Annotated in this window: 115 protein-coding genes, 1 tRNA gene and 4 pseudogenes (2 of these 120 cut by a window edge); 65 read left to right on the top strand and 55 right to left on the bottom strand. The window is 64.3% G+C overall.

Annotation, left to right across the window (positions count from 1 at the left end; translation table 11 throughout):
* Positions 1-1,198, bottom strand: the 5' portion of a protein-coding gene (locus tag RAD10_RS08175; RefSeq protein ID WP_461617020.1) for an Nramp family divalent metal transporter. 98 nt of this gene lie to the left of the window's left edge; the window shows 1,198 of its 1,296 coding nt (coding positions 1-1,198); the start codon lies at positions 1,196-1,198; its stop codon lies beyond the left edge, outside the window.
* Positions 1,199-1,363: 165 nt separating this feature from the next.
* On the opposite strand from RAD10_RS08175, the gene RAD10_RS08170 reads away from it, so the two are divergent.
* The 3 genes from RAD10_RS08170 to RAD10_RS08160 all read left to right on the top strand — a co-directional run bounded on the left by RAD10_RS08170 (position 1,364) and on the right by RAD10_RS08160 (position 3,731).
* Complete coding sequence (locus tag RAD10_RS08170) at positions 1,364-2,743, top strand: carbohydrate porin (protein ID WP_461617019.1); 1,380 nt, start codon at positions 1,364-1,366, stop codon at positions 2,741-2,743.
* Between the two features lie 138 nt (positions 2,744-2,881).
* Positions 2,882-3,226: a DUF1236 domain-containing protein gene (locus tag RAD10_RS08165; protein ID WP_461617018.1), complete on the top strand. Its 345-nt coding sequence runs from the start codon at positions 2,882-2,884 to the stop codon at positions 3,224-3,226.
* Between the two features lie 82 nt (positions 3,227-3,308).
* Positions 3,309-3,731 carry a hypothetical protein gene (locus tag RAD10_RS08160; protein WP_461617017.1) on the top strand — a complete coding sequence of 141 codons (423 nt, stop codon included), beginning with the start codon at positions 3,309-3,311 and terminating at the stop codon, positions 3,729-3,731.
* A 76-nt stretch (positions 3,732-3,807) separates the two neighbouring features.
* On the opposite strand, the gene RAD10_RS08155 is transcribed toward RAD10_RS08160, so the two are convergent.
* Positions 3,808-4,224, bottom strand: coding sequence for a hypothetical protein (locus RAD10_RS08155; RefSeq protein ID WP_461617016.1), 417 nt, complete (start codon positions 4,222-4,224; stop codon positions 3,808-3,810).
* A gap of 279 nt (positions 4,225-4,503) precedes the next feature.
* Between RAD10_RS08155 and RAD10_RS08150 the strand changes: the two genes are divergently transcribed.
* The 5 genes and pseudogenes from RAD10_RS08150 to RAD10_RS08130 all read left to right on the top strand — a co-directional run bounded on the left by RAD10_RS08150 (position 4,504) and on the right by RAD10_RS08130 (position 7,243).
* Positions 4,504-4,704: a hypothetical protein gene (locus RAD10_RS08150; protein WP_461617015.1), complete on the top strand. Its 201-nt coding sequence runs from the start codon at positions 4,504-4,506 to the stop codon at positions 4,702-4,704.
* Positions 4,705-4,721: 17 nt separating this feature from the next.
* A complete protein-coding gene (locus RAD10_RS08145; RefSeq protein ID WP_461617014.1) occupies positions 4,722-5,126 on the top strand; it encodes a hypothetical protein in 405 nt (134 codons plus the stop codon).
* 90 nt (positions 5,127-5,216) lie between these two features.
* Positions 5,217-5,426 (top strand): hypothetical protein, encoded by a 210-nt coding sequence (locus RAD10_RS08140; RefSeq protein ID WP_461617013.1) that lies wholly within the window; start codon positions 5,217-5,219, stop codon positions 5,424-5,426.
* A gap of 132 nt (positions 5,427-5,558) precedes the next feature.
* A pseudogene (locus tag RAD10_RS08135) lies at positions 5,559-6,615 on the top strand (glycosyltransferase family 4 protein).
* Between the two features lie 109 nt (positions 6,616-6,724).
* Positions 6,725-7,243: a PRC-barrel domain-containing protein gene (locus RAD10_RS08130; protein ID WP_461617012.1), complete on the top strand. Its 519-nt coding sequence runs from the start codon at positions 6,725-6,727 to the stop codon at positions 7,241-7,243.
* Between the two features lie 266 nt (positions 7,244-7,509).
* On the opposite strand, the gene RAD10_RS08125 is transcribed toward RAD10_RS08130, so the two are convergent.
* Entirely contained in the window at positions 7,510-7,737 is a 228-nt protein-coding gene (locus RAD10_RS08125; RefSeq protein ID WP_461617011.1) for a hypothetical protein, read from the bottom strand.
* 211 nt (positions 7,738-7,948) lie between these two features.
* On the opposite strand from RAD10_RS08125, the gene RAD10_RS08120 reads away from it, so the two are divergent.
* The 4 genes from RAD10_RS08120 to RAD10_RS08105 all read left to right on the top strand — a co-directional run bounded on the left by RAD10_RS08120 (position 7,949) and on the right by RAD10_RS08105 (position 10,126).
* On the top strand, positions 7,949-9,061 hold the full coding sequence (locus RAD10_RS08120; protein ID WP_461617010.1) for a DUF1236 domain-containing protein: 1,113 nt from the start codon (positions 7,949-7,951) through the stop codon (positions 9,059-9,061).
* A 23-nt stretch (positions 9,062-9,084) separates the two neighbouring features.
* Positions 9,085-9,402 (top strand): hypothetical protein, encoded by a 318-nt coding sequence (locus RAD10_RS08115; protein ID WP_461617009.1) that lies wholly within the window; start codon positions 9,085-9,087, stop codon positions 9,400-9,402.
* A gap of 38 nt (positions 9,403-9,440) precedes the next feature.
* Complete coding sequence (locus RAD10_RS08110; protein ID WP_461617008.1) at positions 9,441-9,635, top strand: hypothetical protein; 195 nt, start codon at positions 9,441-9,443, stop codon at positions 9,633-9,635.
* Positions 9,636-9,898: 263 nt separating this feature from the next.
* Positions 9,899-10,126: a hypothetical protein gene (locus RAD10_RS08105; RefSeq protein WP_461617007.1), complete on the top strand. Its 228-nt coding sequence runs from the start codon at positions 9,899-9,901 to the stop codon at positions 10,124-10,126.
* Between the two features lie 165 nt (positions 10,127-10,291).
* Here RAD10_RS08105 and RAD10_RS08100 read toward each other — a convergent pair whose 3' ends face one another.
* From RAD10_RS08100 to RAD10_RS08075, 6 genes are all read right to left on the bottom strand, one after another.
* Positions 10,292-10,462 (bottom strand): hypothetical protein, encoded by a 171-nt coding sequence (locus tag RAD10_RS08100; RefSeq protein ID WP_461617006.1) that lies wholly within the window; start codon positions 10,460-10,462, stop codon positions 10,292-10,294.
* 80 nt (positions 10,463-10,542) lie between these two features.
* Complete coding sequence (locus RAD10_RS08095) at positions 10,543-11,502, bottom strand: sensor histidine kinase (protein WP_461617005.1); 960 nt, start codon at positions 11,500-11,502, stop codon at positions 10,543-10,545.
* Between the two features lie 334 nt (positions 11,503-11,836).
* Entirely contained in the window at positions 11,837-12,514 is a 678-nt protein-coding gene (locus RAD10_RS08090; protein WP_461617004.1) for a DNA topoisomerase IB, read from the bottom strand.
* 62 nt (positions 12,515-12,576) lie between these two features.
* The gene (locus tag RAD10_RS08085; RefSeq protein WP_461617073.1) at positions 12,577-13,752 is read right to left on the bottom strand and encodes an MFS transporter; all 1,176 of its coding nucleotides are present in this window, start codon (positions 13,750-13,752) and stop codon (positions 12,577-12,579) included.
* The gene (locus RAD10_RS08080) at positions 13,749-15,110 is read right to left on the bottom strand and encodes an NAD(P)-binding domain-containing protein (protein ID WP_461617003.1); all 1,362 of its coding nucleotides are present in this window, start codon (positions 15,108-15,110) and stop codon (positions 13,749-13,751) included. The genes RAD10_RS08085 and RAD10_RS08080 overlap by 4 nt, the downstream gene beginning before the upstream one ends.
* A 50-nt stretch (positions 15,111-15,160) precedes the next feature.
* Positions 15,161-15,478, bottom strand: a complete 318-nt coding sequence (locus RAD10_RS08075) for an ArsR/SmtB family transcription factor (protein ID WP_461617072.1) — start codon at positions 15,476-15,478, stop codon at positions 15,161-15,163.
* Positions 15,479-15,582: 104 nt separating this feature from the next.
* On the opposite strand from RAD10_RS08075, the gene RAD10_RS08070 reads away from it, so the two are divergent.
* The 6 genes from RAD10_RS08070 to RAD10_RS08045 all read left to right on the top strand — a co-directional run bounded on the left by RAD10_RS08070 (position 15,583) and on the right by RAD10_RS08045 (position 19,216).
* Positions 15,583-15,780, top strand: coding sequence for a hypothetical protein (locus tag RAD10_RS08070; protein WP_461617002.1), 198 nt, complete (start codon positions 15,583-15,585; stop codon positions 15,778-15,780).
* Between the two features lie 66 nt (positions 15,781-15,846).
* A complete protein-coding gene (locus RAD10_RS08065) occupies positions 15,847-16,209 on the top strand; it encodes an ArsR/SmtB family transcription factor (RefSeq protein ID WP_461617001.1) in 363 nt (120 codons plus the stop codon).
* Positions 16,202-16,729 (top strand): arsenate reductase ArsC, encoded by a 528-nt coding sequence (locus RAD10_RS08060; protein ID WP_461617000.1) that lies wholly within the window; start codon positions 16,202-16,204, stop codon positions 16,727-16,729. The genes RAD10_RS08065 and RAD10_RS08060 overlap by 8 nt, the downstream gene beginning before the upstream one ends.
* Positions 16,729-17,430: an aquaporin gene (locus tag RAD10_RS08055; protein WP_461616999.1), complete on the top strand. Its 702-nt coding sequence runs from the start codon at positions 16,729-16,731 to the stop codon at positions 17,428-17,430. Before RAD10_RS08060 ends, RAD10_RS08055 begins: the two co-directional genes overlap by 1 nt.
* Positions 17,427-17,825, top strand: coding sequence for an arsenate reductase (glutaredoxin) (arsC, locus tag RAD10_RS08050; protein WP_461616998.1), 399 nt, complete (start codon positions 17,427-17,429; stop codon positions 17,823-17,825). The genes RAD10_RS08055 and arsC overlap by 4 nt, the downstream gene beginning before the upstream one ends.
* A 134-nt stretch (positions 17,826-17,959) precedes the next feature.
* A complete protein-coding gene (locus RAD10_RS08045; RefSeq protein ID WP_461617071.1) occupies positions 17,960-19,216 on the top strand; it encodes a 3-phosphoshikimate 1-carboxyvinyltransferase in 1,257 nt (418 codons plus the stop codon).
* Positions 19,217-20,060: 844 nt separating this feature from the next.
* On the opposite strand, the gene RAD10_RS08040 is transcribed toward RAD10_RS08045, so the two are convergent.
* From RAD10_RS08040 to RAD10_RS08025, 4 genes and pseudogenes are all read right to left on the bottom strand, one after another.
* The gene (locus RAD10_RS08040) at positions 20,061-21,125 is read right to left on the bottom strand and encodes an IS110 family RNA-guided transposase (RefSeq protein WP_461616997.1); all 1,065 of its coding nucleotides are present in this window, start codon (positions 21,123-21,125) and stop codon (positions 20,061-20,063) included.
* A gap of 1,018 nt (positions 21,126-22,143) precedes the next feature.
* Positions 22,144-22,467 (bottom strand): DUF736 family protein, encoded by a 324-nt coding sequence (locus tag RAD10_RS08035; protein ID WP_461616996.1) that lies wholly within the window; start codon positions 22,465-22,467, stop codon positions 22,144-22,146.
* A gap of 639 nt (positions 22,468-23,106) precedes the next feature.
* Positions 23,107-23,418, bottom strand: a complete 312-nt coding sequence (locus tag RAD10_RS08030; RefSeq protein ID WP_461616995.1) for a DUF736 domain-containing protein — start codon at positions 23,416-23,418, stop codon at positions 23,107-23,109.
* Positions 23,419-24,119: 701 nt separating this feature from the next.
* Positions 24,120-26,148: pseudogene (locus RAD10_RS08025) on the bottom strand (ParB/RepB/Spo0J family partition protein).
* Positions 26,149-27,093: 945 nt separating this feature from the next.
* Here RAD10_RS08025 and RAD10_RS08020 point away from each other — a divergent pair.
* Positions 27,094-28,128 (top strand): annotated as a pseudogene (locus RAD10_RS08020) (recombinase family protein); the annotation flags it as partial.
* Between the two features lie 24 nt (positions 28,129-28,152).
* Here the strand turns inward: RAD10_RS08020 and RAD10_RS08015 are convergent.
* The 5 genes from RAD10_RS08015 to mnmA all read right to left on the bottom strand — a co-directional run bounded on the left by RAD10_RS08015 (position 28,153) and on the right by mnmA (position 31,570).
* Positions 28,153-28,470 carry a hypothetical protein gene (locus tag RAD10_RS08015; protein WP_461616994.1) on the bottom strand — a complete coding sequence of 106 codons (318 nt, stop codon included), beginning with the start codon at positions 28,468-28,470 and terminating at the stop codon, positions 28,153-28,155.
* 238 nt (positions 28,471-28,708) lie between these two features.
* A tRNA-Met gene (locus RAD10_RS08010) sits at positions 28,709-28,785 on the bottom strand.
* Positions 28,786-29,046: 261 nt separating this feature from the next.
* Positions 29,047-29,403, bottom strand: a complete 357-nt coding sequence (locus RAD10_RS08005; RefSeq protein ID WP_461616993.1) for a hypothetical protein — start codon at positions 29,401-29,403, stop codon at positions 29,047-29,049.
* A 263-nt stretch (positions 29,404-29,666) separates the two neighbouring features.
* Positions 29,667-30,305, bottom strand: coding sequence for a class I SAM-dependent methyltransferase (locus RAD10_RS08000; RefSeq protein ID WP_091956523.1), 639 nt, complete (start codon positions 30,303-30,305; stop codon positions 29,667-29,669).
* An 83-nt stretch (positions 30,306-30,388) separates the two neighbouring features.
* A complete protein-coding gene (gene mnmA, locus RAD10_RS07995; RefSeq protein WP_461616992.1) occupies positions 30,389-31,570 on the bottom strand; it encodes a tRNA 2-thiouridine(34) synthase MnmA in 1,182 nt (393 codons plus the stop codon).
* A gap of 346 nt (positions 31,571-31,916) precedes the next feature.
* On the opposite strand from mnmA, the gene RAD10_RS07990 reads away from it, so the two are divergent.
* The 10 genes from RAD10_RS07990 (at position 31,917) to RAD10_RS07945 (ending at position 43,164) form a co-directional block, all read left to right on the top strand.
* Complete coding sequence (locus RAD10_RS07990) at positions 31,917-33,554, top strand: flagellar hook-length control protein FliK (RefSeq protein WP_461616991.1); 1,638 nt, start codon at positions 31,917-31,919, stop codon at positions 33,552-33,554.
* 13 nt (positions 33,555-33,567) lie between these two features.
* Positions 33,568-34,275, top strand: coding sequence for a flagellar hook assembly protein FlgD (locus RAD10_RS07985; protein WP_461616990.1), 708 nt, complete (start codon positions 33,568-33,570; stop codon positions 34,273-34,275).
* 416 nt (positions 34,276-34,691) lie between these two features.
* Positions 34,692-34,967: a CtrA inhibitor SciP gene (gene sciP, locus RAD10_RS07980; protein WP_002714638.1), complete on the top strand. Its 276-nt coding sequence runs from the start codon at positions 34,692-34,694 to the stop codon at positions 34,965-34,967.
* Positions 34,968-35,159: 192 nt separating this feature from the next.
* Entirely contained in the window at positions 35,160-36,770 is a 1,611-nt protein-coding gene (gene fliF / locus RAD10_RS07975; RefSeq protein ID WP_461616989.1) for a flagellar basal-body MS-ring/collar protein FliF, read from the top strand.
* 47 nt (positions 36,771-36,817) lie between these two features.
* Entirely contained in the window at positions 36,818-37,909 is a 1,092-nt protein-coding gene (gene fliG, locus RAD10_RS07970) for a flagellar motor switch protein FliG (RefSeq protein WP_461616988.1), read from the top strand.
* Complete coding sequence (locus tag RAD10_RS07965; RefSeq protein WP_461616987.1) at positions 37,909-38,532, top strand: FliH/SctL family protein; 624 nt, start codon at positions 37,909-37,911, stop codon at positions 38,530-38,532. Before fliG ends, RAD10_RS07965 begins: the two co-directional genes overlap by 1 nt.
* 3 nt (positions 38,533-38,535) lie before the next feature.
* Positions 38,536-38,886, top strand: coding sequence for a flagellar motor switch protein FliN (fliN, locus tag RAD10_RS07960; RefSeq protein WP_018318401.1), 351 nt, complete (start codon positions 38,536-38,538; stop codon positions 38,884-38,886).
* Positions 38,887-38,919: 33 nt separating this feature from the next.
* Positions 38,920-40,305: a sigma-54-dependent transcriptional regulator FlbD gene (gene flbD, locus RAD10_RS07955; RefSeq protein ID WP_461616986.1), complete on the top strand. Its 1,386-nt coding sequence runs from the start codon at positions 38,920-38,922 to the stop codon at positions 40,303-40,305.
* Between the two features lie 264 nt (positions 40,306-40,569).
* Complete coding sequence (locus RAD10_RS07950; RefSeq protein WP_461616985.1) at positions 40,570-41,820, top strand: vanadium-dependent haloperoxidase; 1,251 nt, start codon at positions 40,570-40,572, stop codon at positions 41,818-41,820.
* A gap of 195 nt (positions 41,821-42,015) precedes the next feature.
* The gene (locus tag RAD10_RS07945) at positions 42,016-43,164 is read left to right on the top strand and encodes a M20 family metallopeptidase (RefSeq protein ID WP_461616984.1); all 1,149 of its coding nucleotides are present in this window, start codon (positions 42,016-42,018) and stop codon (positions 43,162-43,164) included.
* A 119-nt stretch (positions 43,165-43,283) separates the two neighbouring features.
* Here RAD10_RS07945 and RAD10_RS07940 read toward each other — a convergent pair whose 3' ends face one another.
* The 9 genes from RAD10_RS07940 to RAD10_RS07900 all read right to left on the bottom strand — a co-directional run bounded on the left by RAD10_RS07940 (position 43,284) and on the right by RAD10_RS07900 (position 51,419).
* The gene (locus RAD10_RS07940; protein WP_461616983.1) at positions 43,284-43,442 is read right to left on the bottom strand and encodes a hypothetical protein; all 159 of its coding nucleotides are present in this window, start codon (positions 43,440-43,442) and stop codon (positions 43,284-43,286) included.
* Positions 43,443-43,536: 94 nt separating this feature from the next.
* Complete coding sequence (locus RAD10_RS07935; RefSeq protein ID WP_461616982.1) at positions 43,537-44,118, bottom strand: flavin reductase family protein; 582 nt, start codon at positions 44,116-44,118, stop codon at positions 43,537-43,539.
* A gap of 32 nt (positions 44,119-44,150) precedes the next feature.
* The gene (locus tag RAD10_RS07930; protein ID WP_461616981.1) at positions 44,151-44,978 is read right to left on the bottom strand and encodes an ATP-binding cassette domain-containing protein; all 828 of its coding nucleotides are present in this window, start codon (positions 44,976-44,978) and stop codon (positions 44,151-44,153) included.
* Between the two features lie 20 nt (positions 44,979-44,998).
* Positions 44,999-45,805, bottom strand: a complete 807-nt coding sequence (gene ssuC / locus RAD10_RS07925) for an aliphatic sulfonate ABC transporter permease SsuC (RefSeq protein ID WP_461616980.1) — start codon at positions 45,803-45,805, stop codon at positions 44,999-45,001.
* Positions 45,802-46,968, bottom strand: a complete 1,167-nt coding sequence (gene ssuD / locus RAD10_RS07920; RefSeq protein ID WP_461616979.1) for an FMNH2-dependent alkanesulfonate monooxygenase — start codon at positions 46,966-46,968, stop codon at positions 45,802-45,804. Before ssuD ends, ssuC begins: the two co-directional genes overlap by 4 nt.
* A gap of 8 nt (positions 46,969-46,976) precedes the next feature.
* Positions 46,977-47,930, bottom strand: coding sequence for a sulfonate ABC transporter substrate-binding protein (locus RAD10_RS07915; RefSeq protein WP_461616978.1), 954 nt, complete (start codon positions 47,928-47,930; stop codon positions 46,977-46,979).
* Positions 47,931-47,968: 38 nt separating this feature from the next.
* Positions 47,969-48,919 carry a sulfonate ABC transporter substrate-binding protein gene (locus RAD10_RS07910; RefSeq protein ID WP_461616977.1) on the bottom strand — a complete coding sequence of 317 codons (951 nt, stop codon included), beginning with the start codon at positions 48,917-48,919 and terminating at the stop codon, positions 47,969-47,971.
* Positions 48,920-49,300: 381 nt separating this feature from the next.
* Complete coding sequence (locus RAD10_RS07905) at positions 49,301-50,467, bottom strand: cytochrome P450 (protein WP_461616976.1); 1,167 nt, start codon at positions 50,465-50,467, stop codon at positions 49,301-49,303.
* An 88-nt stretch (positions 50,468-50,555) separates the two neighbouring features.
* Entirely contained in the window at positions 50,556-51,419 is an 864-nt protein-coding gene (locus tag RAD10_RS07900; protein ID WP_461616975.1) for a L,D-transpeptidase, read from the bottom strand.
* 183 nt (positions 51,420-51,602) lie between these two features.
* On the opposite strand from RAD10_RS07900, the gene RAD10_RS07895 reads away from it, so the two are divergent.
* On the top strand, positions 51,603-52,022 hold the full coding sequence (locus tag RAD10_RS07895; protein WP_461616974.1) for a RidA family protein: 420 nt from the start codon (positions 51,603-51,605) through the stop codon (positions 52,020-52,022).
* A gap of 117 nt (positions 52,023-52,139) precedes the next feature.
* Here the strand turns inward: RAD10_RS07895 and RAD10_RS07890 are convergent, their stop codons facing one another.
* The 3 genes and pseudogenes from RAD10_RS07890 to RAD10_RS07880 form a co-directional block, all read right to left on the bottom strand.
* Entirely contained in the window at positions 52,140-52,916 is a 777-nt protein-coding gene (locus RAD10_RS07890) for a helix-turn-helix transcriptional regulator (protein WP_461616973.1), read from the bottom strand.
* 144 nt (positions 52,917-53,060) lie between these two features.
* A pseudogene (locus tag RAD10_RS07885) lies at positions 53,061-53,392 on the bottom strand (DUF2200 domain-containing protein); the annotation flags it as partial.
* Between the two features lie 9 nt (positions 53,393-53,401).
* Positions 53,402-54,604: an LLM class flavin-dependent oxidoreductase gene (locus RAD10_RS07880; RefSeq protein WP_461616972.1), complete on the bottom strand. Its 1,203-nt coding sequence runs from the start codon at positions 54,602-54,604 to the stop codon at positions 53,402-53,404.
* Positions 54,605-54,710: 106 nt separating this feature from the next.
* Between RAD10_RS07880 and RAD10_RS07875 the strand changes: the two genes are divergently transcribed.
* From RAD10_RS07875 to RAD10_RS07845, 7 genes are all read left to right on the top strand, one after another.
* Positions 54,711-54,884: a hypothetical protein gene (locus RAD10_RS07875; protein ID WP_161499988.1), complete on the top strand. Its 174-nt coding sequence runs from the start codon at positions 54,711-54,713 to the stop codon at positions 54,882-54,884.
* On the top strand, positions 54,871-55,056 hold the full coding sequence (gene napE / locus RAD10_RS07870) for a periplasmic nitrate reductase, NapE protein (RefSeq protein ID WP_018318384.1): 186 nt from the start codon (positions 54,871-54,873) through the stop codon (positions 55,054-55,056). The genes RAD10_RS07875 and napE overlap by 14 nt, the downstream gene beginning before the upstream one ends.
* Positions 55,057-55,082: 26 nt before the next feature.
* Entirely contained in the window at positions 55,083-55,397 is a 315-nt protein-coding gene (locus RAD10_RS07865; RefSeq protein WP_104462621.1) for a chaperone NapD, read from the top strand.
* A 17-nt stretch (positions 55,398-55,414) separates the two neighbouring features.
* Positions 55,415-57,928, top strand: coding sequence for a nitrate reductase catalytic subunit NapA (gene napA, locus RAD10_RS07860; protein WP_461616971.1), 2,514 nt, complete (start codon positions 55,415-55,417; stop codon positions 57,926-57,928).
* The gene (locus RAD10_RS07855) at positions 57,925-58,395 is read left to right on the top strand and encodes a nitrate reductase cytochrome c-type subunit (RefSeq protein ID WP_026202010.1); all 471 of its coding nucleotides are present in this window, start codon (positions 57,925-57,927) and stop codon (positions 58,393-58,395) included. The genes napA and RAD10_RS07855 overlap by 4 nt, the downstream gene beginning before the upstream one ends.
* Positions 58,392-59,045, top strand: a complete 654-nt coding sequence (locus RAD10_RS07850) for a NapC/NirT family cytochrome c (RefSeq protein WP_461616970.1) — start codon at positions 58,392-58,394, stop codon at positions 59,043-59,045. The genes RAD10_RS07855 and RAD10_RS07850 overlap by 4 nt, the downstream gene beginning before the upstream one ends.
* Before the next feature lie 100 nt (positions 59,046-59,145).
* Entirely contained in the window at positions 59,146-60,261 is a 1,116-nt protein-coding gene (locus tag RAD10_RS07845; protein ID WP_461616969.1) for an ATP-dependent DNA helicase, read from the top strand.
* 134 nt (positions 60,262-60,395) lie between these two features.
* Here the strand turns inward: RAD10_RS07845 and RAD10_RS07840 are convergent, their stop codons facing one another.
* Positions 60,396-62,072, bottom strand: coding sequence for a tetratricopeptide repeat protein (locus RAD10_RS07840; RefSeq protein WP_461616968.1), 1,677 nt, complete (start codon positions 62,070-62,072; stop codon positions 60,396-60,398).
* 257 nt (positions 62,073-62,329) lie between these two features.
* On the opposite strand from RAD10_RS07840, the gene msrA reads away from it, so the two are divergent.
* From msrA to RAD10_RS07820, 4 genes are all read left to right on the top strand, one after another.
* Positions 62,330-63,034 (top strand): peptide-methionine (S)-S-oxide reductase MsrA, encoded by a 705-nt coding sequence (gene msrA, locus RAD10_RS07835; RefSeq protein ID WP_461616967.1) that lies wholly within the window; start codon positions 62,330-62,332, stop codon positions 63,032-63,034.
* A gap of 31 nt (positions 63,035-63,065) precedes the next feature.
* A complete protein-coding gene (gene msrB, locus RAD10_RS07830; RefSeq protein ID WP_461616966.1) occupies positions 63,066-63,485 on the top strand; it encodes a peptide-methionine (R)-S-oxide reductase MsrB in 420 nt (139 codons plus the stop codon).
* 106 nt (positions 63,486-63,591) lie between these two features.
* Positions 63,592-63,756: a DUF3309 family protein gene (locus RAD10_RS07825; protein ID WP_165637301.1), complete on the top strand. Its 165-nt coding sequence runs from the start codon at positions 63,592-63,594 to the stop codon at positions 63,754-63,756.
* A 213-nt stretch (positions 63,757-63,969) separates the two neighbouring features.
* Positions 63,970-64,263: a hypothetical protein gene (locus tag RAD10_RS07820; RefSeq protein WP_018318374.1), complete on the top strand. Its 294-nt coding sequence runs from the start codon at positions 63,970-63,972 to the stop codon at positions 64,261-64,263.
* Between the two features lie 137 nt (positions 64,264-64,400).
* Here RAD10_RS07820 and RAD10_RS07815 read toward each other — a convergent pair whose 3' ends face one another.
* A complete protein-coding gene (locus tag RAD10_RS07815) occupies positions 64,401-64,952 on the bottom strand; it encodes a DUF4112 domain-containing protein (RefSeq protein WP_461616965.1) in 552 nt (183 codons plus the stop codon).
* Between the two features lie 59 nt (positions 64,953-65,011).
* Positions 65,012-65,437 carry a DUF5413 family protein gene (locus RAD10_RS07810; RefSeq protein ID WP_461616964.1) on the bottom strand — a complete coding sequence of 142 codons (426 nt, stop codon included), beginning with the start codon at positions 65,435-65,437 and terminating at the stop codon, positions 65,012-65,014.
* Between the two features lie 143 nt (positions 65,438-65,580).
* On the opposite strand from RAD10_RS07810, the gene RAD10_RS07805 reads away from it, so the two are divergent.
* From RAD10_RS07805 to RAD10_RS07795, 3 genes are all read left to right on the top strand, one after another.
* The gene (locus tag RAD10_RS07805; RefSeq protein ID WP_018318371.1) at positions 65,581-65,823 is read left to right on the top strand and encodes a hypothetical protein; all 243 of its coding nucleotides are present in this window, start codon (positions 65,581-65,583) and stop codon (positions 65,821-65,823) included.
* Positions 65,824-65,860: 37 nt separating this feature from the next.
* Positions 65,861-66,091 carry a hypothetical protein gene (locus tag RAD10_RS07800; RefSeq protein ID WP_026202008.1) on the top strand — a complete coding sequence of 77 codons (231 nt, stop codon included), beginning with the start codon at positions 65,861-65,863 and terminating at the stop codon, positions 66,089-66,091.
* Between the two features lie 257 nt (positions 66,092-66,348).
* Complete coding sequence (locus RAD10_RS07795) at positions 66,349-66,636, top strand: hypothetical protein (RefSeq protein WP_461616963.1); 288 nt, start codon at positions 66,349-66,351, stop codon at positions 66,634-66,636.
* A gap of 131 nt (positions 66,637-66,767) precedes the next feature.
* Here the strand turns inward: RAD10_RS07795 and RAD10_RS07790 are convergent, their stop codons facing one another.
* On the bottom strand, positions 66,768-68,375 hold the full coding sequence (locus RAD10_RS07790; RefSeq protein WP_461616962.1) for a hypothetical protein: 1,608 nt from the start codon (positions 68,373-68,375) through the stop codon (positions 66,768-66,770).
* A 37-nt stretch (positions 68,376-68,412) separates the two neighbouring features.
* A complete protein-coding gene (locus RAD10_RS07785; protein WP_018318369.1) occupies positions 68,413-69,705 on the bottom strand; it encodes an adenylosuccinate synthase in 1,293 nt (430 codons plus the stop codon).
* Between the two features lie 420 nt (positions 69,706-70,125).
* Between RAD10_RS07785 and RAD10_RS07780 the strand changes: the two genes are divergently transcribed.
* On the top strand, positions 70,126-71,058 hold the full coding sequence (locus tag RAD10_RS07780; protein WP_461616961.1) for a DMT family transporter: 933 nt from the start codon (positions 70,126-70,128) through the stop codon (positions 71,056-71,058).
* Between the two features lie 65 nt (positions 71,059-71,123).
* Here the strand turns inward: RAD10_RS07780 and RAD10_RS07775 are convergent, their stop codons facing one another.
* The gene (locus RAD10_RS07775) at positions 71,124-71,528 is read right to left on the bottom strand and encodes a VOC family protein (protein ID WP_461616960.1); all 405 of its coding nucleotides are present in this window, start codon (positions 71,526-71,528) and stop codon (positions 71,124-71,126) included.
* Between the two features lie 108 nt (positions 71,529-71,636).
* A complete protein-coding gene (locus tag RAD10_RS07770) occupies positions 71,637-72,041 on the bottom strand; it encodes a hypothetical protein (protein WP_461616959.1) in 405 nt (134 codons plus the stop codon).
* A 73-nt stretch (positions 72,042-72,114) separates the two neighbouring features.
* On the opposite strand from RAD10_RS07770, the gene RAD10_RS07765 reads away from it, so the two are divergent.
* Positions 72,115-72,711 carry a TetR/AcrR family transcriptional regulator gene (locus tag RAD10_RS07765; protein ID WP_461616958.1) on the top strand — a complete coding sequence of 199 codons (597 nt, stop codon included), beginning with the start codon at positions 72,115-72,117 and terminating at the stop codon, positions 72,709-72,711.
* A 17-nt stretch (positions 72,712-72,728) separates the two neighbouring features.
* Here RAD10_RS07765 and RAD10_RS07760 read toward each other — a convergent pair whose 3' ends face one another.
* On the bottom strand, positions 72,729-73,118 hold the full coding sequence (locus RAD10_RS07760) for a DUF1330 domain-containing protein (protein WP_461616957.1): 390 nt from the start codon (positions 73,116-73,118) through the stop codon (positions 72,729-72,731).
* A gap of 105 nt (positions 73,119-73,223) precedes the next feature.
* On the opposite strand from RAD10_RS07760, the gene RAD10_RS07755 reads away from it, so the two are divergent.
* Positions 73,224-74,159 (top strand): DMT family transporter, encoded by a 936-nt coding sequence (locus tag RAD10_RS07755; protein WP_461616956.1) that lies wholly within the window; start codon positions 73,224-73,226, stop codon positions 74,157-74,159.
* A 221-nt stretch (positions 74,160-74,380) separates the two neighbouring features.
* Positions 74,381-75,358, top strand: coding sequence for a Bug family tripartite tricarboxylate transporter substrate binding protein (locus RAD10_RS07750; RefSeq protein WP_461616955.1), 978 nt, complete (start codon positions 74,381-74,383; stop codon positions 75,356-75,358).
* Between the two features lie 234 nt (positions 75,359-75,592).
* On the opposite strand, the gene RAD10_RS07745 is transcribed toward RAD10_RS07750, so the two are convergent.
* The gene (locus RAD10_RS07745) at positions 75,593-77,278 is read right to left on the bottom strand and encodes a methyl-accepting chemotaxis protein (RefSeq protein ID WP_461616954.1); all 1,686 of its coding nucleotides are present in this window, start codon (positions 77,276-77,278) and stop codon (positions 75,593-75,595) included.
* A 258-nt stretch (positions 77,279-77,536) separates the two neighbouring features.
* Here RAD10_RS07745 and RAD10_RS07740 point away from each other — a divergent pair, with 258 nt between their 5' ends.
* The 6 genes from RAD10_RS07740 (at position 77,537) to RAD10_RS07715 (ending at position 84,543) form a co-directional block, all read left to right on the top strand.
* The gene (locus tag RAD10_RS07740; RefSeq protein ID WP_461616953.1) at positions 77,537-78,580 is read left to right on the top strand and encodes a C-terminal binding protein; all 1,044 of its coding nucleotides are present in this window, start codon (positions 77,537-77,539) and stop codon (positions 78,578-78,580) included.
* 85 nt (positions 78,581-78,665) lie between these two features.
* Entirely contained in the window at positions 78,666-80,006 is a 1,341-nt protein-coding gene (locus RAD10_RS07735) for an ABC transporter substrate-binding protein (protein WP_461616952.1), read from the top strand.
* Between the two features lie 140 nt (positions 80,007-80,146).
* Positions 80,147-81,103, top strand: coding sequence for a carbohydrate ABC transporter permease (locus RAD10_RS07730; protein WP_018317857.1), 957 nt, complete (start codon positions 80,147-80,149; stop codon positions 81,101-81,103).
* Positions 81,096-81,998: a carbohydrate ABC transporter permease gene (locus RAD10_RS07725; RefSeq protein ID WP_461616951.1), complete on the top strand. Its 903-nt coding sequence runs from the start codon at positions 81,096-81,098 to the stop codon at positions 81,996-81,998. Before RAD10_RS07730 ends, RAD10_RS07725 begins: the two co-directional genes overlap by 8 nt.
* 126 nt (positions 81,999-82,124) lie before the next feature.
* Positions 82,125-83,093: an MBL fold metallo-hydrolase gene (locus RAD10_RS07720; RefSeq protein ID WP_461616950.1), complete on the top strand. Its 969-nt coding sequence runs from the start codon at positions 82,125-82,127 to the stop codon at positions 83,091-83,093.
* Between the two features lie 94 nt (positions 83,094-83,187).
* Positions 83,188-84,543 carry an esterase-like activity of phytase family protein gene (locus RAD10_RS07715; protein ID WP_461616949.1) on the top strand — a complete coding sequence of 452 codons (1,356 nt, stop codon included), beginning with the start codon at positions 83,188-83,190 and terminating at the stop codon, positions 84,541-84,543.
* A 198-nt stretch (positions 84,544-84,741) separates the two neighbouring features.
* Here the strand turns inward: RAD10_RS07715 and RAD10_RS07710 are convergent, their stop codons facing one another.
* The 6 genes from RAD10_RS07710 to RAD10_RS07685 all read right to left on the bottom strand — a co-directional run bounded on the left by RAD10_RS07710 (position 84,742) and on the right by RAD10_RS07685 (position 90,136).
* Positions 84,742-85,572, bottom strand: coding sequence for a TonB family protein (locus RAD10_RS07710; protein WP_461616948.1), 831 nt, complete (start codon positions 85,570-85,572; stop codon positions 84,742-84,744).
* Positions 85,572-86,012, bottom strand: a complete 441-nt coding sequence (exbD, locus tag RAD10_RS07705) for a TonB system transport protein ExbD (RefSeq protein ID WP_461616947.1) — start codon at positions 86,010-86,012, stop codon at positions 85,572-85,574. Before exbD ends, RAD10_RS07710 begins: the two co-directional genes overlap by 1 nt.
* A 3-nt stretch (positions 86,013-86,015) precedes the next feature.
* On the bottom strand, positions 86,016-86,792 hold the full coding sequence (gene exbB, locus RAD10_RS07700; RefSeq protein WP_461616946.1) for a tonB-system energizer ExbB: 777 nt from the start codon (positions 86,790-86,792) through the stop codon (positions 86,016-86,018).
* Between the two features lie 26 nt (positions 86,793-86,818).
* Positions 86,819-87,334: a heme utilization cystosolic carrier protein HutX gene (gene hutX, locus RAD10_RS07695; RefSeq protein WP_461616945.1), complete on the bottom strand. Its 516-nt coding sequence runs from the start codon at positions 87,332-87,334 to the stop codon at positions 86,819-86,821.
* Between the two features lie 23 nt (positions 87,335-87,357).
* Positions 87,358-87,690 (bottom strand): antibiotic biosynthesis monooxygenase family protein, encoded by a 333-nt coding sequence (locus RAD10_RS07690; RefSeq protein ID WP_091956483.1) that lies wholly within the window; start codon positions 87,688-87,690, stop codon positions 87,358-87,360.
* 94 nt (positions 87,691-87,784) lie between these two features.
* Positions 87,785-90,136 carry a TonB-dependent hemoglobin/transferrin/lactoferrin family receptor gene (locus RAD10_RS07685; RefSeq protein ID WP_461616944.1) on the bottom strand — a complete coding sequence of 784 codons (2,352 nt, stop codon included), beginning with the start codon at positions 90,134-90,136 and terminating at the stop codon, positions 87,785-87,787.
* Positions 90,137-90,403: 267 nt separating this feature from the next.
* On the opposite strand from RAD10_RS07685, the gene RAD10_RS07680 reads away from it, so the two are divergent.
* Genes RAD10_RS07680 through RAD10_RS07665 form a run of 4 tightly spaced genes read left to right on the top strand, consistent with a single transcriptional unit; the run spans position 90,404 to position 93,458 of the window.
* Positions 90,404-90,610, top strand: coding sequence for a hemin uptake protein HemP (locus RAD10_RS07680; RefSeq protein ID WP_461616943.1), 207 nt, complete (start codon positions 90,404-90,406; stop codon positions 90,608-90,610).
* 6 nt (positions 90,611-90,616) lie between these two features.
* Positions 90,617-91,570 carry a heme/hemin ABC transporter substrate-binding protein gene (locus RAD10_RS07675; protein ID WP_461616942.1) on the top strand — a complete coding sequence of 318 codons (954 nt, stop codon included), beginning with the start codon at positions 90,617-90,619 and terminating at the stop codon, positions 91,568-91,570.
* Positions 91,567-92,658 (top strand): FecCD family ABC transporter permease, encoded by a 1,092-nt coding sequence (locus RAD10_RS07670; protein ID WP_461616941.1) that lies wholly within the window; start codon positions 91,567-91,569, stop codon positions 92,656-92,658. Before RAD10_RS07675 ends, RAD10_RS07670 begins: the two co-directional genes overlap by 4 nt.
* On the top strand, positions 92,655-93,458 hold the full coding sequence (locus tag RAD10_RS07665) for a heme ABC transporter ATP-binding protein (protein WP_461616940.1): 804 nt from the start codon (positions 92,655-92,657) through the stop codon (positions 93,456-93,458). Before RAD10_RS07670 ends, RAD10_RS07665 begins: the two co-directional genes overlap by 4 nt.
* Before the next feature lie 123 nt (positions 93,459-93,581).
* Here RAD10_RS07665 and RAD10_RS07660 read toward each other — a convergent pair whose 3' ends face one another.
* Complete coding sequence (locus RAD10_RS07660; RefSeq protein WP_461616939.1) at positions 93,582-95,258, bottom strand: mucoidy inhibitor MuiA family protein; 1,677 nt, start codon at positions 95,256-95,258, stop codon at positions 93,582-93,584.
* Between the two features lie 171 nt (positions 95,259-95,429).
* A complete protein-coding gene (locus tag RAD10_RS07655) occupies positions 95,430-96,050 on the bottom strand; it encodes a response regulator transcription factor (RefSeq protein ID WP_461616938.1) in 621 nt (206 codons plus the stop codon).
* Positions 96,051-96,255: 205 nt separating this feature from the next.
* Here RAD10_RS07655 and RAD10_RS07650 point away from each other — a divergent pair, with 205 nt between their 5' ends.
* Complete coding sequence (locus tag RAD10_RS07650) at positions 96,256-97,293, top strand: AraC family transcriptional regulator (protein WP_461616937.1); 1,038 nt, start codon at positions 96,256-96,258, stop codon at positions 97,291-97,293.
* 3 nt (positions 97,294-97,296) lie between these two features.
* On the opposite strand, the gene RAD10_RS07645 is transcribed toward RAD10_RS07650, so the two are convergent.
* On the bottom strand, positions 97,297-98,508 hold the full coding sequence (locus RAD10_RS07645) for an NnrS family protein (protein ID WP_461616936.1): 1,212 nt from the start codon (positions 98,506-98,508) through the stop codon (positions 97,297-97,299).
* A gap of 127 nt (positions 98,509-98,635) precedes the next feature.
* On the opposite strand from RAD10_RS07645, the gene RAD10_RS07640 reads away from it, so the two are divergent.
* Positions 98,636-99,346, top strand: coding sequence for a Crp/Fnr family transcriptional regulator (locus RAD10_RS07640; protein ID WP_461616935.1), 711 nt, complete (start codon positions 98,636-98,638; stop codon positions 99,344-99,346).
* A gap of 137 nt (positions 99,347-99,483) precedes the next feature.
* Here the strand turns inward: RAD10_RS07640 and RAD10_RS07635 are convergent, their stop codons facing one another.
* Both RAD10_RS07635 and hemN read right to left on the bottom strand, forming a co-directional pair.
* Entirely contained in the window at positions 99,484-99,681 is a 198-nt protein-coding gene (locus RAD10_RS07635; RefSeq protein ID WP_028140266.1) for a DUF1858 domain-containing protein, read from the bottom strand.
* 190 nt (positions 99,682-99,871) lie between these two features.
* Positions 99,872-101,224, bottom strand: a complete 1,353-nt coding sequence (hemN, locus tag RAD10_RS07630) for an oxygen-independent coproporphyrinogen III oxidase (RefSeq protein ID WP_461616934.1) — start codon at positions 101,222-101,224, stop codon at positions 99,872-99,874.
* 204 nt (positions 101,225-101,428) lie between these two features.
* Between hemN and RAD10_RS07625 the strand changes: the two genes are divergently transcribed.
* The 4 genes from RAD10_RS07625 to RAD10_RS07610 all read left to right on the top strand — a co-directional run bounded on the left by RAD10_RS07625 (position 101,429) and on the right by RAD10_RS07610 (position 104,682).
* Positions 101,429-101,629, top strand: a complete 201-nt coding sequence (locus tag RAD10_RS07625; protein WP_461616933.1) for a hypothetical protein — start codon at positions 101,429-101,431, stop codon at positions 101,627-101,629.
* Positions 101,630-101,654: 25 nt separating this feature from the next.
* Positions 101,655-102,530 carry a copper chaperone PCu(A)C gene (locus RAD10_RS07620; RefSeq protein WP_461616932.1) on the top strand — a complete coding sequence of 292 codons (876 nt, stop codon included), beginning with the start codon at positions 101,655-101,657 and terminating at the stop codon, positions 102,528-102,530.
* A gap of 123 nt (positions 102,531-102,653) precedes the next feature.
* Positions 102,654-103,751 (top strand): copper-containing nitrite reductase, encoded by a 1,098-nt coding sequence (nirK, locus tag RAD10_RS07615; RefSeq protein ID WP_461616931.1) that lies wholly within the window; start codon positions 102,654-102,656, stop codon positions 103,749-103,751.
* A 52-nt stretch (positions 103,752-103,803) separates the two neighbouring features.
* Entirely contained in the window at positions 103,804-104,682 is an 879-nt protein-coding gene (locus RAD10_RS07610) for an SUMF1/EgtB/PvdO family nonheme iron enzyme (RefSeq protein ID WP_461616930.1), read from the top strand.
* An 88-nt stretch (positions 104,683-104,770) separates the two neighbouring features.
* Here the strand turns inward: RAD10_RS07610 and RAD10_RS07605 are convergent, their stop codons facing one another.
* Genes RAD10_RS07605 through RAD10_RS07595 form a run of 3 tightly spaced genes read right to left on the bottom strand, consistent with a single transcriptional unit; the run spans position 104,771 to position 106,805 of the window.
* Positions 104,771-105,406 carry a GNAT family N-acetyltransferase gene (locus RAD10_RS07605; protein WP_461616929.1) on the bottom strand — a complete coding sequence of 212 codons (636 nt, stop codon included), beginning with the start codon at positions 105,404-105,406 and terminating at the stop codon, positions 104,771-104,773.
* Positions 105,407-105,428: 22 nt separating this feature from the next.
* Positions 105,429-106,079 (bottom strand): 3-oxoacid CoA-transferase subunit B, encoded by a 651-nt coding sequence (locus tag RAD10_RS07600; RefSeq protein ID WP_011089829.1) that lies wholly within the window; start codon positions 106,077-106,079, stop codon positions 105,429-105,431.
* An 18-nt stretch (positions 106,080-106,097) separates the two neighbouring features.
* Complete coding sequence (locus RAD10_RS07595) at positions 106,098-106,805, bottom strand: CoA transferase subunit A (RefSeq protein WP_461616928.1); 708 nt, start codon at positions 106,803-106,805, stop codon at positions 106,098-106,100.
* Between the two features lie 272 nt (positions 106,806-107,077).
* Between RAD10_RS07595 and RAD10_RS07590 the strand changes: the two genes are divergently transcribed.
* Positions 107,078-109,018, top strand: coding sequence for an AsmA family protein (locus tag RAD10_RS07590; protein WP_461617070.1), 1,941 nt, complete (start codon positions 107,078-107,080; stop codon positions 109,016-109,018).
* 115 nt (positions 109,019-109,133) lie between these two features.
* Here RAD10_RS07590 and dctA read toward each other — a convergent pair whose 3' ends face one another.
* Complete coding sequence (gene dctA / locus RAD10_RS07585; protein WP_461616927.1) at positions 109,134-110,519, bottom strand: C4-dicarboxylate transporter DctA; 1,386 nt, start codon at positions 110,517-110,519, stop codon at positions 109,134-109,136.
* A 68-nt stretch (positions 110,520-110,587) separates the two neighbouring features.
* A protein-coding gene (locus tag RAD10_RS07580; RefSeq protein ID WP_461616926.1) for a 4-oxalomesaconate tautomerase crosses the window boundary here: on the bottom strand, positions 110,588-111,039 show its 3' portion. 622 nt of this gene lie beyond the right edge of the window; the window shows 452 of its 1,074 coding nt (coding positions 623-1,074); its start codon lies off the right edge, out of view; its stop codon occupies positions 110,588-110,590.

Here is a 111,039-nt window from a genome sequence, read left to right as displayed (position 1 = left end):
CGCCCATGACCGATTTCCGCCGCACCAGGACCATCATCACGGTCATGATCGGCGCTGCCAGTATGCCATTGATGACCGCGCTCCAATAGAGCGCCTTGATCGGGTCGAGCGCCGTGAAGTTGAGACCGATACCGAGCACGACCGAGACTGCGAGCACGCTGTAGAAGGCCACTGCTTCCTTCGGCTTTCGCGACAGTCCGACCGGCCACTTGCGACCCTCTCCGATCGCGTAGGCGGTCGAGCCGGCCAGCACCGGGACCGCAAGCAAGCCTGTTCCGATGATGCCGAGGGCGAAGATCAGCTCCGCCAGCGCGCCCGCCACGGGCCTCAGGGCTTCCGCGGCTTGGGCGGACGATTCGATGTCGGTCTTGCCGGACGCGTGCAACGTTGCAGCAGTCGTCATGATGATCGCGACGGCAATGACGTTCGACACCGCCATGCCAACGAGGGTATCGATCCGGATCCGCTTGACTTCCTCGTCCTCCTTCTCCGGCTCGCGCTTGAGCGGCTTCTTTTCGGGATCGATCCGCTGCTCCTCCGCTTCCTGAGAGGACTGCCAGATAAACAGATAGGGCGAGATCGTCGTCCCGAGGATTGCGACCAGGGTTGTCAGGAAGGGCCCATCCCATTTGAGCTTAGGAATGAGCAATCCCTTCAGTGCCTCGCCCCAAGGCACCTTTGCGAGAAAAAGCGCGATCACGTAGGCGAAGAGCACCAGCGTCAGCCATTTCAGGATGGACACGTAACGCTCATAGTTGAAGAAGATCTGCGCGATCACCGAAACGGCGCCGAAGACCACGACGTAAAGCGTGCCCGGTCCGCCGATCAGAAGCTTGAGAGCATCGCCCATCGCCCCGAGGTCGGCGGCGACGTTGATCGTGTTGGCGATGAAGAGCAGCACGATCATAGACCACATGACGGGCGCGGGAAAATTTCGGCAGACGTTTCCTGCGATGCCATGGCCCGTGACGCGTCCGATGCGTCCTGAGATCTCCTGGATCGCGGCCATCAACGGATAGGTGATCAACATGGTCCAGCCGATGCCGAATCCTAGCTGGGCGCCCGCCTGGCTGTAGGTGCCGATACCGGAAGGATCGTCGTCGGAAGCTCCCGTGATGAGACCGGGCCCCAGGCGCTGCAAGAAGCTGTCCTGATCTTTATTCTCGACCGGCTTCTTGCGCGATTTCCTCCTCGCCACCTCGTCGCTCCTTGCTGTTGTGGATCCGATTCCGGAACTCTAACGTCGGTGCAGGCGTATTGGTTCGGCGTGTGCAGTTTTGAACACAAGGCCAAGTGCGCATGGACGAGGAAGTTGTAACCACGCCCAAAACCTGCATCATGATTTCATGGTTGGATGCGTCACATGCGTCGCGTGTTGATTTTGCTTGCCGCGTCACTGCTGTGCAGCGTCGCGGTCGCGCAAGAAGACAAGAAAACCGACGATCTCAAGCCCGCCGATCCTGATACCGGCGAAAGCACCGTGCAGGAGACGACGCTGGGCTTGCTGCCCAATCCCTTCGAGAGACAGGGCGTCAAGTTCGCGGTTACCTATATCGGGGAGGTCCTTGGCAATCCGTCTGGAGGCGCAAAACAGAGCGCCGTCTACGAAGATCGCATAAACTTCGCGTTCGATGCCGATCTCGAGAAGTTGGTTGGCCTCAAGCAGGTCACCTTCCACGCCAACGTCTTTCAGATCGACGGCGGCGGACTGTCCCGAGGTGCGCTGTTCAATTTCATGGATGTCAGCGGTATCGAGGCGCTGCCGACGACCCGTCTCTACGAGGCTTGGTTCGAAAAGAAGTGGGGCGAGAAAATCGCGCTCAGGGCGGGACAGCTTGCCGCCGATACGGAATTCATGACGTCCAAGTACACCGATGTCTTCACGAACGCCTCTCTCGGCTGGCCGGTCGGTTTGTCCCTCAATCTCCCAAGCGGCGGCCCTTCGCCACCGCTTGCCGCCATGGGAGCACGCCTGCGTGCCGATTTGAGCGACAATCTCTCGGTCCTTGGCGCTGTGTTCGATGGCAACGCGGCAGGTCCCGGCTCCGACGACCCGCAGCTGCGTAATCGATACGGCGTCAATTTTCGGGTGAACGATCCGCCGCTCGTTTTGTACGAAGCGCAACTGCAGTGGAATGCGAACAAAGGGGATCCGGGCCTCGACGGCAAGCTCAAGCTTGGCGGCTGGCGGCATTTCGGCAGCTTTGCGGACCTGCGCTTCGATACGGCCGGCCTTTCGCTGGCGGATCCCGCCAGTTCGGGAGTGGCTGCAAGCCTCTCGGGCGACTACGGTCTCTACGCCGTCTTCGAACAGAAGCTCTATCGCGTCGGCCGCGACGAGGATCGTGGCATCGGCGTATTCGCCCGCGGGTCCTACGGACCGTCCGATCGCAATCTGATCGATCTCTACGCCGACGGTGGTCTCGAGTTCATCGGGTTGTCCGACGCTCGTCCGCACGACAAGTTCGGCATCGCGGCCGCCTATGCCCACGTCTCGCGTCGGGCGCGAGCGCTCGATCAGGACTTCCAGTCGGTCTTCGGCCTGCGATGGCCGCTGCGGACCTCGGAAGAGCTCCTGACGGCTGTCTATCAGTACGAAGTGCAGGCCGGTCTGACGCTTCAGCCGAACGTCCAGTTCATCCGCCGTCCCGGCGGCGGCGCCACGGACCCTCTCGGGACATTGGCCGGGAGGCATCTGAAGAATGCGACCGTTGTCGGTTTACGGTCGGTCATCAAGTTCTGATTCACCATGGGCTGTCTTCTCCGCTTGGGGTCGAGCCGATGCTCTCGGGAAAAATAGGCAGTCATGCTGCTGTTTTTCCGGAACCTTGCCATCATTAGCGGGTTCTCGCATGCCGCATATGGCGGCGAGGAGAACGACATGAACAAGCTTCTACTGACGACCGCGATGGCCGCGCTGATCTCGACGAGCGCGATGGCGCAGTCGACGGTCGTCACCACCACCGGCACTGGTCACGCGGCCGCCGTGCAGATCGAGCCGGAATACCGCACCAAGATCCGCACCTACGTGACCGAGCACAAGGTTCGTCCGGTGCAGACCCGAGAGAAAATCGTCGTCGGTCAGCCGGTGCCGCGCGAAGTCGAACTCGAGGCGGTCCCCGCCGATTGGGGTCCATCGCTCACCAAGTATCGTTACGTCTACTCGGGCGAACGCGTGATGCTGGTCGATCCGTCGGCGCGCACGGTCGTCCAGCAGATCGACTGAATCCTTCGGGGCAGCAGCAAGGCGGCCCGCCCGTTATGCGCTGCCCCGCCGAATTCCTGATTCCTTCCTCAAGCGGCCGTCCATGCCGATCATCCGATACTTCATCTTCGTCGGCGCGCTGCTGTTGGCGCTGCTCTTCGCTGCGGACCGATACCTGCCGGCCCCTGTCGAACGCGCGGGTCCCTCCGATCCGGACAGGACCACCATCCGAATCGCCTCAGCGAGAAGCCTTCCGGAGAAGATCGTGCTCGACACGCGTCCTCGCACCGATTTGCCGAGGACCGCGCAGGCCGATCCAATTCCTGTAGAACCGCAGCACCAGGTGCGCGAAGCCATGGCCGCCATGCCTGCATCACCTTCCCTGGAGGTCAGAAAAGAAGCGCCGGCGCGCGCCTCGGCAGCGGTTCGCCCGCATCCGAAGCGCTCGGCAAAGCTACAGAAAAGGACACTAGACCGACGTCTCGCCTTCGAGCGGCACTACCCGTTTGCCGGCGGTTGGTGGTGAGCAAAGCTCGACAGTGCCAATAGGAAAAGGCCGCTCCCTCAGGGGTGCGGCCTCCGTTGTCTTCAGGTGCGCCCCCTCACCAGTGGCGATGGTGCCGATGCCAGTGGTGGCGAACGACCGGATAGGACCCGCGGTAATAGGCGTAGGCCGGGCGGACGACGCGGCGATAGCGATAACCGTAGGAGACTGGCGCCGTGTAATAAGTCGTGGTGTAGCCGCCGCCCCAGCGATAAGGCTCATCGTATCCGTAGTCGTAAGCGTAGGGACCGCCATAGTAGCCGGCGCCATAGCCTGGGCCGCCGTAGTAACCATAGCCGGGGCCCCAGCCATATGCCGAGGAAGCAAGCCCGCCAATGACGGCGCCCGCAACCAGGCCGCCGGCGATGCCCGGTCCCCAGCCGCCTCGCCAGTGAGCTTCGGCCGGAGACGTCGTGGCGACCGAGGCCAGACCAAGAGCGCCGATCATCAGCGCCGACATTGCAATCTTCTTCATCGAGGATCCTTTCAACATTGCGCATGCCCCGCCGATAACAGGAAAAACAGGCAATGGTTGCTGCCGGCCCCTGGCGGCGAAGGGCAAGAGGGGCTCGGCGCCGGGGCAGTGTCACTCGACGCTTTCGAGCTTGGAACCCAACGCTTACGGGGGAGAGGAGTTCGAATACGATGCTGCGGTGCGAATTGTGCAAGAGCCGTTCCAGTGCCGCGTTAACAAATTTGAATTCGCCGTCGGACTTTTGCGCTAAGCTCCATTTCTCGCTTCTGGGGGTTTCCCATGTTTGGTCCGGCCACGACCGCGCTTCTGCGCGCCGTACTCGACGAGGTCTGCGAGGACATCTCGCGTTTGGAAACCGGCGCGCGCACGCGCGTCGCTTCGCGAATTCTGGAAGCCGCCGCAAACGGCGACATCGCCGCAGACAGCCTGAAGCAGGTCGGCCGCGAAGCGCTTCACGACGCGCCGACCATGTGGCGATAGCGCGGGGGCGCGGAGGCGTGAACTTCCAGGTCACGGTACTCAAGATCCTGGTGAGCTATCCCGATGGATTCGCCGTCGTGGCGGACCTCAAGCGCGACATGGCGATCCTGGCGACGAGCGGGCGGGACTGGGCCGAGCGAACCAAGCGCCTCGCCGCACGCATGCCCGACCTCGATATCTTTTCGCAGGCGCTCGTCGAGCGCCTTAATGGCGGATGGAGGATTACCGAGAAGGGCCGGGCGGTGCTTGACTTCATGGAGAACAGGTCGTCAGGGCCGCAGCGAGAAAGCGATGCTTCGGTCGAAGATCTCGCGACCGCAGGACCAGCGCCCAGACTTCTCGCCTCTACAAGAGTCGGCCGCAGCCAGCGCCTGCAGCGCCGCCGCGCAGCGCGCGCGCGAGCGCGTGCGAAGGCGTCCTGACTAAGCTCTTCGTCTAGGACCGGGAAAAACCGGAAACTTTCGGAAGCGCCTTGAGTTGGCAGCGACTAGGTTCGTCTCCGGAGAGTGAGCATGGCCGACGACGTCGTCTTGAAGAACGCCACGGAGACGGCCTGGACCGTGTATCGGGCGCGACACCCTGATGTCGACGCGCATGATGGCCGGCGCTGCCTCATGGCGCGCTCTCTGCATCGGAGATGGGAAGAGCGACAGAGCGATACCGAAGAACTCGCCACCTTCGGATTAGCGTACCTGTACCGGCTCCCCCGAGACGAATGTTGACGAGCATGAAAATGCTTGTCACGCGCGTTGCCAACGGAAGCACAAGGCCGAGTTGGACGCTGCTCGCGATCTCCTTCCTCATTTCGGCGTTCATCGTGGTCGGCTTGCGCGTCGCGGTCGGGACCTAGTTCGATGCGGATCGCCCAGCTTGCCCCGTTGGCGGAGAGCGTCCCTCCGAAGCTGTACGGTGGCACCGAGCGGGTGATCGCCTGGCTGGTGGACGAACTGGTCGACCTCGGCCATGACGTCACCCTGTTCGCAAGCGGCGATTCCAGAACGAAAGCCAAGCTTCACGCGGTGTGGCCGCGCGCGCTGCGCCTGGGGCGGCGCGGTGTCGACGCCAACGCCGCCTGCTCGTTGCTGATCGAGGCCGTTGCCGAACGTGCGCGCGAATTCGACGTCATTCATTCCCACGTCGACTGGCTGCCGCTGCCGGTGTTGAGCCGGACCGAAGTGCCGTTTCTGACGACGATGCACGGCCGGCTGGACCTTCCGGGCTTGCCCGATGTGATCGGGACTTTCCCCAAGGCTCCTTTCGTCTCCATCTCCGACAATCAGCGGCTTCCGCTTCCCGGCGCTAACTGGATCGCGACGATTCAGCACGGATTGCCCAAGGACCTGTTTCGCCCCTCCTACGAAGCCGGGTCATACCTGGCTTTTCTCGGGCGGCTGACGGCGGAGAAGGGGCCGGAAGCTGCTATACGCATCGCCCGCGCCGTCCGGATGCCGCTCCGGATCGCGGCCAAGATACCCCGAGCTGAGACGGCCTACTTCAAGAAGAAGCTCGAGCCCGAGATCGATGGCGAGACGATCCGGCTGGTCGGTGAGGTGGACGAAATCCGGAAGCAATCTTTCCTCGCTGGGGCCGCCGCCTTGCTGTTTCCCATCGACTGGCCGGAGCCGTTCGGCCTCGTCCTGATCGAAGCGATGGCGTGCGGGACACCCGTGATCGCCTACCGTTCCGGATCGGTGCCGGAGGTCGTCGAGGACGGCGTCACCGGCTTCATCGTGGAAGGCGAGGCGCAGGCGATCGAGGCGGTCAAGAAAGCCCGTCCGGCTGGACAGAAGAGAGGTCCGCGCCCGCTTCGAGGAGCGCTTCGTCGCGAGGCGCATGGCGAAGGAATACGAAGCTCGGTATGCCGAATTGACCTCCCGAGCGCGACACCCGCTTCGCGCAGCGGGTAAGTGACGAATCCTTCGGCGTCAGTCCCCGGCGCCTCCTACCGGGAACAAGCGGAACTGCCGGGCGTTGTGGGCGCGGCATCCGACCGGATGCTGTCCACTGGAGGATATGATCTATGAAAAGGATTCTTGCCGTCGCTCTGCTTGGCACTGCCATGATCGGCGGGGCCGCATTCGCGCAATCCACGCAACCGGCCGATCGCGCTGCGCCGGCCGCCACCGCCGCTCACACGACCGACGCGAAAATGGCGTTCAAGGGCAACTGGCGCGCCTCGAAGCTCATGGGCCTGAACGTCTACAACGAGAACAACGAGAAGCTCGGCGACATCAACGAGCTGCTCGTCGACAAGAGCGGCAAGATCAATGCGGTGGTAATCGGAGTCGGCGGCTTCCTGGGAATGGGCGAACACGACATCGCCGTCTCCATGGACAAGCTGAAGTTCGTCGAAGAGCCTGTCCGGACAAGCTCGACCAGCACCACTACCACCACTGCGCGCGACACGACCACCGGCGCGGCTTCGACCAACACCACGAACCGCAACGCCAACGATTGGGTCCCCGATCATGCCGTCATGAGTGGCAACAAGGAGCAGTTGAAGGCGCTCCCACAGTTCAAGTATTCGGACTACAACTAAGGGACGTACGTTCCCGGCATCAAGGGCCTCCATCGGAGGCCCTTTTCCTTTGGGTTCGATGACGCTGGCCAAACAGAAACGGCCCGTCCGGGTGGCGGACGGGCCGTTGGTGCGAAAGCCAGTAACTTAGTGCATATGAACCAGGAAATAGCCGACGCCGCCAACAACGAGGACGGCAGGAACGGCCCACAGAATCAATACGGGCATTTTTTCCTCCAATTGCTGTCAGTAGGTTCGCGGGCCTCCTTCGGCCCGCGAATGGTCGCTTACTGTTCGGTGCAGACCTTGGTGGTCTTCACGGCGGACTCGGCTTCCGTCTTGGTCTTGTAGACCCCGTTACCCACGACCGTCGTGGTGGTCGTCGTCGGCTTGGTGTCGACGACGGTGCACTTCTTGGTGGTCGCGTCGCGCACGATGTAGAACTCGGCGGCGCTGACGGCCTGGGTGCCGAGGGCGAAGGCGGCGAGCGCGCCGCACACGATCAACTTCTTCATGATGTCCTCCTCTCGTAAGTAGTCACATTCAACCGGGAGTCATCATCGAAGTTCCGGTTGTTCCCGATCTCGAAAGCAGCGTGCCATTTCGCTACAGCAGCGATTCTCCGGCGACCGGAAAAAAGCGATTCCGGATTGCCGAGTTTTCCCGAAACGGAACCAGGCCCGACCCTTCGGGTTAACCGACGTCCGCTTTTAGGAGGGTTCAGAGATGAACAAGCGTTTATTCTTGGCCACGACCGCTGCCGTCGCAATCGCGACTTCGGCATTCGCTCAGTCTTCGCCGAGCTCGTCGAGCTCCAGCCCGACTTCGACCCCGCGTCAGCAGGATTCCTCGACGCCGTCGTCGTCCACTTCGACTCCTGCCAACAATTCATCGTCCGGACCCGCACAGACCAGTCCTTCGACGAATTCCGCCCAGACGCAGTCTCCGTCTTCGACGGGACAGACTGCTGCAGGCCAGTCGTCCAATTCCGGTACAGGCACCAACGCTCCGCAGGCGCCGACCTCGAACAATTCGACCAACCAAGCCCAGACCAATCAGCCGTCAAACCAGACGACGACGCCGTCCAACCAGGCGCAGACCACTACTCCGTCGAACACGACCAACCGGACGCAGAGCGCCAACCCGCCGTCCTCCAGCACCAATCAGGCGCAGTCGCCGTCGGGTAGCGGTTCGACCAACACCGCCCAGCAACCGAACAATCAGCAGAACACGGCGGATCGTTCGTCGAACACCAACGTGAACGCGTCGGTGAACATCAACGACCAGCAGCGGACCCGCATCAGCGCGTCGATCTCGCACCTGAACGTGCAGCCGCTCACCAACGTGAACTTCTCCTTGTCGGTGGGCACGGTCGTCCCTCGCGACGTCCGCCTGCAGCCGCTGCCGGCCGAGGTCGTGGAGATCGTGCCGCAGTATCGCGGCTACAACTTCGTTCTGGTGAAGGACGAGATCGTGATCGTCGAGCCGTCGACCTACAAGATCGTGACGGTCCTGCCGTACTCCGGCCGTTCGACGGCCGCCGCGCCGGCACGGACAGAGCAGCGCAAGGTAACGTTCAGCGACCGCGATCGCGAAGTCGTCCGCAAGCACGCCAAGGCGCGCCCGGTCGAGCGCGACAAGCGAGTGACCACCGGCAGCTCGGTCCGGACTGAAATCCGCACTGGGGAGCGCGTGCCCGAGGGCGTGGAGATCGAGGCCTTCCCAGAGGAGGTCTATCGCGAAGCCCCGACGCTTCGTGAATATCGGTACATCAACCGCGACAGCCGCACCTACATCGTCGAACCGGGTGATCGTCGCATCATCGAAGAGATCGATTGATCTAGCAGCGAAGGAGAATATCCATGAAGACCATCGTGCTAGGAGCGCTTACGGCGTCTCTGATGGCGGCCTCCGCGAACGCCGCCCCGCTCGCGCCTGCAGCCATCGCTTCGACCGAGCTTAGTGGCACCGTGCAGGTACGTCTCGTTTGCAACGAGTATGGCCGCTGCTACCGGACCCGGGGCCCCCGCTATGTCCAGCGCTACTACGGCGGGGACGACGGCTACGTGGTCCGCCGGAGCTACGGCTACTATGGCGGCCCCGGCTACCACGATCGCGGCTACGGCTACTATGGCGGTGGCCCCAGCATCGGTTTCAGCTTCGGCACCCGGAGCTGGTGAACTAGGAAAGGGCGGCTCTCCGAGCGGCCCTTTCTCCATTGATTTCCTGTGGGGACGACGAGACGTCGACTGTTGCGAAGCTCCTGGCCCAGAAAGAGCAGTTGCTGGCGCGGCTCGAAGCCGATCCCGGCTCAAACGAGACCGCCGAAATCCAGGCGCTGCTCGCCAAGATCGACACAGCGCTGAAGCTGCTTGGCGCCAAGGATTCCGCCGCTGCCGGCCTAGACGACTAGGACTAGCCTTCTGCTCCGGATTAAGGCCCCAGCTCGGGGGGCTAGGGGGCTAATGAGCTGGGGCCAGTTCGGGGTTCGCCCCTGGGGCAGGGGCGTCGAGAAAGCTTGGCACTCCTCTGTGCGCAACGAGGTTCGGCGTTGCTCATCGGCGACGCTCTTCTGGCCGACGCCTGCATGGGTGCAGAAGTTAAAATTAGCCGCAAGGATGCAATGCTCCCACAGCACATCGGTGCTACGCTACCCCAGGCGTTCGGGGGTAACAGTTGGCCATCTATCGAATACTTCAGAACTCACCTCTAGGGCCGGAAGAGATCACACGGCTTTCGAGGGCCTACGAAGAGGCGCTCCGCAGGATCGGCGTGCAGGATCGCAACGACCCTCTGACCGAACTGATCGCCAAGAAGATCATCGAGGTCGGTCAGACCGGCCTCAAGGATCCCGCCGAAATCTGCGGCCGAGCGGTCGAGGGATTAGGCCTCCCGAAAGGATGATTGCGAGGGACGGGCCGGCGCCGCTGCCCTGACAAGCGCGGCGGGCAAGCCAACTCTCGTCGACAGAAACGCGCCTTCGCGAGATGAGGACAACTAACTGGGCCCCGCACATTGCCAAAATGGGCGACGTTTGAGCCTATACCGAGGCCGATCCCGGACCGCGGCCTAGCCGTCGTCAGCCTTCTTCCCTGCGTCCTGCTGCTCCGTCGGCAGGCTCGCCTCAAGCTCGGCAATGATGTCCTGCAGCAGCCGCACCGCAAGCGGGTCCGTCGCTTCCGCGTGCAGCCTTCTGTATCGCTGCAGTTCTTCGAGTATCTTCGGCGATTGGGCGGCCATGGTCTGTCGCTCCAAAGCGTCTACGCCGGAACGGGGCCCGGGTTGCAACCACCTTCGGCAAAATTGAGCGCTTGGGTCGCTCAGGCGTCGAGCGTGAGCGAGACCTGGACCTCGCATCCCTCTGGAAGCGGCCTTCTCATCACGGTCCCCTTCATCTGCGACGCCAACAGGCTGATCAACCGCGTGCCGAGTCCGCCCTTGACTTCGACCGGACAGCCGACCCCGTCGTCCTGTACCGTTACGAGGATGCGGTCGTCCTTGGCGCGCACATCGACCTCCACCGTGCCGCGACGCCCCTCTGGAAAGGCGTACTTGAAACAGTTCGTTACCAGTTCGTTCACGATCAGCCCGATCGAAGCCGCTTGCGAGCTCCGCACTTCGATGTCGTCGCAGCGGACCCCGATCGAGATCGTACGGACGCCACGATGGAAGTCGGCTAGGCCACCGCACAGGGATTGGATGTACGGCGCAAGCGCGATGCGGCTGCTGTCGGCGGTATCGCGCAGGCGGTCGTGGACCTTCGCAACCACGTCCACCCGGCTCACCGCGGATGCGATCGCCATTTGAACGGCCGGGTCGGTTGCCGAGCGGGCCTGGAGCCGGAGGATCGAGACGATCGTGGCGAGGTCGTTCCGCGTTCTGTGCGCGAGCTCCTGGAGGAGTACGTCGGTATAGCGTTTAGCCTCGGAGAGCTTGTGCAGCGTGCTCCTGAGGAGCTCGGTGACAGCGGCGATGCAGATGCCCGTCAGAATGAACAGGATGAGTGGGATCGCAGCGGAGGATGGTGGCTCCGGGATCAAGTAGGCGGCGGCGAGCGCGGCACCTGCCGCGGTGGCCACGATACCGCTGCCGCGATTGAATAGGACGGAGGATAGGAAGATTGCCGGTATGAACAGCAGAACAGGGTAGGAGCGCAGGTAATCGTCCAGCATCACCCGGGCGATGAAAGCGATGCCCACCAGACCAAGTGTCAATGTATAGCGCAGCCAGATCGGAAAGTCCGACCTCGCCGTCAAGAGGCGTTGCAGAAAAGCTTCCATCTCGTAGCAACGTGCCCTTGGGGCTCGATGTTCCGACCAGAAGCCGCTCTTGCTTCGCTCGCGCTGCTTGCGCCAAGCTCGCCCGATCTAACGACCGCCTTTGATCCGGCCATCCAGCAGCCGAGTTGTGCATTGGCTACTACAAAGCCGGTACGACCTGAACCAGAAGGACGGAGACCGTACCTGCGCGGCATTGCCGGCCACGACCGTCCCTCGACCTCGCACCACGCTCAGCACCCCACACCTGAATGCAGGGCCCGTTTCCGCCGACCAGAGCACGTGCCGTTTAAGGCCCGCCCGAAAGCGGTCGGTCAGGACCCAGGGCGTCCGGAGACTAGGCGCGGCCTTCTAGAGAATCGAGACCCTTGCGGAGAAATGCCAGCACCATGATCTCGTCGGATGTGAGCTTGGCATACTGGCGCTTGAATTTCTGCGCGAGCTTGGCTTCGATCATCCTCACGAGGTCGCCGGACATGTAGGCGTTCAGGACTTCTGGGTGCACATAGCACTTGCGGCAGATGGCCGGCGTGTTCCCGAGCTGCTTGGAGACGCTCTCAATCGCGGCGACGACGTTGCGCTTCGCCTCGGCCTGGCCGTCATACTTCTTGAACTCGGCCAGGGCCAGCGCCGCCAGAACCGTCCCCGCCCAAGTGCGGAAATCCTTGGCGCTGAAATCCTCGCCCGTGATGTCCTTGATGTAGGCATTGACGTCGCCGGAATCGACGGTGCGCGGCTGTCCGTCGTCGTCTAGGTACTTGAAGAGCTCGTGTCCCGAGATCTCCGCGCAACGCTTCACGATGGCGGCTATCCGCTTGTCCTCGACGCGAAGCTTCCACTTCTTGCCCGACTTGCCCGTGAAGTCGAACCGAAGGACGCCGCGGCCGACCGCGACGTGCTTACGGCGCATGGTAGTCAGTCCGTAGGATTTGTTCTTCTCGGCATACTCGGCGTTGCCAACCCGGATCAGAGTCTTCTCCAGAAGGGCGGCAGGTTGCCGATCTGGCCGATGCACATGACCATAATCAGCGGCCAGCCGCCCAGGCTACGAATGTTCTCCTCCCGTCCGAAGCACCTTTATGCCGTCCGATCCGTATGCAGGAAGAGCAGCGCGACAAACGCGGAGATCGAGGCGAGCGCACTGATCCACAGTGCATTGCGACCGAAATGCTCCACCATAACCCCCAATGCAAGCGGCGCGAAGGCACCGGTCGCGCGGGCCGGCAGCGAGATCATTCCGACACGCCTGCCAAAACCCGTCGGCCCAAAAATCGCCAATGGGAGCGTCCCGCGGGCAATGGTGATGATGCCGTTGCCCCCGCCATAGAACACCGAGAAGGCCGGCGCGAGGAAGGAGCCACCCGCGACCAGCGCAACGATACCGATCGGGTTCATGAGCGTGGCCAGCCTCGCGGAAAGAAGTGGGTGAAATCCGCCGAGCCATCCCGCCTCGAGGATGCGAGCAGCAACTTGAGCAGGTCCAACCAATGTCCCCGCGAACAAGGCCTGTGCCGGTGTCGCGCCAAATGCGACCAGCATCGTCGGCAGGATCGCCGACACTCCAGAACTGACGAAACTCGTCGCCGCGAACATGTAGGCCAACACTACCATCGAGAACGTTTCGCTCTGACGTTCGGACTGCTGGCCCGATCCCGCGCCCGGTCGAGACTCCAGGTCCAACGGGACCGCGCGCGGCAGCGAAAGATTGAGCGGTAAAGCAACGCAGATATGGATCACCGCCCATACCTGGCAGGCGACACGCCAGCCGTACTCCGATGCGAGCCAGGTCGTGAGTGGCCAACCGACAGTGCTGGCGAAGCCGGCGATCAGGGTGATGCCGGTGATGGTTCGTCGCGCATTGGCACCATAGATGCGGGCAAGCGTGGCGAAGGCCGCTTCATAGAGGCCCATGCCCATGCCAATCCCAAGCACCATCCACGCGGCGATCAGCAGCGCCATGCCGTGGGTTACAGACAGGAGGAGCAAGCCTGCGACAAAGACGAGGTTCGAGACGGCGAGCAGACTCCGACCGCCAAACGTATCGATGGCGTGTCCGACGCGCGGGCCGAGCAATCCAGAGATAACAAGCGCACCCGTCAGCGCCCCAAACACGTGGGTCGGCGCGAGCCCGAGATCGTGTGCAATCGGCGCAGCCAGGATAGCGGGGAGATAATAGCTCGACGCCCACGCAATGGTCTGCGCGGTGCCGAGTGCAACGACGACCGCGAGCGAGCCCGCAGGGACCTGCTTCATGAACAACCGCACCCCGCGCTGCCTGCCTTCTTCGCCGTTTCGTCGGCGACACAGCAGGCCGAGGCCTCTTCCTTCGCCGGACCACCACAGCATCCCGTTGCAGTCGACTCGAGGCCACCGCGCGTGCAGACGCCAGTTTCCGGCAGCACGAGCTCGACCCGCGCGGCCGCCTCCTTGTCGCCCGCGATGTCGGCGACGATCGAGCGCACCTGCTCGTAGCCGGTCATCATCAGGAACGTCGGCGCACGGCCGTAGGATTTCATGCCGGCAAGATAGAAGCCCGGCTCATCATGCGCGAGTTCGCGCGCACCATGGGGACGGACGGTGCCGCAGCTATGCTCGTTGGGATCGATCAGCGGTGCGAGTGCGACCGGTGCTTCGATGGCTGGATCAAGCCGCAGGCGCAATTCTGACAGGAATGAAAAATCGGGACGGAAGCCCGCCGAGACGATCAATTCGTCCGCAACCACGCTTCGCGCACCGCAACAGGTACCGGCCGAAATCCTGAGGCCACCCTCGGAGTCCGAAAAATGCATGACGCCAAATCCGGACTCCACCTTGATCTTCCCCGCAGCCACCAGCGCCGCGAAGTGCGAGCCCAGCTCGCCGCGTGCGGCAAGCTTGTCATTGCGGCCCCCGCCAAAGGCCTTTGCGGGATCGGCGCCGCGCAACAACCAGATGGCTTGTGTGCCGGGCACCTCGTCGGCGAGCTGCACCAGATCGATCAATGTGCCCACGGCAGAATGGCCGGCGCCGAGCACAGCGACCGTCTTGCCGGCATATCTGGTGCGATGGGTGCCGCGCACGTCCGGCATGCCGTAGGCAATACGATCCGCGCGCTCGCGTTCACCGATCACCGGCAAACCGTTGCTGCCGGCGGGATTGGGAGAGAACCACGTGCCTGACACATCGATGACGGCATCGGCGCGCAGCACTTCGGAGCCCTTGCCGTTCTGATAGCGGATCTCGAAAGGCGCCTGCTCCCGCCCCTTTGTCTTCGCTTTATCGAAGCCGGCGCGGCTGATGGCCGTCACGCGACTGGAGGTGCGGATCGTCTCGCGGAGCGGTGTGCGTGTCGCGAGCGGATCGAGGTACTGATCGATCAATTCGCCGCCGGTTGGATAGGACTGAGGGTCCGGCGAATTCCATCCCGTCGGGGCAAGCAGTCGCGCCGCTGCCTTGTCGACATTGTATTCCCAGGGCGAGAACAGCTGAACATGCTGCCATCGACGAACGGCATGGGCGGCGTCCGGCCCGGCTTCGAGCACAATCGGCGACATGCCGCGTTCGAGCACGTGCGCTGCGGCTGCGAGGCCAACTGGACCTGCCCCAACGATTGCGACCGTCTTGCCGTTCATTTCTCTTCTCCGATCATTCTAGAATCATCGAATAATAGCGACCAAAATAGTCAGCCCGCCGTTTGGGTATCCTTGCATATGGCTTCGTCCGCGCAGCACTCCGCCGCCAGGAAATCGACGAGGCCCCGCATCGCATCGAAATTCGCGTGACAAACAAGCGTCGTCGACTCCCTGATCTGACTGACCAGCCCGACCGAGACCAAAGTCTTGATGTGATGAGACAGCGTCGAGGCCGGGATCTTGAGCTTCTCCTGCAAGCGCCCAACAGGCATGCCCGGGTGCCCTGCCCGAACCAAGGCTCGATAGATCTGGAGCCGTGTCCGATTGCCCAAAGCTTCCAGGCGTGCTGCTGCGTCGTCGATCTTCATGGTCGCCATGATGTGCTTCTAGGGCTCGACTGTCAAACCATATTTCTAGAATTTTCGAAATAACATGACGTTGGGAAAATCGCGCTCGCCCGCGAAGTCCAAGAATGGAACCGAAACTTGAGTTGAATCAGTCCGTACCAGGTATGATGAGTGGGATTGAGACGATGGAAAACGAGCCTTCCGAACGACCGGACGCTCCACCACGCAAGCTCTCGCGGGTTGATGAGGCGCGCCGTGTTGTCGAGGAGTACGCCGCAGATCTCCGCGAGATCATCAAGAAGCTCACTCGCAAAATGCACTGAAGAGTGGTGCCGAGAGGTTCCGCTTCTGGATTGACGCGACTTCCATAATTCCATATATCTGGATATATGGAAACTGAAGATGCCGTTCTGGCGCTCGCCGCGCTGTCGCAATCGACCCGCCTGGAAGCATTCCGGACGCTGGTGAAACACGAGCCTGACGGCCTTGCGGCCGGCGATCTCGCTCGCCTGCTGGAAGTCCCGCAAAATACGCTTTCGGCGCATCTGTCGATCCTGACGCGCGCGCGCCTCGTGACCTCCGAGCGGCAGAGCCGGTCGATCATCTACCGCGCCAATCTCACAGAATTTCGCGACGTCGCAGTTTTCCTCCTGCAGGATTGCTGCGGCGGGCGCCCCGAAGTTTGCGAGCCCGTCGTTCAAACCCTGCAATCCTGCTGTTCGCCAAAGCGAAAGGAGCGAAGCCGTGCGTGATCACGCGTATAATGTTTTGTTCCTGTGTACCGGCAATTCGGCACGATCGGTTCTCGCCGAGTCGATCCTTCGCAAGGACGGCGCCGGCCGGTTTCGGTCGTTCTCGGCTGGAAGCACACCGAAAGGCGCGGTGCATCCACTGGCGCTGCGCACGCTTGAAAGCATGGACTACCCGATCGACGAAATGCGCTCGAAAAGCTGGCTGGAGTTCGCAGTTCCCGACGCGCCTGTGATGGATTTCGCCTTCACTGTTTGTGACAATGCTGCAGGTGAATCCTGTCCGATCTGGCCGGGCCAGCCGATGACAGCGCACTGGGGCATCGAAGACCCTGCCGCGGTAGAGGGATCAGAACTGGAAAAGCAAGCGGCGTTCGTCACCGCGTTCCGCTATCTCAAGAATCGGATCGACACCTTCGTGAACCTCCCGATGAGGAGCATCGACAAGCTCTCGCTCGGCACCAAACTGCGCGAGATCGGCCGCTCCGATGGCGCAACGCATCCGGAGCCGAAAGCAAGCTGATGGACAACTTTGATCTTTCGCGGCGCCTCGCGGCCGAGGCGCTTGGCACCGGCATTCTCGTTGCCACCGTGGTCGGCTCAGGCATCATGGCGGCGACGCTGACCAAGGACGTCGCGCTTGCGCTTCTCTGCAACACCTTGCCGACCGGTGCCATTCTGGTCGTCCTGATAACAGTGCTCGGCCCCATCTCCGGCGCACATTTCAATCCCGCGGTGACGCTCGTCTTCGCCGGCAAGCGCGAACTGCCGGTGAACGAGGCTGCGCTCTATGTGATCGCGCAGATCGCCGGCGGCATTGCCGGTACGATAGCCGCGCATTTGATGTTCGCCCTGCCCTTGCTCGATCTGTCGACGAAGGTTCGGACGGGAGGCCCACAATGGTTCGCCGAAGCCGTTGCAGCGTTCGGGCTGGTCGCGACGATCCTCGCCGGCATCCGGTTTCAGCGGACCGCCGTGGCCTGGCTCGTCGGCCTCTATATTACCGCGGCCTACTGGTTCACAGCCTCGACATCGTTCGCCAACCCCGCCGTGGCGATCGCGCGGTCGCTAACGAATACCTTTGCGGGTATCCGACCCGTTGACCTCCCCGGCTTCATCCTTGCGGAGCTATGCGGGGCATTCGCCGGCATGCTCTTGATGAACTGGCTGCTCGGCGCAACGAAGGCGCGCGGCCCCGTCCCTATCGCGGAGACCACAAGATGAGCGTCACGATCTACCACAACCCAGACTGCGGCACTTCGCGCAACACGCTGGCGATGATCCGGCAGAGCGGCGTCGAGCCGACCGTCATTGAATACCTCAAGACGCCGCCGTCTCGCGAAGCGCTCAAGCGACTGATCGCTGAAATGGGAACATCGGTCCGCGCCTTGCTGCGCGAGAGAGGTACACCCTACAAGGACCTCGGCCTCGCCGATCCGAAATGGTCCGATGACGAACTGATCGACCAGATACTCGCGCACCCCATTCTGATCAACCGCCCGATCGTGGTAACGCCAAAGGGCACGCGCCTGTGCCGGCCCTCGGAAGCGGTCGTCGATCTTCTCGACAATCCGGTCGGCCGGTTTGTGAAGGAGGATGGCGAGGTCGTTGAAGCTTGAAGGTTGCCGCCCACCGGGCAACTGAAGCACATTGGAAAAGCCCCGGAAAGGGTGCCGCCTCCAAAAGTTCTCCCCACAATGAGGAGGGCGACGACTGCTTGCGCTGGCGACAATCGTATGCCACTGGCGTCCCCATGTCCTCGCCCCCGCTCGCCATCATGCCGCCCACGCACCCGCTCATTGGGCGGGTCGCGCCGCCCGGCAGCAAGTCGATCACCAATCGGGCATTGCTGCTGGCGGCCCTCGCCCGAGGCAAAAGCCGTCTCACCGGCGCGCTCAAGTCCAAAGACACAACCCTGATGGCGGCAGCGCTCCGGCAGATGGGGGTGTTGGTCGACGAGCCGGACGAAACCAGTTTCGTCGTCACCAGCGCGGGGGCACTGAAGGCGCCGGACGAGCCGCTGTTCCTGGGCAACGCCGGAACGGCCACCCGCTTTCTCACGGCGGCGGTGGCACTCTGCGACGGGATGGTAACCGTCGACGGCGACGAGGCGATGCGCAAGCGCCCCATCGGGCCGCTGGTGACGGCGATGCACTCCCTCGGCATCGCCGCCAGCGCTCCCACCGGCTGCCCGCCGGTGACGGTCGAAGGTCGCGGGCATTTCGGCTCCGGCCGTGTCGAGATCGACGGATCGCTGTCGAGCCAGTACGTCTCGGCGCTATTGATGGCCTCGCCGTGTGGCGAAGGTCCGATCGAAGTCGCCCTTACCGGCAAGGACCTCGATGCGCGCGGCTATGTCGACCTCACGGTCGCCGCTATGTCCGCGTTTGGGGCGAAGGTCGCGCCGGTCGATCGCGCCACATGGCGCATCGAGCCCACCCGCTACATCGCTACCGACTTCGTCATCGAACCCGATGCCTCCGCCTCGACCTATCTCTGGGCGGCGGAGGCGCTGACCAACGGCCGCATTGACCTCGGCGTGCCGATGGAGGCCTTTACGCAGCCCGATGCGCAGGCGGCGAAGCTCATCAGGATGTTCCCGCACCTTCCGGCCGTGATCGACGGCTCGCAGATGCAGGACGCCGTTCCAACGCTCGCAGTCCTGGCCGCCTTCAACGACAAGCCGGTCCGCTTCACCGGGATCGCCAATCTGCGGGTAAAGGAGTGCGACCGCATCAGCGCGCTCGCGACCGAGCTATCGCGCATCCGCCCCGGCCTTGGCCGCGAAGAGGGTGACGACCTGATTGTCGCCTCCGATCCGAAGCTCACCGGCCAGACTCTGCCGACGCGTATCGAGACCTACGAAGACCACCGCATTGCCATGAGCTTTGCGCTAGCGGCGCTCAGGATCGGCGGGATCGTCATCCTCGACCCCGAGTGCGTGGGCAAGACCTATCCCGCCTATTGGGCTGCGCTGCGCTCGCTCGGCGTGGAAACGCGGGCTGCCTAAGCCGCGACGATCGTCTCGTCCTTGAGACTTGGTTTCGGAGAGCACCGGGTTGCGGCCGGCGTACTTGGCCGCGTGGGGGGTACCATGCTCGTGCGACGCGCACCTTCGAAGCCCATGCCATGCACCACCGCGGCACGCCGGCGCAAGGCCGCGCGCGGCTCGCTTGAGACTCGTTCACAACGGCCTAACAGAATGGCCGAGATGCGTTGCGCTTCACGAAACCACAGCGTGGTTTCGCACTGGAGCCCAGCACAGCTTGAAATTCTTCGACAAGATCACGTTGCTCACTTTGCTGCGCTCACGGCAGTTAGAAGCAATTGAGATCTGATACAGCGGTGCATCGTCAGCAAGTGAAATGACTTACCGCTTCGTAGCGACACTGCACGTATCGCTAGCGATAAAACTTGGATGTGCAGACAATCACTTAGCCGCACTCAGGCGACAGTGCTTTTATCTTGCCTTCCTAATCGGGCGTTCAAAGTCAACTCATTCCTACGCTTTTCTTCGACTCCTCGCAGAATAAGCATCGCTGCTTCCCTCCATCTACGACGCACAAACGTCACCACACCGCGTTGCAGTGGCATTCACCAGGCGGGGTCCATGCGTTCCTTCGCGTTCAGCACTTGGGCCGTCGCATGCTCTTCACCAGGTTCGTAAACAGGGCTGTCCAAGCAGTTTTGCGCTCTCGTCCCCGAAGGGCGGCAGCAGGCAAGAGATAGCGGACATTCCCCGTTTCGCGGCCCCGCCAGGGGACGCTCACCGCGCGCGCGGATCTCTAGTTTCGTTCCTCCTCAACAATGCTGGGGCGTGTCCCCAGCGCCTTCCTGGCTCGCCGGCGCGGAGGCTATTGCGCAGGCTTTAAGCGCAGCCGTTGCGTGATCTTGGCACCGAATCCGACGTGGAAATCGGTCTCGCTGACCCACATCCGATGCAGAATGCATGCGAGTTTCCGCGCCACCGCGGCAATCGCGCACAGCATGCTCGACCGCCTGGCGATCCGCAGGCCCCATGCCCGCAGTGCCGACCATTTTCTGACCCGGAGCAGCAGGCTGGCAGCCGCCTCACAGAGCGCCTCTCGCACGGAGATATCGCCTTGTTTGCTGATATGGCCCTCAAAATCGATCGATGTTCCAGATTGGTGGCGCTTCGGCGTCAGGCCAAAATGGGCGCCCACCGTGCGTGATCGGGCAAAGCGATGAGGGTCATCAACGCCAACTTTGAAGGACAAGGCGACGACCGGACCGACGCCTGGAACCGTCATCAGACGGCGGCAAACGGGATCATGCTGGACCACCTGCAGCAGCACGCGATGCAGCCGTTCGTAGCCCTCGAGAAGCGCGCGGCGCACGTCCAGCATGACCTCGATGGACATCGCAAAGACCGGGTCGCAGTGCTCGATCAGCTCGCGGATCCGAGCTTCGTAAGCCCCCCGGGCGACCGCTCCGACGAGCAATCCATAGGCCCGCAGTGCCCCGCGAACATGGTTCTCGAGGTCGACCAATTTACGCTTGAGCAGCTTCCGGTTGGTCAACAACGTGCGCATTTTTTGCATGTCGATATTCTTGACATGGACGGCGCGGTACCAGCCCAGCCGCATCATCTGCGCGATGCCGCGCGCATCATTTCGGTCAGTTTTGTTGCGCATCGTCGATAGCGAAACGCGCATATGGCGCGCTTCCACGACAATGATTGGAAGGCCGGCTGCCTGTAGTTCGCGATACAGCCAGATACCTAGCGATGACGCCTCAACCCCCACCCTATCGAGGCGATCCGCGTAGCCCTCCAACGCGGAGCGGATCGCCTCTGGCTCGGTGTTGACCTTGACTTCGCGGACCGTGAGACCCTCGCTATCAACGATGCAAACGCTGGTTTCTTCAAGGCCGACGTCCAATCCAACATAGAGTTTCATCGGAGCTCTCCCTTGTGGCAACGACGCTCCAAGTCGTCGCACCAGACTCCGGATTCGGCCACGATCGCGTTATCCCCGTGCACCGGTATCTCGAAGCCCGATTTGAAGAGCCCTGCTCCCCCTCCTCTTTGTTGCTCGCTAACTCTTCCTCATCTTGCCGCGACAGCATCTGCCGACCAAGCGAAACAAGCAAAAAAGCCGACCGTCCAAGCCATCAATTGCAGCCTCTCGGCGGCCTATAAGGTGGCGCAAACTCTAGTGGCAATGGAGCGATCTTCTGCATCAGAATGGAGAGAAAGGCCATCGAGCGACCTTCAATTCCAGGCAAAGTTCCACTCCGCGCAAGTGCATTTCTCCGATCGAAGCGGGGCCTTTCGCCAGTTGCTCAACCGCGCGTGCCCTCTACTGAGAGTTCAGTCGAGGGCGCTGCCAACTGATGGCCGATTCATTGCGCAAGAGCCGCTGCGACTTGGTAGCTGACTAGCGAAGCCCTGCTGTTTGCGCGCTTGCGATAGCGATCGTGACCCGAAGGGCCGAGACACCCCTAGGGTGGCTCGGTGAGGAGCGAAGCGACGAGTAGAGCGCGGGCCGAAGGCATCGCCCGTATGCCTTCAGTACGCTATTATCGCACTCCTATGGCACACCGGACGCACCATCTTGAAGCAAGCGATTTGAGGCAGAAGCACGCAAAAGCTCGACCATTCGGCACGCGTCCAAGCCATCAATTCTTGCCTCCTGGTCCCTAATTTGGCGAAAATCCCAACGGCGAAGGAGCGATTGTCCGCGTCGAAACGAAGAGAAAAAGCCATCGAACGACCGTCAGTTTCAGGCAAAATCCCGCCACGTGCGAGTGCGTTTCCTCGATCGCAATAGGATGTCGCGCAGGCTGTTCAGCCGCGCTCACTCACCTGCGGCGCCCAGTTAGGGCACCCTCAAACTAGTCATCGATCTTCAAAACCTGATTTCTGGGAAACAAGAAAGGGCTCCCGCGCGATGCGCGGGAGCCCGACATTTTGACCTAGTCGACAGGATTCCAGATCAGGAAAAAGCCGCCATCACCACCTAGGCCGACCGTTCGACCAAGGTCGGCGCAGAGCTTGCGGCCTCCGAGGCCAGGTGCTGCGAGTGACAGACTGAAGTAGTCTGTTCGGCACCTCTCGCCGGTCAAAATGAGACCGGATCCGACCTCGATCCCTTGGGTGAAGATGCGAAAGTCCGGTGAGATATCGTCAGACTTATCGCGGTTTGGCACGATGTCGATGTCAGCGCAGATGGGCAGGAATTTAAGCTGGCCCCTGTAGCCGCCGTGCGTTGTACGGGTGACGAATCCGATCGCGGTCATGGCCTGTCTCCTTCGTTGTCGCAAGGCGCCGATGCCCTGCGATGGCGAGACCGTTATGGCGGCCGGAGCGCATCCGAACCCTCGGGGCGAAGCGCAGCGGCGCACCTGAGCCCGCTCCTTTTTTGCAGCGAAGCAGCCGCGAGGAGCCGACTTGCCGGCGGGGAAAAAAGGAAGCGTGCGAGGGTTTCGGATGGGGGACGGCTGCCATAGGTCGTAGCTCCATGAGCAGAGAATCGTCCGCTTCGGACGGAGGAGACAGGCTTTCGCGAGTCATTAACTCACCCGCGAACAGCGCTTGCGCAAAGGTCCGAGGTTCCATCCAGACCAGATGTTTCGCTTGGAAAGCGGCTTGGTTTTGCACGCGAGGCATAATGCCCAGGTCGAGTTTTACATCGAAAGGGGCATCATCAACCGGCCGTTCAGGCGGCGATTTGAGCTCGCAAACGCTCAGCGAAAGCCCATTTGAGATCTAGATTTGACCAACCCAACGCCTCGAGGGCGCTTCAAGTTGCGCCACAAATTCGTGGCCGCGCGCCACCTTCTGAGCGCGAAAATGCTCTTATCTCCCTCCCTCAAAGCGGCGCAGGAAACGCAGAAAAGGCCCCGCCTCCGAAGAGGCGGGGCCTTTGATGCCCGCCGTCAGTCGCCGCTGCGGCGCGACCAGATCAGGCTGAAACCATCTTCGCCTTCGATCTTGACCAGCGATGCGTAGATCGGAGCGGGGAAGCTCGGATCGTCGAGTTTGACCGAGAGATATTCGCGGTCGCTGTCGCGAACGGTCTTCTTCCAGGCGGCCCCGAATTCGGTCGCTCCTGCGAAAATCCGGTAGTCGGGAGCGTTGTCCTTGTCCTTTTCGGAGGTCGTGAACTTGGCCTTGATGTTGAGCGTGAGCGTCTTGATCGAGCCGGTGTAGCCGTTGTCCGAAGCAGTGAAAGTGCCGATGGTCGCCATGGTAATCTCCGTCTGTCTGTTGTTCGAGCCGCGCCTATCGCAGCCTCGATGGCGATCCTTGGCCCGGGGAGCGATCGGCCCGCAGCCGTCAGGCCCGCAGCGCAGCGGAGGACGGCGAAAGCCTGCTTTTTTGTCTTGCGCGAGGAATGCCGCCGCTTGGCGGCAGGGGAAAAAAGCAGGCGTGAGCTGTTGCGGGAAGGCGATCGAGGCCCTTGCCGTCCCTCGGGCCTAATGAGCCATTCGTGGATGCGTTGGACGCGAGCCCATAACCGAACTGACGGCGATTGCCCTGGCTGCCAACGTCCAGCACAGCATCGGAAAACGGCGGGATCGATCAGAGAAAAGCCGACGTCTGCACATCAATCGCGGGCACGGTGCACCGGACAAACCAAGCGAACTCGATTGCATTTACTCATCAGGAAGCGACGACGCCGGCCAGGATGACCCGCTCGATTGCGGTTTGAATATGCGAAGTCTGGAAACGATCAGTCCCCAACCCGATCGTCTCGCCGCTGCCAAAAAGGAGGCGCTGCTCAGCCTCACAAGGCCGCTGCAAAGGCGTAGATCGACGGACCGTGGCACGCTTTTGGAGCCGTGAACAATTGCTCGCTTCGTTTCAACTGAACCGGCCGCGCACCGTCAGGTGCGCGGCCGGAAATTTAGAGCTCGCCGGGGCCGTTCTACCGGCCCCGGCTCACCTCTTACTCCGCGGCTTGCGAACAGAACTCATGGCCTTGCGCCCTATCTGGCGCATCAGCCTGATCCTCCGTCTTGGACGTGCGCAGCAAGGACGGCAACCAGTCGGTTGTCGCCAACAGCTGCTCGGCGGCTGCAGCCATCTCGACCTTTTTCATTCCCGACAAGCGTTCGGCGGCTTCCTCGCTGACGCCTTCGCGGACAGCCCCCATGATGCCTGCCTTGGTGATGCGACCGAGATAATTGCGCACCGTCGGCCGCCAGTATCCGGTCATGTCGAGGGCGACCACCTCGGCCAAACGGCCGGCAGCGACCAATGCGCGGGGCCTGAGGTCAAACGGCAATTTGACCGCGTTGACCGTCAACGCCGTGCAATGCGCGAACAGCGCCATGCGACTGTCGTGATCAAGTTCGGACACGAACTCCCACAGCTTGGTGACGTCTCGCGGCATCTGCCTCGCCCAATTGGCATGGCGATCCGACCACGCTTTTCCAGCCAAAGTGTCCTCGATTTCAGCCGCATGCGTCGCCAGATCCGTCTTCACGGGCTGAATGCCAGCCACGTGGGCACTAGCCCCGATATAGAAGATTTGCGCGGCGAGCGCGTGGGTGACGACCACGATGGCGACATCTGGCTGCTCACAGAGGTTGAGACGCAGCCCCAAGGTGCGATGCGCAGTGAGGTCACGGACGAGCGTGTCAGATAGCCTCTGCTCCTCGTCTTCTTCGTCGTTTTCTCCGTTCTCGCCTTCACCATCGCGCGTAGTTTGATCGTCCCCTTCGCCCTCCTCCTCCGAGGCCTGGGCGTCGCCTTCCTGCCCGCTTTCAGCACGGGCTTTATCGTCTTCGGAACGGATGAAACCGCGTTCGATCCTGACGGTGCCATCCTGATTGTATCACGAAGGCGCCGCCGCGCGCGACATCGCCGGGATCGTAGGCCTGACGTTTCGCTTCCAGTTGCTCGATTTGGGTCTCCAGTTCACCGAACCGGGCATCCACCTCATCGGGCAATTCCTCGGCCGTCTGATGCTGTTCGGTCAGCCAGTCGAACTCGGTTTGGAGCGCATGAAGGGCGGACCGATCGTCCGCCGAAAGCTCGACCGGATGCGGGTAGGCGCGACGCATGCCGTGAGCGTGCGGGAAGTCGAGATGGGGCTCGGTCCACTTCCATCCCTCGGTCGCGCGCAAGGCATCCGCCTCGCGGCCAAGCCGTGCCGTCACCAGCAAATCGAGCAGCGCCACGTCTTCGATATAGCCGCCGCTATCGTCGGTGAAGAGGTCGCGCAGGATCGTGCCGCCCGCCTCCACATAGGCCCCCAGCCCGACAAAGCGCGCCCGGCGATCGGTTGCGGCGACGTGAGTTTCGGTGAGGAGACGGCGGATGGTACTGGCATCGTGGTCGTAGGACAGGCGCTCAAAGACGCTTTCCTGCCGAGCCTGATCGTCGGTGATGGCAAAGGCCATCAACTGCTCCAAAGTCAGATCGCCGTCGCGATAGACCTGCATCAATTTTGGCGAAACTGCCCCCAAGCGCAGCCGTTGCCGCACCACTTGCGACGTCACGCCGAAGCGGGCGGCGATCTCCTCAGCGCCGTATCCGCGCTCGTCCGCGAGCTTCCTGAACGCCTCGAACTGATCGGCGGGATGCATGTTTTCCCGGGTGACATTCTCGTCCAAGCTGATTTCGTGAGGATCGTTCGCGGTGTCGATGACGCACCGGATCGGCTCGGTCTTCTTGATCTCCTTCCGCTTTACCCTCAGCAGCTGGGCAAGACGCCTGCCCTCGCCGATGGTCACCAGATAGAACCCCGTGGCCGTGCCCTCTCCGTCCAATTCCGGCTCTACTACCAGATTTTGTAGAATGCCCTTGGCGGCGATACTCGCCGCATAACCCTCGATCGCCGCCTCGCTGTGCGGCGTCTTGCGCGCATTGTTCGGCGACTTCTTGAGCTTGTTGAGCGGAATAAAAGTCTCCGTCCCGCTCGCGGGAATGATTTCAACGTGCTTTACCGGTTCAACCTGCTTTGCCGACATGTCATTCTTCCTTTTGCTTCCATGGGTGCAAGACGCACCACGCGCCTGCACCCCTGCCCGTCGGCGAGACCGGGGGTAGCAAGTGCCAAGGCGACCCGAGCGGAGGGGGATCGCCCGCCCGATAAGGGCCGCTCGCAAGAGCGGGTCTGCACGGGCGCATGTCAGCGGTTCGAGAAAGTGACGCCCCAGTGAAAAGCCCGGAAGACCGGGGAGACCGCTCGGGGCGGCGCCGGCAACAGCCGGCGCTTTACCCTGGCGCGCGCGAGGGGCGGAGCCCCTTCGATCTCAAGCGTTGGAAATGTTGAGCACGTCAGCGCCGGTGAGAGCAAAATATCGAAAACAAGAGCAAGAGTGAGAAAATCAAAAGAGGCACCCGCAGGAGAGTCAGCATAGCGCCGACGCGGGACGCGGCGGGACCCGGGACCGAGTGCAGTCGCGAGACCGGTTAACAAGGCACCCGCGCGACGGGCAGTGATAGCGGTGCCGCGAAGCGGCAGCCCTTCGTGCGAGTGCCTCCGGCGAGCGACACATTATATCTACCGCTTGCGCGAGGGATCGAAGCCGAAGGCCGAGACGCGAAGCGGCTCGGTTCACGAGAGCCCGGTGGGGCGATAGCCGCACGCGTGCATACGAGTGAGCCCCATGAGCGGCGCGATAACACGAATATGATCGGCTTGACCAATCAGCAGTCAGTCATACCGAGATGACGCAAGCAACCCGATCCAAGCGGAAGATGCATTAGCTTTGCTTAGCTTGCAGTTGAGCGAACGATACCGACCATGCTTGATGACGATCAGCAACTCAGCGGTCGAGCTGAACGCCAGCGGTGATCCAGAGAGTCGATCGTGCTGCCCGTTGATCGAAAATTGCCCTTGCAGACGAGTCCCGACGAGGCGATCTTACGCCTTGCGCGTGTACTTGCCCGTCTAGCTGCAAGGGAAGATCATGAGAGAGAACAGGCCAATCGAAGAAGCGCCGAAGAGAGTGGCGATCTATGCCCGTTTTTCCACGGATCTTCAGAATGAACGTTCCATTGAGGATCAGCTTTCGCTTTGTCAAAGCTATGCTGGTCGCGAAAAGCTAAGCATCGTCCGCACCTATGAAGACCGAGCCCGTTCCGGAGGCTCGTTGATGGGACGCGACGGCTTGCTCAAGCTGTTGGACGACGCGAGAGAGAAATCCTTTGATATTGTCATCGTTGAAGCTCTTGATCGTCTCTCCCGCGACATGGAAGACCTCGCAGGCATCCATAAGCGGCTATCCTTCCTCGGGATCGAGATCCGAGCGGTTCACGAAGGCGTCGTTAATACCGTACTCGTCGGCCTTCGTGGACTAGTTGGACAGCTCTATCGCGAAGACAACGCACATAAAGTGCGTCGCGGTCTGGCCGGGCGGATCAAACAAGGCTTGGCCGGAGGCGGCCTGACATATGGATATGCCGCGATTGCCGGAAGAACCGGCGAACGCGCCATCGTCGACGCCGAGGCGCAAGTCATTCGGCGCATTTTTCAGGAGTATGTGTCCGGTCGAACACCACGGGAAATCGCGCACGATCTCAACAAAGAAGGAATATCTCCTCCACGAGGGCGCGCATGGAATGCCTCAACTATCAACGGCAACCTTGAGAGGGGGGCCGGTGTTCTGCAGAACGAGCTGTATGTAGGGCGCCTCGTTTGGAACAAGGTTAGGATGGTGAAAGATCCCGACACGGGAAAGCGCCTGTCACGACCTAATCCGAGAAGTGAGTGGCACATTACTGAAGTGGCGCATCTTGCAATTATCGGCTCGGAGCTATTCGCGGCTGCCCAGCAACGCAAAGAGCAACGCGGTCGTACCCACCCCTGCCATCAGCGTCGGCCTCGTCGGATGCTCTCAGGCCTGTTGCGTTGCGGTTCATGTGGATCGGGTATGGCAACCAATGGGCAAGACAAATCGGGGCGCGTTCGCATTCGATGTTCAGCTGCGACGGAGAGCGGCACGTGCCCGGACCCAAAGACCTTTTATCTAGACACAGTTGAGCGCGCAGTTCTCGGTGGACTGCAGGCCGAATTGCGCGCACCGAAAGTTATTGCGGAGTACGTGCGCACTTATCTCGACGAACGAAAGCGCCTCGGAGCCGCATCGGATGCTAAAAGACAGCGTCTCCAACAACAGCTTGGAAAATTGAATCGAGAGATCGAACGGCTCGTGGATGCGATCGCAAAAGGGCACGGCGATCCATCCATTCTTGGTCCGCGATCGACCGCCCTCGGCGCCGAGCGCGACCGAGTATATAAAGAGTTGCAGACCGAACCTCCGGCCGCAAATGAAGTCGCGCTGCACCCAGCTATCCTCAAGCGATATGAAGAGCAGCTAGGTCAGCTCGAGCAGGCGCTAGCGAAAGGTGCCAGCGGGGGTGACGGAGAGGCCGCTGAAGCCATCAGAGACCTAGTCGAAACAATAACCGTCTTTCGCGATCCAGGACGCCTAGGTGGCGTGACTGTGGAGATAGCAGGCCGGTTAAACGCTCTGCTGGGGGAAAGAGCTTTTCCCAACCGCGTCAAAGGGGTGTGGGGAAAGATGGTAGCGGGAGAGGGACTCGAACCCCCGACCCCAGGATTATGATTCCCGTGCTCTAACCAGCTGAGCTACCCCGCCACAAGGCCCGCGAACGGCTGCTACGGCCGATCTCGCGAACGCGCGGCATATAAAGAAGGGGGCGGCGGGAAGTCAATCCGCCTTCGCTAAAAGCTTCGGCGCGACAGGGCGCTTAAGCGTGGAAAAGCGGGCAGTTTCGGCGGCGGATTGCCTATTTTTGGATACCAGATTCGTGGAGAGTCCCCCTCACTCGGAAGCCGCGCTTTTGCGCAGATTCCGGCCTCTCCCCGCAAGCGGGGAGAGACGAAGGAAGAATCGGGCCTATTTCGGCCTCACATTGGGGTCGCCGCCGGGGCTGCCGGGGGGCGGGATGACCGGAGTGTTGCCGCCGGCCTCGGGGGCCGGGGCGTGCATTTCGGGGTCGACGCCCGCGGGCGGGCAGAGCACGCCGTCGGACTTTGCCAATTTGTCGCCGAGCGGTTCCCGGGACTGGCCGGTGGTGGTGCCGTCGGCCTGGCGGTTCGGGCGGTCCTGCGGGGTGCAATTGGCCGCATGTTGCGGGGATGGCGGCGCGGTCGCTTGCGGTGGCGTCGCCGGGGCGGGCGGGGCCTGCGCGATCGCGCTGCCGGAGGCGGCGATCAGGAGGCTGGCCAGGATGATGTTTGATGTCGTGCGCATGGGAGGGAAACGCGCGGGGCGGGTGGGCTGTTCCCGGACAAAGCGCGATGTGATCGGGGGAACGATTGAGCAAGCGCCTCGTCCGTCGAGACGACCGCTTCTCGGTCACGTCAGGATGAGGCTCAACCAGTGTTGAAGCTGCGACCGCGTCCTCCGCCCTCATCCTGAGGCCCCGCCAAAGGCGGGCGTCTCGAAGGATGTGCCGCGGGAAGCTGCTCTCGAATGCGATCGCACTGAGCGACACACGGCCGCAGCGGTCGCGATTATGACTTTACGTAGCGGATCAGCGAGAAATGGCCCATCGGCGGCATCGGCCTCCGCTCGGCGAGCGTGACGCCGCCGTGCCTGGCGGCCCAGCCCTCGAGGCGGGCCCACGGGAATTCCGGGCGCCAGCCGAGGCGGCGGGCGACGGGCGCGAAGGCGAGCTCGAACAGCTTGCGCGGGCCGGTCTCGGCGCCGATGTGGTTGACGAGGATCAGCTCGCCGCCGGGCTTGAGCACGCGCACGAACTCGTCGAGCGTGCCTTCGGGATCGGGCACGGCGGTGATGACATATTGCGCCACCACCGCGTCGAAGAGGTTTTCGGGGAAGGCGAGGTTTTTCGCATCCATCACCGAGAGCACTTCGACATTGGAAAGGCGTAGCGCACGCACGCGCGCCTGCGCCTTGCGCAACATCGGCTCGGAGATGTCGACGCCGCAGATTTTCGTGGTGCGCGAATAGTCCGACAGCGAGAGGCCGGTGCCGACGCCGACGTCGAGGATGCGGCCGCCGATCCGGTCGGCTTCCGCAATGGTCGACTGCCGTCCCGCGTCGAACACCTTGCCGAACACGAGATCATAGACCGGCGCCCAGCGGCCATAGGCCTTCTCGACCCCGGCCCGCGAGATGTCTGCTGCCATGCCCCCTGCCCTGCCCCAGATTAGCTTTTTGTCTTGCGCATGATCTTGTCGGAAAACCGCTTCACACTTTTCCGGATCATGCGCTAGCCGCGCACCGCTTCGGCGAGCGGCCTTGCCGTGCCTGTCGCGACTTTCGCGGCGGCGCTTTGAATAAAGCCGCCGCCGAGCACGCGCGCCTGCCCACTGGGCGCGTCGTAGAACACGCAGGCCTGGCCGGGCGAGACGCCCTCCTCACCGGCGACGAGTTCGACCTCATAATGGCCATCGCTGCCGCGCAGCCAGGCGGGCTGCGGCGCGCGGGTCGAACGCACGCGCACGAACAATTCGAGGCCGGCGCCGATGGCGCGGTCGATGTCGCCGCCGCCGATCCAGTTGACGTCGCGCAAGGAGATGCGGTGCATCTTCAGCGCGTCGCGCGGGCCGACGACGACGCGGCGGGTGGCAGCCTCCAGCCGCACCACGAACAGCGGCGCGTGGGCGGCGATGCCGAGGCCGCGGCGCTGGCCGACGGTGAAATTGGCGATGCCATTGTGCCGGCCGAGCACGCGTCCATCGAGATCGACGATGTCGCCGGGGTCCATCGCATTCGGACGCAGGCGCGTGATGATGTCGGTGTAGCGGCCCGTCGGCACGAAGCAGATGTCCTGGCTGTCGTGCTTGTCGGCGACGCTAAGGCCAAAGCGGCGCGCGAGCTCGCGCGTCTCGGACTTGGTCATGTCGCCGAGCGGGAAGCGCAGGAAGTCGAGCTGCTCCTGCGTGGTCGCAAACAGGAAATAGCTCTGGTCGCGGTCGGCATCGGCGGCGCAGACCAGCGCGCGCGAGCCGTCTTCGCGACGGCGCGAGGCGACGTAATGGCCGGTGGCGAGCGCCTGCGCGCCGAGCTCGCGCGCGGTCTTCAGGAGGTCGCGGAATTTGACACTGCGGTTGCACTCGATGCACGGCACCGGCGTCTCGCCGAGCGCGTAGCTGTCGGCGAAATTGTCGATGACGGATTCGCGAAAGCGATCCTCATAGTCGAGCACGTAATGGGGAATGCCGAGCTTTGCCGCGACGTCGCGAGCGTCGTGGATATCCTGGCCGGCGCAGCAGGCGCCCTTGCGGTGGGTCGCCGCGCCATGGTCGTAGAGCTGCAGCGTGATGCCGACGACGTCGTAGCCTTCCGCCTTCAGAAGCGCGGCCGTCGTCGAGGAATCGACGCCGCCCGACATGGCGACGACGACCCTGGTGTCCTCAGGACGGCCTTCGAGATCCAGACTGTTGAGCATGGGCCTTAAGGGTTGTGACGGCGGCGTGCGGCGATCCGCGATTTCATGCTTCTCGCGGGACGTCGTCGATCCCCGGGAACTTTAGTTCCCGCAAGGCACGACTGCCCGGTCGAAAGCGGCTGAGAGTAACCTCTTTAATATAGGCGGCATTCCGGTGAAGCAATCACGGGGGCAGCCAGCTTAGGGCAATTCTTGCCGGGGAGGCAGAAATGGCGGGGTCGCAGCAGGCCCTGCGGCGACGGGCTTGAATCTATAAGATATTGATTTTGCTATATAAATATACCATTAAGGGCACTGGCCCGCTCCTTGCTCCCCTGATGCCGAAGATGTTTCCAAGGGGTCGCCTGTGGTCAGTCGTACGTCAGATGTCGTGGCCAGCGTGCAAGTTTCCAGCGCTCAGCAAAAGCCTGCGCGGTCGCAGAGCACCAGGGAGCCGTCCGCGAACGACTCCTTCGGGTCGCTGGTCGACAGCAACACCCAGGCGATCAACACCAATGCGGCCTCGCAGGCCCAGAATAGCGCGCCGCGGCGGAACGATTCGTCCTCAGCGGACAAGGGCCCGCGTGACACCTCGTCCACCGATCAATCCTCGCAGAGCAGGGCGAGCGACGACACCGACACATCCGCGCCCGCCAGGAACGACAAGACGGACGACAAGTCGAACGACACGACCACGGATGCGGCCAAGGACGCCGGCACGGCCAAGGACAAGGTCAAGGACAAGTCCGAGGCGTCAGACGCCAAATCGGCTGAGACATCCGAGAAAACCAAGGACGACAAGACCGAGGGCACCGACACGCTCACCGCCGCGGTCGATGCCGCAGCAACCGCGCCGGCCGACGCGGCACAGGCCATGCCCGATCCGAACGCGATCGTGGTTGCCGCGCCGGTCGTCCCGGCCGATCCCAACGCAGCCGCAAACCAGGCCGCCACCGCCTCGCCGCTGACGATCGCCGCCGCCGGCATCGCCGCCAGCGCTTCGACCGCGGCGCAGATCGCGGGCACCAAGACCGACACCGCCACGCCCGCCGACAAGAGCGCCAAGACCGCTGGCGCCAAGGTCGATGCCGACACCACCGCGACGCTGGCCGATGCCGCGACCGGAGCAACCGACGGGGCCACGACCGACGCCAAGCCGAACGGCGGGCTGATCCCCGTCAACCAGGGCACGCCGAAGACCTCGTTCCAGGCCGCCGTCGTCACCGCGCAAGGACAGTCTGACGTCTCCAATATCGGCCAGGACGCCGGCGCGGCGAACGCCGCCCCGACGCAAGCGCCGGGCGCTGCGACCGCCAATGCTGCCGCGCATGCGCAAAGCGCCAAGCCGCAGGCAGATGGCAGCGCGACCGAGGCGAAGCCCGGCGCAGCGGACCGTACGCCCGACGCGATCCCGGCCGCACCGGCCGCCCAGGCCCATGCCAATGCGCAGGCCGCTTTCAACACCGCCGACACCAGCGCGCAGGCCGCCTCCGCGATGCAGGCGCCGCTGACCAACACGACCTCGACCGCGTCCGCTTCGACCGCGACGCTGACCGCGACCGCGGCCAGTGCGACGGCGGTGCCGATCAACGGCGTGCCGGTGGAGATCGCGGCCGCCATCCGCTCCGGCAAGTCCCGCTTCGACATCAGCCTCGACCCGGCCGAGCTCGGCCGCATCGACGTCCGCATCAATGTCGACCGCAACGGCAACGTCACCTCGCATCTCACGGTGGAGAAGCCGGAGACGCTGCAGATGCTGCGCCAGGACGCGCCGCAATTGCAGCGCGCACTCGACGATGCCGGCCTCAAGTCCGGCAGCAACGGGCTGTCCTTCAGCTTGCGCGACCAGAATTCATCGGGCCAGAACTCCGGCCAGAACAACGACAATGGCGGCAATGCCCGCCGGCTGATCATCAGCGAGGACGACACCGCTGCCGCCGCACCCGTCGGGCGCGGCTATGGCCGCATGTACGGGCCGAGCAGCGGCGTCGACATCAGAGTGTAAAGGAGTATCCGACATGACCACCACGACTGGCGCTACCGCTCCTGCTGTCGTCTCCGGGACGACCGACCTCCCGAAATCCTCCTCGTCGAACTCGCTGAGCTCGACCACGGGATCGACGCTCGCCGGCAACTTCCAGACCTTCCTGACGCTGCTGACCACGCAGCTGCAGAACCAGAACCCGCTGGATCCGCTCGACACCAACCAGTTCACCCAGCAGCTGGTGCAGTTCGCCGGCGTCGAGCAGCAGCTCAAGACCAACGATGCGCTGTCGCAGCTCGTCACCCTGCAGCAGACCACGCAGGCGACCCAGGCGCTGGGCTTCGTCGGCAAGACCGCCCTGGTCGACGGCTCGACCGCGACCATGACCAAGTCGACAGCCACCTGGCATCTCAACGTGCCGACCGACTCCACCGTCGACATCACCGTCGCCAATGCCAGCGGCCAGACCGTGTTCACCGGCAAATATACCGCCGCCGCGGGCACCGACATTCCCTTCACCTGGAACGGCATGGGCAATGACGGCACGCAATGGCCCGACGGCAAGTATACGATCACGGCGACGGGCAAGGACGTGGCGAACAACAATGTCGGCATCGCCGCCCAGGTGCAGGGCGTCGTGTCGTCGGTCGACCTGACCCAGTCGCCCCCCCTGCTCACCATCGACGGCGCCAGCTACACCCTGAGCCAGGTGAAGAGCATCATCGCCACCAGCAGCAATTAAAGGGGCGCGCCGCGCTCACCACGTACAGGTGTCATCCCCGCCTAATGCGCCATTGCGCACGGGGGCGGGGATCCATAGCCACAGCACGTCGTTTTCGCGTGAGGTCGTAACCCCGAGTCATCGTCAAGCTACTTTCTGGGGTATGGGTCCTCAGATGCGCAATTGCGCATCATAGCTCGCGCTGTGCGCGCCCCCGGGAGGACGGCTAGAGAGCCCGCCGCGGCTCCATTCGTTAGTAAAGTATTTACGAACTCCCCTCGACCGGCCCGGATATCACCGTTCCGCCGGCCGACGCGGCGCCGTTCCAGCCATTTTCAACGAGAATTGTATTGAAGCCTTAGGCTTAGCGGATTTTTAAGCCGCCGGGCGTAGGGTTACGGGCGTGAGTTCAGTGGTTGAGAGTTTGTGAGTACGCCATGACAGAACCCCATCGCCCGAGGGTAAAATACGTCATCGGGCCGGACGGCAGTCCGTTGACGATCGCGGATCTGCCTGCACCCGGCACCAAACGCTGGGTCATTCGCCGCAAGGCCGAAGTCGTCGCCGCCGTCCGTGGTGGACTTCTCTCGCTCGAGGAGGCCTGTAGCCGTTATACCCTAACGGTCGACGAATTCCTCTCCTGGCAGTTTTCCATCGACCAGCATGGTCTGGCGGGTCTTCGCACCACCCGCATCCAGCAATATCGCCAGTAGGCGATCCGGAAATTTGCGGCTTTTGACGAAAATCGGCCTCGCCCTGCGAGGCCGATTTTTTTCATATCCGCCCTTTGCGCGACTTTTGTCCGACCTCTTAACCTTCGTTAACCATATCGAAACCATCACCTAGGCAATAATTGCCCAGTCGGCCTTTCCGGTGAAAGCGGCCGAATCTGTTGGGGCGGTTGCTTGCAAGGTCTTGCGGACTTTTTGAAGAGTATCGGCGCCGCCCGGTTCGGGGCGATGATCGCGGTCACCGCCGCGCTCATCGGCTTTTTCGCGTTCGTCATCATGCGCGTCACCACGCCGCAGATGACGACGCTGTTCACCGACCTCAGCGTCGAGGATTCCTCCGGCATTATCAAGGACCTGGAGCGCCAGGGCATCCAGTTCGAGATCCGCAACGAGGGCAGCATCATCATGGTGCCCAAGGACAAGGTCACGCGCCTGCGGATGAAGCTCGCCGAGGGCGGCCTGCCCAAGGGCGGCGGCGTCGGCTACGAGGTGTTCGACAAGTCGGACGCGCTCGGCACCACCTCCTTCGTCCAGAACATCAATCACCTCCGCGCGCTGGAAGGCGAGCTCGCCCGCACCATCCGCGCCATCGACCGCATCCAGGCCGCCCGCGTCCATCTGGTGCTGCCCGAGCGCCCACTGTTTGCGCGCGAGGCGCCGGAGCCGTCGGCCTCGATCGTGGTCCGCGTCCGCGGCTCGCTGGAAGCCCAGCAGATCCGCGCCATCCGCCACCTCGTCGCCTCCGCCGTCAACGGGTTGAAGCCGCAGCGGGTCTCGATCGTCGACGAGGCCGGCCAGCTGCTCGCCGACGGCGCCGCCACCGATCCGGAGCAGGCGGTCGGCGACGAGCGCCGCATCTCCTTCGAGAAGCGGATGCGCAAGCAGGTCGAGGACATCGTCTCCTCCGTGGTCGGCTCGGGCCGCGCCCGCGTCCAGCTCTCCGCCGATTTCGACTTCAACAAGATCACCCAGACCTCGGACAAATTCGACCCCGAGGGCCGCGTGCTGCGCTCGAGCCAGACCCGCGAAGAGCAGAGCATGACCGCCGACAACAACGGCCAGGTCACCGTCAACAACGAGCTGCCCGGCAACCAGCAGAACAACGGCGTCGCGGCCAAGGACCAGAGCAAGAAGTCCGAAGAGACCAACAATTACGAGATCTCCCGCACCACCAAGACCGAGGTGACCGAAGCCGGCCGGGTCAACCGCATCTCGGTCGCAGTGCTGGTCGACGGCATCTACTCCAAGAACGACAAGGGCGAGCTGGCCTATCAGGACCGCACCAAGGAGCAGCTCGACCGCATCGCCACGCTGGTGCGCTCGGCGATCGGCTTCGACCAGAAGCGCGGCGACCAGGTCGAGGTCGTCAATCTGCGCTTTGCGGATGCGCCCTCCACTGCCCCGATCGGCGAGCCCGGCGGCTTCCTCGGCATGCTCCAGTTCACCAAAGACGACGTCATGTACTTCGTCGAGCTCGGCGTGATGATGCTGCTCGGCCTGATCGTGCTGTTCCTGGTGATCCGCCCGCTGGTCAAGCGCATCCTGGCCTCCGACGAAGTCGCCGCCGCCATCTCCGGCGTTCTTGCCGGCCCGGCGGCCTCGGAAGAGAGCGCGCCGGCCGGCCAGGCACTGCTGCCGAGCGGTGCCGCCAGCGCGATCGACGTCGCCACCATCCAGGGCCAGGTCCACGCCCAGTCCGTTCATCGCGTCGGCGAGCTCGCCGAACGCAACCCCAACGAAACCGTCGCCATCATCCGCCAGTGGCTGACCGAACCAACCAAGTAATCCACACCAAGTGATCCCTCGCCAAGTGAATCAAGAAGTGATCTGACATGGCCGCCAGTCTGCAAAACGCCAACTCGAACGACATCACCAGCGTCATTTCCACGCTCGGTCAGCGCGCCGGCAGCCGCGCGGGCGCGCCGGTCGAAACGGTGTCGGGGCCGAAGCGCGCGGCGATCCTGATGCTGGCGCTCGGCGAGCAATATGGCGGCAAGATCTGGGGACTGCTCGACGACGACGAGGTGCGCCAGCTCTCGCTGGAGATGTCGACGCTCGGCACCGTCGAGGTCGACACAGTCGAGGACATGCTGCTCGAATTCGTCTCGCGCATGTCGGCATCGGGCGCGCTGATGGGCAATTTCGACGCCACCGAGCGGCTGCTGCAGCAATATCTGGCACCCGAGCGCGTCAACGGCATCATGGACGAGATCCGCGGTCCTGCGGGGCGCAACATGTGGGAGAAGCTCTCCAACGTGCAGGAAGAGGTGCTCGCCAACTATCTCAAGAACGAATATCCGCAGACCATCGCGGTGGTGCTGTCGAAGCTGAAGCCGGAACACGCCGCGCGCGTGCTCGGCATCTTCCCCGAGGAGCTTGCGCTCGATGTCGTCAACCGCATGCTGAAGATGGAGGCTGTGCAGAAGGAGGTGATCGAGAGCGTGGAGAAGACCCTGCGCACCGAATTCATGTCCAACCTGTCGCAGACCCGCCGCCGCGACGCCCACGAGGTGATGGCGGAAATCTTCAACAATTTCGACCGCCAGACCGAGACCCGCTTCATCACCTCGCTGGAAGAGGACAACCGCGAATCGGCCGAGCGCATCAAGGCGCTGATGTTCACCTTCGACGACCTGGTGAAGCTGGATTCCGGCTCGGCCCAGACGTTGATGCGCAACGTCGACAAGGACAAGCTCGGCGTCGCGCTCAAGAGCGCCAACGAGGACGTCCGCAACTTCTTCTTCGGCAACATGTCTTCGCGCGCCGCCAAGATGCTCCAGGACGACATGGCGGCGATGGGCCCGGTGCGGCTGCGCGACGTCGACGAGGCCCAGGCGCTGCTGGTCAACCTCGCCAAGGACCTCGCCGCCAAGGGCGAGATCATGCTGACCAAGAACCGCGCCGACGACGAGCTGGTGTATTGATGGGCGCTCCGGCAAAATTCCTGTTCGATACCGACTTCGCGGCGCCCGAGCGGACGACGCGCGAGAAGGCCGCGACCGCCGCGGAAATCGCCCAGAAGGTCGCCGAAGCCGAGGCGCGCGCCTATCAGGACGGCTTTGCCGCCGGCCAGCAGGAGGCCAAGGCCGAGAGCGACCGCCGCGTCGCGCTTGCCATGGAAGAGATTAACATCGGCATCCGCGGCATCGCATCCGGCATCGGCAACATCGAATCCAAGATGGAAACCGAGGCGGTCGACGTCGCAGTGGCGGTTGCGCGCAAGCTGTGCGCCGACCTGGTCGCCGCCGAGCCGCTCGGCGAGATCGTCGCGCTGGTCAAGGACTGCTTCTCGCATCTGGTCGCGACGCCGCATCTGGTGGTCCGCATCAACGACGCGCTCTACGACAGCGCCCGCGAGAAGATCGAGCGGCTCGCCAAGCAGAGCGGATTCGAAGGACGGCTGGTGATCCTGGCGGAGCCGGAGATTGCGACCGGCGACTGCCGGATCGAATGGGCCGATGGCGGCGTCGTGCTGGAGCGCGGCGCCATCGCGGCCAAGATCGACGAAATGGTTGGACGCTATGTCGCGTCCCGCAGGGGGAACTAAGCCATGAGCGACACCGACGGACAGGTCCCGCTGCCCGATCTCAACGGCCCGATGCCGCCCACCGGCACGGACGTCGGCTACAACGAGGACGAATACGCGGCACGTGCCGCCGCTGATCTCGAAGCGGTGTTCGACGTTCCCGTGCAGGTCTCGGCCGTGCTCGGCCGCTCGAAGATGGACGTCAGCGAGCTCCTGAAGCTCGGACCCGGCACCGTGCTCGAGCTCGACCGCCGCGTCGGCGAGGCCATCGACATCTACGTCAACAACAAGCTGGTAGCCCGCGGCGAAGTCGTCCTGGTCGAGGACAAGCTCGGCGTGACCATGACCGAAATCATCAAGACCGAACGCAGCTGATAGCGCGCGCGACCAGACGGACAGGAGACTGACATGCGGCTTCTCATCGTTGGCACATTGAAGGGCCAGCTCACCACCGCCACCAAGATCGCGATGGACAACGGCGCCACCGTGACCCATGCCGAGGATCACGAGCAGGCCATGCGCGTGCTGCGCGGCGGCAAGGGCGCCGACCTCCTGCTGGTCGACGTCGCCCTCGACATCCGCGACCTCGTGATGCGGCTCGAGGCCGAGCACATCCATGCCCCGATCGTCGCCTGCGGCATCACCAACGACGCCCGCGCCGCGGTCGCCGCGATCCACGCCGGCGCCAAGGAATACATCCCGCTGCCGCCGGAGCCGGAGCTGATCGCCGCGGTGCTGGCCGCGGTCGCCAACGATTCCCGCGAGCTGGTCTATCGCGACGAGGCGATGGCGAAGGTGATCAAGCTGGCGCAGCAGATCGCCGGCTCCGACGCATCGGTGATGGTCACCGGCGAATCCGGAACGGGCAAGGAAGTGCTGGCCCGCTACGTCCACACCCGCTCGGCCCGCGCCAAGCGCCCCTTCATCTCGATCAACTGCGCCGCCATTCCCGAGCATCTCCTGGAATCCGAGCTGTTCGGCCACGAGAAGGGCGCCTTCACCGGCGCGGTCGCGCGTCGCATCGGCAAGTTCGAGGAGGCGACCGGCGGCACGCTGCTGCTCGACGAAATCTCCGAGATGGACGTCCGCCTGCAATCCAAGCTCCTGCGCGCCATCCAGGAGCGCGTGATCGACCGCGTCGGCGGCACCAAGCCCGTGCCGGTCGACATCCGCATCATCGCGACCTCGAACCGCAACCTCGCGGAAGCGGTGCGCGAAGGCACGTTCCGCGAGGACCTCCTGTTCCGCCTCAACGTCGTGAACCTGAAGATCCCGCCGCTGCGCGAGCGCCCCGCCGACATTCTGGAGCTCGCCCAGCATTTCGTGAAGAAATATGCCGAGGCCAACGGCGTACCGATGCGCCCGATTTCGGCGGACGCGCGCCGCGTGCTTTCCAGCAACCGCTGGCAGGGCAACGTCCGCGAGCTCGAGAACACCATGCACCGCGCGGTGCTGATGGCGCAGGGCGACGAGATCGGCCCCGATGCCATCATCACCCCGGACGGCGACCGCCTCGACCTCGCCAAGACCGCGCCGGCGGTGGCGCACGCCACGATGGCCGCCGAGCAGGTGACGCGCGCGCTGGTCGGCCGCACGGTTGCGGACGTCGAGCGCGACCTGATCCTGGAGACGCTGAAGCACTGCCTCGGCAACCGGACCCACGCCGCCAACATCCTGGGCATCTCGATCCGCACGCTGCGCAACAAGCTCAACGAATATTCCGACGGCGGCATCCCGATCACCCCGGCGGGAACGCCGGGCGAATATCCGCGGATGCCGATGATGGGAGCGTAAGGGCTTCTGACAAGATTGAGGATGCGATGCCCGGGCCAGTCCCGGGCATTTCCTTTGCGGAGTAAGGGTTGGTGCTATGCTGGCGCCGTCCCGGCCTCGTGCGCAAGGGCGTAGGGGGCCGGACGACGCCGGGAGGTACGGCGCGTGAAGCAGTTCACAATCACCACGCCGCGACATCGCTAGAGTCCCGGGGCCGCTTGCCAGGATGCCGGCGAGGGGCCGCATCCGCGTTTTGCGAACCTCCTTCAACTGAAAGGGCACGCCATGAAATGCACTTCGTGGACGATTTCCCGCTTATCGCTGATTGCAACGCTGATCGCAGCCACGGCGCCGCTCGCACGCGCCGACGTGATCATGGACTGGAATGCAAAGGCCGACGCGATCGCCGCCGAGAAACAAATTCTTCCCGCGCCCCACAGCCGCGCCTTGTCCATGATGCACGTTGCGATGTTCGAGGCCGTCAACGCGATCGACCGCCGCTACGCGCCCTACAAGCTCGCGTTGTCCGCGGAGCGTTCGACCTCGCGGGAAGCCGCGGCGGCGGCTGCGGCTCACGATGTGCTGTTGTCGATCTATCCGGATATCAAACCCGATCTGGATTCGGCGCTGACGAGCTCTCTGGCGCCGATTGCCGAGGGCGAGTCCAAGATCGCCGGCATCGCGCTCGGGAAGGACGCCGCGGTGCAGATCATCCAGCTTCGCGCCAACGACGGCAGTAACGCTCCGGAGTCCTACCGCCCCCTCACCACAACGGGCGTCTATGCTCCAACCGCCGTTCCGTTGTTCCAGACCACGGGCGCGACGACGCCCTGGGTCATGGCGTCGGGATCGCAATTCCGTCCCGGACCGCCACCGGCGCTCGATTCAGAGGTCTGGACCAAGGACGTCAACGAAATCCGCGAGGTCGGCGGCCGCGGCAGCCCGACCCGGACGCCTGAGCAAACGACGATCGGCCGCTTCTGGTTCTTCGTCGGCGCCCGCACCTACAATCCCATCGTCAGGCAGGCGGCATTGGCCAAGGGAATGGACCTCGTCGACTGCGCCCGCCTGTTCGCGTTGACGTCGATGACCGGCAACGATGCCATCGTCGCCGTGTTCGAGGCCAAGTATCACTACAATTTCTGGCGTCCGATCACGGCCATACGCAACGCCGATCTAACCTCGAATGCCGCGACACCTCGCGATCCGTCCTGGCTGCCGCTCGGGGACACGCCGATGCATCCGGAATATCCCTGCGCGCACTGCATCGTCTCGGCCGCGATTTCGACCGTGCTCCAGACTGTCGTCGGAGATTTCGGCGAGTTCTCCCTGACAAGCCCGACGGCACCGGGGGTCACACGCAAATGGTCGCGGCTGCAGGACTACAGCGAGGAAGTCGCCAATGCCCGCATCTACGCCGGCTTCCACTACCGGTTCTCGACCGAGGTCGGCAAGGACATGGGCCGAAAGATAGGTGCCCTGGTCGTCGCGACGCAGCTTCGCGGTGCCGAGGCGAAGGCCGAGCCGAGCCGGTAGTCCTGCCTCTTTGAACGCCACAGCCCGCATGAGCGAAGCGACATGCGGGACGGCTCGCCCGCTTCCCCGGATATCGCTTCGCTCATCCGGGCTACGGGAGCTACCGAACCGAACACATGGCCGCACCGCATCCAGCGACTAGGCCGCCCCTGCACAAGGTCCTATAACCCCGCGTGAGAACACGCGAGGAACCACATGTCTCAAGCTCAAATCACGGATTGGCTGGCATCGCAGCAGCAGGCGATGATCGATCTGCTGCGCGATGTCGTGAACATCGATTCCGGATCCTATGACAAGGAAGGCGTCGATGCGGTCGGTGCGCGGTTCGAGCGGCATTTTGCCGAGCATGGCATTCCGTTTCGGCGCGAGGCCAATGCCACGTTCGGCGACGCCATCCATGCCGACGTCGCAAAACCCGGCAGCAACGAGAAGCCGGTGCTGTTGATGGGGCATCGCGACACCGTGTTCGGCAAGGGCGAGGCAGAGCGGCGCCCGTTCACGATCAGGGACGGCCGCGCCTATGGGCCTGGCGTCGCCGACATGAAGTCCGGCGTCGTGATGAACATCTTCGTGGCCACCGCTTTCCACAAATTCGGCGGCAACCCGCACCCGATCAAGCTGCTGATCACCTCGGACGAGGAGATCGGCTCGCCCTCCTCGCGGCCCGTGATCGAGCGCGAGGGCCGCACCGCCCGCGCCGTGTTCAATTCCGAGCCGGGCCGCCCCACCGGCAACATCGTCACGGGGCGCAAGGGCGGCATCTTCATGCATCTCGCCATCACCGGCAAGGCCGCGCATTCCGGCGCCAATTTTGCCGCCGGCGTCAGCGCGATCGGCGAGCTCGCGCACAAGATCGTGCAGATCCATGCGCTGACCGATCTCGACAAGGGCATCACGCTCAATGTCGGCCTGGTCTCGGGCGGGCAGTCCGTCAACACCACGGCGCCCTACGCCGAGGGCCAGATCGATCTGCGCTATGTCGATCCGGCGGATCGTGCGCGGGTGATGGACGCGATCGAGACCATCGTCGCGAAATCTTTCGTGCCGGGCACGCGTGCGACGCTGACGATCAAGGGCGAGTTCGTGCCGGTGGTGCAGAGCGCGGATTCAAAGGCGCTGTTCGAAAGCTATCAGGCCGCAGCAAAGCAGGTCGGCCTCACCACGCTGCAGGGGGAGTTCTCCGGCGGCTGCGCCGATTCCGGCTTCACCGCCGCGGTCGGCACACCGACCATCTGCGGCCTCGGCCCGGTCGGCGGGCTCGCGCACACGCCGGAGGAGTATCTCGATATCGACAGCATCGTGCCGCGCGCGCAAACGCTGGCGCTGGCGATTTTGCGGGGATGATGGGAGGTGCCGTAGGGTGGGCAAAGGCGCACTTGCGCCGTGCCCACGATTTGCCTGCGCTGGATGGAAATCGTGGGCACGCTTCGCTTTGCCCACCCTACGGGACCGCGCGCATTCGCCTACGAATAACTCGGCGCGTCCGGCTTGCGGAAGATGTGGATGGGATCGCCGGGGATGATCACGGGCTGGCCGGAGAACATCGCGTAGGCGTAGAGCGCGAGATAGGCGATCGCCAGCGCGCCGAAGGCATAGAACGCGAAGGTCGCGACGCGCTTCATCGATCCGCTCCATTGCCGTCCCGGCGGGAGGCTCAGGCGCTTCTAGAGCGATGAGGGGGAAAAGGCCAGCCTTCCGGCCCGCCTGCCCGCGCGATCAAAGGCCGCGCCGGCCGTGCGCGGGAACGCTCACTTCCGCAAGCCTCGCGGCGTCCTCATCCTGGTCGACCGCCACGTACTGGCCGTGCCAATAGGCCAGCGCCGCAGTCCGCGTCGAGCTCCTGATGCCCCTGACACGGCCGATGACGATGCCGTGCGAATGCCGCTCCACGATCTCCTCGACCTCGCAATCGAAGGCCGACAGCGCGCCGACCAAGAGCGGAACGCCCGAGACCGCCGTCACCCATTTGGCGCCTTTGAAACGGTCAGCGCCCTTCAGCCCGCCCTTGCCGGCAAAGCGTTCGGCGACATCGAGCTGGTCGGCATTGAGGATGTTCACGCCGAAGGCGCTGTGCCGCCGGATCAGCGGGAACGAGGAGGCATCGCGGTTGATGCTGACCAGCAGCGTCGGCGGCTCGACCGACAGCGAGGTGACCGAGGTCACCGTCATGCCGGTGACGTCCTTGCCCCGCCCGGCCGTGATGACGCTGACGCCGCCGGTGAGATGGCGCATGGCGCCGCGGAAATCGGCGGGCGAGACGGGGATTTCAGTCATGAGATCGCGGGGCACTACATTCATGGCATGGTCCCCGAGGTGGGGTTCCCTTGTATTTAGGTACGATCGTCCGCTGACAACAGGTGGCTCAGGATCGAGCCTTCCAGACCCGCAAGCTCGGCCGAGCTGCGCTGGCGCGGCCGGCCTGCGTGAATCACGACATCATGGGCGATGCGGCCCTCTTCGATCACCAGCACCCGGTCCGCCAGCGCCACGGCTTCGGCGACGTCATGGGTCACCAAAATCGCGGTAAAACCCTGATCGCGCCAGACGCGCTCCAAAAGGCGCTGCATCGAGATCCGGGTCAGCGCATCCAGCGCCCCGAGCGGCTCGTCGAAGGCCAGCACGCGGGGACGGGAGACCAACGCGCGGCCGAGCGCGACGCGTTGCTTCTGGCCGCCCGACAGCACCGAGGGCCATTGGTCGCGCTTGTCGGCAAGGCCGACCTCCGTCAGCGCCTTCTCTGCGCGCGCATGCGCATCGGTGGAGGCGCGATCTCGACCGAGACCGACCTCGACATTGCCCAGCACGCGGGCCCAGGGCAACAGCCGCGGCTCCTGGAACATCACGCGGATGTCTTCGGGCTGGATGTCCTGACCAAAGCTGATGCTGCCGGCGTCGATCTTGTCGAGGCCCGCGATCAAGCGCAGCAGCGTGCTCTTGCCGCAACCGCTTTTTCCCACGATGGCGACGAACTGGCCGGCGGGGATGTGCAAATCGATGCCGCGGAGCACCTCGTTGCTACCGAAGGATTTGCGCAAGCCCCGGATGCTGAGCGGCAGGCCGCTGCTCTGCGCCTCGCGCACGATTCGGGCGTGAGGCGCAAAATTGGCGCGGCTGGCGAGCTCGGTCTCGGGAAGGGACGTACGAACGGCTGTCTGCATGTGATTCCCAGTATCTCTGCTCAATTTTTCTGGAAGGCGGGGTGCCAGGAGAGCGTCAAACGCTCCAGCACGCGGGAGGCGCTGTCGGCGAGCTTGCCGAGCAGGGCGTAGATCAGGATTGAGAGCACGACGACGTCGATCAGCATGAACTCGCGCGCCTGCATCGCCATGTAACCTAGCCCTGAGGACGCCGCGATGGTCTCGGCGACGATCAGGGTCAGCCACATGATGCCGAGTGCGAAACGGATGCCGACGAAGATCGACGGCAGCGCGCCCGGGAAGATCACGCGGCGGAACAATTCGCCGTCGGTCATGCCGTAGATGCGGCCCATCTCGATCAGCTGCGGATCGACGGTGCGGATGCCGTGCAGCGTGTTGAGGTAGATCGGGAAGAACACGCCCAGCGCCACCAGGAACAGTTTTGCGCTCTCGTCGATGCCGAACCACAGGATCACGAGCGGGATCAGCGCCAGATGTGGCACGTTGCGCACCATCTGCAACGTGGTGTCGGTGAGTTTTGCCGAAAGCTGCGACAGGCCGTTGGCAAGCCCGAACGCGAAGCCGATGCTGCCACCGATCAGGAAACCGATCGAAGCGCGCCAGAACGAAACCCAGATGTTGCGGACGAGCTCGCCGGAGAGCAGTAGCTTCCAGCCGGCGAGCAGGACGTCGCTCGGGGCCGGCAGCACCCGCGTCGGGACGAAGCCGGTGACGCTGGCGGCCTGCCAGAGCGCGATGATCGCGAGCGGCACGATCCACTGGATCAGGCCGTCGATCCGCGGCAAACGCAGGCTGCGCGGGAGTGAAATGCTGTCGATCACGCTCATGACTGCGACACCCTGTGCTGCGGACGGAAGTCGCTGCCAACCGTCTCGCCGAACGGACCGCCGTTGAAGTGCAGCTTGGTCACGTTGGAGGGCTGCTCGAGCGAGAGCAGCGGGAACACCAGCTCGGCAAAGCGATAGGCCTCCTCCAGATGCGGGTAGCCCGACATGATGAAAGTATCGATGCCGATGTCCTGATACTCCCTGATGCGGGCCGCGACGGTCTCGGCATCGCCGACCAGCGCCGTACCGGCACCGCCGCGCACGAGGCCGACGCCGGCCCAGAGGTTCGGGGCGATCTCGAGCTTGTCGCGCTTGCCGCCGTGAAGCTGCGCCATGCGCTGCTGGCCGACGGAATCCATGCGGGCAAAGTTCTTCTGCGCCTTGGCGATGGTATCGTCGTCGACATGCTTGATCAGATCGTTGGCGGCTCGCCAGGCCTCCTCGTTGGTTTCACGGACGATCACGTGGAGGCGGATGCCGAAGGAGAGCTTGCGGCCACGCGCGCTCGCGACCTCCCTCACCTTCGCGATCTTCTCGGCAACCAGGGCCGGCGGCTCGCCCCAGGTGAGATATTTGTCGACGGTGTCGACGGCGACGTCGATGCCGGCATCCGACGAGCCGCCGAAATAGAGCGGCGGTCGCGGCGACTGCACCGGCGGGAACAACAACTTGCCGCCCTCGACATGGATGTGCTTGCCCTCGACATTGACGGTCTTGCCGGCGAGCAGGTCGCTATAGACGTTAAGGAACTCGCGGGTGACCTCGTAGCGCTCGTCATGGCCGAGGAAGATGCCGTCGCCCTTGTTCTCGACGGGATCGCCGCCGGTGACGACGTTGACAAGCAGCCGGCCGCCCGTGACGCGGTCGAGCGTCGCGGTCATGCGCGCGGCGACACCAGGCGATTGCAGGCCGGGACGGACCGCGACGAGGTAGCGCAACCGTTCGGTGAACGGCGCGACTGAGGAGGCGACGATCCAGGAATCCTCGCAAGATCGCCCGGTCGGCAACAGTACGCCGAAATAGCCTAGCTGGTCGGCCGCCTGCGCGATCTGGCGCAGATAGTTGAAGTTGACCTCGCGGCCGCCGACGCCCGTGCCGAGATAGCGGCCGTCGCCGTGGGTCGGCAGGAACCAGAGGATGTTGGCGTTCGGTTGCTTGCTCATGACTTTGCTCACGATCCTGACTTCCGAGCGACGTCGGAGATCTTGATGGATTTGGGGATCAGGCCCAGCGCGAAGAACGCGTCGGCCACCTGCTGCTGGTCGGCGACGACGGCATCCGTGATCGGCTTGATGCCGTAGGACTGTCGCTTCAACGCCACCTCGACCACGGGCACCGACAATCCGATCGCCGGAGCAAGCTGCTCGGCCACCGCATGAATGTCGCCTTTGGCCCAGTCGTCGACCGTGCTGAGCTCGGCGAGCACGGCGTCGACGATCTCAGGATTGGCGTCGAGGAATTTCTTCGAGGAGAAATAGAACTGGTAGTTGGCGACGATGCCGGTGCCGTCGGAGAGCGTGCGTGCACCGATGGCGGCTTCCGCGGCGGCCTGGAACGGATCCCAGATCACCCAGGCATCGACCGCGCCTCGCTCGAAGGCCGCGCGCGCATCGGCGGGCGCGAGGAAGACCGGCTCGATCTCCGAATACTTCACGCCCGCCTTCTCCAGCGCCTTGACCAGGAGATAGTGGACGTTGGAGCCCTTGTTGAGCGCAACCTTCTTGCCCTTGAGCTCAGCGACCGATTTCAGCGGGCTGTCCTTCGGCACCAGGATCGCCTCGCCCTTCGGCGCCGGTGGCTCATAGGCGACATACTGGATCGGCGCGCCAGCGGCCTGCGCGAAGATCGGCGGGGCTTCACCGGTGTTGCCGAAATCGATCGCGCCGACATTGAGCGCTTCGAGTAGCGGCGGTCCGGAGGGGAATTCGGTCCACACCACCTTGTAGCCGTCGGCCGCCAGCTTCGGCTCCAGCGTGCCCTTGCTCTTGAGCAGCACCAGCTTGCCGTATTTCTGGTAGCCGATGCGGACCACCTTGTCCTGACCATAGGACGTGCCGACCGCGGCGGCGACGATGCCGATCGACAGCACGACGGCCGCGATCAGACGCTGGATGATACGCCTCATGTTCAAACCCCTGTGTGTGGGAAGGCTGGTCGGCACGATCAGGCTGCCGGATTGCGCCAGACGATGTCGCGGATCGCGATCGGCTTGGGGATCAGGCCGAGCTTGTAGAAGCGATCGGCGACGCCCTGCTGGGTCGCGACGATGTCGTCGGTGACGGGGCCGACGACGAAGGACGACCGGTTCGCCGCGATCGTCTGGATCTCCAGCGGAATGCCGGTCACCGCGGCGAGAGACTTCGCGACCTCGTCGCGATGCTGCTCGGCCCATCTCGCGGTCGCGGTGGTGACGTCGACGATCTGCTGCAGGATCGCGCCGTGGTTCTTCGCGAAGTCGCGGTTGGCGATGTAGAAGGAATTGGTCTTGGTGACCTCGCGCGCATTGATCAGGATGCGGCCGTTCTGCCTGGTCTCGCCGATCGCGAAGTACGGATCCCAGATCGCCCAGGCCTCGATGCTGCCATTGGCAAAGGCGGGGCCGGCGTCCGGCGGCGTCAGATAGACCGGGCTGATGTCGGCGTAGGTGAGGCCCGCCTTTTCCCGCGTCTGCACCACGATGTTGTGCGCGCTGGAGCCCTTGGTGAAGCCGATGCGCTTGCCTTTCAGCTCGGTGATGCCGCGGATCGGCGAATCCTTCGGCACCAGAATGCCCTGGCCGTTGGTGATGGGCTGGCCTGCGGCATAGACGATCGCGGCGCCTGCGGCCTGCGCGAATACCGGCGGGGAATCGCCGACCGCGCCGTAATCGACGCTGCCGACATTCATCGCTTCCATCATCGGCGGGCCCGAGGAGAACTCGACCCATTTCACCTCGATGCCCAGGGTCGCGAAATGTTTTTCCAGCGCCGCCTGCTGGCGCGTGATGACCAGCACGCCGTTCTTTTGATAGCCGATACGAATTTCCTTCACCGCGCCTTGCGCAAGTGCGGGCGCAGAAAACGCCGCGAGCGCAGCGGTTCCAGCAGATTGCTTGAGAAAGTCCCGACGTCGCATCAAAAACTCCCGACCTCGCGGCCGCACGTCCATTGCGTTGCGAGAATGATGGTGCGCGCCGGGAAAACTGTCGAGACGTTCAGAAAAATAGCGATGCGCGCACTGCGCGCGCGGCAGTGCGCATGCTTAATCTTTCAAGTGCGCACGATGATGCAGAGGGATTTTTTTCGCACGCGAATGTGAGATGCGCAGGGAGCGGGACGGCAAAACGCCTCCACCACTTCCGCCGTCATTCCCCGCGAGGGCGGGGAATCCAGTATTCCAGAGGCGTCAGTGCTTCACACGACGGGCGCGGCGTACTGGATCGCCCGGTCAAGCCGGGCGATGACACCGACAGTGGCGCGCGCAATCCCGCAAGTGCGTGCAGCGGCACCAACCGGCTTATTGCAGCCATCTCACCGGCAGATTCTGCAGCCCGCGAAACGCCCAGCCGCCCACCCGCACCGGCTCGTCGGCGGCGATCTCGAGATGCCTGGCCCGCGCGAACACGGTCGGCAGCGCGACGTCGGCGATCATCGCGCGGGAGGCCCACGCGCCGGCGCAAAAATGCGGGCCGGCGCCGAAGGCGACGCTCTTGGTCGTATCACGCCGCACGTCGAACTGATCGGCGCGCTCGAAATGCCTCTCGTCGCGATTGGCGGAGCCGAACATCAGGAACACCCGCTCGTCCGTCTCGAAGGCGACGTCGCGGATGCTCCACGGCTTGGCGATGCGGCGCGGCGACATGCCGATCGGCGATATCCAGCGGGCATATTCCTCGAACGCCTCGAGCCAGGTCACCTCGCCTCTGCGCACCAGATCGAGCTGCTCGGGATGAGTCAGCAGCGCCCACACCGTGCCGGCGATCGCCTTGCGCGGCTCGTTCTGACCGCCCGAGATCGCGAGTTTGACGTTCGCGCGCACGCTCTCCATCGGCATGCCGGAGGCGAGCAGCACGCCTAAAATGCTCTGGTCGGGATGCTTGCGCATCGCCGGCAGGATGTCGTCGATCGCGGCATCGATGCCCGAGGTCGCGGCGTGACAGCGCGCCTCGACCTCAGGGTCGCCGGCATAGTTGGCGATGCCATCGATCATGCCCTGCGACCACGCGTCCATGTCGCCAAAGTCGATATTGGTGAGGCCAGTGATCGACTTCAGGCATTCGCCGGAGAACGGCAGCGCGAAATCGCGCATGAAGTCGATCCGCCCCGGCTCGATCGCATCGAGGATGCGGTCCGCATGCGCCTGGAACAGCGCGGTCCAGTGCGCCTTCACCGTCTTCGGCGACACCGTCGGAAACATCGCGCGGCGCTCGACCTGGTGCGCTTCGCCGTCCTTGCGCATCATGTTGTGGCCCATCAACCGGTTCATCAGGCCCGCAGGCTGGTGCGAGGAGAACACGTCGACCTGCTTCTCGGAGATCGAGATGTCGTCGCGGCTGGTCAGCAGTGTCGAGCCGAGCTGCGGCACAAACGCGATCGGCGCCTCTTTCCGCATCTTCGCGAGCATCGGATAGGGATCGGCCCAGAACGCGGCAGGGTCGATGTCGATGCGCGGCGCGGTGCTCAAAGCGGCCTCCTCGGATTGTCGTATCCTTGAGGCCAGACTAGCGAACTCCGCGGCCGGCGTCTGTCCCTAGCGATAGGGACGGATCGAGTTACCGGGCCTCGGCGATCTTCTCTCCGGATGGCAGCATCTGCGCGTTGGCTGCCAAGGGCCGCCTCGATGGCGATGCAGGGTCCGGCAACCGGAACGCGGCGTCAGCCGGCGTGCCCTGGGATGGGCGGCGGGCAACGCTTGCCGGAAGCACGATCACTTTCGCTCCGACCTTCACCCGCTCATAGAGGTCCATGACGTCCTCATTGGTCAGCCGGATACAGCCGGACGACACCCGCTTGCCGATCGTATCGGGCTTGTTGGTGCCGTGAATGCGATATTCGGTCTCGCCCAGATACATCGCCCGGGCGCCGAGCGGATTGCCGGGGCCACCTGCCATGAACCGCGGCAGATAAGGCTGACGCGAGACCATCTCCGTAGGCGGATGCCAATCCGGCCATTCCGCCTTACGGGCCACAGTCTGCTCACCGGACCAGGTGAAACCTTCGCGGCCGACACCGATGCCATAGCGCAACGCCTGGGTGTCGTTCAGAACCAAATAGAGGAATGTGTTCTTGGTATCGATGATCACGGTGCCGGGCGTCTGGCGGCTGGCGTAATCAACCACCTGCCGAACCAATGCTCCGGGACCATCAGCGTCGGCTTTTGGTGGTTCGATCAGAGGCGCCGGTGCCGGAGCCGGTGCCGGAGCCGGCGCTGCTGCATGAACCGGAGGTGCCACGTAAACCGGACTTGACGACGCCTTGGCTTCCTGTGCGGACGGCTTGCGCGCCGGCTGCACGCTCGCCGGGCCGGACAGCAAACCGTAGCCCAATGCGGCGACAGCCACGGCGCCAATGGCAACTCTCGCGGCCATGGGTATTGCGAGCGTCTCGGCCCTTCCACGTTTCGCCCGCTTACCCATACTGTTTCCCCAGGTCACTATGCCCTGAAGAGGTACCCAGCAAAATTTAAGAAACTTCGAAGCAATGCCGCTCAGGCTGGAACCGTCGGGGATGGTTAACGCCGGGCGGAAGTGCTCCCTGAGCAAGCCCTGGTTTGAATTGTCGGCTACAACGCCGTGATCTGACCCAACTAGGGAGTTGTAATGACCCGGTCATTGAAAATTCCAACCGAGCTTTTTGACAGTCGGAAATTCGGTTTTGCCCAAGTGGCCGTTACTTCCACGCCCTTAGGCCACGCGATACACATTTCCGGTCAAGTCGCGTGGGATTCGAATGGAAACATCGTCGGCACTGGCGACATTGGACGCCAATTAGAAAAGAGTTTGGAAAACCTCAGCGCGGCCCTGGCTTCCGTTGGTGCCAGACTTGATGATGTGGGATCGCTACGGATTTATATTAGGCAAACCCACTTGCACCAAGGTGACGCCATATCTCGCGCGCTCAAGGCTGTGTTTGGCGATAATCCACCGTGCACAACTTGGATCGGAGTGACGAGCCTCGCCAGGGATGAGTTCCTTATCGAGATCGAGCCGTCGGTTGTATTTCTGCCCCGAACAGTATGACTATAGACACCATTGGCCCTCCAGACGTCTCCTTTGGGTCAAAAGGCCCCAACCCTCGCTGGCGGACTGCGTGTCCGCTTTGCTCTCGGAAGCAGGTATCGCGGGCTTAGAGTCTCGTCAGTTCAGGCCGCGCGGCCCCGCCAGCAGGCGCAGCACGATCGAGAACAATTCGTTCTGCGAGGAGATGCCGAGCCGCTGATAGGCGCGCTTGCGGTAGGTCAGGGTCGAATGCAGGCTGATGCCGAGTCCTTGCGAGATTGCTTCGGAGCTAAAACCGAGCAGGATGCGGCGGCAGACCTCCTGCTCGCGCGGTGTCAGGTTCGAGAGTGGCGCGCGCGTCGCGAACAGTGTCGAGAGATCGGGCGCCAGCTTCTCCTGAAAATGACGCGCGATGCTCGCGCCGATCGCGGGCGCGATCGCCTGGAGCCGTTCGCGCTGGGCGGCACTGAAACGGCCCTGGGACGTGATGCGATAGAAGTTGACGTAGAAGCAGGTGTCGCCCGTCCAGATCGCGGTCGCGCATTTGTCGACGATGCCGGAATCGTGGAAGAAGATCTTGCGGTAGCGCGCGCCGTACATGCGCGGCGCGAAGGCCGGCAGCATGATCGGCGCGGTGCCCTCGCCTTCGAACAGCGCATCGCGGTTGGGATCGGATTCGTGGAACTGGCCGGCATAGGCGGCGCCGAGATCGCCGCCGATCGGGATGTTGCCGGCATCGAGCAGGCAGGTCGCAGCACCGCCACGGGACAGTGCGAACACCATGCAATGGCCGACATCGGCGTGGCGGCGCAGCGTGTCGATAAGGATTTTTGGGAAATCGGCGCGGCCGATGGCGAGCACCGCGGGCGCGATGTCACCAGCCGCTGGAGTTGTAGGTGTCCCGCGAGGGTGCATCGTCTTCTCCCTGTCGCTTTTGACATGGTCTACCAGCAATGGCGGCACGCTGGAAGTGCCGGCTCTGCGTAGCAGATTGCGCGGAAGTCGCTGAGCCGAATGGACAGATGTGGCTGCTCGAAATCACTTTCTTCGCAGAATCTGGTCCATTGTTTTTCCCCGGGCCAGTTCGTCAATCAACTTATCCAAGTAGCGGATTTCCCGCATCGTGGGCTCCTTGATGTCCTCCACCCGAACGCCGCACACCACACCCTTGATGAGGGCGCGCGAAGGGTTGATTGCGGGGCCTCCGCAAAGAAGGCTTCGAAGTCCGTTTGTTTTTCCAATTGGATTTGCAGCTCTTTCTGACCATAGCCCGTCAACCATGAGATGATCTGATCGACCTCAGCCTTCGAACGCCCTTTCTTCTCCGCTTTCGCAACGTAGAGTGGGTAAACGCTCGCGAAGCTGGTTGTATAGATCCGGTGTTTTGGCAACAGAGCCCCCTACCCGGCAGCATTCGCCGGTGCGACGTTGATCGCCAGCTTGCCGTAGCGGTCCGTAAACGCCTCGGTGTCGATCTCCTCCAGCTTGATCTCGCCGCTCATGACGCCCTGCTTCCAGGCCTCCTGCGCAGGATCGTTCTGGAACTCAGGCATCACCTCGCGGCCGAACAGCTCGAGCGATTCGCAGATGTGCTCGTGGCTGTTCTTGCCGGCCTGGTTGAGCAGGATGACCTGGTCGATATGCGAGGACTGGAAGCGCTTCAGCTTCTTGCGGATGGTCTCGGGCGAGCCGATCAGGCCGCCCCGCAAGGCCGCTTCCTGTGCCTCGGGATTGTCGCGCTTCCACTTGTTGTACTCGTCCCACATGTTGACGGTGTAGGGCGCGGGCCGCTGGCGGTTCTGCGAGGCGCCGTAGAAGCGCAGCGCGAACTGGAAGAAGGTGGCGCCGTCGGCGCGGGCGCGCGCCTCCTCGTCGGTCTTGGCGCACATGAAGAACGACACCAACGCCATGTTCGGGTTGATCTGGTAGTCCGCCAGTTTATGCAGCCGCTTGGTCATCGCGTTGTAATAGGCGTGCACCCAGGCATGGGCCGCGTCGGCGCTGACGAACTGGAAGCCGAGCGCGCCAAAACCATGGCGGCCGGCACGCTCGATGGTCGGTAGTTGCGAGCACGCCATCCACAACGGCGGATGCGGCTTCTGCACCGGCTTTGGCACGACGTTGCGCAAGGGGATATCGAAATACTTGCCGTGATGCTCGCTGCCCACGTCCTTGAACATCGGGAAGATCGCGGCAACGGCTTCCTCAAACACTTCCTTCTTGGTCTCCATGTCGCGGCCGAACGGGGTGAGCTCGGTGATCGAGGCGCTCTCGCCCATGCCGAACTCGCAGCGGCCGTTCGAGAGCAGATCGAGCACCGCGACACGCTCGGCAACGCGCGCCGGGTGATTGGTGGTGAGCTGCAGGATGCCGTGCCCGAGGCGGATGTTCCTGGTGCGCTGGCTTGCGGCGGCGAGGAAGGATTCCGGTGACGGCGAGTGCGAATATTCCTCGAGGAAATGATGCTCGACCACCCAGGCATGGTCGTAGCCGAGCTTGTCGGCGAGTTCCATCTGCGAGAGCGCGTTCTGGTAGAGCCTGAGCTCGTCGCCCGCCACCCAGGGCCGCGGCAGCTGCAGCTCGTAGAAGATGCCGAACTTCATGGCGTCGCTCTCCCGCTTATTTTTGTTGAGCTCATCTTAAGGTGTGAGGCGGAGCTGTCTACGGAGCAGCAATTCCGCCGCGCGGGAGACTGATCCCGAGCCTGGCATGGCGACGCATACCCGCCTCGGCGCCGCCGCTGCGACATCCGCGCAAGTCGACAGGTTGATCCAGATCAACGCCACCGCGGGCCGATTGCAGCAAAAGGGCTGCAAGGCAACGGCCCGGATGCCGTCCCGCTTCCCATACCATCCCGAAGAGACCGAATATGTCGGCCCCTGACGACACGACTTCGCGCGTGCGCCGCAAGCGCATGGAGATTTTCGCTTTCCTGTTCCTGACCGCGATCGTGATGCCCGTCCTCGCGGTCGGAACAGTCGGCTCCTATGGGCTCGGCGTCTGGATCTACCAGATGTTTGCCGGTCCTCCCGGCCCGCCGCCCTCCCCGCATTGATCTCCTCCAAGCGAAAGACAGGCATCATGGCCCAAGCTTCACTGAACCGCCGCGCATTGATCACCGGCCGGGTGCTCAGCGCCGAGCGCGTCATCTCTCCGCCAGGCTGCGAGATCGCCAGCATCATCGTGCAGGCAAGGCCCGAGCGCCTCGCCGAACTCGAAGCTGAGATCGCCGCGCTGCCCGGCTGCGAGATCCATGGCCGCGATGCGCGCGGCAAGCTCGTCGTCGTCACTGAGGCGCCGGACGCCGGCAGCCTTGGCACCCTGCTCAACACCATCCAGTCGCTGCCCAACGTCTATTCCGCGGCGCTGGTCTTCCACGCCATCGAAACCGCCTAAGGGCCGGGAGAGCCATCATGACATCGCCAAAGCTCGACCGCCGCCAGATGCTGAAGCTCGAGGCCGCCGCGATTGCGGCCGCCGCAGCAGGCATGCCGGCTCCGGCGCTCGCCGCCAATCTCGTCACCGAGCGCGACAACAACGAAATGAAATGGGACAAGGCCGCCTGCCGCTTCTGCGGCACCGGCTGCTCGGTGATGGTCGCGACCAAGGACAATCGCGTCGTCGCCACCCACGGCGACATCAAGGCCGAGGTCAACCGCGGCCTCAACTGCGTCAAGGGCTACTTCCTCTCCAAGATCATGTACGGCCATGACCGCCTGACCCAGCCGATGCTGCGCAAGACGGGCGGCAAATACGACAAGAACGGCGAGTTCACGCCCGTGTCCTGGACCGAAGCCTTCGACATCATGGAGGTGAAGTGGAAGGAGGCGTTCAAGAAGCGCGGGCCGAACGGCGTCGCCATGTTCGGCTCCGGCCAGTGGACGATCTGGGAAGGCTATGCCGCCTCGAAGCTGTTCAAGGCCGGCTTCCGCACCAACAACATCGATCCCAATGCGCGGCACTGCATGGCTTCCGCCGTCGCCGGCATGATGCGCACTTTCGGCATCGACGAGCCGCCCGGCTGCTACGACGACATCGAGGCGACCGACGCCTTCGTGCTGTGGGGCTCCAACATGGCGGAGATGCACCCGATCCTGTGGACGCGCCTCGCCGACCGCCGGCTGTCCGCGCCGCATGTCCGCGTCGCCGTGCTCTCGACCTTCGAGCACCGCTCGTTCGACCTCGCCGACATCGGCATGGTGTTCAAGCCGCAGACCGACCTCTACATCCTCAACGCCATTGCCAACCACATCATCAAGACCGGCCGGGTCAACAAGGACTTCGTCGCCGCGCATACGATTTTCAGGCGGGGGCAGACCGATATCGGCTACGGTTTGAGGCCGGAGCATCCGCTCCAGAAAAAGGCAACGGGTGCAGCGAAGGCCAACGACTCCACCGACATGAGCTATGACGAGTACGTCAAGTTCGTGTCGGAATACACGCTGGAAAAGGCAGCCGAGATGTCCGGCGTCCCGCTGAACCGGCTGGAGGCGCTCGCCGAGCTCTACGCCGATCCCAAGACCAAGGTGGTCTCGTTCTGGACCATGGGCTTCAACCAGCACACTCGCGGCGTCTGGTGCAACAACCTCGTCTACAACATCCATCTTCTGACCGGAAAGATCTCCTCGCCCGGCAACAGCCCGTTCTCGCTGACCGGCCAGCCCTCGGCCTGCGGCACCGCGCGCGAGGTCGGCACCTTCTCGCACCGGCTGCCGGCCGACATGGTCGTGACCAACAAGGCGCATCGCGACCACGCCGAGCACATCTGGCAGCTGCCCGAAGGCACCATTCCCGACAAGAACGGCGCGCACGCCGTGCTGCAAAGCCGGATGTTGAAGGACGGCCTGATCAACGCCTATTGGGTGCAGGTCAACAACAACCTCCAGGCCGGCCCCAACGTCAACGAGGAGACCTATCCCGGCTTCCGCAACCCCGACAATTTCATCGTGGTCTCGGACGCCTATCCGTCGGTGACGGCACTGGCCGCCGATCTGATCCTGCCGACCGCGATGTGGGTGGAGAAGGAAGGCGCCTACGGCAATGCCGAGCGGCGCACCCAGTTCTGGCACCAGCTCGTCCCCGCGCCCGGCGAGTCGAAATCCGATCTCTGGCAGCTCATGGAGTTCTCCAAGCGCTTCAAGATCGAGGAGGTCTGGCCCGAGGAGCTGATCGCCAAGAAGCCGGAGGTTCGCGGCAAGACGCTGTTCGATGTGCTCTACCGGAACGGCCAGGTCGACAAATTCCCCGTGACCGACATCGAGCCGGGCTATCTCAACGACGAGTCCAAGGCCTTCGGCTTCTACGTCCACAAGGGCCTGTTCGAGGAATACGCGCAGTTCGGCCGCGGCCATGGCCATGACCTCGCGCCGTTCGACACCTATCACCGCGAGCGCGGCCTGCGCTGGCCCGTCGTCAACGGCCAGGAGACGAAGTGGCGTTTCCGCGAGGGCAGCGACCCCTACGTCAAGCAGGGCACCGAGGTGCAGTTCTACGGCTATCCCGACGGCAAGGCGCGCATCTTCGCGCTGCCATTCGAGCCGGCGGCGGAATCGCCCGACAACGAATATCCCTACTGGCTCTCGACCGGCCGCGTGCTGGAGCACTGGCATTCCGGCACCATGACGCGCCGCGTGCCCGAGCTGTACAAGGCCTTCCCCGAAGCCGTGTGCTTCATGCATCCGGACGACGCGGCGGATGCCAAGCTCCGTCGCGGGGACGAGGTGAAGGTGGTCTCCCGCCGCGGCTTCATCCGCGCCCGGGTCGAAACGCGCGGTCGCGACCGGCCGCCGAAGGGCCTCGTCTTCGTGCCGTGGTTCGACGAGTCCAAGCTGATCAACAAGGTGACTCTGGACGCGACCGATCCGATTTCGCTGCAGACCGACTTCAAGAAATGCGCCGTGCGCATCGAGCGGGTGAACCTGTCATGATGAAACGATCTGCAATCGCCTTGCTCGCCTTCGCGATCGCCGCGGCCTCGAGCTCGCTGACCGCACAGACCGTCACCTCGGGCCTGCGCGGTCCGGCCCCACTCAATGACGAGGGCCCGGCGCCACCGATGCTGCCGAACCGCAACACGTCCGAGAAGGAGGTGCGCAATTATCCGGAGCAGCCGCCGGTCATCCCGCACACGATCGACGGCTATCAGATCGACCTCAACGGCAACAAATGCCTGTCCTGCCATGCGCGGGCACGCACGGCGGAATCTCAGGCGCCGATGGTCTCGATCACGCATTTCATGGACCGCGACGGCCAGTTCCTCGCCTCGATCTCGCCGCGGCGCTTCTTTTGCACGGAATGCCACGTGCCGCAGAACACCGCCAATCCGCCCGTGAGCAACGACTTCGTCGACATCGACACGCTGCTGTCGCGCGCAAGCCCGGGTGGCCGCCGATGACGACGACTGCTGACGAGCCCAATGCAGAGCTGAAAACCAAGCGCGGCTTCATCGCGCGAAGCTGGGGCTTTGCGCTGGAGCTATGGCGGGTGCTGACCCGGCCGAGCTCGGTGTTCGCCCTCGGCACCCTGGTGCTGGCCGGCTTCATCGCCGGCGTGATCTTCTGGGGCGGCTTCAACACCGCGCTGGAATTGACCAACACCGAGAAATTCTGCACCGGCTGTCACGAGATGAAGGACAACGTCTTCGCCGAGCTGAAATCGACCATCCACTTCAGCAATCGCTCCGGGGTGCGCGCGACCTGCCCGGATTGCCACGTTCCGCACAACTGGACCGACAAGATCGCGCGCAAGATGCAGGCCTCCAAGGAGGTCTGGGGCAAGATCTTCGGCACGATCAACACGCGGGAAAAATTCCTGGACCACCGGCTGGAGCTCGCCGCGCACGAATGGGCGCGTTTCAAGGCCAACGATTCCCTGGAATGCCGCAACTGCCACAGTGCCGATTCCATGGACATCACCAAGCAGTCGCCGCGGGCCTCGGTGGCGCACCAGCGCTTCCTGTTCACGAAGGAAAAGACCTGCATCGACTGCCACAAGGGCATCGCCCACCAGCTGCCCGACATGCGCGGCGTTCCCGGCTGGCAGTAAGACCAAAAGCAACCAGATTCGCCCCGCTTGAACCGGCGGGGCGAATGGTTAGTTTTGGGGGATAGCGAATCGCCTCGTTTCGCCCTTCCTCAAGACAGATATGGCCAGTTTCACACCGCATCAGGATGCCGCTCTCAAGGCCGTCGGCGATTGGCTGAAGGCCAAGCCGGGCCGCAATGGCACGCCGCCGATCTTCCGCCTGTTCGGCTTTGCCGGGACCGGCAAGACCACGCTGGCGCGGCACATCGCCGACGGCGTCGACGGCGAGGTGAAGTTCGCCGCCTTCACCGGCAAGGCCGCCCTCGTCATGCGCAACAAGGGGTGCGACGACGCCTCCACCATCCACTCCCTGATCTACCGCGCCCGCGAATCCGGCGAGGAGCAGCCGAGCTTCGAATTGTGGGACGACGCGCCGGCCTCGAAGGCGAAGCTGATCGTGATCGACGAATGCTCGATGGTCGACGCCGAATTGGGCCGCGACCTGATGTCGTTCGACTGCCCCCTGCTCGTGCTCGGCGATCCCGCGCAGCTGCCGCCGATCCAGGGCGGCGGCTTCTTCACCAACACCGAGCCCGACGCGATGCTGACAGAGGTGCACCGCCAGGCCCAGGACGATCCGATCGTGCGGATGTCGATGGACGTGCGCGAGGGACGCGAGCTCGACATCGGCCGCTACGGCGAGAGCGAGGTGGTGTCGCGCAAGGAGCTCGATCCCGACCGCGTCATGGGCGCCGACCAGGTGCTGGTCGGCCGCAACAACACAAGGCGCGCGTACAATATGCGGGTGCGCCAGCGCCAGAACATCGAGGACGCCTTTCCGGTCGCCGGCGACAAGCTGGTGTGCCTGCGCAACAACCGCAAGAAGGGCCTGTTCAACGGCGGGCTGTGGCGCGTGAAGTCGCGCAACACCTCGCGCTCGAAATCGCGCATTCTCTCGATGCGGCTGTCGCCGGACGAGGATTTTGGCCACAAGGTGACCAAGGTCTCGGTGCGCGCCGATTGCTTCGAGGGCGGCGTCGAGCAGATCGCCTGGGAGCAGCGCAAGCCCTATGACGAGTTCGACTACGGCTACGTGCTCACCGTGCACAAGTCGCAGGGCTCGCAATGGGACGACGTCGTGCTGTTCGACGAGAGCTTTGCGTTTCAGGACTCAAGGGCGCGGTGGCTGTACACGGGCATCACGCGGGCGGCGAAGCGGCTCAGCATCGTCGTCTGAAACTCCGGCCCCGTAGGGTGGGCAAAGGCGCGTAGCGCCGTGCCCACGATCTCCCTCCATAAGCAACAAGGCGTGGGCACGCTTCGCTTTGCCCACCCTACGGCACGGAGAATGGGGCGCCGGAATCGCGCCCCTTACTTCCCCGCCACAAAGTAAAAATCCTCGCGGCCCGGCGGCGAGCCGTAGGTGAACGGCTGCTGCTCGTGCCTGGTGGCGGCCCAGACGTCGTCGCGGATGATGTCGAACAGCTTTCGGATCTCGATGCGGGGCTGCTTGATCTCGCGGGCGAGCGCGGTGGCGAACGGGCTGTTGGCGCTGCCGTCGCCGTCCATTGCGGTCTCGCCATGCTTGGCGGCGTAGACCACCATGAAGCCGGCGCCGGGCTCGATGTTGGAAAAGCCCTTGTCGACCAGCTTCAGCGACAGCGTGCGCTGCATGCTCGGCGCGAACGGATTGTCGCGGCAGGCATCCAGAACCACGAGGCGCATTTTTCGCGCGGCACCGACCGCGGCGATCACCTGCTCGAGGGCGACCGCCTGGGTCTCGGCGTCCTTGTCGGCAGCGAGCTTGGCGTCGACGGGAACGAGATAGTTCACCCCGCCGATCTCGAAGCCGTGGCCGGCGTAATAGACCACGGCCCAGTCGGCCTTCTCCGCTTCCTCCGCGAAGGCCTTCAACGCGTCAAAGAACTTGTCGCGGGTGAGGTCATTGACGGAAATCACGCTCTGGAAGCCGACGTCGCGCAGCACGCTCGCGATCAGTTTGGAATCGCGCGGCGGATTGGGCAAGGCATGGACGTTCTTGTAGGCGCCGTTGCCGATCACCAGCGCCACGCGGCGCCCGGTTGCTCCGGCCGGCGCCTGCAGCGTCAGCGCGGCGAGCCGCTCCTGCGCGACGGCACGGGCGCGGGCGACGTCGGGCTCGTCGAACTTCGTCAGCGAATAGGCGGCCGCGCGGTAATCGGCGCGCGCCTGCGCGAGATCTTTCTTTCGCTCGTAGATCTGGCCGCGGCCGGAATGCGCGCGGATGTTGTTCGGATTGATCTGGATGGCCGTGTTGTAGTCCTTCAGCGCGGCGTCGAGGTCGCCCTTCATCATGCTGACGTCGGCGCGGTTGTTGATCGCGAACACGTTTTTCGGCTGCCGCTCGATCAGGCCGTTGCAGTCGGCAAGGGCCTGCGCATACTTGCCCATCATGCCGTAAGTGATGCAGCGGTTGCTGGCGATCTGCGGCGCGGTCGGGTCGATCTTCTCGGCCTCCGCGAAATCGGCGATCGCGCCGTCGAAATCCTTCATCAGCGTCCGCGCGCGGGCGCGATTGGTCCAGCCGAGCAGGAATTTCGGCGTGTATTTGATCGACAGGCTGAAATCGTCGATCGCGCTTTGCAACGCGCCGCGGCGCGCGTAGATGACGCCGCGATTGTTGTAGGGGACACCATAGGTGGGGCGCTTCTGAAGGGCGAGGTTGTAGTCCGTCATTGCGAGGTCGTCCTGGCCCTTGCGCTCATAGGCGAGGCCGCGCAGGTTGAGGGCGATGACGTAGTCCGGATCGAGATCGACCGCGATGGACAAGGTCTCGATCGCGCGGTCGTAATCGCGCTTGCTGATCAGCGTGTTGCCGCGCACGGAGAGCGCGATGGCCTTGTCCTTGCCGCCGAGCTTGTCGGCCTTCAGCAGATTGTCGCAGGCGCTCGCGCGGGCCTGGGCCTCCGCCTGGCGGTCGCGGCAGAGGGTGAGATCGTCGGCCTGCGGGTCGGCCGCCGCGCTGAACAGGCCGGAGGTCAGGATGACGAGGGAAACGACGCGCAACATGGGTCAGGCCTGCTCCAGCCAGATTCTTCTTAAGTCGATCATCGATCGCACCGGTTCATCTAGCGCGGAGTTCCCGGTCTCGCCAAGCTGCTGGCGCCCGGCTATCCCGCGCGGCGCGTTTCACAGACTCGTGTCCGTCCCGCCGTAACAATCGGCGGCCGCGTCCGTACCTCGGATGGTGCGAAAACGCAGCCGGGCAACTGTTCGTCCGGCCCCGACCGCCCTAGACTGTCAGACCTTCCGAAAGAGGATCCGCCATGCGCCGACCTGCCCTCGCCTCCCTGCTCGCCGCAACCACCGCCCTTTCGCTAGCCTTTGCCGCGCCGTCCCGGGCTGCGGAGGATGCGGTCGTGATCCCCGCCCCCGCCATGGATGCGGCACCTGCGAGCGGGATCCAGACCGCCGTGATCGCCGGGGGCTGCTTCTGGGGCGTGCAAGGCGTCTTCCAGCACACCGCCGGCGTCGTCAACGCGGTCTCCGGGTATGCCGGCGGCACCAAGGCGACCGCCGACTACCAGACGGTCTCGAGCGGCCGGACCGGCCATGCCGAGGCGGTCGAGATCAAGTACGACCCGAAGAAGATCTCCTACGGCAAGATCCTCCAGATCTACTTCTCGGTGGCGCACGACCCGACCCAGCTCAACCGCCAGGGCCCCGACGTCGGCACGCAATATCGCTCGGCCGTCTTCACCACCACGGACGAGCAGAAGAAGGTGGCGGAGGCCTATATCGCCCAGCTCAACGGCGCCAAGGTCTTCAGCAAGCCGATCGTGACCAAGGTCGGCGCGCTGGAGGCCTTCTACCCGGCGGAGGCCTACCACCAGGACTATCTGACGCTGCACCCGAACCAGCCTTACATCGCCTATAACGACCTGCCCAAGGTCGAGAACCTGAAAAAGCTGTTCGCGGATAACTACATTGAAAAGCCGACGCTGGTGAGTGCCAGCAAGGCCACCAACTGATCGCGAGATCACCGAAACAAACGGGAGACCCATGCCCGACACCAAAATGAAAACCACGGACGACAAGGTCATCAAGAGCGAAGAGCAGTGGCGGCGCGAATTGTCGCCGATGCAGTACGCGGTCCTGCGCGAGAAGGCGACCGAGCGTCCCTTCTCGGGCGAGTATGAGCACGACCACCGCGCCGGCACCTACACGTGCGCCGGCTGCGGCAATGTGCTGTTCGAGTCAGACGCCAAGTTCGATTCCGGCTGCGGCTGGCCGAGCTTCACCCAGCCCGCCGTCGAGAGCCATATCGACGAGGAGCGGGACGTGAGCCACGGCATGATCCGCACCGAGGTGCTCTGCTCCAAATGCAGCGGCCATCTCGGCCACGTCTTCCCCGATGGCCCCGGGCCGACCGGCCTGCGCTACTGCATCAACTCGGCCGCGCTGAAGCTGGAGCCGAAATAAGGTTGCGCGCGGCCCGGTTCCTTCATGGAACCCGGCCGCGCGATGTGCTTTTCTCGTCTGGCGGTGCGGCCGATCATCGCATTTGGCGGCCGCCAGGGAGGATGCCATGCGACTCGGGACCGTCCTGATCATCCTGGTGATCATCTATCTGATCGGCGGCCTGTCCGGCCGCGTCGGCGGCTACGGCTATGGGATGGGCCATTCTGGCATGGGCATCGGCGGCGTCGTGCTGGCGGTGCTGGTCGTCCTGCTGCTGCTTGGCAAATTGTAAGCCATATAAGTCATTGGAATAACTTAATTAATTTCATCCGCGGAGCTGCCATGCGCGGATTCATCATCTCCCATCGCGGGGGTCGCATTTTTGTCAAATCGGCCTATATTAGAGGGCGAAAATGGCATGTGCGGCGGGCTCGCTCGATTGCGGCCCCTGCCCTCCCAAACCCCACGCGCTTAAAGCCCCAGAGAGATCACGAGGTCTTTGACCATGCGTCCACTGCGTCCGTTCAACTTCAACACTTCCGCCGAACTCTTCCCCGCCGCGATCCGCAAGAAGAAGCGCGCAGGCTTCACCTATCGCCGGTTCGGCACTGCGGCTGAAGCCGTGCAGTTCGCGATGGAGCAATTGCCGACGGATTCGCTGAACGGCGCCTATCTCCAGGTCGAGGAAGCGCGTTTCGACCAGAACGGCATCCGCTCGCTTTATGAGAGCGAAGCCTTCCCGTTGCCCCGCCGTCCCAAGCCGGCGCCGGCCGAGACCGACGCCGCCGACGCGGCCTAAGTTTTCGCTGAGCCTTACGATGTGCGCAGAAAGCGCGATGGCCGAAAGGCTGTCGCGTTTTTTGCGTTTGGGGGGTCTCCCCGCAGCGGCGCATCATCGACCAGATGGACTCGCGGCAAGCGCTCCCAGCCGCCGCGCTAAATCCGCGGCTGCTTGTCGAGCCAGCGGCGCAAAAGGCGCACGTTGCGCATGTTGGCGCGGAACATGACGTCGAAAGCGTCGCCCGCGAACGGGACCATGCCGACCACGCCGTCGAGCGCGACATTGCCGAGCATGCGGGCGGTGAGGTACCAGGGCGCGCCCAGCGCGCGGGCCTCGCGCACCAGCCACAGCGAGATCGCCGTGGTGATGATGTCGCCGACGACGGGGATCAGGCCGATCAGCCCGTCGATGCCGTAGCGGATGTTGGTGCCGGGCAGGATGAAGGCGACGTCGAGCAGCTTGGCGATCGCCTCGATCCGCGCGATCCGCTGCTCGCGCGTGAGATTGCCGAACGGGCTCCCGGCGAACGGATTGTCCTTGCCGAGCTCAAAACCGAATTCGCGAAAGCCTTGCTCCAGCGTTTCAGGGCGGATTTCCCGGCCATCCTGATCGATGATCGGCCCGCGTGCCTCGGTGGCCGAGGTCGCGCGCGAGCTCCCCGAACGGGATCTGCGTGGAGCAAGGATATCGTCGTCGGACATGGTCATGGCCTTCAGGGAACGCGCTAGCGCGGCGGAGGTTGCTGCGCCGCGCCCGAACGTCGCGCTCAGGTCGGCGCCGCCACCGGTTGCGGCTCCTTGATGTATTTATGCACGAGCCAGGACGAAATCACCGCCGGCACGAACCCGACGAGGCCGTACAGGATGAACTGCACCGCACCCGAATCCGGCCCGCGCGAGCTGTAGGTGAGCGAGGCCAGCACGAAGGCGGACAGGCCGACCAGGAGCATCCGCAAGCCCGGGCCGATCCGCCTGACATGGGTCAGGATGTCATCGACCGCGCCGATCATCAGCGAAGGCAGGAGGCCGAACAGATAGCTGTATTGCAGGGTCTTGAAGAATACCGCGAACAGCTTGCCGACCTCGCCGAGACTGGTCTGGGCCCAATAGCCGGACTGATAGGTCGTCGTCAGCAGCAGCAGGAACCCGCCGACGAACGGTCCAACCAGCGCAAACACCAGATAGCGTTTCATCAAACACCCTTTCACTTCGCCGGTGTTATAGCAGCGCCGCGGGAACCTTGAATAGCGCGGCGGGCCTAGCCTTTAAGGGAACAAGTGACAAGGCGACGAGTTCAGACAGGACCTGAATTATCCCTGTCAGATTGGAGCCGCCGATGGCCCGCAAATTTCTCCTGGCGACGATCACGCTGGCAGCCCTGAGTGGCCTGTCGAACGCGCCCGCTCTTGCGCAGGGCCACATGGGCTCGCCGCAGGAACAGCAGGCCTGCTCGCGCGACGCCTCGCGCTTCTGCCGCAAGGACCTCGGCAATGACGGCGCCGTGCAGGGCTGCCTGCAAGCCAACCGGGCCAAGCTGTCGCGCTCTTGCAGCAAGGTGTTTCAGAGCCACGGCATGTGAGGACCGCGACCATCCCCAGCGAACGGAGAGTGATGCCATGTTGCGCGACGAACAGCTCTCGATCCTGCGGGACATCAGCCAGTCCGTTGCCTTCGCCGACGACCGCCACGGCAAGATCGGCGAGCTCATCGCCGACGGCTACGTGATGAAGGACGGCGATCTGTTCGAGCTGACGGCCAAAGGCGTCACCGCCGTCGAGGAACACGCCGCCGCGCTCGGCGCGAGCGATGTGGAACAAGCGAGCGCCTCCTTCGATCGGATGATCTGATCGCGCGCACGCATTGTGCGTGACGTCCACGCAACAATTGCAAATTCCTTTGCGCCTGCCATTGCAGCCGCGTGACAATGGCGCATACTTCGCTCGGGCGGCGCAGCACTTTTCGATTCGTACATCATGAAATCGAGCGACCACATGCGGGACTAGAGTTCCCGACGTGAAGGCTGTGACATGCGGCAGATCAAGCCGTGTGCGGCGCCCCAAAAACCAAGTGGCTCAAGCCCACGGAACTCGGGGACGCATTCTGCATGACACGCTATCAGACCATCGCTTCGCTGCTTAAGACCACCGCTTCGCTGTTGGCCGTAGCAACCACCGCCATCGCACTCCAGACCTCACCCGGCCTCGCCTTCTCATCCGAAGCGCAGCAGATGTGCACGGGTGACGCGATGCGGCTGTGCTCCAGTGAGATCCCCGACATTCCCAGGGTCAGGGCCTGCATGGTGCGGAACAAGGCGCAGGTCAGCCCCGGCTGCCGCGCCGTGATGGACCGCGAGGCGGTCGCATCGCGCAAGCGGGAAGCAGCGGCGCAGTAGTCACCCATCCAGGATGTCATTCCGGGGCGGTGCGCAGCACCGAACCCGGAATCCATTTCTCCACGTCACCCGCTGCTGCACGGGTTCGCCCTGCGCACGCCCCGGAATGACGAAGGTGGCGCGCTCTTGTCTCAGTCGCCCCACTGCGCGAAGGCGTCGTTGAAGGCGCGTTCGCCGGGGGCGCCCTTCTCGATGGCGATGATGGCGCGGCGCTGGTTGGCATAGACCAGCGGCACGTCGAACCACGAGCGCTCCTTCAGGAGCTGGACGTTGCGGGAGCGGTCGGCGTCGACATTGGACAGGCCGACCAGGAAGAAGCCGTCGGTGACCTTGACCGCGAGGCCGGCGAGCGGCGTACCGCGCGCCTGCTCGTTCGACTTCATCAGGATGCCCGGCACGTTGGAGACGCTGCCGCCCGGAAAATCCGGCGGCAGGATGAAGGTCAGCTCCGCCGTGTGGCTCGCCGGCAGCGAGGAATCGGTGTTGCGGCGGAACGACATCGTCATCTTGAACTTGCGGTCGGGGATCTCGATGTCGGCGCGCACGGCGACGTCGGCCTTCTGGTTGCCGGACGCCTTGATCGGCTCCAGCCGCCATACCACCGAGCCGACATATTGCTTGCCCTTCGGATCGGACGGATCCTCGTCATAGAGCACGACCTTCTGCGCCACCGGCGCGACCGGCTGGTCGCTGGCCGAGGGCTGGCCGACGCGATCTGGAATCTTCGGCTTGCTCTGCGGCTGGGACGGATCCTTCGGCGCCTCCACCACCTGGGTCGGCGAGGACTTCATCAGGTTGGTCGCGATCTGGACCAGCTGCTTGCCCCAGAGGATGCCGGCGCCGACCAGGATCAGCACGATGCCGACGGCGATCGCACTCTTGAACGGGAAGGCGGAGCGCGTCCGGGCGCGCTTCTTGGCGTCGCGCTCGGGCGCGATGCGCGGACGCGGCGACGGCGGCTGCGGCGCGTAACGCTCGGCCTCCTCGACCGACTCGTCGTAGGAATAGGGCGCGTCCTGCTCGCCGGCGCGGTTTTCCAGGCTCGGCTCGAGCCGGTCGAATTCCGGCGAGGGCGAGGGCACGTTGGCGTAGGTGCGGCGCGCGGCGCGGCTGGCCTGCGCGGCAGCGCCGCCGAGATCGTTGGCGTCGGCCGTGATGTCGCGGAAGCCGCGCACGCCCGGTGCCGGCGGCAGCGGCGGCGGAGGTCCGACATCGGGCGGACGACGCGCACCGGCGCGATCGCGCCCGGCCGCCGGCTCCGGCATCGGTGGCGGGGCGGACGGTCCCGGTTGGCGCGGGGCGTCGAAACGGGGCGCGCGCGGCGGACGCGGGGCCTCGCCTTGGTCATCGACGTTGAAGGAGGGACGGTCGGCGCGCGGCGGCGGCGGAGCCGGACGCGTCCGCGGCGGGGCCGGCGCGGCCGCAGTCGGACTGCCTTCGGCGGCTCGGGTGCTGGCGCGGCGGAAGGCATCGCCGCTGCTGCCGCTGCGGGCGCCGCCACCGGGGCGCGAGGCCTCGCGGGCGCGCTGGGCAGCCTCCGATTCGACCTTGCGGACGGCCTCCTCCAGCGACAACCTTTCGCGGGTGATCTCGGATTCGGAGAGCGGGGGCTGCACGCTACGCAACTGCGCGATCAACGCCGTGCGCGCCCGCTCATAGAGCGCGCGGCGGCTTTCGCCGGGAGCGTTCGGGTCCAGGGCGGCAATAGCGCGGGCGATCAGCGGATAGTAATCAGCCATTTCAACTCAACTATACGCGCGTCCCGGTAAGATATCGTTAAGCCTCAAACGGATTTTGCACCAGGATAGTATCTTCGCGTTCGGGGCTGGTGGAAAGCAGCGCAACCGGGCACCCCACCAATTCCTCGATCCGCCGGACATATTTGATGGCCTGGGCCGGCAGGTCGGCCCAGGACCGCGCATTGGCGGTCGGCTCCTTCCAGCCCTCGATGGTCTCGTAGATCGGCTCGACCCGGGCCTGGGCGCCCTCGCCGGCGGGGAAGTGGTCGATCTCCTTGCCGTCGAGCTTGTAGCCGGTGCAGACCTCGATCGTGTCGAAGCCGTCGAGGATGTCGAGCTTGGTCAGCGCCAGGCCGTTGATGCCGCAGGTCCGGACCGCCTGACGGACCAGCACGGCGTCGAACCAGCCGCAACGACGCGGACGGCCGGTGTTGGTGCCGAACTCGCGGCCGCGCTCGCCGATCCGGCGGCCGGTCTCGTTGTCCTGCTCGGTCGGGAACGGGCCCTGGCCGACGCGCGTGGTGTAAGCCTTGCACAGGCCGAGCACATAGCCGACCGCACCCGGTCCGAGGCCGGCGCCGGTCGCGGCCTGCGCCGCCACCGTGTTGGACGAGGTGACGTAGGGATAGGTGCCGTGGTCGACGTCGAGCAGCGCGCCTTGCGCGCCTTCGAACAGCATGCGCTTGCCTTCACGCCGCTTGATGTCGAGCAGCCGCCACACCGTCTCGGCGTAGGGCAGCAGCTCCGGCGCCAGCGCGCTCAACTCCTTCAAGATCACCTTGCCGTCGAATTCGGGCAGGCCGAGGCCGCGGCGCAGTGCGTTGTGGTGGGCAAGCAGCCGGTCGATCTTGTGCGGGAGCGTGTCGAGATCGGCAAGGTCCATCAGGCGGATCGCGCGGCGGCCGACCTTGTCCTCATAGGCGGGCCCGATGCCGCGGCGGGTGGTGCCGATCGCGGTCGCCGCGCTGGCGGATTCGCGGTGCGCATCGAGCTCGCGGTGCAGCGGCAGGATCAGCGTGACGTTCTCGGCGATACGCAGGTTCTCCGGCGAGACCGCGACGCCCTGCGCCCGCAGTTTGGAGACCTCGTCGAGGAAGGCGGCGGGATCGAACACCACGCCGTTGCCGATCACCGACAGCTTCTGCTCGCGCAGCACGCCGGAGGGCAGCAGAGCGAGCTTGTAGGTCTTGCCGTTGATCACCAGCGTGTGGCCGGCGTTATGACCGCCCTGGAAGCGGACGACGATGTCCGCCTGCTCCGACAACCAGTCGACGATCTTGCCCTTTCCTTCGTCGCCCCACTGGGCGCCGACGACGACAACATTGGCCATTCGCGGGTAATCCTTCGAAGATTTCTCTGTAGGTGGCACGATCCGAACGGAAAATTGGTACCCATTCTTCCGGAATCATGCCTGCGCCCAGCCCAATTCCCGGCCAGAGGCCGTTCGCACCGAGGCAGCCCAACCGGATAAAGGAAGCAGCCTCTCTAGGCAAGCAAGAACGGGGCATTTTCAGGGCTTCGGGGCCACTCCAAGCCTTTGATATCCCCGGAAAATCCAGAAACCTTCGCGGCGGCGCGCGAGGCTTCGACCAAAGCGTGAGAGGCTCAATCCGCCGCTGCATGGTCGCGATGCGTCCGCCCCCCGTTGATGCAGCCCCGATTTCCGTGTCTTTGGACAGCGCCGGGCGATCAGCCGGCCCGGATCCCGCCGGGCTGGAAGCCTCGGCGCACGCGGGGCACGCCAATCCCAATGTCCGCCACCGGCCAGACCACGAGCGCGGAGACATCCGGCCACAGCTGGATCGCCAACCAGCCTTATCTGCTGCTCAGCATCACCGCGCTGTGCTGGGCCGGCAACGCCATCGTCGGGCGGCTCGCCGCCGGCCACATCCCGCCGGTCACGCTGTCGTTCCTGCGCTGGTTCTTCGCCTTCCTGCTGGTGCTGCCGTTCGCCTGGAAACATCTCGCCCAGGACTGGCCCGCGATCCGCAGCAGGCTCGGCCTGATGATCACGCTCTCGGTTACCGGCATCGGCGCCTTCAACACGCTGCAATATTGGGCGCTGGAGCATACCCAGGCCCTCAACACGCTGCTGCTGCAGTCGGCCGCGCCGCTGGTGGTGGCGCTGTGGTCGCTGGCCATCCTCGGCATCCGCCTCACCGCGGCGCAGGCGTTCGGCGTGCTGCTGTCGATGTGCGGCGTGCTGACTATTCTGCTGCACGGCGATTTCACCACGCTGTCGAACATCGCGTTCAACAAGGGCGACCTCATCTTCATCGTCGCGCTCGTCATCTTCGCGCTGTATTCGGTGCTGACGCTGAAGCGGCCGCCGATGCACGGCCTGTCGTTCCTCGCCTTCACCTTCGGGGTTGGCGCGGCCTGTCTCATTCCGCTCGAGATCTGGGAATTGTCCGCGCGCCCGGTCATGAAGCTCGACGGGCCGAACCTCTTGACGCTATTCTACGTCGCGGTGTTTCCCTCGACGCTGGCCTATCTCTGCTTCAATCGCGGCGTGCGCCTGATCGGCGCCAACCGCGCCGCGCCGTTCTTCCACGTCGTGCCGGTGTTCGGCTCGATTATGGCGATGGCGTTTTTGAGTGAACACCCGCAGGCGTTCCATTTCATCGGATTTGCGCTGGTGCTGTCGGGCGTGTTCGTGGCGTCGAGGAAGCAGGCGAGTTAGGCTCAGGCCCAGGTTGCGCATGTCGGGGTGGGCCCGAGCCTGTCTCATTTTTCAGTTGTCTGCGATCAAGCGTTCCCTGATGGGTTCATCCATACCATCTCCCAGACATAGCCATCAGGGTCTTCAACGTGTCGGTTGTACATGAAGCCGAGATCCTGTGCCGGGTTGGGATCGGCGCGACCGCCTACAGCGACCGCCCGAGTCAGCGTCGCATCCACGGCATCGCGGTCCTCGACCGTAAGAGCGAACATTGCCTGGCTGTCGCGCCGCGCGTCGCCGATCTCGCGTTGGGTGAATTCGCGATAGTGGTCGTGGGTCAGCAGCATCACGCCGATCGCCTCCGTGAACATGAGCGAGGTCGAATTTGCGCTGGAGAATTGGGGATTCACTGTGCCACCTAGCGCCAAATAGAACGCCGTCGATGCAGCGAGGTCGCGTACAGGCAGGTTTACTAAAATCATCCTGGACATTGCTTTTCCTTCAATAATGCTGGAAGGCGCTATCGTCTGATAGCTCGAACAGTGAACTTCCAAACCTCCATAAGACGCCGCTTATCGAGCCCTCGTGACAAACTGCGTTCAAACATAGCGCGCAGCGCCCATGCAGAGCGCGGTGATGCCGAGCAGCGCCGCCGCCACGCGCTGCGCGGTCGCGATGCGTGAACGCACGCCCGCGAGATCGCCGACGCCACGACGCAGGGCGGCGAGCGCACGGGGGCCGATCGCTGCCTGAACGCCGACAGCGACCAATGCGCAGACCGCGCCCACCGCAAGCACCTGCTCGGCCGTGCCGAATCTGCCGGAGTGAACGAGGTGCCCGAGATAGCCGCCGGTCAGAATGGCAATCGCCGCCGCGCCGAGTTGTGGAAAGACCAGCAGCTCCCCGCCCGATCCCCCTGTGCGGGCCAGCGCGAAGCTTGATCCCGCCCAGAACACGGATGACAACACATGAAGCGACAGGGCGATCACGAGGGCAGTCTGCATGGCAAGCTCCGAACCGGATTCTAAATTAGATATACAATATGTATAGTCAATACGTCAACAGAATGGCAACGCCATGCCGAAGCGCAATTATGTGAGCCCTGCGCGGGCATCTGCGGCGGCGGAGACGCGCGAGCGCATCGTCGCGGCCGGCGCGCGCCTGCTGCGCAAGGAGGCTGGCATTGCGAACTTCTCCCTCGACATCGTCGCTAAGGCGGCCGGCGTCACGCGTCTCACGGTCTACAACCAGTTCGGATCGCGGCGCGGATTGCTGGAGGCCGTGTTCGACAACATCGCGCAGCAGGGCGGGCTGTTCGAACTGGCCGGGGTGATGGCGATAGCGGATCCCCGCGCCGCGCTCGATCGCTTCGTCGAAATCTTCTGCACGTTCTGGGGGCACGATCCCGCCATCGGCGGGCTCAACCAAGCCATCACGACCGATCCCGAATTCGGCGAGGCGCTGATCCAGCGGAACGAGCGACGGCGCGAAATGCTGACCGCTCTGTTGTCCCGAATCGTCGGCAAGCACCGCGCCGTCGGGGACGCGGTCGACCTGATCTTCGTGCTGACGAGCTATCCGACCTTTGCAGCGTTGAGCCCGCGCCGGCCGACCGAGGAGGTTTGCCGGCTGTTGCAGACGGCGTGTCGCGCCGCCGTGGACGGGTTGAAGTAGCTCGGCGGCGTATGGGGCTACGTCGTCTTGAACTTGCTGTACGCTTCGTTGGTAGCAATGATGACGTGCTCGGCGCAGCCGTTAACGCGATGCGGATCGGCCTCGCGCTCATAGGCTTCCGACGTCATCATGTCGAGGAAGGCCGCGACGGTCGGATAATAGACCAGCGCCACAAAATCCCAGTCGTTGCCGACGTGCGGTCCGAGCGCGATGGCCTTCGCCTCGCCGGTCCAGAGCAAGGTACCGCCGCGCGCCTTGATCATCGGCACGGTGACGGCGCTGTAGCGCAAATAGGCGTCCCAGCCGGATCCGTCGCTGTCGCGCGAGCGCGCGTGGAAACGCATCAGGTTCAGCATCACCACCGGCGCCTCCGGATCGAGCCGCTCCAGGCCCTCGATGTTCAACATATTAACCGCCAAAGGCGCCTCCTCAGGGTTTGCCTGCATTGTAGCATTGCGGCCGCGTGACTTGTGCCAGGACGCCGATCCGGCGCAAGTTCGTATCTAACGCCAATGACGACCGCTTCGCCCGCGCCACGCGCCTCCAGTCCGGCCAGCTGGCTCAACAACCAGCCTTATCTGCTGCTCAGCCTGAGCTCGCTGTTCTGGGCCGGCAACATCGTGCTCGCACGCCATGTCGGCGCGCATGTGCCGCCGCTGACGGTGACCACGATCCGCTGGTTCGGCGTTTTCCTGATCCTGTTGCCGTTCGCCTGGCCGCATCTCAAGCGGGACTGGCCCGCCTTGCGCAAGAGCCTGCCGCTGATGCTGTTCCTGTCGCTGGTGGGCTTCGCCTTCAACAACGCGATCTCGTACTGGGCGATGCAATATACGGAGGCGCTGAACGCGCTGCTGATCCAGTCGGCCGGACCGCTGTTCGTGGCGCTGTGGTCGCTGGTGCTGTTCGGGGTGCGGCTGACGGGCGGGCAGTTCGCCGGCATCGCGATCTCGCTTCTCGGCGTGTTGATCATCATTCTGCGCGGCGACCTCGCCGCGCTCGCGAGCATCAGCTTCAACAGGGGCGACATCATGTTCGCCTCCTCGCTGGTGGCGTTCGGGATCTACTCGGCCTTCATCCCGCGCCGGCCCAAGATCCACCAGCTCTCCTTCCTGTCCTTCACCACCTGCTGCGGCGCGACGATGCTGCTGCCGACCGCGATCTGGGAGGCGGCAAGCGGCCGCGTGCTGCAATTCGACGGGACGACGCTGGCGACGCTGGGCTACATCCTGATCTTTCCCTCGACGCTGGCCTATCTCTTCTTCAACCGCGGCGTCGCGCTGATCGGCCCGAACCGCGCCGCGCCGTTCTTCCATCTGGTGCCGGTGTTCGGCTCGGCGATGGCGATCGTGCTGCTCGGCGAAAAGCTGCAGCCGTTTCACCTGATCGGCTACGCGCTGGTGCTCGCCGGCGTCGTGATCGCCTCACGCCAGGGCTCGGCGGTTAAGTAATTCCGCGCGGCGGACGGCGCGTGCTCGTGTCCCGGACAAGATGCAGCGCGTCAGCGATACATCGCAGAGCCGGGACCCAGATTGCCGCAGCATGGGCCCCGGCTCTGCAGCGCACCGCTGAAGAAGCGCTGCGCCGCGTCCGGGGCAAGCAACTCCCGTCTTCCGATTTCAACGAAGAGACGCTAGGTTCCCCGCCAACGAAAAAGAGGGAACGTCTCAAGATGCTTTCAGGGCTGATTCGAAACCTGTGGACCGCCGGCGCGGCCGCATTGTGCCTCGCCGCCGCATCCACTGCGCAAGCCGATACCTGGCCGAGCCGCAACATCACGCTGGTTTTGCCGTTCGCGGCCGGCAGCGGCACCGACACGACGACACGGCTGATCTCGCAGCATCTGTCACAGGCGCTCGGCGTCGGCATCATCATCGAGAACAAGGCGGGCGCCAACGGCATGCTCGCCGCAAGCTACGTCGCGAAGGCCGCCCCCGACGGCTACACACTGCTGGTGACCACCAACACCACGCATTCCGCCAATCCCTATCTGCTCAAGAACCTCACTTACGATCCGGTCAAGGACTTCACGCCGATCGCGCGCACCGGCGACCTGCCCTTCATGCTGGTCGTCAATCCGGAAGTGCCGGCCAAGACCGTCGCCGAGCTGGTCGCCTACGGCAAGGCCAATCCGGGCAAGCTGAGCTACGCCTCGGGATCGTCCTCCGCGATCGTGTCGGGTGCGACCTTTGCGCACAATGCCGGGCTCGACCTGCTGCACGTGCCCTACAAGAGCTCGCCGCCGGCGCTCAATGACGTCATGGGCGGCCGCGTCTCGATGATGTTCGTCGACATCCTGACCGGCCTGCCCCACGTCAACGGCAACGCGCTGCGCGCGCTCGCGGTCACCACCAAGGACCGCTCGCCGCTGGTGCCGAACCTGCCCTCGATGCAGGAGGCCGGCGTGCCTGATTTCGACATCTCGTCCTGGCAGGGCTATTTCGGCCCCGCCGGCATGCCGAAGGAGATCGTGACCCGGCTCAACGCCGAGATCCGGAAGATCGTCGAGAAGCCGGAGATCAAGGCCCAGCTCGCCACCCTCGGCATGGACGCGTTCTCGGGCACGCCGGAGCAGCTCGGCACGTTCGTGAACGAACAGCTCGTGCTGTGGGAGAAGCTGATCACCAACGCGAAGATCGAGAAGCAGTGAGCTCCGTCATTCCGGGGCGCACGCTAGCGCGAACCCGGAATCTCGAGATTCTCAGGTGCGCAATTGCGCACCGTAGTTCGATGCTTCGCATCGCCCCGGAATGACGGCGCAAGGCCCAGGCTCTCGTAGGGTGGGCAAAGCGAAGCGTGCCCACCGTTAGGTCGTCGCAAAAAAGAAAGGTGGGCACGGCGCTTCCGCGCCTTTGCCCACCCTACGAATTTCGAGCGTTTGGCCTTACGCCGCGCGCACCTTGGCGAGGAAGCCGTCGACGGCGCTGCGCAGCGCGCCGGACTGGTTATCCAGCTCGCGGGCGTTGGAGAGCACGTCGGTGGCCGCGGTACCGGTCGCTTCCGCAGCGGAGGTGACGCTGCCGATATGGGCGTTGATCTCGCTGGAGCCCGCCGCGACCGACTGGATGTTGCGGGCGATCTCGCGGGTCGCCTCGCCCTGCTGCTCGATCGAGGCGGAAATGCCGGCGGTGATCTCGCTCATCTCGGCGATGGTCTGGGTGATGCCGGAGATGGCCGTGACCGCGTCGCTGGTCGAGGTCTGCATCGCCGCGACCTGCGCGGAGATCTCCTCGGTCGCCTTGGCGGTCTGGTTGGCCAGCGCCTTGACCTCGGAGGCGACGACCGCGAAACCGCGGCCGGATTCGCCGGCGCGTGCCGCCTCGATGGTGGCGTTGAGCGCGAGCAAATTGGTCTGCGCGGCGATCGAATGGATCAGCTTGACGACCTCGCCGATCTTCTCGGCGCCGGTCGAGAGCACCTGCACGGTGGCGTTGGTACGCTCGGCGTCGCTGACGGCGCGGCTGGCGACTTCGGTCGAGCGCGTGACCTGGCGGGAGATTTCCGCAACCGAGCTCGACAGCTCTTCGGCGGCCGCCGCGACCGTGCCGACATTGCCGGAGGCTTTTTGCGAGGCAGCGCCGACCGTCGCCGCGCGCGAGGACGCGTCGCTGGCGGTCGCGGTCATCGACTGCGCCGTCGTCTGCATGCCGGCCGCGGCCGAAGAAACCGAGCGGACGATGCCGTTGACGCTGCGTTCGAAGTCGTTGGCGATGCCCTCCATCGCGCTGCGACGTTCCGCCGCGACGCGCTCCTTGGCATCGGCTTCGGTCCTTTCGAGGTCGCGGATGCGGACCGCGTTGTCCTTGAAGATCTGGACGGTGGCGGCCATCGCGCCGACCTCGTCGCCGCGGCCGACGCCGGGAATGTCGCCCTCGAGCTTGCCGTCGGCGAGATCCTTCATGCGGGCGCCAAGCAGCGCCAGCGGGCGGCTGATGCCGCGGCCGATCAGCCAGGCGACGCTGCCGGCGACAATGAAAATGCCGAGCATGGCAAGACCGAGCAGCCAGTAGACCGGGCCCATCTTGGCGTCGATGTCGTCGAGATAAGCGCCGGTGCCGAGATACATGTCGAAGCCGGGCACCGCCACCGCGTAGCCGATCTTGCGGATCGGCGTCGGCTGACCGGGCTTCATATATTCATAATGCAGCAGGATCGAACCGTTGGCCTTGACGCCGTCCATCAGCTCGACGGACAGCTTGCGGCCGTTGGTCACGACATCCATGCGGTTGGTGCCGATCTGCTTGGGATCCGGCGCGAGCTGCGTGATGCCTTCATACGACGTACCGAACAGATAGCCCGCGCCGTTGTCGTAGGTCATCGAATTGCCGTAGCGGCGAAGCTCGGCCATGGCCGCGTCCTTCGTCAGCTCGCCGGCATCGACGCGCTTCTTCAGAGCGCCCGCATAATTGCGTGCCAGCTCGACGATCGCCTTGGCCTGATCGATGCGCGCATTCACCATCTCGCGCTTCATCAGATAGCCGGCGAGGACACCGGAGATGCACAGGCCGAACAAGGTGACGCCGACAAGGATGCCGAGCTTCGGGGCGATCTTCAGATTGCTCAATTTCACGATTAGCTCCGGCAATAATGGGATACGGGCGCGCGACAGATCGATCGAAATCAAAATAACTTTTAGGGAGAGAGCCTTAGCAAGTTACTTACGTGCCTCCGTAGAAGCCCGGACGCAGCCGCGAAAAACGGCAATTTATCCCCGCGCCGGCAACCGACGATTGTACGCGGCCGCGCCGATTTCGCGTAAAAGACGCAAAGGCCCGCCCGCGGAGGCGGGTCACAACAAGAACCGACAAACCAAATCGGGAGCGAGAAAATGCCGAAATACAGGGTGGTGACGCCGAAGGGCGCGAGCTTCACGGTCGCGGGCAGCGACTATTCCTTTGAGCGCGAAGCGCTCGATCCGATCGACGCCGAGATCATCGAGGCTCCCGCCGACGAGGCCGGGTTCATCGCCGCCGCAAGGACCGCGGACGCCATCTATGCCAAGGGCATCCCGATCACCAAGACCATCATCGACAGCTTGCAGACCTGCAAGGTCATCACGCTCGGCTCGGTCGGCGTCGACAGCGTCGACGTCAAGGCCGCCACCGCGCGCGGCATTCCCGTCACCAACATTCCGGACACCTTCATCGAAGAGGTCGCCGACCACGCCATGATGCTGCTGCTCGCCGGCTTCCGCCGCCTGGTCGAGCAGGACCGCATGGTGCGCAGCGGCCGCTGGGCCGAGGGCCGGCCGGCGCTGCTCAAGGTCCCGAGGCTGATGGGCCAGACGCTCGGCTTCGTCTCGTTCGGCCGCGTGGCGCGTGCGGTTGCGAAACGCGCGGCGCCGTTCGGCCTGCGCATGATGGCCTACGATCCCTTCATCCAGGAAACGCTGATGTACGATCACGGCGTGATCCCGGCGACGCTGAACGAGGTGCTGTCGCAATCCGACTTCGTCTCGATGCACGCCCCGGCAAGGCCCGAGGTGCATCACATGCTGACCGAGAAGCACTTTCGGCAGATGAAGAAGGGCTCGATCTTCATCAACACCGGGCGCGGCGCAACCGTGGACGAGGAGAGCCTGATCAAGGCGCTGCAGGAAGGCTGGATCGCGCACGCCGCCCTCGACGTGCTGGAGAAGGAACCGCCCTCGCACAACAATCCCCTGCTCGGCATGGAGAACGTGACCCTGACCGCACACGTCGCTTCGGCCTCGGCACGGTTTGACGAAGCGCGCAAGCGCCGGGTGGGCTACGAATTGTCACTGGTGCTTCAGGGCATGTGGCCGGTAAGCTGCGTCAATCCGTCGGTGCTGCAAGACACCACGCTCCGTCGCTGGCAACCCGTCAGCATGGATCGCGGGCCGAACAGCTAAGCGGCAGGCGCCGAGGCGCCGATATCCGAAACGACCCTTCACCGGCGATCAACGCCGGGAAGGGAGACATCATAGGGAGGAACTGATGAGGAACGACATCACCCGTCGTGATGCCTTGGCGCTGGGCCTGTCCGCTGCAACGTTCGCCGCCACCGGTGCTGCAGCGCAAACATCCAATATCAAGGCCGCCGACGTGACGGCGCCCAAGCGCGAGATCGAGAAGGGCGCATCCCTGCGCATGCTGCGCCCGGTGCGCTTCGTCCAGGCCGACGAGGATGTGTTCCGCGCCAATGCAGCAAAGTTCACCAAGGAGACCGGCGTCGAGGTCAAGGTCGATTTCGTCGGCTGGGAGGACATCAACCAGCAGACCGCGGTCACCTCGAACTCCGGCGCGGGCCCCGACATTATCATCGGCTTCTCCGACGCCCCCCACATCTACGTCGACAAGCTGATCGAGCTGACCGACGTCGCCGACTATGTCGGCAAGCGCTATGGCGGCTGGCTGCCGCTGGCGCAGCGCTACGGCAAGAAGAACAAGAGCGACGCCTGGATCGGCCTGCCGTTCGGTGCAACCGCGGGGCCCCTGATCTACCGCAAGTCGATCCTGCAATCGGTCGGCTTCGACAAGGTGCCGGAAGACCATGCCGGAATCCTCGACCTGTGCCAGAAGCTGCACAAGGCCGGCAAACCAGCCGGCTTCGCGCTCGGCAACGCCAAGGGCGATGGCAACGGCTTCGCCAATTGGTCGCTGTGGTCGCACAATGCTTCCCTGCTCGACGAGGAAGGCAATGTCGTCATCAACAGCAAGGAGACCATCGCGGCGCTGAACTGGGTCAAGCAGATCTACCCGACCTTCATCGCCGGCACGCCGTCGTGGAACGACGTCAGCAACAACCGCGCCTATTCCTCGCAGGAGATCTCTCTGACCGCCAACGGCGTCTCGCTGTACTTCTCGCTCAAGAACGACCCGGCGACCAAGGCGATCGCCGAGGACAGCGAGCATCAGCTGCTGCCCAAGGGCCTGGCCAAGGTCTCTCCGATGGCGGGCCTGACCCTCAATGCCATGGTGTTCAAGCACAGCCAGTACCCCAACGCCGCAAAGGCCTTCCTGCAATACATGCTGGAAAAGGACCAGTACGAGCCCTGGCTCAACGCCAACTCCGGCTACTGGTCGCAGCCGCTGGCCGCCTATGCCGAGGCCGCGGTTTGGTCGCAGGATCCCAAGGTGAAGCTGTTCAAGGACACGATGAACAGCACCTACTATGACGGCTACAAAGGCCCGATCTCGACGGCGACCGGAGCTGTCAGCGCCGACTACGTGCTGATTCAGATGTGCGCGTCCGTTGCGACCGGCGCGGCCACGCCGGAGGCCGCCGCCGCGGAAGCGGAGCAGCGCTGCAAGCGGTACTTCCGGCGACAGCGGTAACGCGCGACGATAGAGCCGTCGTCATTGCGAGGAGCACTTGCGACGAAGCAATCCAGACTGCAGCCGCGGCGACAGACTGGATTGCTTCGCTTCGCTCGCAATGACGGTGTGGTGACGTTCAACGATAGGACAACACATTAATGTCCGTGACGACACTCTCCTCTCCCGTACTTGCCCAGCGGCAACCGAACTGGCTGGTGCGGCTGTTCGACTACAAGCCGTTCCTGATCGTGATGTGCCTGGCGCCCGCGATCGGGCTGCTCTCGGTGTTCCTGACCTATCCGCTCGGCCTCGGTATCTGGCTCGCCTTCACCGACACCACGATCGGCCGGCGCGGCGTCTTCGTCGGCCTGGAGAATTTCCAGTATCTGCTCACCGATCCCTTGTGGTGGAACGCCGTGTTCTACAGCGTGGTCTATACGGGCATCGCGACCTTCGGGAAGTTCGCGCTCGGCTTCTGGCTCGCGCTGCTGCTCAACAACCATTTTCCGTTCAAGAGCATCCTGCGTGCGATCATCCTGCTGCCCTGGATCGTTCCGACCGTGCTCTCGGCGCTGGCGTTCTGGTGGATCTACGATCCGCAGTTCTCGATCATCTCCTATTTGCTGGTCGACGTGCTGCACTGGCGATCGGGCAATGTCGACTTCCTCGGCTCGCCCTGGCCGGCGCGTTTCTCGCTGATCGCCGCCAACATCTGGCGCGGCATTCCCTTCGTCGCGATCTCGCTGCTCGCGGGCCTGCAGACCATCTCACCCTCGCTCTACGAGGCCGCGATGCTCGACGGCGCCAGTGCCTGGCAGCGCTTCCGCTACATCACATTCCCGATGATGATGCCGATCCTCGCGATCGTCATGACGTTCTCGATCATCTTCACCTTCACCGACTTCCAGCTGGTCTACGCCATCACCCGCGGCGGGCCGGTCAACTCGACCCATCTGCTGGCGACGCTGGCGTTTCAGCGCGGCATCGCCGGCGGCGAGCTCGGCGAAGGTGCGGCGATCGCGGTGTCGATGATCCCGTTCCTGATCTTCGCGACGCTGTTCTCCTATTTCGGCCTGGCGCGCCGCAAATGGCAGCAGGGAGAGGCCAATGACTGACACCGTCGCGCAAACCGCCACCGTGGCCGACGCGAAAGCGCCACCCGACACCATGGCCTGGGATTCCGGGCTGCGGCGGCTGATGATGATCTATCTGCCGCTCGGCTGCTTCGTGCTGATCCTGCTGTTCCCGTTTTACTGGATGGCGAGCACCTCGTTCAAGCCGAACGCGGAGCTGATGAACTACAAGGACCATAATCCGTTCTGGATCTCCTCGCCGACGCTCGCCCACATCAAGCATCTGCTGTTTGACACCGCCTATCCGCGCTGGCTGTGGACGACGATGACGGTGGCGATTGGCTCGACCACGCTGTCCCTGATCGCGAGCACGCTGGCGGCCTATGCGATCGAGCGCCTGCGCTTCCGCGGCAGTCCTTACGTGGGCCTCGGCATTTATCTGGCCTATCTCGTGCCGCCGTCGATCCTGTTCATTCCGCTCGCCACCGTCGTGGTGCAGTTCGGCCTGTTCGACTCACCGCTGGCGCTGATCCTGGTCTATCCGACTTTCCTGGTGCCGTTCTGCACCTGGCTGCTGATCGGCTACTTCAAGTCGATCCCCTACGAGCTCGAGGAATGCGCGCTGGTCGACGGCGCCACGAGGCTCCAGATCCTGCGACGGATCACGCTGCCGCTCGCGGTACCCGGGCTGATCTCCGCCGGCATCTTCTCATTCACGCTGTCCTGGAACGAGTTCATCTACGCGCTCGCCTTCATCCAGAGCGGCGCCAACAAGACCGTGCCGGTCGCGATCCTGACCGAGCTCGTCACCGGCGACGTCTACCAGTGGGGCGCGCTGATGGCGGGCTCGCTGCTGGGATCGCTGCCGGTCGCGATCTTCTACTCGCTGTTCGTGGACTACTACGTGTCCTCGCTGACCGGCGCGGTAAAGGAGTAGCCGGCCGCCCCGCACAGGCGATCGTGCTATCGTGATAGATCGCATCCCTGCTCCGGTGCTACCTGCTGCACCGGCGGCGGGTAAGCGTTGGCGGGACCGATACTCGCTCCAGAAAGCGAGGATTCCATGGGATCGCCGAAACTTCCTTCACTGTCCCGACGAGGCTTTTGCCTGTGCTGCATCGGCGGCGCCTTCGCAGCCACCGCGGGCTGGCTCACCCCGCGCGAGGCCTATGCCGAGGCACGCGGCCTCGTCAGCCTGATCAAGGACAGCGCCGCGACATCGCCGATCACGACCTACAAGCTGCGCAACAACATCAGCGTGCTCGAAGGATCCGGCGGCAACATCGCCGTGCTGACGGGCCCGGACGGCAAGCTGCTGGTCGATGCCGGCATCGGCGTCTCGCGCCCTCAGCTCAGCAAGGCCCTCGCCGAGCTCGGCAGCGAGCCGGTCGCCCATCTGATCAACACGCATTGGCACTTCGACCATGCCGACGGCAATGAATGGCTGCACGCAGCCGGCGCGAAGATCATCGCGCACGAAAACACCCTCAAGCACCTGTCCGTCGTGCAGCGGGTCGAGGATTGGGACTACAATTTTCTGGCCTTGCCGGCCAGCGCGCTCCCGGCCCAGGTTTTTGCCAAGGAGCATCATCTCAAGGTCAACGGCGCATCGATCGCGCTGAAGTATTACGGGCCGGCCCATACCGACAGCGACGTCTCGGTATTGTTCGACGAGGCCAACATCCTGCACGCGGGCGACACCTTCTGGAACGGCATCTACCCGTTCATCGACTATACCACCGGTGGCAGCATCGACGGCATGATCGCGGCGTCCGACGCCAATCTGGCGATCGCCAGGAGCGATACCATCATCATCCCCGGTCACGGCAAGCCGGTCAGCAACAAGGCCGACCTCCAGGGATTCCGCGACATGCTGGTCGCGATCAGGGACAATGTCGGCAATCTCAAGAAGCAGGGAAAGACGCGGGACGAAGCGGTTGCCGCCAAGCCCACGGCCGCGTTCGATGCAAAGTTCGGCCAGTTCCTCGTCGATCCCGGCTACTTCACGAGGCTGGTCTATCAAGGCGTGTGAGGCGAGTAGATCGCGGCTGCGGCGTTTGGCCCGGTTTCACAAAACTGCAACACGCGATCCGCATAACGCGTGCGTCCGCCAACAGGAGACGCACATGCGCGCGACTTTTCTCAGCACCGTCGCAACGATCATTCTCGCCGCGAGCCCAGCGCTCGCGCAGAGCGAAGGTGAATTCCCCGCCAAGCTCGCCGGCCACGTGGTGATGCCGGCCGCCACGTTCATCGACGCCCCCGCCGATGCTCCCGCCGATCTCAAGACTTCAGGGAAATACACCACCGGCAAGCGCGTCGACGCGCTCGGCACCGTGATGGGCAAGTCCTATGAGCGCGCGACCGGCGTGTCGCTGCCGTTCAAGGGCCAGCCGCTGCAAGGGCATTCCGGCATCAAGACCATGCCCGACGGCAGCTTCTGGGTCATCACCGACAACGGCATGGGCGCGCGCGCCAACTCGCCGGATTCGATGCTGTACCTCAACCGCTACAAGATGGATTGGGCCGGCGGCAAGATCGAGCGGCTGGAGACGATCTTCCTGCACGATCCCGACAGAAAGGTCCCGTTCCGCATCGTGCATGAGGACACGCAGAAGCGCTACCTCACCGGGTCCGACTTCGACACCGAAGGCTTCCAGATCATCGGCGACACCTTCTGGATCGGCGACGAGTTCGGTCCCTACATCCTGAAGGCCGACAAATCAGGCAAGATCCTGGCCGTGTTCGATACGGTTGCCGACGGCAAGCCGGTGCGGTCGCCGGACAATTGGGCCGTGGCGACGCCGGGCGCGCCGGGCGCGACCTACACCAACGTCAACCTCCGCCGCTCCAAGGGCTATGAGGGCTTTGCGTCCTCCAAGGACGGCAAGTTCCTCTACGGCCTGCTCGAGGGACCGCTGTGGGACGCCGAGAAAAAGGACTGGGAGAAGGTCGACGGCAAGGAAGCCTCCCGCATCCTCGAATTCGACATCGCTGCGGAGAAATTCACCGGCCGTTACTGGCAGTATGTGTTCGAGCAGAACGGCAACGCCATCGGCGATTTCAACATGATCGATCAGGCCTCCGGCCTCATTATCGAGCGGGACAACGGCGAAGGCACGGCCGACAAGGCCTGCCCGCAGGGGCAACGCGGCGAGAACTGTTTTCCGGATCTTGCCAAGTTCAAGCGCATCTACAAGATCGAGCTCACGGAGGCCAATGTCGGCAAGCCCGTGCGCAAGATCGGCTACATCGATCTCATGAAGATCAGGGATCCCGACAAGAAAGCGAGGAAGCCGCTCAACGACGGCGTCTACACCTTCCCGTTCTTCACCATCGAGAACGTCGATCGCGTCGACGACACCCACATCATCGTCGGCAACGACAACAATCTGCCGTTCTCCTCCAGCCGCGATCCCAACAAGGCCGACGACGACGAGTTCATGCTGCTCGAGGTCGCGGACTTCCTGAAGGCAAAGTGAGCGGATCGCCTGCCTTTCAGCCGCCACAAACTCCGCCGTCGTCCCTGCGAAAGCAGGGACCCATAACCCCGGACCGAAATCGTGGCACGAGATGGTTGCTACGAGCCTTCGCCAAACTCGGTCCTGTGGGTATGGGTCCCGGATCAGCGCTTCGCTTGTCCGGGACGACAGCTGAAGCTGTGGCGACAGCGGAGGCTCTCACCTCACCGTAAACTCCACCGGTATCGAAAAGCTCATCGACCCGTTCTTGATCTCATCCGGGAACGGCGGAAACGGCGAGGCCTGACGCACCGTCGACATGGCCAGGGCATCAAAGGCGGCAACGCCGGATGAGCCGGCAAGGCGGCTGGACGTGACCTGCCCGCTGCGGCTGAGGGTGAAGCTCAGCCTGGCAACGCCGCGCTGACCGCCGCCACCGCTCGGATATTGATGAAAGCGCATCAAATGCGCGCGGACGCGTTGATTGTAGGATGCAATCGCGGAGGCCGCCGCGCCGGCGTTCTGGGCCGATGCCATCGGCGCCTCACGCTCGGCGCGCGGTGGGGCGCTGGTGCGCGGCGCCGGCGTCGCATCCGACGGCTTCTTGGCCTCGCGGCGAACCACCTTCGGCTTCGCTGGGGCGGGCTTTTCGATCGGCACGATCTTCGCGGGCTCCGGCTTGGCCGGGGTCGGTTCCAGCTTCTGCTCCGGCGGCGCCACGACATCAGGCTTCTCCTGAGGCGGCGTCGGAGCAATGGTCTCCTCCGCCATCTGCTGCTGCACCGGCTCCGGCGGCGAGGCGTCGGCCTCCTGCATCACCGGTCCCGGCGCGGCGTCGTCCTGCGTCGACTGCGGCGCCGAGGTCACCTGTGCCATGTCGACCATGATCGCCGGCAGGCTGACGCCCAGTTCCGGTTGCGACCTGATCCAATTCATCGCAAGCAACGCGGCAGCCACATGCAACATCACGATCACCGCCGCCGAGAGGCCCCAGCGCGCGGTTTCGCGCTCTCGAAGCGGCTCGTGCAGGGTGAAGGCGTTGGCGTTCATCAGCTGCGTCCGTCGAGGCCGACAAGGGCGACCTTGAGATAGCCGGCATTGCGCAAGGTGTTCATCACCGCCATCAGGTCGCCATAGGAGACCGCCTTGTCGGCACGCAGATAGATGCGCTCGTCCTTGCGGCCCTTGGTGGCGGCATCGAGCGAGGTGCTGAGTGCGTCGCGGGCGACGACGTCTTCGCCAACTGCGATGGACAGGTCGGCCTTGACGGTGACGAAGACCGGCTTGTCGGGCCGCGGCGCCGGCTCTGCCGCGGTTGCCGGCAGATCGACGCCGATGTCGACGGTGGCGAGCGGGGCCGCCACCATGAAGATGATCAGCAGCACCAGCATCACGTCGATGAACGGCGTGACGTTGATCTCATGCGTGACCTCGAGATCATCCGGGTCGCCACGCTTGAGCGGCGAGCGTGCGCCGAGCTTTGCGCCCATGGCCTACTCCGCCGCCCGAGCCAGACGGAATTCTCTATGGTCGCGCTGCCGGCTGACCAGCAGCATGAGCTGCGCCGAGGCATCGCCGAGCAGAGCGCGATAATTGGCGATGCCGCGGACCAGGTGATTGTAGATCACGACCGCCGGGATCGCCGCGACGAGTCCGAGCGCAGTGGCGAGCAGCGCCTCCGCGATGCCGGGCGCGACCACCGCAAGGCTGGTGGTGTGGCTCTCGGAGATGCCGATGAAGGCGTTCATGATGCCCCAGACGGTCCCGAACAGGCCGACGAAGGGCGCAGTGGCGCCGATGGTCGCGAGCACGCCGGTGCCGCGCGCGATCTGCCGCGACATTGCCGCCTCCACCCGCTCCAGCCGCAGCGCCACCCGCTCCTGAAGGCCGTCGTCGAGGATGCCGCCCGAGAGCTCGGCTTCCCTGGCGCAGGACTGGATCAGCTGGGCGACGGCGTCGTGCGCGTCACCGGCCCGTGTCGATGCCTCGGCCAGCGTCATGTTGCCTTCGAGCGCGCGCGTCCGCTGCAAGGCGAGCGCGCCCTTGCGGCGCAGCTCGATGGTTTTGGCGAGCCAGACCGTCCATGTCACCAGCGAGGCGACGGCGAGCCCGATCATCACCGTCTTCACGATGATGTCGGCGCTAACGAACATGCCCCAGGGCGACAAATTGCGCGGTAACAGGGCTTCGTCGATCGCGAAGGCCGGTGTCGGCGCGAGCGCCAGCGCGATTGCAATGACCACGTGCCGAAGCCTGGACTTGCCTTGCATCCTGATCTCCCGACAACAGAGGGAAGCTACGCCATGGGATGTGCTGCGATCCGGGCCGCGAGCTGCCGGAACCGCGCCAGCTGATCCGCCCGCAGCGCCCTTGTCTCGTCGCGGCCGACGAAGACCTTGAACATGATGCCGCCCTCGACGTTCACGAACGCGACGAAGGCCGATGACTTGCCCATGAACGGGCGCTCGACGAAGGCAACGCCTGCGCAGCGCTCGTGGCGAAGATGGCCGTGCAGACCCTTCGGCTGCATCAGGTTGAAATAGCCGCGGCCGATCTCGCCCGCAGGAATAGCGCCCGTGAACTCGAAGATCGCATCATCGGTGTGCACGATCAGCGTGACCTCGCCCCACTCCGCGATGTCCTGCATAGCAGCGGCAAAATGCTCGCCGCCGCCAATGTGCACCATGGAGGATGGAAGCGCCTCGATCACGCTGCGCGGGCTGACCTTGCGCTCGCGCGCAACGTCCTCGATCACCGCGCCCGGATTGTCGGCCATATGGACCTTGAGATCGGCAAGATCGGTACTCAACATGTCCGGCTCCTCTCCATTGCAATCTAAGCGGCCGCGGCCTTGCGCTCGCTCTGGATCACCTCGAAGCCTTCGAACTTGGGATGGCCGAGATACAGGCTCTCGCCGGTCGAGTTGTCGGCGCGGGCATGGGCACGACGAAACTGGTCCGAGCGCGTCCAGGCCTCGAACGCCGCCTTGTCGACCCAGGTGGTGTGCGACGAATAGAGCGTGTGGTCCTCGGCCTCCGGGCCCTTCAGCAGGTGAAACTCGACGAAGCCCGGCATGCTGCCGAGATAGGATTCACGGGTGGCCCAGACGGTTTCGAACGCGGTCTCCGCGCCCTTCTTCACCTGGAAACGATTCATGGCGATGAACATCAAAGTCTCTCCTTCTGATCAAAACGAAACACGCCGAAGCCGCGCTGGAGCATCAGCGCGGCCCGGCGGAGATGTGGCGCTGCGAAGCTGGCGGCTACGCACCTCCAAAGTGGATCTTCATGCCGGCCTTGTAGACCCTGCCCGGTCCCGGGGCTGACCACAGCACGTCGTTCTGCGATGTGCCGTCGGTCGAGCTGCCGGGAATGGCGTAAGGCCGGTAGTACTGGTTCAAGAGATTGTCGATCGAAGCCGTGAACACGATGTCCCTGGTCGCATTGTAAGTCATGTACAAATTGACCAGCTCGTAGCCGGTCGCAGGCAGATAGCCGACGGGTACATCGTTGTTGGCACCGAACGAGGCCCATTGCGCCGTCAGGATCAGGGTGCGATCGAGCAGGCGCACGCCGCCGGTCGTGACGACCTTGCGCGGGGTGATGGTCGCGAGCCCGACATTGGTGACAGCGTTCTTGCCCTGGATGTAGTGACCGGCGACGCCGATGAACCAGTTGCCGGCATCGTACATCGTCTCCGCTTCGAAGCCCTGGATGCGGGCCTGCGCGATGTTCCGGTACTGGTAGAACTGGCTGAATGAGCCGAACGGCGGCACCGCGACCGGCGCCGAGGCGACGAGGTCGATATAGTCACTGACGTCGTTACGGAAGAGATTGATCTTGCCGCGGAACGAGTCACTGGCGCTGAATATGTTGTCGTACTTCAGATTGAAGCCGACCTCCTTGTTCTTGCCGACCTCAGGACGCAGGTTCGGGTTGGGCAGGAAGCAGAACAGGCCGACGGTGTTGTCCGGACAGGGGAAGAAGGCCGGTCCGCCACCGGTCGCATGCGCGCCGGAGATCACCGTCTCGGTGATCGATGGGGCGCGATAGCCTTCGGCGTAGCTGACATAAGGCTGGAAGCCCGGGACCGGAGTCACGCCGAGGGTGATCTTGGGCGAGAAGCGATCGCCACTCGCATTGGTACCGCCGGACTGCAGATTGTAACGGTCATAGCGGATCGCGCTCACCGCCTCGAACCACGTGTTGTAGTTCTGTTTCAGTTGAATGAAGCCGCCCGACACGGTGCGGATGCCGCCGGGCGTGGTGATGTTGGAATTGCCGCGGCTGTCGGTCGTGATGACGTCGTCCTGGAATGCGTCGACGCCGTAGGTCACCGCATTGCGCCAGTCGCCGACGTTGAAGCGCGTGGTGTTGTTGGCGTCGAAGCCAAACGTATCGAGGACATAGCCGCGCTTGTCACCGACACAGCCGGAGATGTTGTTACCGACATTGCCGGCGCCGCAATAGGCCGAGCCGGATGTCGAGTAGTGATAGGTCTTGGTCTGGTCGTTGTCGGTGCGATTGCCGTAGACCGATATGTGCGAGTCGAACAGATTGTCGCTCGGCAATGAATAGTTCCAGGAGATCGTACCGGTGTAGTTCTTGGTGTCGGACGCATAGACCGACGAGCCCTGATACAGCGCGCGCTGCGCCGCCGTCGCGACCGGGCCGCGGTTGAACTGGCCGACATCGTACTGGTAGTCCTGAAAGACGGCCCCGAACTTGACTTCGTGACCGATCGCGGGCCGCACGGTGAGCTTCATCAGCCCGCCTTCGACCTGGTTGCCGGTGTTGCCGATCTCGGTGCCGTTGCCGTCCTTGTAATTGCCTTGCGTGCGATAGACCGCGCCGCCGAAGATATCGACGTCGGGCGTGGCGCGCACGCCGCCGAAGACCGAGCCGAGGCCGCGATTGTTGTTGGAGCCGTAGGAGCCGGAGAGATCGACGCCCCAGCGCTCGCCGGGACGCAGCACATCGTCGATGTCCTTGGTGCGGAACGAGACCAGGCCGCCGATTGCGCCGGAGCCGTAGATGTTGGCGGTCGGACCGCGCACGACGTCGACGCCGCCGATCAATTCGGGATCGAGGAAGAAGGAGCCGTTGGCGTTGTGGCCGGTGCGCTGATAATTCTGCCGCGCGCCGTCGACGACGACAGCGACGCGTCCGAAATCCTGCAGACCACGAATGTTGATGACAGTCGCAGGATCATCGCCGCGTTCCTGGAACGACACGCCGGGTACAGCATAGAAGATGCCCGACAGCCGGTTCGGCTGAAGACCCTGGATCTGGTCGAGCGAGATCGAGCTGACCGGTGCGAGCGAGTCGATGGCGCGCTCCTTGGTCTTCGTTGCAGCCGCGGTGATGGTGTCGAGCGCCTGAACCTGCGCCGTGCCGCCGGCCTGGGCTCGGGCGTTGAGGACCTCCGGCGTTGCCTGCTGCGCGGCTAGCGGCTTCGCCGGCTTGCGCTTGGCCTGCTTCGGCCGTTCCGTCGACGCGCGTTCAGCCTGCGGCTCGGCGGTCTGTGCAAGACCACTCTCCGTCGTCATTGCCGCAAATGAAATTACCGACGCGCCCAAAATCAAGGCGCGCGAATACCTAGCCCCGTCAGCCATATCAGCCCCAGCCTGCACTTCACTCTATTATTTCAGGTCTTTTGGCTGGCGTGCGTTCGCAACGTGAACGACTGGCTGGCTGATTTCTCAAAACGCGGGCAGGTCACCCCGCCGCCATAATTGGTTACGTGGCAACACTCTGGGGGTCAATGACATCAGGTTGCAGTTTATATCGATTGTAAATTGCAGCCGTTGGAATGCGCTTCGTGCCGCTTATACAAACAAGCAAGCAGCACTCCAGAGTTTCGAAAGCGCATCACACCCCACATGTCAGCAACATCAGGAGACAGCAGCGGCGGCACGGCGGGATCGGCAGGAAGCCCTTCTGCGACAACGAGAACCCTCACCATGCGTGGGAGCCGGATCGACAGTCGCGAGCTGTTTGCGGCCGAGCGCGAGATCATCATCGCGCATGGCGAGGACAGCTATCGGCTTCGACTGACCTCGCAGAACAAGCTGATCCTGACGAAGTAACCTGTAATGACATTTTGTCGCACCTTCGCAAGCCTCCTGCTCTCCAGCACGATCGCGCTCGCCTCTGCCGCGCACGCCGCCGGCATCACCGTGCATGACGCGCGCAATCGCGACGTCGCCGTGACCGACTTCGCGCGCACGGTCTCGATCGGCGGCGCCATCACCGAGATCATCTATGCGCTCGGACTCGAGAACCGGCTGGTCGGCGTCGACACCACCAGCCTTTATCCAGCGGCGGCGCTGCACGACAAACCCAATGTCGGCTACATGCGCCAGATCTCCGCCGAAGGCGTGTTGGGCCTCAACCCCACCCTGATCCTGGCGATCCAGGGCTCGGGGCCGCACGCGACCCTGGAGATCCTGGAAGCGGCGAAAGTGCCGTTGGTGCTGGTGCCCGACACCTTCTCCGAGGACGGCCTGATCGAGAAGATAAGGCTGGTCGGCCACGCCATGGGCGTCGACGCGCGCGCCGCGTGCCTCAGCGCCGCGGTCGGCGCCGATTTTGCCCAGCTGCGCGCCCTGCGCGCCAAAGTGACCAAGCCGGTGCGCGTGATATTCGTGATGTCGCTCCAGAACGGGCGCGCCATGGTCGCCGGCCACAAGACCGCGGCCGACGAGATCATCCAGCTCGCCGGCGCCGCCAACGCCGTCGACGATTTTGACGGTTACAAGATCATCGGTGACGAGGCGATCGCGGCGGCAAGGCCCGACGTGGTGCTGTCGATCGAGCGCGGCAAGGACTCGCTGCAGGCCGACGCGATCTATGCTCATCCCGGCTTCGCCCTGACGCCGGTCGTGGCCAACAAGAGCCTCATCACCATGGACGGGCTCTATCTGCTCGGCTTCGGGCCACGGACGGCGGCGGCGGCGCGAGATCTCTCGGTAAAACTCTATCCGGCATTGGCCGAACCGGGCGCTGCATTCACCTCGGCGTTGTCGGCGGCGAATTGCCGGCAATGAGCGTGACGATCGGCACGGAAGTGCGCGGCTCGGAACGACGCCCCAGCGCGCGGCGGCGGTTCGCATCGTTCGCAATCCCTCTTCTGATCGCGGTGCTCGCGGTCGCCGCGATCGTGGCGCTGAGTTTCGGCGCCGCCGGCATTCCCCTCTCCCGCCTGCCTGCCGCACTCGGGCTATCAGGCGAAAGCACGGCGATGACGGCCCGCGACCAGCTCGTGCTGTGGTCGATCCGCGTCCCCCGGATCGCGGCGGCGGCGATGGTCGGCGGCTTGCTCGCCGCGGCCGGCGCAATCATGCAAGGGCTGTTTCGTAACCCGCTCGCCGATCCCGCGCTGGTCGGCGTTTCCAGCGGCGGCGCGCTCGCAGCGGCAAGCGCGATCGTTTTCACCGATTCGCGCTTCGGCGAGACGCTGCGCTTCCTTCAGACCGAGCTCCTGCCGCTCGCGGCATTCGCGGGATCGCTGGCCACGACCGCGATGCTCTACGGCATCTCGAGCCGCTCGGGCCGCACCTCGATCGCGGTCTTCCTGCTCGCCGGCGTCGCCATCACCGCCATCGCCAATGCCGGCATCGGGCTTCTGGTGTTCATCGCCGACGACCGCCAGCTCCGCGACATCACGTTCTGGCTGCTAGGCTCCATGAGCGGGGTGACCTGGACCAAGACCGCCGTGTTGGCGCCGGTCCTCATCATCGGGCTTGCCACCTGCGCCTTCATCGCGCGCGGCCTCGATCTCCTGGTGCTCGGCGAGGCCGACGCCTTTCACGGCGGCGTCGACGTCGAGCGTCTCAAGCGGATCTCGATCGTCATGGTCTCCGCCATGACCGGCGTCGCGGTGTCGATCAGCGGCGTCATCGGCTTCGTCGGCATCGTCGTGCCGCATCTGCTCCGTCTCGTCATTGGACCTGCGCATCGGCTGCTGTTGCCGGCCTCGGTGCTGCTCGGCGCGATCCTGATGGTCGGCGCCGACACACTGGCCCGCACGATCGTGGCACCGGCGGAGATGCCGATCGGCATCCTGACCGCAGCGGTCGGCGCGCCGGTCTTCCTCTTCATCCTGCTGCGGCAGCGCGGGCTGGCCTCGCTATGAGCGCCGTGATCGAGGCGCGCGCCTTGAGCAAGCGCGCCGGCCGCGCGACGCTGCTCGATGGCGTCGGCCTGACGGTTGCGGCCGGCGAGATGGTCGCGATCATCGGCCCGAACGGCGCCGGCAAGTCGACGCTGCTGCGGTTGCTCTCCGGCGATCTCCGCCCGAACGAGGGCGCGGTGCGCCTGAAGCAGCGCGATATCAGCAGCTATACGCCCCGGGAGCTCGCCGCGCGCCGCGCGATGCTGTCCCAGCACATCAACGTCACCTTCCCCTTCACCGTCGAGGAGATCGTGTTGATGGGCGCGGGCGAGCGCAGCGCGCGTGAAGCAGGCGCGCTCGTCGACGCTGCCCTCGACGAGGTTGGGCTAGCCCATTTCCGCGAACGGCAACTGCCAACGCTATCAGGCGGCGAACAGCAGCGCGCCCATTTCGCCCGCGTGCTGGTGCAGCTCGCCTGCGGCGAAGCCGAGCATGGCCCGGGACTTCTGCTGCTGGACGAGCCGACCTCGAGCCTGGATCTGCGCCACCAGATCGACCTCGTCGAAGCCGCGCGCCGCCGTGCGGCCGGCGGCACCGCAGTCATCGCGATCCTGCACGACCTCAATCTCGCGATCCGCTTCGCCGACCGGCTGGTCGTGCTGGCCGGCGGCAAGCTCGCCGCAGATGGCCCGCGCGCGGATGTCGTCACCCGCGAGATCATCCGTGACATCTTCGAGATCGATGCCGTCGTCCATCAAGGCGACGACGGCGTGCCTTACGTGCTGCCGCAGTCGATGCGGGCGATGGTGCCGCCACGATGAAGGTGCGCTCCCTCCCCCGCTTAGGGGTGGGGAGAGGGTGTCTCGACAACGAAGTCTCCCCAAGGGGAGAGAACCCTCCCCCGCAAGCGGGAGAGGGGGCGCACCTCGTTCGTGGCTAGCAACCTACCCCGCCGGGACGATCACCATGCTCTTGTCCTTCGGCCAGCGGATGCGCCAGGCGAAGTTGATATCCTTGACTTCGCCCGGCTTGGCGTCGAACGACCATTCCAGCACGCCGCGGCGGTCGCGGATGTTGCTGGCGGTCGGCGGCGTGCTCGCGGGCAGCATTTCGACGACGATGTCCTCGCTCTCGCTGACCGGCAACTGATCCTCGATCGCAACCTTGATCGGGAAATCATGACCGTTGCGGATGGTGGTCTTGAACGTGCGCTCGTCGGTCTTGGATGTCGTGACCAGCAGGCCGGCCGAGCCCTCGTTGCGCTTGAGCACCGCGCGCTCGATTCTCACCTTGTCGTCGGCGCCGAAGCCGAGCCGCACGATGTCGTCCTTGGCGGAAGCGGAGAGCTTGCCGCGACCGACAAAGACGCCGTCGCGGTAGATCGCGACCTTGCCCGGCAGCAGCGTCGTATCATCGGTCTGCTTGAAGCTGGCTTCGAGGAAGGCGGTCGGGTCCAGCACCGGTGCGGCGCGGACCGCGAGGTCGGCGGGCACCGTCATCGCTGCAATCCGCAGGCTCTTGGCGCCCTCGGCGGCGCCGAGGCTGACGCGGCCGGGAATTTTGAACGTCGCCTGGAAATCCCCGATCTCGGCAATTGCCTGCTGCTCGTCGGCACGTTCGCGCGGCTCGGCCGCCTCCGCGATCTTGGCCATCGCTGGCGATTGCATCTGGCGCAGGACCGGCGCGGGCCGCGCCAGATCGGAGACCGAGCCTGCTGCCAGCGGCTTCGGCACCTGGGGATATTGCGCGACCAGCGAATGCAGCTCCGGCGCACTGCCGCCGCGGCTGATGCGGGTCGTGGAGACGCCGAGCGTCACGTTGGACCAATCCTCGCCGGTCGATTGCGTGATCTCGGCGCGGCGGATCAGCTCGAGCTGCGGCTTGCGATCCTTGGCGCCGGTGTCGAGCCGGGCGTCATAGAGCGGCATCCAGCGCGCATTGCGTACGGCATAAGTCACGCGCAGCGTCGCCTTCGTCGCAGCAGTCGCGGCAACGTCCATGCGAACCTCGAGCTTGCTCGGCGGCTTGGCCTTGCGCTCGACCTCGAGTTGGGCGATCTGCCGGTCGATCTCGCGCGTCTTGCGCGTGGCGTCGCGAACGGCGGTATCGGCGCTCGCAATTTCTTCGCCGACCGCAGCAAAGGCCGTGCGCCATTCGGCGATCGGCCGCGCCTCGCCCTTGTCGCCGATCCCCGCGGGAGAGGTTTCCGCGAAGTGCTCCGCAAACTTGCGCCGGGCATTCGCCGAGTCGATCGCGCCCTGCAAATCGGCGCGCTGATCGTTCAAGGCCTCGATGCGCTTTTCCAGCTCGGGCAGATTGACCGGCGCGGCGCGAGGCGACCGCGCATCGATCGTGCCGATAGTGAGCTTTGCGCCGCCCTCACCCTCGACCCGGATGGAGGAGGCATCGAGACCAAGCGGGAAGTCCTTGGCAACAAGCGTCGAATCCCCGGACGGCAAATCGACCGTGATGACGCGGGTGACGGTGGCGCCATCGGGGTAAACCGTGACCGTATCGATCGCCGAATTGGCGTCCAGATCGGCGGCCCATGACGGCGACGCCGCCGCCATGGTGACCAGAACCAGGCTCGTCGTTGCCAAATATCTTGCGGTGATGCGCATGAAGTCCCTCCTGCCGTATCGCCGCGCCGCCAGCCGGACGCGCGCGATCGAATGCCTCGCCAACATGGTTGGACGCGGCAGGGAAGGAACTGGTTCGATTGGGGTTTCCGTGGGGCGCCGCGGCGGCGGCACCAAGGCTGCGGAACGTATCGCAGTCCCCCGCGGCAGGCCTCAGGCCTGGGTCGACGCCCCCTGGCCGAAGATACGGCGGAGCAGATCGGTCACGTTCTTGGCCCCGGCTTTCTTCAGGACGCCGGCGCGATAGCCCTCGACGGTCCGTGCACTCAGATGCATGCGCCGGGCGATCTCCTTGTTGGTCAGGCCGGCAGCGAGGTGCTCGAGCACGTCGCCCTCACGCTCGGTCAAGGGCTCGCAGCCGGGGAGCCAGCGCCGCCGGCTCGTGCCGGGCTGCGCGAATTCGTCGATGGCGGCATCGATCCGGCCGATGATGTCGTGGGTGCGGAACGGCTTTTCGATGAAGTCGGCCGCGCCGCTCTTGATGGCGTCGACCGCCATGGCGATGCTGCCATTCGCCGAGGTCACCAGCACCGGCGCCATGCAGTTCTCCTCGCGCAGTCGCCTCAGCATGTCGAGGCCGGAGCGATCGGGCGGCAGCTCCATCAGCACGCAGGCCGGCATCCGCGCCTTTGCTTCGGACAGGAGTGCGGCACCGTCAGCGAAGCAGATCACGTCATAGGCGCTCTGTTGGAGCGCAGTCGAAAGTTGTTCGCGGGAGGCAGCGTCGGTGTCGATGACGAATACCTCGCCCTTGGAAAGCATGTTTCCCGGCATAATTCCGATCCAGCAATGTCTTGGTCAAATGGTCCGAGACGGAAAGCGGGCCGCGTCGCCCTGCCGCGCCGTCGTGAGCACGGCATTCACGCCAATGCTTCGGTTTCCCCTATGTATGTTCCGGCCGGTTCCTGGATTTGACGGATCGAGACAGAAACTTTACATTTCGGGACATCTGCGGGAATGGCTGGCAGGAACGGTTCGCATGACCGACCTCGTTCGCAGCGCAGGCTTGAGCTATTACCCGGAGATCGCCCGGTCGGTCGGGCTCGATCCCAAACAGATGATGCGCAAGGCCAGGCTGCCGCTGGCCTGCCTCGACAAGCCCGATACGCCCATTGCCGTCGCCGGCCTGCGCCGTCTGCTCGAATTGTCGGCGGAGGCCTCCGGCGCCGAAGATTTCGGCTTGCGTCTCGCCGAGCGTGGCGGCCTGACCAATTTCGGTGCGGTCGGCCTGATCGTGCGCGAACAGGCGACTGTCGGCGAGGCGATCGACGCATTTTCGCGCTTCATCCACATCCATCATGACGGCATGCGGCTGGACGTTGCGCGCGACGGGCAGATCGTGACGGCCACGCTGCACCTGCGCGGCCGGCGGCCGAGCGCGCCGCGCCAGGCGATCGACATGGTGCTCGGCAGCATCCACCGCATCATCCAATCGCTGTACGGCCATGACTGGCGGCCGCAGGAGGTCCACCTGCATTACCCGCCGCCGCGCGATCGCAAGCGCTATCGCGAGTTCTACGGCTGCCGCGTGACCTTCAACGCCGAACACGATGCGATGCTGCTCTCGGCGCGCGACATGGAGCGCCGGATCCCGAGCGCGCATCCCCTGATCGCGAGCTATCTGCGCAAGCGGATCGAGGCGATCGAGACCCGGCCGGCAAGTTGGGAAGGGAAGGTCGACGAGGTCGTGCGGACCCTGCTCGCCGGCGGCGACTGCACCGTCGAGCGCGTCGCCGAGCATCTTGCCTGCACCCGCCGTACCATCCACCGGCATCTGGCCGCATCAGGCACCAGCTTCTCGGCCATCCTGGATGCGCAACGCGCCGATCTCGTGATCCAGCTGATCGAGGACCCCGACCGGCCGCTGGCTGACATCGCAACCCAACTCGGCTTCTCCGCGCAGAGCGCCATGGCGCGCTGGTTCCGCGGCCGGTTCGGCTGCACCGTCACCGACTGGCGCAAGGGCGTTCGGCCTCCGACACCGCCGCCCGATGCGCCCTCGGCGACCGCAGCCTGAGTTTCAGCGCGCCGGAGCAGGCACGCCCATCGTGGCGAGGGCACGCCGCCGGCTGCCGGCGAGCAGCGGGCCGAACGCGACGGCAAATCCGAGGAACGCGACGAGCCAGCCGCAGGCGGCGATGTGCAACAACAGATCGCTGTGCGCGGGCAACACCACGGCGGCGACCCGCGCCAGGGCCGCGATGATGATCGCAGCATAGATTCCCTGGGTCGCCGGCGAAGCGGTCAACGCCTGTCCGGTGTGACCGAGGCTCGCGCGGGTCATCACCGCCAACGTCATGGTTCCCGCCGCGCCCGTCATCCAGGCGTGGATGCCGGCGCTTGGCGGCAGCGCTCCGAAAACCGCGACGGCGTGCAGGATAAAGCCGAGCGGCACGAAGACGTAGCCAATATGCAGGATCACCAGCAGTCGCTCGCGAAAAGTGCGATCGCCGGCCCAGCGCGCAAGCCGCACCAGATGCAGCCCGCCGACCAGCGCCATCAGGACACCGGTGACGACATTCAGCGGCGCCACGATCCAGAAGATGAGCGCGAGCGCGCTGCATCCGATCACTGCGCCGTCGAAGCGTCCGAACGGCACCGGCAGGCGGCCGGGATTGAACTTGACCAGCCAGTTGCGAGTGAAGCTCGGAATGATGCGGCCTCCGATCAGCGAGATCAGCAGCATGACCACCCCGATGCCGACGCGGATGCTGAAATCAGCCGCGCCCTGGTAGTGCGCCTCGAGATGAAAAGCGACGTTGCCGGCGAGCAGAACGGACACCAGTGCCACCACGGGCAGGTTGCGCCAGTTGCCGCCTGCGATAATCTCGCGCGCCGCGGCGGCGACCACCAGCGCCAGGAAGGCGGCATCGACGAGGAGCGCAAACGCCCAGCCGGTATCGGCCGACAACGTCACCGCGATACGTCCGGCAAGCCAGACCATCACCAACGCCCCCAGCGAGGTGCCCTGGATCGGCAGCCGCCCGGTCCAGTTCGGGATGGCCGTGAACAGGAACCCGGTGATCACCGCCGGCAGGAAGCCGTAGAGCATCTCGTGGACGTGCCAGTCACGCGGCGCAAACGCGGAACTCACCGACAATTCGCCGTAGAACATCGGCAGCCAGGCCAGGATCGATAGCCCCGCCTGGATCGCGGCGAGCAGGAAAAAGGGCCGAAAACTGTTCGCAAACAGCGGCCAGCCCTCAAAGTTGCGGGATCGGGCGCCAGCCATGGGTCAACTCCAATAAATTCAGTCGTTGTCTGGAAAAATACTGCCACTCAGCCGTCCCGTTTTGCGCTATCGCAAACTATCGAACGATTGCAGGTGCCATCACACTCCCTGATGCCAAGGAGGCAGAATGGCCAAGGTCGACACATCGCTGGTTGCGCATTTGCCGCTGTTTGCCGGAGTCACGCCGGAAGCTTTGGACGAAATCCTGCGTGAGGCCCGTTCGGCGCGCTATCCCAAGAACAGCGCCATTTTCGAGCAGGGGGCGGATGCGCAGTCCTTCTTCCTGCTGCTGCACGGCCATGTCCGCGCGGCCAAGACCACGCCGACCGGCGAGCAGATCGTGGTCCGCTACGTCGCGCCCGGCGAAACGTTCGGGCTCGCCATGGCGATCGGAGCCGTGCAGTATCCGGCGACGGCGATGGCGGTCGATGACAGCGTGGTGCTGATCTGGCCAACCTCGGCCTGGCCGCGGCTGATCGAGCGATTTCCCTCCCTGGCCGCCAACACGCTCCAGACCGTCGGCACGCGGCTCCAGGAAAGCCACACCCGCATCCTGGAAATGTCGACGCAGCAAGTCGAACAGCGCGTCGCGCATGCGCTGCTGCGCCTCGCCAAGCAGTCCGGCAAGAAGCTCGACCACGGCATCGAGATCGACTTCCCGATCAGCCGCCAGGACATCGCGCAGATGACCGGAACCACACTGCACACCGTCAGCCGCATCCTGAGCGGCTGGGAGAGCCAAGGCCTCGTCGAGAGCGGCCGTCAGCGCATCATCCTGCGCGATCCGCACAGGATCGTCATGTTGGCGGAGCGGAGCGCCGACAGCGGCGCGGCGTGACAGCCGCGCCGGGACGTCTCCGCTCAAGATAGGGATTAAGATAGGGATCGAGATAGGGGTGAGGGGCGCTTCCGCTTACGGCGAAAGCCGTCCCTCACCCGGGAATCCGCGCGCGCCCGCGCGAATTCCGGACCGCTTCACGCCGGTACGCAATCGCACAACGCGGCGAGGAATTTTTCGCGGTCGATGCCATGCTCGCGGCAGGCATCATCCACCGTGTGGAAGGTTGCGATCGGGCAACCGACACAAGCCATCCTGAAGGCCAGAAACACGCGGATCGTGTGCGGCGCGGTACGCATGATGTCATCGACCAGATCGTCGGATCCAAAAGACATGGACAACTCCGTTCCGACACGACGATAACGGAGGTGACCTGAGTTTCTTTGTTGGAGCGCAAGCTGTTGCCCGTTCCTCCGCCGTCATTCCGGGGCGCGCCTTTTGGCGCGAGCCCGGAATCCATCGTGCAGCGGATGACATGGAGGAATGGATTCCGGGCTCGCGCTTCGCGCGGCCCGGAATGACCAGTTACACAGCCCGGCTGTGCAGCTGCTTCGCCGGATTGAGATGCGCGTCGAACGCGGCCGCGACGCTGCGGACCAGGAAGCGCGAATCCTTTGCAACTGCGAGGCGGTTGCCATCCAGCCTCACGATGCCGTCGGAGATCAGCGGCTTCAGACGCGCAGCCGAATTCAGCATCGCCCCCGCCTCCGCGCCATGGCGCGCGCAGATGTCGCCGAGGTCGGCGCTGAACTCGCACATGATGCGTTCGATGATGTCCGCGCGCAGCCGGTCGTCGTCGGTGAGCCCATAGCCCTTGGCGGTGGCGAGACGGCCGGCGGCGATGCTCTGCGCATAGGCGCCGATCTGCACCTCGTTCTGGACGTAACCCTGCGGCAAATGCCCGATCGCGCTCGCGCCGAAACCGAGCAGGACTTCGCTCTTGTCAGTAGTGTAGCCCTGAAAATTGCGCCGCAGCGTCCGTTCCTCGAAGGCCACTGCCATGGAATCGTCGGGTCGTGCGAAATGATCGAGCCCGATCTGCACGTAACCGGCCTCCTTCAATGCATTCGCGATCGCGCAAGCCTGGTCGTGGCGCGCGAGTCCGTCCGGCAACACGGCCTCGTTGATCATCTGCTGGTGCTTCTTGAAGCTGGGCACATGAGCGTACCCGAACACGGAGAAGCGGTCGGGCGCGAGCGTGAGGCTGCGCCGGACCGTATCCAGACACGACGCGACGGTCTGGTGCGGCAGCCCGTAGATCAGGTCGAAATTGAGACCCTCGATGCCGGCGCGCCGGAGCATGTCGACCACGGAAGCCGTCTGCTCGAAGCTTTGCACGCGGTTGATCGCCCGCTGCACCACGGGATCGAAGCTCTGCACGCCAAGGCTCGCACGGTTGACGCCGGAGAGCCGCATGGCATCGACCATGTCGGCGGTCAATGTGCGGGGATCGATCTCGACCGCGATCTCAGCCGAGGGTAGCACGAAGAACTTCTGGCGCATCGTCGCCATCAACTCGGCGAAAGCTTCCGGCTGCATGATCGTCGGCGTGCCGCCGCCGAAATGGATATGCTCCACCTTGATGCGGCGGCCGATGGTTTCGGCGACCTGCACGATCTCGTTGCGCAGCGTCCGCTGATAGCCGGCGATGAGCTCGTCGCGGCGGACGATCTGGGTATGGCAGCCGCAATACCAGCACATCTCGCGGCAGAACGGCACGTGGAGATAGAGTGACGCGCTGGCGCCCGCCGGCAGCTCCGCCAACCAGCTGGCGTAGGCGTCCGGTCCGACCGCCGTCGAAAAATGCGGTGCGGTCGGATAGCTCGTGTAGCGTGGCAATCGTTCTTCGCCGTAGCTCGCCGCAAGATCAGCTCTCATGTCTTACCCATTCGTAAATTTCCGCCGTGCGCAGACATCACGGCAAATCACGGAATGCACTCCAATAACCCGGATCCGCGGAGGCGACCTTGCGCTCGCGCAAAGTCGGCCGGGGGTGCAGCAGACATTGCGCTCGCGCAAAGCGCAGCGGCCGGTTCGGGGCCATGATCATGGCAATTCGCACGCCATCCGGAGCGTTTGCCCATGAGGCTTCTCGCACTCGAACTGATTCTTTCCTTGCTCGACGTCCGCGGCCATATCCCGCGTTTCGACGACTTTCGGCCGCCCCCGGTCGCACCGGCCCCGGCCGGCACCGTGGGCGCTCTGGCCGCAGCCATCGGCGTCTTCGTCATGCTGTCGCTGGCGATCTGGGCAACGGTCTGGCTTGCCACATATCTTTTCTAATCGCGTCTTCGCGAAGGCCTCGATCATGATCTCATCCAAGCGCGCATTCGCCGGCGCGGTCGTGCTGGCATTCTTTGTCGGAGCACCCGCCTTCGCAGCCGACACGGCCAGCGGCGATCTCGTCATCACCAGGGCCTGGAGCCGGGCGACGCCCGGCGGAGCCAGGGTCGCCGGCGGCTATCTGACGATCGAGAACAGGGGCCACACGCCGGAGCGGCTGCAGGCCGCATCGGCCGCCCATGCGCTTCGAACCGAGATCCACGAGATGACCGTCAACGACGGTGTCATGACCATGCGTCCGCTCGACAAAGGCCTTGTCATCGCACCCGGACAAATCGTGACGCTTGCGCCCGGCGGCGGACACCTGATGTTCATCGGTCTCGATGTGCCGCTCCATGCCGGCGACCAGATGCCCGTGACGCTGTCGTTCCAGCACGCCGGCGCGGTGAAAGTGACGCTGGACGTGCAGGCCATCGGCGCACAGGCTCCCGAAAGCACGAAGACAACGGCGGCCGCAGAGCCTGCACATCGCGTGGAGCAGGCTGCGGCGGTCCCACCCGCGTCGACGACCGAAGCTGACGAGAGCTTCTTCACGCATCTCCATGCTGAAAAGGCCATGGCCAACGTCACGGTCTCGCCCGGGCGCGCCGGTCCGGTCGAAATCGCAATCCAGCTTGAAGATGCGAATGAGTTGCCGCTGAGCGCCGATGCGGTTGCGGTCACGCTCGGCAACCCCGAGCACGGCGTCGCGCCGATCACCGCGAACGCCGAACGCGTCGGCAACGATCAGTGGCGAGTCAGAATGTCGGCACCGCTGTCTGGCCGCTGGTCGCTCGGCCTCGACATCCGCATCACGCCAACGGATGCCGTCAACGTCGTGTCGCCAATCCTGCTCCGTTGAGGCACCTAAGGACTGTAGCGGAGGCGAATCCGGCAAAACCTTGTCGCAGCGCAAACACTCTTGCCGAGATAGGCGCACACTGCATCCGTCATCAAAAACCTTTCCAGATGAAGGATGCTTCCGATGTTCACCCGCAGAGTCGCATTGATCGGCGCCGCCGCGACAGCTCTGATGCTGGCGACCCCCGCTTTGGCTGGCGACGATCTCAAACTGCCGCGTCAAAAGGTAGAGCTGGTCGCTCCGCCGTTCGTGCATGCGCACGAGCAGGCGACGAAGCAGGGTCCCAAGATCATCGAGTTCAAGCTCACGATCGAGGAGAAGAAGGTCGTCATCGACGAGAAAGGCACCACCTTCCAGGCGATGACCTTCAACGGCTCGATGCCGGGCCCGCTGATGGTCGTGCACGAGGGTGACTACGTCGAAACGACGCTGGTCAATCCTGCGACCAACTCCATGCCACACAACATTGACTTCCATTCCGCGACCGGCGCGCTCGGCGGCGGCGCGCTCACCCTGGTCAATCCCGGCGAGCAGGTCGTGCTGCGTTGGAAGGCAACCAAGACCGGCGTGTTCGTCTACCATTGCGCCCCCGGCGGCCCGATGATCCCCTGGCACGTCGTCTCCGGCATGAACGGCGCCGTGATGGTGCTGCCGCGTGACGGCCTCAACGACGGCAAGGGCCGCGCGCTGAAATACGACAAGGTCTACTACATCGGCGAGCAGGACATGTACGTGCCGCGCGACGAGAAGGGCAACTTCAAGTCCTACGAATCGCCTGGCGAAGCCTTCACCGAGACCGAAGAGGTGATGAAGAAGCTGATCCCGACCCATGTCGTGTTCAACGGCAAGGCCGGTGCACTGACCGGCAAGAACGCGCTGACGGCCAATGTCGGCGAGAACGTTCTGATGGTGCATTCGCAGGCCAACCGCGACAGCCGCCCGCATCTGATCGGCGGCCATGGCGACTACGTCTGGGAGACCGGCAAGTTCGGCAATGCGCCGGAAGTCGGGCTCGAGACCTGGTTCATCCGCGGCGGCTCGGCGGGAGCCGCGCTGTACAAATTCCAGCAGCCCGGCATCTACGCCTACGTCACGCACAATCTGATCGAGGCCGCCGACCTCGGCGCGACCGCGCACTTCAAGGTCGAAGGCAAATGGAACGACGATCTGATGATGCAGGTGAAGGCCCCTGCCGAAATACCGGCAGCCAACACCAACTAAACGCGACAAGGGGCCGGTCATCACCGGCCCCTTCTTTCTTCGAGGAATGACCATGCTGATCGCATTCAAGCTCAAACTGGCACTCGCCTGCGCCGCCGGACTCGCCGGGCCGATCGCGATTGCGCCGCTGGTCTCGGACATGACCGTCCACGGCACGGCGTCGGATCCTGCGATCGTCAGGGTCGCAGCGGGCAGCCTGTCCTATCGCGAGGCCGGCGATTTCACACGCGGCGGGCAGCAGGCGGAAGCGCCACTGCGCGCGATGCGCGTCGACCGGCCGCTCCACATCATGCGAAATCAGGTCTCCTCATCCGACTATCAGCTTTGCGTGCAGGATGGCGCCTGCCGCGCGCTCGATCGCGACGTCACGGTCGCCCCCGATCGCCCCGCAGTGCAGGTGAACTGGCACGATGCCGAGGCTTATGCAGGCTGGCTGTCGCGCAAGACAGGCCACCATTACCGCCTGCCGAGCGATGCGGAATGGGCCTTTGCAGCAGGCTCCAGATTCAAGGACGATGGCGTCGCTGTCGATGCCGACGATCCTTCGAAGCGCTGGATCAGCCGCTATGAGCGCGAGTCCGAACGCGATCTTTCCGACACCACGGCCTATCCCTTCGGCAAGTTCGGCCCGAACGAGCACGGCGTCGAGGATCTCGCCGGCAACGTCTGGGAATGGACCTCGACCTGCTTCGTGCGCTCGCGCGTCGACGCCGCCGGCAATGCCGGCCGCCCCACCGTGAACTGCGGCGTCCGTGTCGCCGAGGGCGCCCACCGCGCCTATGTCACCGATTTCATCCGCGACGCCCGCGCCGGCGGCTGCGCCCAGGGCGTGCCGCCCGCCAATCTCGGCTTCCGCCTGGTGCGCGAGGAGACCTCCTGGGTCGCGAGCGTGTCGGCGCGGTGGAGCAAGGTGTGGGCGGTGAGGTCGTAGCCAAGATTATCGCCGCGTAGCCCGGGTGAGCGATGCGACACCCGGGAAGGTCCCGCATATCGCTTCGCTCATGCGGGCTACGGACACGTCACATCTCGCGCACGAACATGCGAAAGCCCGGTGCTCCGATGATCGCCTCGAAAGCGGGATCGCGCTTTTCCTCCGCAAGGACAAATCCGGCCTTGGCGTAAGCGCGCTCGGCGGGCTCGTTGCCGATCAGGAACGATATCGTCGTCCGGGCAAACCCGGCCGCCCGCCCCTTGTCCAGCGCGTGCGCGATCAGCACCTGCATCAGGCCGCGACCACGATGGGCAGGATCGGTCGCGACATGCTCGATCATCCAGTCGCCCTCGCCGCCCTGGACCCAGCAAGCCCGCGAATAGGCGCCGCGCCGGCGGATGGCGTCCAGCTCTGACGCCGTGATCCCAGTTGAGAGACCGACCTCCTCGAGCGCGCGCCAGGCCGCAGGTCCGGTGCCGGCCGCAGGCACGGCGCAAAGTGCAGCAGCAGGCTTGCCATCGATCTCGGCGACCAGGAACTGCGACACATGCCACATCGACACCGCGCGTGCGACGGCGACGCGCGCGATGAAATCGAGGCACTCCGCTTCCGGCCAGCCGAGCGCCACGTCGAACCAGCCGCGCGGCCGATAGCCGCGCATCGAGTACAGGATGGTTCTTGCAATGAAAGCAGCGTCCTCGGGACGCGCTGACCTTATCGTCATACGCGCCCCATTCTCGAAGACCTTACGTGTTCTTCAGCGCCACGCGAAACTCGGCTTCGGTCTTCGCCTTGACCTCGTCGAGCGAGACGCCGTCGGCGAGCTCGATCAGGGCCATGCCGCCGTCGCCGTGCTTGTCGATGGTGAAGACCGCCAGATCCGTGACGACCATGTCGACCACGCGCTCGCCGGTCAGCGGCAGATTGCACTTCTTCAGGAGCTTGGAGCCGTCCTTGGCCGAATGCTCCATCACCACGACGACGCGCTTGACGCCGGCGACGAGGTCCATCGCGCCGCCCATGCCCTTGACCATCTTGCCGGGGATCATCCAGTTGGCGAGATCGCCGTTCTGGGCCACCTGCATGGCGCCGAGGATCGACAGGTCCATGTGGCCGCCGCGGATCATGCCGAAGGAATCCGCGCTCGAGAAATACGAGGTCGAGGGCAGCTCGCTCACCGTCTGCTTGCCGGCGTTGATCAGGTCCGCGTCCACCTCGTCTTCATAGGGGAACGGGCCCATGCCGAGCATGCCGTTCTCGCTCTGCAGGCTGACATCAACCCCGTCGGGGATGAAGTTCGAAACCAGCGTCGGGATGCCGATGCCGAGATTGACGTAGTAGCCGTCACGCAGTTCCTTCGCGGCGCGCGCGGCCATCTGTTCACGGGTCCAGGCCATGTGTGTCTCCTGATACGCTTAAGCGGCGGTACGCGGGCGGGTGTTGCGGAATTCGATGCGCTTCTTGGCCGTGCCGACCTCGACGATGCGCTTCACGAAAATGCCGGGCGTGTGGATGTGGTCGGGATTGAGTTCACCCGCCGGAACCAGATGCTCGACCTCGGCGACCGTGACCTTGGCGGCGGTCGCCATCATCGGGTTAAAATTGCGCGCGGTCTTGCGGTAGATGAGGTTGCCGGCGGTGTCGCCCTTCCAGGCATGCACGATGGCGAGGTCGGCGAACAGGCCGCGTTCCATCAGATACTTCTCGCCGTCGAATTCCTTCACTTCCTTGCCTTCGGCGATCAGCGTACCGACGCCGGTCTTGGTGTAGAAGGCCGGGATGCCGGCGCCGCCGGCGCGGATGCGCTCGGCGAGCGTGCCCTGCGGATTGAATTCGAGTTCCAGCTCGCCGGCGAGGAATTGCTGGGCGAACAGCTTGTTCTCGCCGACATAGGACGAGATCATCTTCTTGATCTGCCGGGTTTCCAAAAGGCGGCTGAGCCCGATGCCGTCGACGCCGGCATTGTTGGAGACCACCGTCAGGCCCTTGACGCCGGACTCGCGGATCGCGTCCGAGAGCTCCTCGGCGATGCCGCAGAGGCCGAAGCCTCCCGACATGATCATCATGTTGTCTTTCAAAATGCCTGACAGAGCCGACTTGGCGTCGGGATAGACCTTGTTCATGCAAATAACCTTCGACTGAACCTTCGGCTTGGAGGCGGCGCGCCCTATTGGCGGCGATTATTAGGCGAAATCCTCCAAAGCCGTCAATGATACGGGGTTCTCCGCACCGCGCCCGGGTGATAGAAGCTGCCCACACCGTGGGCAGAACCGTCCCCGGCCTTGAAAGCGACAAGAAAACCCATCAAGTTGCGGGGGTTGGGCGTGGGCACGCAGGTTTCCCGACCCGCCCTCCTGGCTCCAACGACCAACCCGATCAGGACATGCCATTGACCATGGCCCAAGGAATGAAGCGCCTCGGGACGCCGATCGCGGCGCTGCTCGGCGTCGCGCTGATCGCCCTGATCGCGACCTCCTGGCTCATCAACCGCGACGCGCTGCGCAAGGCGGTCGAAGCGCAGATCCGCGACGTCACCGGGCTCGAGCTCAGTGTCGCGGGCGCGATCGACATCTCGGTGCTGCCGGCGAGCTACATCTCTTTCCGCGACGTCGGCCTCAAGGGCGGCGGCACCAGCGATCCCGCGCTCCAGGTCGACGTGCTCACCGCCAATCTGCGGCTGCTGCCGCTATTGCTGCAACGGTTCGAGATCGCCGACCTGACGCTGCTGCGGCCGCGCATCCATGTCAGCCTGAAGCCGGACGGCCAGAGCAACTGGACGCCCTTCATCCAGACCATCGCGCGCACCATGAAGCCCGGCGCCGAGAACCAGCTCTCGTTCTCCGAAATCCGGATCCAGGACGGCGTGCTCGACTACCAGGACGCCGCCACGCACGGCACCGAGAAGTTCGAGGACATCGACCTGTCGCTGGCCTGGCCTTCGATCTCGCGCTCCTTCGCCGCGACCGGACAGTTCGACTGGCGCGGCGAGCGTGTCGACGGCTCGATCAGCTTTTCCGATTTCGTCGCCGCCCTCTCGGGCGAGCGCTCGGGGTTGAAGGCGCGGATCGCCAGCGCACCGCTCAAGCTCGCTTTCGACGGCAGCGTCGCCAACCGCACCAGCCCGATGATGGAAGGGACGCTGACGATCGACAGCCCCTCCTTGCGCAACGCGCTGCGCTGGACCGGGCAGCCGCAACCCGCCAGCGGCGGCTTCGGCCGCTTCGTGCTGAAGGCGCGCGCCAACGTCGTCGGCGCCTCGATTGCGCTCACCAACGTCAATGTCGAGCTCGACGGCAACGCCGCCGAGGGCGTCATGACCTACGCCAATAACGGCCGGCAGACGCTGCAGGCGACGCTTGCCGCCGACGCGCTCGACTTCACACCTTATATCTCCACCTTCCGCCTGCTCGCGAGCGGCGCGCGGGACTGGAACCGGCAGCTGTTCGATCTCAACGGACTGTCGACGACCGACCTCGACATGCGCCTGTCGGCAGCAAAGCTGACAGTGGGGCCGACCAGGCTCGGCCGCACCGCGATCGGCGCCAATTTGCGCAACGGCACGCTGGCGCTCTCGGTCGGCGAGGCGCAGGTCTATGGCGGCATCGCCAAGGGCTCGTTCGGCATCGCGCGCTCCGACACCGTCGCCGACATCAAGGCGCAATTCCAGTTCACCGACGTCGATCTCCAGGCCTGCGCCACCGAACTGTTCGGCCTCAGCAAGCTATCCGGTCGCGGCAACATCAACGTGTCGCTCTTCGCCTCGGGCTCGAGCCCGTTCGGCCTCGTGCAGTCGCTCGACGGCAGCGCCACCGTCACCGGTCACGACGGCGCGATCTCGGGCTTCAATGCCGAGCAGCTGCTGAAGCGCCTGGAGCGGCGGCCGCTGTCGGGCGGCGGCAATTTCCGCAACGGTTCGACGCCATACAACAATCTCACCATCGCCGTGAAATTCTCCGATGGGGTCGCCACCGCCGAAGACATCCGTGTCGAAGGGCCGGCGGCGAAGATCACGCTCACCGGCACCGCCTCGGTGCCGACGCGCGAATACGACATGAAGGGCGTGGCGAGCCTCAACAGCACGTCGGGATTCGAATTGCCATTCGTGGTGCAGGGTCCCTGGGACGATCCCCTGATCTTCCCCGATCCGGAAAGCCTGATCCGCCGCTCGCCGGCCTCCGCGCCGCTGCTCGACATGCTGAAGGATCGCAAGGGGGGCGACGCCGTGCGCTCCGCGATCGAGCGCATCACCGGCAGCGGAAAGCGTCCTCCACCGGCGGAATCGCCCACGGCGGAGAACGCCAAAGAGAACGCGAAGGAAAACGCCAAATCCAACTAGGCTGATCGACGCAGCCTTCGCGGATTTCGGTAGCCCGAGCTCGAGACGCTCGGCATGCCTGCGACTTGCCAAATCCAAATCGAGCAGTGCTGCCGATTGCATCCCGGAGGTGGCGTTAAGCGGCCGATTGTGTCGTCGAAATCCAGGCCTTGTCCCCCTGCAACACTGCTCCTCCGCCGATCTTCGATCCGGCCGCGACCTTGAGAGAGCCACTCCCTCCCAGTTCGCGAGCCAACACCTCGCGGTCACAAGCGTCCTCCCACAGTGAAACGGTAACGGCTGCGACGCAGTTGCTGATCATACTGGTCAGCGCGCGCGCTTCCGACATGAAACGGTCGATGCCGACAAGCAGCGCCACGCCGGTCACGGGCAGATCCGGCATGACGGAGAGGGTTGCGACAAGCGCCACGAAGCCGCTGCCGGTGACGCCGGCCGCGCCTTTCGACGTCAGCAGCATCAGTCCGAGCATCGCCGCAATCTGCCCCCACGACAGGTGGATGTCGCAGGCCTGCGCGATGAAGATGGACGCCAGGGTGAGATAGATGGCGCTGCCGTCGAGATTGAAGGAATAGCCCATCGGCAACACGAGGCCGGACACGCCTTTCCGGCATCCGAGCTGCTCCAGTTTGCGCAGCGCTCCCGGCAGCGCCGGTTCCGACGATGACGTGCCGAGCACGATCAGCAGCTCTTCCTTGAAGTAGCGAATGGTCTTCCACAGGCTGAAGCCGTTCAGCCGCGCCAGCGTGCCGAGCACGACGACCACGAAGAATGAGCAGGCGATATAGAATGTCAGGATCAGCAGTCCGAGCGAGCCAATCGATCGAATGCCGTAGCGGCCCACCGTGAACGCCATGGCGCCAAAGGCGCCGAGCGGAGCGAGCTTCATGACGAAGCCGAAGGATACAAACAGGACCTGAGAGAACGAATCGACCGCCTTTGTCACCACGGCGCCCCCATCGCCGGCACGGCTCAGGCCAAAGGCGATCAGGATGGAGACCAGCAGGACCGGCAGCACTTCGCCGTCGGCAAACGCGCCAAAGAAGGAATGCGGGATGATGTGCAGCATGAAGTCCGCAAATCCGGGCGCACTCGCCTGCTTGGTGAATTTCGCGGCCACCGACGGATCCAGCGTGCTGACGGACACATGCATGCCGACGCCCGGCTGGATCAGCGACACGGCGACCAGCCCGGCCAGCAGTGCGAGCACGGTCAGCAGGTAGAACAGCGCCATGGATTTCACCAGCGTGCGGCCGACCTCGCGGGAATCGCTGATGCTGTTGATGCCGCTGACGATGGTGCAGAACACGATCGGCGCGATCATCATCTTGACCAGCTTGACGAAGCCGTCGCCGAAGGGCTTCAACGCGGCACCGAACTCAGGCCAGAGGTGGCCGGTGAGGACGCCCAGCATGAGGCCAATCAGCACCTGGACGTAGAGGATCCGGTAGAATGGTTTTCGCGCCTCACTGTTCTCGGGCCCGACTAGCGCTTGCTTCTGCATTCTCGTTTCTCCCATGGCTCTGATTTTTCATGGCTCTGATTTTTGAAGGCTTTGAAAGCGGTCCGGCTTCAGGCCGCCAGGACCGAATGAGGGACGTGCGATCGACGGGCGAAGACATGGCCCTCGAGAATTCGCCGGGCTGTCCGCTGCACCCGGGCAATCGGACCGGGCTCCAGCCGAACCACGAGCTGGCCGGAGGGATGGGCGAGCGTGATCGGTACCGGCGGTGCCAGCGATCCAACCATCTCTGCGGCGATCGTCCCGGGCGTCACACAGGCGGTCGCGATCGCGACGGCACCGGTCACCGCCAGCGCGCTATGGCAGTCGTGCGGCATGAAGTACCTGACGTTCAACGTCGCCCCGCTTGCGGGCGCGATCAGAACCGGCTTCGGAATCACCATTGACGCGGAATCCGGAAAACCCATCCGGCGCCCAGCCTCGATGCGCAAATGTTCGAGCCGCCCGCGGAAGGCGCCGTCGGCGAAGGCCGGAGGGGCCTCGCGGCCGGTCCATCCGAGAT

The organism is Bradyrhizobium sp. 23AC, assembly GCF_054863025.1.
The sequence above is the reverse complement of the archived record's forward strand: the minus strand, read 5'-3'. Positions and strand labels throughout refer to the sequence as shown.

Coding starts and splice junctions, on each gene's coding strand:
- flbD (WP_461616986.1), top strand. CDS start 38,920: ATGCGGCTTCTCATCGTTGGCACATTGAAGGGCCAGCTCACCACCGCC.
- RAD10_RS07675 (WP_461616942.1), top strand. CDS start 90,617: ATGACATTTTGTCGCACCTTCGCAAGCCTCCTGCTCTCCAGCACGATC.
- RAD10_RS07665 (WP_461616940.1), top strand. CDS start 92,655: ATGAGCGCCGTGATCGAGGCGCGCGCCTTGAGCAAGCGCGCCGGCCGC.
- RAD10_RS07660 (WP_461616939.1), bottom strand. CDS start 95,258: ATGCGCATCACCGCAAGATATTTGGCAACGACGAGCCTGGTTCTGGTC.
- RAD10_RS08040 (WP_461616997.1), bottom strand. CDS start 21,125: ATGAAACTCTATGTTGGATTGGACGTCGGCCTTGAAGAAACCAGCGTT.
- arsC (WP_461616998.1), top strand. CDS start 17,427: ATGAGCGTCACGATCTACCACAACCCAGACTGCGGCACTTCGCGCAAC.
- RAD10_RS07815 (WP_461616965.1), bottom strand. CDS start 64,952: ATGACCATGTCCGACGACGATATCCTTGCTCCACGCAGATCCCGTTCG.
- RAD10_RS08065 (WP_461617001.1), top strand. CDS start 15,847: ATGGAAACTGAAGATGCCGTTCTGGCGCTCGCCGCGCTGTCGCAATCG.
- RAD10_RS07650 (WP_461616937.1), top strand. CDS start 96,256: ATGACCGACCTCGTTCGCAGCGCAGGCTTGAGCTATTACCCGGAGATC.
- RAD10_RS08155 (WP_461617016.1), bottom strand. CDS start 4,224: ATGAAGAAGATTGCAATGTCGGCGCTGATGATCGGCGCTCTTGGTCTG.
- dctA (WP_461616927.1), bottom strand. CDS start 110,519: ATGCAGAAGCAAGCGCTAGTCGGGCCCGAGAACAGTGAGGCGCGAAAA.
- RAD10_RS07875 (WP_161499988.1), top strand. CDS start 54,711: ATGGCGACGCATACCCGCCTCGGCGCCGCCGCTGCGACATCCGCGCAA.
- RAD10_RS08150 (WP_461617015.1), top strand. CDS start 4,504: ATGTTTGGTCCGGCCACGACCGCGCTTCTGCGCGCCGTACTCGACGAG.
- RAD10_RS08080 (WP_461617003.1), bottom strand. CDS start 15,110: ATGAACGGCAAGACGGTCGCAATCGTTGGGGCAGGTCCAGTTGGCCTC.
- RAD10_RS07840 (WP_461616968.1), bottom strand. CDS start 62,072: ATGTTGCGCGTCGTTTCCCTCGTCATCCTGACCTCCGGCCTGTTCAGC.
- RAD10_RS07950 (WP_461616985.1), top strand. CDS start 40,570: ATGAAATGCACTTCGTGGACGATTTCCCGCTTATCGCTGATTGCAACG.
- RAD10_RS07965 (WP_461616987.1), top strand. CDS start 37,909: ATGGGCGCTCCGGCAAAATTCCTGTTCGATACCGACTTCGCGGCGCCC.
- RAD10_RS07605 (WP_461616929.1), bottom strand. CDS start 105,406: ATGACGATAAGGTCAGCGCGTCCCGAGGACGCTGCTTTCATTGCAAGA.
- RAD10_RS07655 (WP_461616938.1), bottom strand. CDS start 96,050: ATGCCGGGAAACATGCTTTCCAAGGGCGAGGTATTCGTCATCGACACC.
- RAD10_RS07985 (WP_461616990.1), top strand. CDS start 33,568: ATGACCACCACGACTGGCGCTACCGCTCCTGCTGTCGTCTCCGGGACG.
- RAD10_RS07725 (WP_461616951.1), top strand. CDS start 81,096: ATGACTGACACCGTCGCGCAAACCGCCACCGTGGCCGACGCGAAAGCG.
- RAD10_RS07930 (WP_461616981.1), bottom strand. CDS start 44,978: ATGCAGACAGCCGTTCGTACGTCCCTTCCCGAGACCGAGCTCGCCAGC.
- exbB (WP_461616946.1), bottom strand. CDS start 86,792: ATGCAAGGCAAGTCCAGGCTTCGGCACGTGGTCATTGCAATCGCGCTG.
- RAD10_RS08160 (WP_461617017.1), top strand. CDS start 3,309: ATGCCGATCATCCGATACTTCATCTTCGTCGGCGCGCTGCTGTTGGCG.
- RAD10_RS07780 (WP_461616961.1), top strand. CDS start 70,126: ATGTCCGCCACCGGCCAGACCACGAGCGCGGAGACATCCGGCCACAGC.
- hemN (WP_461616934.1), bottom strand. CDS start 101,224: ATGAGAGCTGATCTTGCGGCGAGCTACGGCGAAGAACGATTGCCACGC.
- RAD10_RS08085 (WP_461617073.1), bottom strand. CDS start 13,752: ATGAAGCAGGTCCCTGCGGGCTCGCTCGCGGTCGTCGTTGCACTCGGC.
- RAD10_RS07680 (WP_461616943.1), top strand. CDS start 90,404: ATGTCAGCAACATCAGGAGACAGCAGCGGCGGCACGGCGGGATCGGCA.
- RAD10_RS08030 (WP_461616995.1), bottom strand. CDS start 23,418: ATGGCGACCATCGGCACTTTCACTGCTTCGGACAACGGCTACACCGGC.
- RAD10_RS08045 (WP_461617071.1), top strand. CDS start 17,960: ATGTCCTCGCCCCCGCTCGCCATCATGCCGCCCACGCACCCGCTCATT.
- RAD10_RS07865 (WP_104462621.1), top strand. CDS start 55,083: ATGGCCCAAGCTTCACTGAACCGCCGCGCATTGATCACCGGCCGGGTG.
- exbD (WP_461616947.1), bottom strand. CDS start 86,012: ATGGGCGCAAAGCTCGGCGCACGCTCGCCGCTCAAGCGTGGCGACCCG.
- RAD10_RS08100 (WP_461617006.1), bottom strand. CDS start 10,462: ATGGCCGCCCAATCGCCGAAGATACTCGAAGAACTGCAGCGATACAGA.
- ssuD (WP_461616979.1), bottom strand. CDS start 46,968: ATGAGCAAGCAACCGAACGCCAACATCCTCTGGTTCCTGCCGACCCAC.
- RAD10_RS08000 (WP_091956523.1), bottom strand. CDS start 30,305: ATGGCAGCAGACATCTCGCGGGCCGGGGTCGAGAAGGCCTATGGCCGC.
- RAD10_RS07740 (WP_461616953.1), top strand. CDS start 77,537: ATGCCGAAATACAGGGTGGTGACGCCGAAGGGCGCGAGCTTCACGGTC.
- RAD10_RS07770 (WP_461616959.1), bottom strand. CDS start 72,041: ATGCAGACTGCCCTCGTGATCGCCCTGTCGCTTCATGTGTTGTCATCC.
- RAD10_RS07755 (WP_461616956.1), top strand. CDS start 73,224: ATGACGACCGCTTCGCCCGCGCCACGCGCCTCCAGTCCGGCCAGCTGG.
- fliG (WP_461616988.1), top strand. CDS start 36,818: ATGGCCGCCAGTCTGCAAAACGCCAACTCGAACGACATCACCAGCGTC.
- RAD10_RS07635 (WP_028140266.1), bottom strand. CDS start 99,681: ATGTCTTTTGGATCCGACGATCTGGTCGATGACATCATGCGTACCGCG.
- RAD10_RS07940 (WP_461616983.1), bottom strand. CDS start 43,442: ATGAAGCGCGTCGCGACCTTCGCGTTCTATGCCTTCGGCGCGCTGGCG.
- RAD10_RS07610 (WP_461616930.1), top strand. CDS start 103,804: ATGCTGATCGCATTCAAGCTCAAACTGGCACTCGCCTGCGCCGCCGGA.
- nirK (WP_461616931.1), top strand. CDS start 102,654: ATGTTCACCCGCAGAGTCGCATTGATCGGCGCCGCCGCGACAGCTCTG.
- msrB (WP_461616966.1), top strand. CDS start 63,066: ATGCCCGACACCAAAATGAAAACCACGGACGACAAGGTCATCAAGAGC.
- fliN (WP_018318401.1), top strand. CDS start 38,536: ATGAGCGACACCGACGGACAGGTCCCGCTGCCCGATCTCAACGGCCCG.
- RAD10_RS07670 (WP_461616941.1), top strand. CDS start 91,567: ATGAGCGTGACGATCGGCACGGAAGTGCGCGGCTCGGAACGACGCCCC.
- RAD10_RS08140 (WP_461617013.1), top strand. CDS start 5,217: ATGGCCGACGACGTCGTCTTGAAGAACGCCACGGAGACGGCCTGGACC.
- RAD10_RS07880 (WP_461616972.1), bottom strand. CDS start 54,604: ATGAAGTTCGGCATCTTCTACGAGCTGCAGCTGCCGCGGCCCTGGGTG.
- RAD10_RS07895 (WP_461616974.1), top strand. CDS start 51,603: ATGACCCGGTCATTGAAAATTCCAACCGAGCTTTTTGACAGTCGGAAA.
- RAD10_RS07915 (WP_461616978.1), bottom strand. CDS start 47,930: ATGAGGCGTATCATCCAGCGTCTGATCGCGGCCGTCGTGCTGTCGATC.
- sciP (WP_002714638.1), top strand. CDS start 34,692: ATGACAGAACCCCATCGCCCGAGGGTAAAATACGTCATCGGGCCGGAC.
- RAD10_RS08165 (WP_461617018.1), top strand. CDS start 2,882: ATGAACAAGCTTCTACTGACGACCGCGATGGCCGCGCTGATCTCGACG.
- RAD10_RS07640 (WP_461616935.1), top strand. CDS start 98,636: ATGGCCAAGGTCGACACATCGCTGGTTGCGCATTTGCCGCTGTTTGCC.
- RAD10_RS08125 (WP_461617011.1), bottom strand. CDS start 7,737: ATGAAGAAGTTGATCGTGTGCGGCGCGCTCGCCGCCTTCGCCCTCGGC.
- RAD10_RS07710 (WP_461616948.1), bottom strand. CDS start 85,572: ATGAACGCCAACGCCTTCACCCTGCACGAGCCGCTTCGAGAGCGCGAA.
- RAD10_RS08120 (WP_461617010.1), top strand. CDS start 7,949: ATGAACAAGCGTTTATTCTTGGCCACGACCGCTGCCGTCGCAATCGCG.
- RAD10_RS07845 (WP_461616969.1), top strand. CDS start 59,146: ATGGCCAGTTTCACACCGCATCAGGATGCCGCTCTCAAGGCCGTCGGC.
- RAD10_RS07760 (WP_461616957.1), bottom strand. CDS start 73,118: ATGTTGAACATCGAGGGCCTGGAGCGGCTCGATCCGGAGGCGCCGGTG.
- RAD10_RS07810 (WP_461616964.1), bottom strand. CDS start 65,437: ATGAAACGCTATCTGGTGTTTGCGCTGGTTGGACCGTTCGTCGGCGGG.
- RAD10_RS07730 (WP_018317857.1), top strand. CDS start 80,147: ATGTCCGTGACGACACTCTCCTCTCCCGTACTTGCCCAGCGGCAACCG.
- RAD10_RS07720 (WP_461616950.1), top strand. CDS start 82,125: ATGGGATCGCCGAAACTTCCTTCACTGTCCCGACGAGGCTTTTGCCTG.
- RAD10_RS07790 (WP_461616962.1), bottom strand. CDS start 68,375: ATGGCTGATTACTATCCGCTGATCGCCCGCGCTATTGCCGCCCTGGAC.
- RAD10_RS07595 (WP_461616928.1), bottom strand. CDS start 106,805: ATGAACAAGGTCTATCCCGACGCCAAGTCGGCTCTGTCAGGCATTTTG.
- RAD10_RS08115 (WP_461617009.1), top strand. CDS start 9,085: ATGAAGACCATCGTGCTAGGAGCGCTTACGGCGTCTCTGATGGCGGCC.
- napE (WP_018318384.1), top strand. CDS start 54,871: ATGTCGGCCCCTGACGACACGACTTCGCGCGTGCGCCGCAAGCGCATG.
- hutX (WP_461616945.1), bottom strand. CDS start 87,334: ATGTTGAGTACCGATCTTGCCGATCTCAAGGTCCATATGGCCGACAAT.
- ssuC (WP_461616980.1), bottom strand. CDS start 45,805: ATGAGCGTGATCGACAGCATTTCACTCCCGCGCAGCCTGCGTTTGCCG.
- RAD10_RS07945 (WP_461616984.1), top strand. CDS start 42,016: ATGTCTCAAGCTCAAATCACGGATTGGCTGGCATCGCAGCAGCAGGCG.
- mnmA (WP_461616992.1), bottom strand. CDS start 31,570: ATGCTCAACAGTCTGGATCTCGAAGGCCGTCCTGAGGACACCAGGGTC.
- RAD10_RS07775 (WP_461616960.1), bottom strand. CDS start 71,528: ATGTCCAGGATGATTTTAGTAAACCTGCCTGTACGCGACCTCGCTGCA.
- RAD10_RS08055 (WP_461616999.1), top strand. CDS start 16,729: ATGGACAACTTTGATCTTTCGCGGCGCCTCGCGGCCGAGGCGCTTGGC.
- RAD10_RS07795 (WP_461616963.1), top strand. CDS start 66,349: ATGACACGCTATCAGACCATCGCTTCGCTGCTTAAGACCACCGCTTCG.
- RAD10_RS07820 (WP_018318374.1), top strand. CDS start 63,970: ATGCGTCCACTGCGTCCGTTCAACTTCAACACTTCCGCCGAACTCTTC.
- RAD10_RS07935 (WP_461616982.1), bottom strand. CDS start 44,118: ATGAATGTAGTGCCCCGCGATCTCATGACTGAAATCCCCGTCTCGCCC.
- RAD10_RS07625 (WP_461616933.1), top strand. CDS start 101,429: ATGAGGCTTCTCGCACTCGAACTGATTCTTTCCTTGCTCGACGTCCGC.
- RAD10_RS08035 (WP_461616996.1), bottom strand. CDS start 22,467: ATGACCGCGATCGGATTCGTCACCCGTACAACGCACGGCGGCTACAGG.
- RAD10_RS07890 (WP_461616973.1), bottom strand. CDS start 52,916: ATGCACCCTCGCGGGACACCTACAACTCCAGCGGCTGGTGACATCGCG.
- RAD10_RS08070 (WP_461617002.1), top strand. CDS start 15,583: ATGGAACCGAAACTTGAGTTGAATCAGTCCGTACCAGGTATGATGAGT.
- napA (WP_461616971.1), top strand. CDS start 55,415: ATGACATCGCCAAAGCTCGACCGCCGCCAGATGCTGAAGCTCGAGGCC.
- RAD10_RS07685 (WP_461616944.1), bottom strand. CDS start 90,136: ATGGCTGACGGGGCTAGGTATTCGCGCGCCTTGATTTTGGGCGCGTCG.
- RAD10_RS08170 (WP_461617019.1), top strand. CDS start 1,364: ATGCGTCGCGTGTTGATTTTGCTTGCCGCGTCACTGCTGTGCAGCGTC.
- RAD10_RS07900 (WP_461616975.1), bottom strand. CDS start 51,419: ATGGGTAAGCGGGCGAAACGTGGAAGGGCCGAGACGCTCGCAATACCC.
- RAD10_RS07785 (WP_018318369.1), bottom strand. CDS start 69,705: ATGGCCAATGTTGTCGTCGTCGGCGCCCAGTGGGGCGACGAAGGAAAG.
- RAD10_RS07855 (WP_026202010.1), top strand. CDS start 57,925: ATGATGAAACGATCTGCAATCGCCTTGCTCGCCTTCGCGATCGCCGCG.
- RAD10_RS07690 (WP_091956483.1), bottom strand. CDS start 87,690: ATGTTCATCGCCATGAATCGTTTCCAGGTGAAGAAGGGCGCGGAGACC.
- RAD10_RS07600 (WP_011089829.1), bottom strand. CDS start 106,079: ATGGCCTGGACCCGTGAACAGATGGCCGCGCGCGCCGCGAAGGAACTG.
- msrA (WP_461616967.1), top strand. CDS start 62,330: ATGCGCCGACCTGCCCTCGCCTCCCTGCTCGCCGCAACCACCGCCCTT.
- RAD10_RS08005 (WP_461616993.1), bottom strand. CDS start 29,403: ATGCGCACGACATCAAACATCATCCTGGCCAGCCTCCTGATCGCCGCC.
- RAD10_RS08075 (WP_461617072.1), bottom strand. CDS start 15,478: ATGAAGATCGACGACGCAGCAGCACGCCTGGAAGCTTTGGGCAATCGG.
- RAD10_RS07590 (WP_461617070.1), top strand. CDS start 107,078: ATGGCCCAAGGAATGAAGCGCCTCGGGACGCCGATCGCGGCGCTGCTC.
- RAD10_RS07735 (WP_461616952.1), top strand. CDS start 78,666: ATGAGGAACGACATCACCCGTCGTGATGCCTTGGCGCTGGGCCTGTCC.
- RAD10_RS07800 (WP_026202008.1), top strand. CDS start 65,861: ATGTTGCGCGACGAACAGCTCTCGATCCTGCGGGACATCAGCCAGTCC.
- RAD10_RS07765 (WP_461616958.1), top strand. CDS start 72,115: ATGCCGAAGCGCAATTATGTGAGCCCTGCGCGGGCATCTGCGGCGGCG.
- RAD10_RS07910 (WP_461616977.1), bottom strand. CDS start 48,919: ATGCGACGTCGGGACTTTCTCAAGCAATCTGCTGGAACCGCTGCGCTC.
- RAD10_RS07805 (WP_018318371.1), top strand. CDS start 65,581: ATGGCCCGCAAATTTCTCCTGGCGACGATCACGCTGGCAGCCCTGAGT.
- RAD10_RS07645 (WP_461616936.1), bottom strand. CDS start 98,508: ATGGCTGGCGCCCGATCCCGCAACTTTGAGGGCTGGCCGCTGTTTGCG.
- RAD10_RS08130 (WP_461617012.1), top strand. CDS start 6,725: ATGAAAAGGATTCTTGCCGTCGCTCTGCTTGGCACTGCCATGATCGGC.
- RAD10_RS07850 (WP_461616970.1), top strand. CDS start 58,392: ATGACGACGACTGCTGACGAGCCCAATGCAGAGCTGAAAACCAAGCGC.
- RAD10_RS07750 (WP_461616955.1), top strand. CDS start 74,381: ATGCTTTCAGGGCTGATTCGAAACCTGTGGACCGCCGGCGCGGCCGCA.
- RAD10_RS07715 (WP_461616949.1), top strand. CDS start 83,188: ATGCGCGCGACTTTTCTCAGCACCGTCGCAACGATCATTCTCGCCGCG.
- RAD10_RS08095 (WP_461617005.1), bottom strand. CDS start 11,502: ATGGAAGCTTTTCTGCAACGCCTCTTGACGGCGAGGTCGGACTTTCCG.
- RAD10_RS07825 (WP_165637301.1), top strand. CDS start 63,592: ATGCGACTCGGGACCGTCCTGATCATCCTGGTGATCATCTATCTGATC.
- RAD10_RS07620 (WP_461616932.1), top strand. CDS start 101,655: ATGATCTCATCCAAGCGCGCATTCGCCGGCGCGGTCGTGCTGGCATTC.